The 115,343-nt window shown below is 55.5% G+C and carries 105 protein-coding genes, 3 tRNA genes, 1 rRNA gene and 8 pseudogenes (1 of these 117 running past the window's edge); 39 read left to right on the top strand and 78 right to left on the bottom strand.

Annotated features, from left to right (window positions below; genetic code table 11):
* Together panE and yajL are read left to right on the top strand one after the other, a co-directional pair.
* On the top strand, window positions 1-428 hold the 3' portion of the coding sequence (panE, locus tag NR795_RS00575; protein WP_144814433.1) for a 2-dehydropantoate 2-reductase. The gene continues 484 nt to the left of window position 1, outside the view; 428 of the gene's 912 nt are visible here — the last part of the coding sequence; its start codon lies beyond the left edge, outside the window; its stop codon occupies window positions 426-428.
* Window positions 391-984: a protein deglycase YajL gene (gene yajL, locus NR795_RS00570; RefSeq protein WP_144814437.1), complete on the top strand. Its 594-nt coding sequence runs from the start codon at window positions 391-393 to the stop codon at window positions 982-984. The genes panE and yajL overlap by 38 nt, the downstream gene beginning before the upstream one ends.
* Window positions 985-1,074: 90 nt before the next feature.
* Here the strand turns inward: yajL and thiI are convergent, their stop codons facing one another.
* Window positions 1,075-2,523 carry a tRNA uracil 4-sulfurtransferase ThiI gene (gene thiI / locus NR795_RS00565; protein ID WP_257756726.1) on the bottom strand — a complete coding sequence of 483 codons (1,449 nt, stop codon included), beginning with the start codon at window positions 2,521-2,523 and terminating at the stop codon, window positions 1,075-1,077.
* A gap of 204 nt (window positions 2,524-2,727) precedes the next feature.
* Here thiI and xseB point away from each other — a divergent pair, with 204 nt between their 5' ends.
* The 4 genes from xseB to NR795_RS00545 all read left to right on the top strand — a co-directional run bounded on the left by xseB (window position 2,728) and on the right by NR795_RS00545 (window position 6,802).
* Entirely contained in the window at window positions 2,728-2,970 is a 243-nt protein-coding gene (gene xseB / locus NR795_RS00560; protein WP_042391585.1) for an exodeoxyribonuclease VII small subunit, read from the top strand.
* Between the two features lies 1 nt (window position 2,971).
* The gene (gene ispA / locus NR795_RS00555) at window positions 2,972-3,886 is read left to right on the top strand and encodes a (2E,6E)-farnesyl diphosphate synthase (protein WP_257756724.1); all 915 of its coding nucleotides are present in this window, start codon (window positions 2,972-2,974) and stop codon (window positions 3,884-3,886) included.
* Between the two features lie 17 nt (window positions 3,887-3,903).
* On the top strand, window positions 3,904-5,766 hold the full coding sequence (gene dxs / locus NR795_RS00550) for a 1-deoxy-D-xylulose-5-phosphate synthase (RefSeq protein ID WP_144814450.1): 1,863 nt from the start codon (window positions 3,904-3,906) through the stop codon (window positions 5,764-5,766).
* A 61-nt stretch (window positions 5,767-5,827) separates the two neighbouring features.
* Entirely contained in the window at window positions 5,828-6,802 is a 975-nt protein-coding gene (locus NR795_RS00545; RefSeq protein ID WP_144814453.1) for an aldo/keto reductase, read from the top strand.
* Between the two features lie 40 nt (window positions 6,803-6,842).
* Here NR795_RS00545 and pgpA read toward each other — a convergent pair whose 3' ends face one another.
* The 6 genes from pgpA to nrdR all read right to left on the bottom strand — a co-directional run bounded on the left by pgpA (window position 6,843) and on the right by nrdR (window position 10,969).
* The gene (gene pgpA, locus NR795_RS00540; protein ID WP_144814456.1) at window positions 6,843-7,358 is read right to left on the bottom strand and encodes a phosphatidylglycerophosphatase A; all 516 of its coding nucleotides are present in this window, start codon (window positions 7,356-7,358) and stop codon (window positions 6,843-6,845) included.
* Window positions 7,336-8,313, bottom strand: coding sequence for a thiamine-phosphate kinase (gene thiL / locus NR795_RS00535; protein WP_257756723.1), 978 nt, complete (start codon window positions 8,311-8,313; stop codon window positions 7,336-7,338). Before thiL ends, pgpA begins: the two co-directional genes overlap by 23 nt.
* Before the next feature lie 76 nt (window positions 8,314-8,389).
* Window positions 8,390-8,809 carry a transcription antitermination factor NusB gene (gene nusB / locus NR795_RS00530; protein ID WP_042391578.1) on the bottom strand — a complete coding sequence of 140 codons (420 nt, stop codon included), beginning with the start codon at window positions 8,807-8,809 and terminating at the stop codon, window positions 8,390-8,392.
* 19 nt (window positions 8,810-8,828) lie between these two features.
* A complete protein-coding gene (gene ribE, locus NR795_RS00525; protein ID WP_144814463.1) occupies window positions 8,829-9,299 on the bottom strand; it encodes a 6,7-dimethyl-8-ribityllumazine synthase in 471 nt (156 codons plus the stop codon).
* A gap of 88 nt (window positions 9,300-9,387) precedes the next feature.
* Window positions 9,388-10,515, bottom strand: a complete 1,128-nt coding sequence (ribD, locus tag NR795_RS00520; protein ID WP_257756722.1) for a bifunctional diaminohydroxyphosphoribosylaminopyrimidine deaminase/5-amino-6-(5-phosphoribosylamino)uracil reductase RibD — start codon at window positions 10,513-10,515, stop codon at window positions 9,388-9,390.
* Window positions 10,516-10,519: 4 nt separating this feature from the next.
* The gene (nrdR, locus tag NR795_RS00515; protein WP_103821628.1) at window positions 10,520-10,969 is read right to left on the bottom strand and encodes a transcriptional regulator NrdR; all 450 of its coding nucleotides are present in this window, start codon (window positions 10,967-10,969) and stop codon (window positions 10,520-10,522) included.
* A gap of 144 nt (window positions 10,970-11,113) precedes the next feature.
* Between nrdR and NR795_RS00510 the strand changes: the two genes are divergently transcribed.
* From NR795_RS00510 to NR795_RS00495, 4 genes are all read left to right on the top strand, one after another.
* On the top strand, window positions 11,114-11,431 hold the full coding sequence (locus tag NR795_RS00510) for a contact-dependent growth inhibition system immunity protein (RefSeq protein ID WP_257756720.1): 318 nt from the start codon (window positions 11,114-11,116) through the stop codon (window positions 11,429-11,431).
* Complete coding sequence (locus tag NR795_RS00505) at window positions 11,428-11,892, top strand: lysozyme inhibitor LprI family protein (RefSeq protein ID WP_257756719.1); 465 nt, start codon at window positions 11,428-11,430, stop codon at window positions 11,890-11,892. The genes NR795_RS00510 and NR795_RS00505 overlap by 4 nt, the downstream gene beginning before the upstream one ends.
* A 130-nt stretch (window positions 11,893-12,022) precedes the next feature.
* Window positions 12,023-12,562, top strand: coding sequence for a DUF3251 domain-containing protein (locus tag NR795_RS00500; RefSeq protein WP_144814469.1), 540 nt, complete (start codon window positions 12,023-12,025; stop codon window positions 12,560-12,562).
* Window positions 12,563-12,863: 301 nt separating this feature from the next.
* Window positions 12,864-13,748, top strand: a complete 885-nt coding sequence (locus NR795_RS00495) for a nucleoside-specific channel-forming protein Tsx (RefSeq protein WP_144814472.1) — start codon at window positions 12,864-12,866, stop codon at window positions 13,746-13,748.
* Between the two features lie 87 nt (window positions 13,749-13,835).
* Here the strand turns inward: NR795_RS00495 and NR795_RS00490 are convergent, their stop codons facing one another.
* The 7 genes from NR795_RS00490 to queA all read right to left on the bottom strand — a co-directional run bounded on the left by NR795_RS00490 (window position 13,836) and on the right by queA (window position 20,502).
* Window positions 13,836-14,516 (bottom strand): YafY family protein, encoded by a 681-nt coding sequence (locus NR795_RS00490; protein WP_144814475.1) that lies wholly within the window; start codon window positions 14,514-14,516, stop codon window positions 13,836-13,838.
* A 14-nt stretch (window positions 14,517-14,530) separates the two neighbouring features.
* Window positions 14,531-14,896: a VOC family protein gene (locus tag NR795_RS00485; protein ID WP_144814478.1), complete on the bottom strand. Its 366-nt coding sequence runs from the start codon at window positions 14,894-14,896 to the stop codon at window positions 14,531-14,533.
* Window positions 14,897-15,038: 142 nt separating this feature from the next.
* On the bottom strand, window positions 15,039-16,010 hold the full coding sequence (gene secF, locus NR795_RS00480) for a protein translocase subunit SecF (protein ID WP_144814482.1): 972 nt from the start codon (window positions 16,008-16,010) through the stop codon (window positions 15,039-15,041).
* Window positions 16,011-16,020: 10 nt separating this feature from the next.
* The gene (gene secD / locus NR795_RS00475) at window positions 16,021-17,868 is read right to left on the bottom strand and encodes a protein translocase subunit SecD (RefSeq protein WP_144814485.1); all 1,848 of its coding nucleotides are present in this window, start codon (window positions 17,866-17,868) and stop codon (window positions 16,021-16,023) included.
* A gap of 27 nt (window positions 17,869-17,895) precedes the next feature.
* Window positions 17,896-18,228 (bottom strand): preprotein translocase subunit YajC, encoded by a 333-nt coding sequence (gene yajC, locus NR795_RS00470; protein ID WP_012904809.1) that lies wholly within the window; start codon window positions 18,226-18,228, stop codon window positions 17,896-17,898.
* Window positions 18,229-18,250: 22 nt separating this feature from the next.
* Complete coding sequence (tgt, locus tag NR795_RS00465; RefSeq protein ID WP_144814488.1) at window positions 18,251-19,378, bottom strand: tRNA guanosine(34) transglycosylase Tgt; 1,128 nt, start codon at window positions 19,376-19,378, stop codon at window positions 18,251-18,253.
* A 53-nt stretch (window positions 19,379-19,431) separates the two neighbouring features.
* Window positions 19,432-20,502: a tRNA preQ1(34) S-adenosylmethionine ribosyltransferase-isomerase QueA gene (gene queA / locus NR795_RS00460; protein WP_042391570.1), complete on the bottom strand. Its 1,071-nt coding sequence runs from the start codon at window positions 20,500-20,502 to the stop codon at window positions 19,432-19,434.
* A gap of 93 nt (window positions 20,503-20,595) precedes the next feature.
* Here queA and acpH point away from each other — a divergent pair, with 93 nt between their 5' ends.
* Both acpH and NR795_RS00450 read left to right on the top strand, forming a co-directional pair.
* The gene (gene acpH / locus NR795_RS00455; RefSeq protein ID WP_144814491.1) at window positions 20,596-21,177 is read left to right on the top strand and encodes an ACP phosphodiesterase; all 582 of its coding nucleotides are present in this window, start codon (window positions 20,596-20,598) and stop codon (window positions 21,175-21,177) included.
* Window positions 21,178-21,253: 76 nt separating this feature from the next.
* On the top strand, window positions 21,254-21,856 hold the full coding sequence (locus NR795_RS00450; RefSeq protein ID WP_042391568.1) for a peroxiredoxin C: 603 nt from the start codon (window positions 21,254-21,256) through the stop codon (window positions 21,854-21,856).
* Between the two features lie 90 nt (window positions 21,857-21,946).
* Here the strand turns inward: NR795_RS00450 and NR795_RS00445 are convergent, their stop codons facing one another.
* The 7 genes from NR795_RS00445 to phoB form a co-directional block, all read right to left on the bottom strand.
* Window positions 21,947-23,314, bottom strand: a complete 1,368-nt coding sequence (locus NR795_RS00445; RefSeq protein WP_257756716.1) for a DUF3999 domain-containing protein — start codon at window positions 23,312-23,314, stop codon at window positions 21,947-21,949.
* Window positions 23,314-25,965, bottom strand: coding sequence for a DUF2339 domain-containing protein (locus NR795_RS00440; protein WP_257756715.1), 2,652 nt, complete (start codon window positions 25,963-25,965; stop codon window positions 23,314-23,316). Before NR795_RS00440 ends, NR795_RS00445 begins: the two co-directional genes overlap by 1 nt.
* An 80-nt stretch (window positions 25,966-26,045) precedes the next feature.
* Window positions 26,046-27,863, bottom strand: coding sequence for a maltodextrin glucosidase (gene malZ, locus NR795_RS00435; RefSeq protein WP_257756714.1), 1,818 nt, complete (start codon window positions 27,861-27,863; stop codon window positions 26,046-26,048).
* A gap of 55 nt (window positions 27,864-27,918) precedes the next feature.
* Window positions 27,919-29,277 (bottom strand): proline-specific permease ProY, encoded by a 1,359-nt coding sequence (gene proY, locus NR795_RS00430; RefSeq protein ID WP_257756712.1) that lies wholly within the window; start codon window positions 29,275-29,277, stop codon window positions 27,919-27,921.
* A gap of 72 nt (window positions 29,278-29,349) precedes the next feature.
* Window positions 29,350-30,669, bottom strand: a complete 1,320-nt coding sequence (gene brnQ / locus NR795_RS00425) for a branched-chain amino acid transporter carrier protein BrnQ (protein ID WP_144814505.1) — start codon at window positions 30,667-30,669, stop codon at window positions 29,350-29,352.
* Between the two features lie 407 nt (window positions 30,670-31,076).
* Window positions 31,077-32,372: a phosphate regulon sensor histidine kinase PhoR gene (phoR, locus tag NR795_RS00420; protein WP_257756711.1), complete on the bottom strand. Its 1,296-nt coding sequence runs from the start codon at window positions 32,370-32,372 to the stop codon at window positions 31,077-31,079.
* A 21-nt stretch (window positions 32,373-32,393) separates the two neighbouring features.
* Entirely contained in the window at window positions 32,394-33,083 is a 690-nt protein-coding gene (gene phoB, locus NR795_RS00415; RefSeq protein WP_042391560.1) for a phosphate response regulator transcription factor PhoB, read from the bottom strand.
* A 190-nt stretch (window positions 33,084-33,273) separates the two neighbouring features.
* On the opposite strand from phoB, the gene sbcD reads away from it, so the two are divergent.
* Together sbcD and sbcC are read left to right on the top strand one after the other, a co-directional pair.
* On the top strand, window positions 33,274-34,476 hold the full coding sequence (sbcD, locus tag NR795_RS00410) for an exonuclease subunit SbcD (protein ID WP_222889691.1): 1,203 nt from the start codon (window positions 33,274-33,276) through the stop codon (window positions 34,474-34,476).
* On the top strand, window positions 34,473-37,610 hold the full coding sequence (gene sbcC, locus NR795_RS00405; RefSeq protein ID WP_257756710.1) for an exonuclease subunit SbcC: 3,138 nt from the start codon (window positions 34,473-34,475) through the stop codon (window positions 37,608-37,610). The genes sbcD and sbcC overlap by 4 nt, the downstream gene beginning before the upstream one ends.
* Before the next feature lie 53 nt (window positions 37,611-37,663).
* Here sbcC and NR795_RS00400 read toward each other — a convergent pair whose 3' ends face one another.
* The 15 genes and pseudogenes from NR795_RS00400 to mak form a co-directional block, all read right to left on the bottom strand.
* Window positions 37,664-37,957: a hypothetical protein gene (locus NR795_RS00400; protein ID WP_257756709.1), complete on the bottom strand. Its 294-nt coding sequence runs from the start codon at window positions 37,955-37,957 to the stop codon at window positions 37,664-37,666.
* Window positions 37,958-38,008: 51 nt separating this feature from the next.
* Complete coding sequence (locus NR795_RS00395) at window positions 38,009-38,443, bottom strand: type IV secretion protein Rhs (protein WP_257756707.1); 435 nt, start codon at window positions 38,441-38,443, stop codon at window positions 38,009-38,011.
* Window positions 38,444-38,759: 316 nt separating this feature from the next.
* Window positions 38,760-38,907, bottom strand: a pseudogene (locus NR795_RS20685) (RHS repeat-associated core domain-containing protein); the annotation flags it as partial.
* Window positions 38,908-39,169: 262 nt separating this feature from the next.
* A complete protein-coding gene (locus NR795_RS00385) occupies window positions 39,170-39,541 on the bottom strand; it encodes a hypothetical protein (RefSeq protein WP_257756705.1) in 372 nt (123 codons plus the stop codon).
* Complete coding sequence (locus NR795_RS00380) at window positions 39,538-39,879, bottom strand: TNT domain-containing protein (protein WP_257756704.1); 342 nt, start codon at window positions 39,877-39,879, stop codon at window positions 39,538-39,540. Before NR795_RS00380 ends, NR795_RS00385 begins: the two co-directional genes overlap by 4 nt.
* A 238-nt stretch (window positions 39,880-40,117) precedes the next feature.
* Window positions 40,118-40,381 carry a hypothetical protein gene (locus NR795_RS00375; RefSeq protein ID WP_257756702.1) on the bottom strand — a complete coding sequence of 88 codons (264 nt, stop codon included), beginning with the start codon at window positions 40,379-40,381 and terminating at the stop codon, window positions 40,118-40,120.
* Entirely contained in the window at window positions 40,378-40,809 is a 432-nt protein-coding gene (locus tag NR795_RS00370; protein ID WP_257756700.1) for a hypothetical protein, read from the bottom strand. Before NR795_RS00370 ends, NR795_RS00375 begins: the two co-directional genes overlap by 4 nt.
* A gap of 3 nt (window positions 40,810-40,812) precedes the next feature.
* Window positions 40,813-40,935: pseudogene (locus NR795_RS20680) on the bottom strand (RHS repeat-associated core domain-containing protein); the annotation flags it as partial.
* 301 nt (window positions 40,936-41,236) lie between these two features.
* Window positions 41,237-41,500 carry a hypothetical protein gene (locus NR795_RS00365; protein ID WP_257756698.1) on the bottom strand — a complete coding sequence of 88 codons (264 nt, stop codon included), beginning with the start codon at window positions 41,498-41,500 and terminating at the stop codon, window positions 41,237-41,239.
* Between the two features lie 403 nt (window positions 41,501-41,903).
* Window positions 41,904-41,999 (bottom strand): annotated as a pseudogene (locus tag NR795_RS20675) (RHS repeat-associated core domain-containing protein); the annotation flags it as partial.
* A 193-nt stretch (window positions 42,000-42,192) separates the two neighbouring features.
* Window positions 42,193-42,642, bottom strand: a complete 450-nt coding sequence (locus NR795_RS00360) for a hypothetical protein (RefSeq protein WP_257756696.1) — start codon at window positions 42,640-42,642, stop codon at window positions 42,193-42,195.
* Window positions 42,643-43,003: 361 nt separating this feature from the next.
* Window positions 43,004-43,801: pseudogene (locus NR795_RS00355) on the bottom strand (RHS repeat-associated core domain-containing protein); the annotation flags it as partial.
* A 583-nt stretch (window positions 43,802-44,384) separates the two neighbouring features.
* Window positions 44,385-44,864: a hypothetical protein gene (locus tag NR795_RS00350; protein WP_257756694.1), complete on the bottom strand. Its 480-nt coding sequence runs from the start codon at window positions 44,862-44,864 to the stop codon at window positions 44,385-44,387.
* A gap of 3 nt (window positions 44,865-44,867) precedes the next feature.
* Window positions 44,868-49,274 (bottom strand): RHS repeat-associated core domain-containing protein, encoded by a 4,407-nt coding sequence (locus tag NR795_RS00345; protein ID WP_257756692.1) that lies wholly within the window; start codon window positions 49,272-49,274, stop codon window positions 44,868-44,870.
* Between the two features lie 480 nt (window positions 49,275-49,754).
* Complete coding sequence (gene mak / locus NR795_RS00340) at window positions 49,755-50,666, bottom strand: fructokinase (protein WP_257756690.1); 912 nt, start codon at window positions 50,664-50,666, stop codon at window positions 49,755-49,757.
* 124 nt (window positions 50,667-50,790) lie between these two features.
* On the opposite strand from mak, the gene rdgC reads away from it, so the two are divergent.
* A complete protein-coding gene (rdgC, locus tag NR795_RS00335; RefSeq protein ID WP_144819352.1) occupies window positions 50,791-51,702 on the top strand; it encodes a recombination-associated protein RdgC in 912 nt (303 codons plus the stop codon).
* A gap of 57 nt (window positions 51,703-51,759) precedes the next feature.
* Here the strand turns inward: rdgC and ppnP are convergent, their stop codons facing one another.
* From ppnP to NR795_RS00310, 5 genes are all read right to left on the bottom strand, one after another.
* On the bottom strand, window positions 51,760-52,044 hold the full coding sequence (ppnP, locus tag NR795_RS00330) for a pyrimidine/purine nucleoside phosphorylase (protein ID WP_042391556.1): 285 nt from the start codon (window positions 52,042-52,044) through the stop codon (window positions 51,760-51,762).
* Between the two features lie 87 nt (window positions 52,045-52,131).
* Complete coding sequence (locus NR795_RS00325) at window positions 52,132-52,815, bottom strand: AroM family protein (RefSeq protein ID WP_257756688.1); 684 nt, start codon at window positions 52,813-52,815, stop codon at window positions 52,132-52,134.
* A gap of 138 nt (window positions 52,816-52,953) precedes the next feature.
* Window positions 52,954-53,145, bottom strand: coding sequence for a YaiA family protein (locus NR795_RS00320; RefSeq protein ID WP_144819350.1), 192 nt, complete (start codon window positions 53,143-53,145; stop codon window positions 52,954-52,956).
* Between the two features lie 57 nt (window positions 53,146-53,202).
* On the bottom strand, window positions 53,203-53,727 hold the full coding sequence (gene aroL / locus NR795_RS00315) for a shikimate kinase AroL (RefSeq protein WP_144819349.1): 525 nt from the start codon (window positions 53,725-53,727) through the stop codon (window positions 53,203-53,205).
* 170 nt (window positions 53,728-53,897) lie between these two features.
* A complete protein-coding gene (locus tag NR795_RS00310; RefSeq protein WP_144819347.1) occupies window positions 53,898-54,377 on the bottom strand; it encodes a YaiI/YqxD family protein in 480 nt (159 codons plus the stop codon).
* Window positions 54,378-54,453: 76 nt separating this feature from the next.
* Between NR795_RS00310 and proC the strand changes: the two genes are divergently transcribed.
* Window positions 54,454-55,263, top strand: coding sequence for a pyrroline-5-carboxylate reductase (proC, locus tag NR795_RS00305; protein WP_144819345.1), 810 nt, complete (start codon window positions 54,454-54,456; stop codon window positions 55,261-55,263).
* 142 nt (window positions 55,264-55,405) lie between these two features.
* On the opposite strand, the gene adrA is transcribed toward proC, so the two are convergent.
* From adrA to NR795_RS00285, 4 genes are all read right to left on the bottom strand, one after another.
* Window positions 55,406-56,521 carry a diguanylate cyclase AdrA gene (gene adrA, locus NR795_RS00300; RefSeq protein WP_257758252.1) on the bottom strand — a complete coding sequence of 372 codons (1,116 nt, stop codon included), beginning with the start codon at window positions 56,519-56,521 and terminating at the stop codon, window positions 55,406-55,408.
* Between the two features lie 96 nt (window positions 56,522-56,617).
* Window positions 56,618-56,881, bottom strand: coding sequence for an anti-adapter protein IraP (gene iraP, locus NR795_RS00295; protein WP_257756685.1), 264 nt, complete (start codon window positions 56,879-56,881; stop codon window positions 56,618-56,620).
* Window positions 56,882-56,964: 83 nt separating this feature from the next.
* Window positions 56,965-58,179, bottom strand: a complete 1,215-nt coding sequence (locus NR795_RS00290) for a multidrug efflux MFS transporter (RefSeq protein ID WP_257758251.1) — start codon at window positions 58,177-58,179, stop codon at window positions 56,965-56,967.
* A 73-nt stretch (window positions 58,180-58,252) separates the two neighbouring features.
* The gene (locus NR795_RS00285; RefSeq protein WP_374543453.1) at window positions 58,253-58,936 is read right to left on the bottom strand and encodes an extensin family protein; all 684 of its coding nucleotides are present in this window, start codon (window positions 58,934-58,936) and stop codon (window positions 58,253-58,255) included.
* Window positions 58,937-59,042: 106 nt separating this feature from the next.
* On the opposite strand from NR795_RS00285, the gene ddlA reads away from it, so the two are divergent.
* The gene (gene ddlA, locus NR795_RS00280; RefSeq protein WP_257756682.1) at window positions 59,043-60,140 is read left to right on the top strand and encodes a D-alanine--D-alanine ligase; all 1,098 of its coding nucleotides are present in this window, start codon (window positions 59,043-59,045) and stop codon (window positions 60,138-60,140) included.
* Here ddlA and NR795_RS00275 read toward each other — a convergent pair.
* Entirely contained in the window at window positions 60,137-60,358 is a 222-nt protein-coding gene (locus NR795_RS00275; protein WP_103821603.1) for a DUF2754 domain-containing protein, read from the bottom strand. The two genes, ddlA and NR795_RS00275, sit on opposite strands and share 4 nt — an antisense overlap.
* Window positions 60,359-60,613: 255 nt before the next feature.
* Here NR795_RS00275 and NR795_RS00270 point away from each other — a divergent pair, with 255 nt between their 5' ends.
* Window positions 60,614-60,913, top strand: a complete 300-nt coding sequence (locus NR795_RS00270; RefSeq protein WP_042391545.1) for a DUF2755 family protein — start codon at window positions 60,614-60,616, stop codon at window positions 60,911-60,913.
* An 18-nt stretch (window positions 60,914-60,931) separates the two neighbouring features.
* Here NR795_RS00270 and NR795_RS00265 read toward each other — a convergent pair whose 3' ends face one another.
* Window positions 60,932-62,020 (bottom strand): DUF1615 domain-containing protein, encoded by a 1,089-nt coding sequence (locus NR795_RS00265; protein ID WP_257756679.1) that lies wholly within the window; start codon window positions 62,018-62,020, stop codon window positions 60,932-60,934.
* A gap of 14 nt (window positions 62,021-62,034) precedes the next feature.
* On the bottom strand, window positions 62,035-63,255 hold the full coding sequence (gene sbmA / locus NR795_RS00260; protein WP_144819335.1) for a peptide antibiotic transporter SbmA: 1,221 nt from the start codon (window positions 63,253-63,255) through the stop codon (window positions 62,035-62,037).
* 247 nt (window positions 63,256-63,502) lie between these two features.
* Here sbmA and ampH point away from each other — a divergent pair, with 247 nt between their 5' ends.
* The 6 genes from ampH (at window position 63,503) to eutC (ending at window position 71,238) form a co-directional block, all read left to right on the top strand.
* Complete coding sequence (gene ampH, locus NR795_RS00255; protein WP_257756676.1) at window positions 63,503-64,660, top strand: D-alanyl-D-alanine-carboxypeptidase/endopeptidase AmpH; 1,158 nt, start codon at window positions 63,503-63,505, stop codon at window positions 64,658-64,660.
* Between the two features lie 101 nt (window positions 64,661-64,761).
* Complete coding sequence (gene hemB, locus NR795_RS00250) at window positions 64,762-65,736, top strand: porphobilinogen synthase (RefSeq protein ID WP_144819329.1); 975 nt, start codon at window positions 64,762-64,764, stop codon at window positions 65,734-65,736.
* Window positions 65,737-65,848: 112 nt separating this feature from the next.
* On the top strand, window positions 65,849-67,558 hold the full coding sequence (locus NR795_RS00245) for a lysophospholipid acyltransferase family protein (protein WP_257756673.1): 1,710 nt from the start codon (window positions 65,849-65,851) through the stop codon (window positions 67,556-67,558).
* 129 nt (window positions 67,559-67,687) lie between these two features.
* Window positions 67,688-69,067 carry an ethanolamine permease gene (eat, locus tag NR795_RS00240; RefSeq protein ID WP_257758250.1) on the top strand — a complete coding sequence of 460 codons (1,380 nt, stop codon included), beginning with the start codon at window positions 67,688-67,690 and terminating at the stop codon, window positions 69,065-69,067.
* A gap of 9 nt (window positions 69,068-69,076) precedes the next feature.
* Complete coding sequence (locus tag NR795_RS00235) at window positions 69,077-70,468, top strand: ethanolamine ammonia-lyase subunit EutB (protein WP_257756671.1); 1,392 nt, start codon at window positions 69,077-69,079, stop codon at window positions 70,466-70,468.
* Window positions 70,465-71,238, top strand: coding sequence for an ethanolamine ammonia-lyase subunit EutC (gene eutC / locus NR795_RS00230; protein WP_144819321.1), 774 nt, complete (start codon window positions 70,465-70,467; stop codon window positions 71,236-71,238). The genes NR795_RS00235 and eutC overlap by 4 nt, the downstream gene beginning before the upstream one ends.
* Before the next feature lie 11 nt (window positions 71,239-71,249).
* Here the strand turns inward: eutC and NR795_RS00225 are convergent, their stop codons facing one another.
* Window positions 71,250-72,470 carry a diguanylate phosphodiesterase gene (locus NR795_RS00225; protein ID WP_144819319.1) on the bottom strand — a complete coding sequence of 407 codons (1,221 nt, stop codon included), beginning with the start codon at window positions 72,468-72,470 and terminating at the stop codon, window positions 71,250-71,252.
* Window positions 72,471-72,668: 198 nt separating this feature from the next.
* Here NR795_RS00225 and NR795_RS00220 point away from each other — a divergent pair, with 198 nt between their 5' ends.
* Entirely contained in the window at window positions 72,669-73,214 is a 546-nt protein-coding gene (locus NR795_RS00220) for a 2-oxo-tetronate isomerase (RefSeq protein WP_257756668.1), read from the top strand.
* Between the two features lie 3 nt (window positions 73,215-73,217).
* Here the strand turns inward: NR795_RS00220 and NR795_RS00215 are convergent, their stop codons facing one another.
* Window positions 73,218-74,558, bottom strand: coding sequence for a diguanylate cyclase (locus tag NR795_RS00215; RefSeq protein ID WP_257756666.1), 1,341 nt, complete (start codon window positions 74,556-74,558; stop codon window positions 73,218-73,220).
* A gap of 336 nt (window positions 74,559-74,894) precedes the next feature.
* Window positions 74,895-75,605, bottom strand: coding sequence for a phage antirepressor KilAC domain-containing protein (locus NR795_RS00210; protein WP_144819313.1), 711 nt, complete (start codon window positions 75,603-75,605; stop codon window positions 74,895-74,897).
* Between the two features lie 221 nt (window positions 75,606-75,826).
* Between NR795_RS00210 and NR795_RS00205 the strand changes: the two genes are divergently transcribed.
* The gene (locus NR795_RS00205) at window positions 75,827-77,437 is read left to right on the top strand and encodes an FAD-NAD(P)-binding protein (protein WP_257756664.1); all 1,611 of its coding nucleotides are present in this window, start codon (window positions 75,827-75,829) and stop codon (window positions 77,435-77,437) included.
* A gap of 69 nt (window positions 77,438-77,506) precedes the next feature.
* Here the strand turns inward: NR795_RS00205 and NR795_RS00200 are convergent, their stop codons facing one another.
* From NR795_RS00200 to NR795_RS00190, 3 genes are read right to left on the bottom strand one after another with little or no spacing between them, the layout of a single operon-like run.
* A complete protein-coding gene (locus NR795_RS00200) occupies window positions 77,507-78,883 on the bottom strand; it encodes a PTS ascorbate transporter subunit IIC (protein ID WP_257756662.1) in 1,377 nt (458 codons plus the stop codon).
* A gap of 32 nt (window positions 78,884-78,915) precedes the next feature.
* Window positions 78,916-79,194: a PTS sugar transporter subunit IIB gene (locus NR795_RS00195; RefSeq protein WP_144819307.1), complete on the bottom strand. Its 279-nt coding sequence runs from the start codon at window positions 79,192-79,194 to the stop codon at window positions 78,916-78,918.
* 33 nt (window positions 79,195-79,227) lie between these two features.
* On the bottom strand, window positions 79,228-79,692 hold the full coding sequence (locus NR795_RS00190; protein WP_144819305.1) for a PTS sugar transporter subunit IIA: 465 nt from the start codon (window positions 79,690-79,692) through the stop codon (window positions 79,228-79,230).
* Window positions 79,693-79,972: 280 nt separating this feature from the next.
* Here NR795_RS00190 and NR795_RS00185 point away from each other — a divergent pair, with 280 nt between their 5' ends.
* On the top strand, window positions 79,973-80,707 hold the full coding sequence (locus NR795_RS00185) for a GntR family transcriptional regulator (protein ID WP_257756658.1): 735 nt from the start codon (window positions 79,973-79,975) through the stop codon (window positions 80,705-80,707).
* Between the two features lie 45 nt (window positions 80,708-80,752).
* Here NR795_RS00185 and NR795_RS00180 read toward each other — a convergent pair whose 3' ends face one another.
* The 5 genes and pseudogenes from NR795_RS00180 to NR795_RS00160 form a co-directional block, all read right to left on the bottom strand.
* A complete protein-coding gene (locus tag NR795_RS00180; RefSeq protein WP_257756656.1) occupies window positions 80,753-81,250 on the bottom strand; it encodes a DUF943 family protein in 498 nt (165 codons plus the stop codon).
* A 77-nt stretch (window positions 81,251-81,327) separates the two neighbouring features.
* On the bottom strand, window positions 81,328-81,669 hold the full coding sequence (locus NR795_RS00175; protein ID WP_257756654.1) for a putative T6SS immunity periplasmic lipoprotein: 342 nt from the start codon (window positions 81,667-81,669) through the stop codon (window positions 81,328-81,330).
* On the bottom strand, window positions 81,666-82,226 hold the full coding sequence (locus NR795_RS00170; protein ID WP_257756652.1) for a type IV secretion protein Rhs: 561 nt from the start codon (window positions 82,224-82,226) through the stop codon (window positions 81,666-81,668). Before NR795_RS00170 ends, NR795_RS00175 begins: the two co-directional genes overlap by 4 nt.
* Before the next feature lie 920 nt (window positions 82,227-83,146).
* On the bottom strand, window positions 83,147-83,605 hold the full coding sequence (locus tag NR795_RS00165) for a hypothetical protein (RefSeq protein WP_257756650.1): 459 nt from the start codon (window positions 83,603-83,605) through the stop codon (window positions 83,147-83,149).
* Window positions 83,606-83,769: 164 nt separating this feature from the next.
* Window positions 83,770-84,114 (bottom strand): annotated as a pseudogene (locus NR795_RS00160) (winged helix-turn-helix domain-containing protein); the annotation flags it as partial.
* Between NR795_RS00160 and NR795_RS00155 the strand changes: the two are divergent.
* Both NR795_RS00155 and NR795_RS00150 read left to right on the top strand, forming a co-directional pair.
* A pseudogene (locus NR795_RS00155) lies at window positions 84,058-84,293 on the top strand (hypothetical protein). The pseudogenes NR795_RS00160 and NR795_RS00155 overlap by 57 nt on opposite strands.
* Before the next feature lie 15 nt (window positions 84,294-84,308).
* A pseudogene (locus tag NR795_RS00150) lies at window positions 84,309-84,884 on the top strand (phage polarity suppression protein).
* A 198-nt stretch (window positions 84,885-85,082) separates the two neighbouring features.
* Here the strand turns inward: NR795_RS00150 and NR795_RS00145 are convergent.
* The 4 genes from NR795_RS00145 to NR795_RS00130 all read right to left on the bottom strand — a co-directional run bounded on the left by NR795_RS00145 (window position 85,083) and on the right by NR795_RS00130 (window position 89,803).
* Entirely contained in the window at window positions 85,083-86,693 is a 1,611-nt protein-coding gene (locus tag NR795_RS00145) for a UvrD-helicase domain-containing protein (RefSeq protein ID WP_257756648.1), read from the bottom strand.
* Window positions 86,694-86,701: 8 nt separating this feature from the next.
* Entirely contained in the window at window positions 86,702-88,402 is a 1,701-nt protein-coding gene (locus NR795_RS00140; protein ID WP_257756646.1) for an ATP-dependent endonuclease, read from the bottom strand.
* A gap of 11 nt (window positions 88,403-88,413) precedes the next feature.
* The gene (locus tag NR795_RS00135; RefSeq protein ID WP_257756644.1) at window positions 88,414-89,577 is read right to left on the bottom strand and encodes a tyrosine-type recombinase/integrase; all 1,164 of its coding nucleotides are present in this window, start codon (window positions 89,575-89,577) and stop codon (window positions 88,414-88,416) included.
* Between the two features lie 150 nt (window positions 89,578-89,727).
* Window positions 89,728-89,803, bottom strand: a tRNA-Thr gene (locus NR795_RS00130).
* Window positions 89,804-90,132: 329 nt separating this feature from the next.
* On the opposite strand from NR795_RS00130, the gene NR795_RS00125 reads away from it, so the two are divergent.
* Window positions 90,133-92,766, top strand: coding sequence for an EAL domain-containing protein (locus tag NR795_RS00125; RefSeq protein WP_308219164.1), 2,634 nt, complete (start codon window positions 90,133-90,135; stop codon window positions 92,764-92,766).
* Window positions 92,767-92,824: 58 nt separating this feature from the next.
* On the opposite strand, the gene proA is transcribed toward NR795_RS00125, so the two are convergent.
* Entirely contained in the window at window positions 92,825-94,078 is a 1,254-nt protein-coding gene (gene proA, locus NR795_RS00120; protein ID WP_144819274.1) for a glutamate-5-semialdehyde dehydrogenase, read from the bottom strand.
* A gap of 11 nt (window positions 94,079-94,089) precedes the next feature.
* Window positions 94,090-95,193 carry a glutamate 5-kinase gene (gene proB / locus NR795_RS00115; protein WP_257756642.1) on the bottom strand — a complete coding sequence of 368 codons (1,104 nt, stop codon included), beginning with the start codon at window positions 95,191-95,193 and terminating at the stop codon, window positions 94,090-94,092.
* A gap of 292 nt (window positions 95,194-95,485) precedes the next feature.
* Between proB and phoE the strand changes: the two genes are divergently transcribed.
* Window positions 95,486-96,550 (top strand): phosphoporin PhoE, encoded by a 1,065-nt coding sequence (phoE, locus tag NR795_RS00110; protein WP_257756640.1) that lies wholly within the window; start codon window positions 95,486-95,488, stop codon window positions 96,548-96,550.
* A 65-nt stretch (window positions 96,551-96,615) separates the two neighbouring features.
* Here phoE and crl read toward each other — a convergent pair whose 3' ends face one another.
* From crl to gpt, 3 genes are all read right to left on the bottom strand, one after another.
* Window positions 96,616-97,017 carry a sigma factor-binding protein Crl gene (crl, locus tag NR795_RS00105; RefSeq protein WP_144819270.1) on the bottom strand — a complete coding sequence of 134 codons (402 nt, stop codon included), beginning with the start codon at window positions 97,015-97,017 and terminating at the stop codon, window positions 96,616-96,618.
* A gap of 57 nt (window positions 97,018-97,074) precedes the next feature.
* Window positions 97,075-98,319, bottom strand: a complete 1,245-nt coding sequence (gene frsA, locus NR795_RS00100; protein WP_257756637.1) for an esterase FrsA — start codon at window positions 98,317-98,319, stop codon at window positions 97,075-97,077.
* A gap of 105 nt (window positions 98,320-98,424) precedes the next feature.
* Window positions 98,425-98,883 carry a xanthine phosphoribosyltransferase gene (gene gpt, locus NR795_RS00095; protein WP_042395309.1) on the bottom strand — a complete coding sequence of 153 codons (459 nt, stop codon included), beginning with the start codon at window positions 98,881-98,883 and terminating at the stop codon, window positions 98,425-98,427.
* A 255-nt stretch (window positions 98,884-99,138) separates the two neighbouring features.
* On the opposite strand from gpt, the gene pepD reads away from it, so the two are divergent.
* The gene (pepD, locus tag NR795_RS00090; protein ID WP_144819266.1) at window positions 99,139-100,596 is read left to right on the top strand and encodes a cytosol nonspecific dipeptidase; all 1,458 of its coding nucleotides are present in this window, start codon (window positions 99,139-99,141) and stop codon (window positions 100,594-100,596) included.
* 86 nt (window positions 100,597-100,682) lie between these two features.
* Here pepD and dinB read toward each other — a convergent pair whose 3' ends face one another.
* Window positions 100,683-101,738 carry a DNA polymerase IV gene (dinB, locus tag NR795_RS00085; RefSeq protein WP_257756634.1) on the bottom strand — a complete coding sequence of 352 codons (1,056 nt, stop codon included), beginning with the start codon at window positions 101,736-101,738 and terminating at the stop codon, window positions 100,683-100,685.
* A 275-nt stretch (window positions 101,739-102,013) separates the two neighbouring features.
* Between dinB and dpaA the strand changes: the two genes are divergently transcribed.
* Window positions 102,014-102,757: a peptidoglycan meso-diaminopimelic acid protein amidase gene (gene dpaA, locus NR795_RS00080; RefSeq protein WP_144819262.1), complete on the top strand. Its 744-nt coding sequence runs from the start codon at window positions 102,014-102,016 to the stop codon at window positions 102,755-102,757.
* Here the strand turns inward: dpaA and NR795_RS00075 are convergent.
* Window positions 102,728-103,495 carry a class II glutamine amidotransferase gene (locus tag NR795_RS00075; RefSeq protein ID WP_042396149.1) on the bottom strand — a complete coding sequence of 256 codons (768 nt, stop codon included), beginning with the start codon at window positions 103,493-103,495 and terminating at the stop codon, window positions 102,728-102,730. The genes dpaA and NR795_RS00075 overlap by 30 nt on opposite strands.
* 46 nt (window positions 103,496-103,541) lie before the next feature.
* The gene (lpcA, locus tag NR795_RS00070; protein WP_042396145.1) at window positions 103,542-104,123 is read right to left on the bottom strand and encodes a D-sedoheptulose 7-phosphate isomerase; all 582 of its coding nucleotides are present in this window, start codon (window positions 104,121-104,123) and stop codon (window positions 103,542-103,544) included.
* A 237-nt stretch (window positions 104,124-104,360) separates the two neighbouring features.
* Here lpcA and fadE point away from each other — a divergent pair, with 237 nt between their 5' ends.
* Window positions 104,361-106,820, top strand: a complete 2,460-nt coding sequence (fadE, locus tag NR795_RS00065) for an acyl-CoA dehydrogenase FadE (RefSeq protein WP_144819260.1) — start codon at window positions 104,361-104,363, stop codon at window positions 106,818-106,820.
* Between the two features lie 111 nt (window positions 106,821-106,931).
* Window positions 106,932-107,705, top strand: a complete 774-nt coding sequence (locus NR795_RS00060; RefSeq protein ID WP_144819258.1) for an amidohydrolase — start codon at window positions 106,932-106,934, stop codon at window positions 107,703-107,705.
* 85 nt (window positions 107,706-107,790) lie between these two features.
* Here NR795_RS00060 and NR795_RS00055 read toward each other — a convergent pair.
* Together NR795_RS00055 and dnaQ are read right to left on the bottom strand one after the other, a co-directional pair.
* Window positions 107,791-107,867, bottom strand: a tRNA-Asp gene (locus tag NR795_RS00055).
* A gap of 132 nt (window positions 107,868-107,999) precedes the next feature.
* On the bottom strand, window positions 108,000-108,731 hold the full coding sequence (gene dnaQ, locus NR795_RS00050; RefSeq protein WP_042396156.1) for a DNA polymerase III subunit epsilon: 732 nt from the start codon (window positions 108,729-108,731) through the stop codon (window positions 108,000-108,002).
* On the opposite strand from dnaQ, the pseudogene rnhA reads away from it, so the two are divergent.
* A pseudogene (gene rnhA, locus NR795_RS00045) lies at window positions 108,685-109,262 on the top strand (ribonuclease HI). The gene dnaQ and the pseudogene rnhA overlap by 47 nt on opposite strands.
* Here the strand turns inward: rnhA and NR795_RS00040 are convergent.
* On the bottom strand, window positions 109,263-109,979 hold the full coding sequence (locus tag NR795_RS00040) for a class I SAM-dependent methyltransferase (RefSeq protein ID WP_144819254.1): 717 nt from the start codon (window positions 109,977-109,979) through the stop codon (window positions 109,263-109,265).
* 33 nt (window positions 109,980-110,012) lie between these two features.
* Here NR795_RS00040 and gloB point away from each other — a divergent pair, with 33 nt between their 5' ends.
* On the top strand, window positions 110,013-110,768 hold the full coding sequence (gene gloB / locus NR795_RS00035; protein ID WP_257756633.1) for a hydroxyacylglutathione hydrolase: 756 nt from the start codon (window positions 110,013-110,015) through the stop codon (window positions 110,766-110,768).
* Window positions 110,769-110,841: 73 nt separating this feature from the next.
* A complete protein-coding gene (gene mltD / locus NR795_RS00030; protein ID WP_257756632.1) occupies window positions 110,842-112,209 on the top strand; it encodes a murein transglycosylase D in 1,368 nt (455 codons plus the stop codon).
* A gap of 68 nt (window positions 112,210-112,277) precedes the next feature.
* Here mltD and NR795_RS00025 read toward each other — a convergent pair whose 3' ends face one another.
* Together NR795_RS00025 and NR795_RS00020 are read right to left on the bottom strand one after the other, a co-directional pair.
* The gene (locus tag NR795_RS00025) at window positions 112,278-113,045 is read right to left on the bottom strand and encodes a class I SAM-dependent methyltransferase (protein ID WP_144819248.1); all 768 of its coding nucleotides are present in this window, start codon (window positions 113,043-113,045) and stop codon (window positions 112,278-112,280) included.
* Window positions 113,046-113,124: 79 nt separating this feature from the next.
* Window positions 113,125-113,925: an endonuclease/exonuclease/phosphatase family protein gene (locus tag NR795_RS00020; protein ID WP_144819246.1), complete on the bottom strand. Its 801-nt coding sequence runs from the start codon at window positions 113,923-113,925 to the stop codon at window positions 113,125-113,127.
* Between the two features lie 196 nt (window positions 113,926-114,121).
* Between NR795_RS00020 and yafC the strand changes: the two genes are divergently transcribed.
* Entirely contained in the window at window positions 114,122-115,021 is a 900-nt protein-coding gene (yafC, locus tag NR795_RS00015) for a DNA-binding transcriptional regulator YafC (RefSeq protein WP_257756630.1), read from the top strand.
* 73 nt (window positions 115,022-115,094) lie between these two features.
* Here the strand turns inward: yafC and NR795_RS00010 are convergent.
* Window positions 115,095-115,171: transfer RNA gene (locus tag NR795_RS00010), tRNA-Asp, on the bottom strand.
* A 55-nt stretch (window positions 115,172-115,226) separates the two neighbouring features.
* Window positions 115,227-115,342, bottom strand: a 5S ribosomal RNA gene (gene rrf, locus NR795_RS00005).
* Window position 115,343: the final 1 nt, after the last annotated feature.

Below are 115,343 nucleotides of genomic sequence, written 5' to 3'. Positions count from 1 at the left end.
ACGTGGCCTGGCATAACACTATCCGCCCGCAGCTGTGGCGCAAGCTGGCGGTCAACTGTGTGATCAACCCGCTGACGGCCCTGTGGAACTGTCCAAACGGCGAACTGCTGGCGCACCCGGAGCTGACCGAGGCTATCTGTAATGAGGTGGCGGCAGTAATGGAGCGCGAAGGCCATCATACTTCAGCCGATGATCTGCTGTATTACGTTAATCAGGTCATTGAAAATACGGCGAAAAACATTTCATCGATGCTGCAGGACGTTCGTGCCCAGCGCCGCACCGAAGCGGATTACATCACCGGCTATCTGCTCCGCCGCGCCCGCGCCCACGGCATTGCGGTACCGGAAAATACCCGCCTCTATGAACAGATTAAACGTAAGGAGAGTGAGTATGAGCGCATCAGCACTGATATGCCTCGCCCCTGGTAGCGAAGAGACCGAAGCGGTGACCACCATCGATCTGCTGGTACGCGGTGGGATTAAGGTCACTACCGCCAGCGTGGCCAGCGACGGCAATCTGGCGGTGACCTGCTCCCGAGGTGTCAAGCTGCTCGCCGATGCCCCGCTGGTGGAAGTCGCCGACGGTGACTATGACGTGATTGTTCTGCCCGGCGGCGTTAAGGGCGCGGAGTGCTTTCGTGACAGCCCCCTGCTGGTCGAGACGGTAAAACAGTTTCACCGCTCGGGTCGGATCGTGGCGGCTATCTGCGCGGCGGCAGGCATCGTGCTGGTTCCGCACAATATCTTCCCCATCGGCAATATGACCGGTTTTCCGGCGCTGAAGGATCGCATCCCCGAAGAACAGTGGCAGGATAAGCGCGTAGTGTGGGACCCACGGGTGAACCTGCTCACCAGCCAAGGGCCGGGAACGTCTATCGATTTTGCACTGAAGATTATCGACCTGCTGGTCGGGCGCGAGAAAGCGCATGAAGTAGCGTCACAGCTGGTGATCGCTGCGGGGATCTATAACCATTACGAAGCGTAAGCAATAAAAACGCCGGGTGGCGGCTACGCCTGACCCGGCCTACATTATGCACTTTGTAGGCCCGGCAAGCCTGCGCCGCCGGGCGTTTTCTTATGGGCGGTACACCTTGACGTTGGTGAAGCCCTGCTCGTGCAGATAGAGCGCCTGCAGGCGGCTCATCACCCCACGCTCGCACCACAGCAGCCAGGTTTTGCTCTGATCGAGATCGCCAAATTTGGTACTCAGCTTGTAGAACGGCAGCGTTACCACGTCGACGCCCTCTATCGTCAGCGGCTTGCTCTCCTGATCGTCCGGAGAGCGGATATCCAGCACCACGTCGTTCGGACCAAAACCGGTGACGGTCTCAACTTCAACCACTTCCTGCTCGGCTTGCTGAGCAATCTCGCGGATGTCGACGTTGGTTGCCTCTTCCACTACCCGATCGAGGATCGCAAAATCGAAGTTCTGCTCTTCGGCTTCGATCTTCGATTTCACCGCTTTTACCGTCGGGCTTTTAGAGATCACGCCGCAGTACTCTGGCATGGTACGGGAGAAGTCTTCCGTGCCGATCGCGCGAGCCACGTCGATAATGTGCTCTTTATCATGAGAGATCAGCGGGCGCAGGATCAGCGTATCAGAGACGTTGTCGATCAGACGCAGGTTAGTCAGGGTCTGGCTAGAGACCTGGCCCAGCGCTTCACCGGTGACCAGGGCCTGCACGCCGTAGCGCTCGGCGACCTTAGACGCTGCGCGCACCATCATGCGTTTCAGCACGACGCCCATCTGGCCGTCGTCTACTTTTTCCAGGATCTCACCGACCACCGGCTCAAAGTTGATCGCCACAAAGCGTACGCGGTGCGAGCTGCCGAAGCGGTTCCACAGATAGTGAGCCACCTGACGGACGCCAATCTCATGCGCTGCGCCGCCGAGGTTGAAGAAGCAGTAGTGTACGCGGCAGCCACGGCGCATCAGCATATAGCTGGAGACGCTGGAGTCAAAGCCACCGGAGATCAGCGACAGCACATCTTCCTGGGTACCGATAGGGAAACCACCGATACCTTCGGTACGGTTCGTTATCAGCAGCAGACGATCGTCTTCAATTTCCAGATGGACCGTGTAATCCGGGTGAGTCAATTTTACGCGAGCGCTCTCAATATGCTGATTCAGCCCGCCACCGACGTAGCGTTCTACCTCAATGGAGCTAAACTCATGCTTACCGCGACGTTTCACGCGCACGCAGAAGGTTTTCCCCTCTAGCTGCTCGCGATACTGGGCCAGCGCTTTCTCGAAAATGTCATGCAGGGAGGTATAAGGCACATCTTCTACCTCCAGAATATGGTGGATACCGGGAATACGGGTCAGGGCATCGCGAATGGCAGTACGCAAGGACTCGTCTTTGGTACGCACTTCCACGTGATCCCAGTGACGAACGACTTTAATCTCTTCGTCGTGGTACTTCAGAACGTTACGAATGTTCCCGGTTAAAATTTTAATAAAGCGCAAACGCACGGATTGGCTTTTGATGGTGATTTCCGGGAACAATTTAATGATAAACTTCATGGCGGCAAAGGTTCTTTGGCAAGTCGCATAGTGGACTTGTGGGGGATTAATACAGCAGCCCCTAACCGCGGCTGCTTCCAGGCGCGCAAGTATACCACCATCGGGGTCTACCTTGCACACCGCATGACCATTGCGCGTTATTTAATACGCGGCCCGACTTCGCTACCATAGCGCAGACGAATAAAACGAGAGTCAGACATCCTTATGGCAAAGAAAAACGACGCACCGGCCAGCTTTGAAACGGCGCTTACCGAGCTGGAACAGATAGTGACCCGTCTTGAGAGCGGCGATCTGCCCCTTGAAGAGGCCCTGAGCGAATTTGAACGCGGCGTGCAGCTGGCACGCCAGGGGCAGACCAAGTTACAGCAGGCGGAGCAGCGCGTGCAGATCCTGCTCTCAGAACAGGAAGAGGCCCCGCTCACCCCCTTCACCCCGGACGCCGAGTAATATGGATTTTAAAGCACACGCTTTTACTGAACAATTAGAGACCTGCGTCGATCAGGCCAATAGCGCGCTACGGCGCTTCATCGCCCCTCTGCCTTTTCAGAATACGCCTCTGGTTGAGGCCATGAACTATGGTGCACTATTAGGCGGCAAGCGCCTGCGGCCATTTTTGGTCTATGCCACAGGCAGCATGTTTGGCGTCAGCGTCAACACCCTGGATGCCCCCGCTGCTGCCGTGGAGTGCATTCACGCCTACTCCCTGATCCATGACGATCTGCCGGCCATGGACGATGACGATCTGCGCCGGGGCCAGCCGACCTGCCACATTAAATACGGTGAGGCGAGCGCCATTCTGGCAGGAGATGCCCTGCAAACGCTGGCGTTCTCTATCCTTGCCGATGCGCCAATGCCGGAGGTGAGCGATCGCGATCGGCTGGCAATGGTTGCCGAGCTGGCGCAGGCCAGCGGCGTGGCGGGCATGTGTGGCGGTCAGGCGTTGGATCTGGAAGCCGAAGGCAAACAGGTGCAGCTTGCCGAGCTGGAACGTATCCACCGCCATAAAACCGGGGCGCTGATCCGCGCGGCGGTGCGCATGGGTGCCCTGAGCGCCGGTGAACGGGGTCGTGACGTGCTGCCGATTCTGGATCAATACGCCGAGTGTATCGGTCTGGCCTTCCAGGTACAGGATGACATTCTGGATGTGGTGGGTGATACTGCAACTCTCGGCAAACGTCAGGGGGCCGATCAGCAGCTGGGTAAAAGCACCTATCCTGCCCTGCTGGGCCTTGAGCAAGCCCGGACGAAAGCCCGTGACCTGATTGACGACGCCCGCAGCGCGTTAGCGCAGCTGGCCGCCCACTCTCTGGACACCTCGACCCTTGAAGCGCTGGCCGACTTTATAATTCAGCGTGATAAATAAACAACAATGAGTCTCTGATGAGTTTTGATACTGCCAAATACCCGACCCTGGCGCTGGTGAATGCCACCCAGGATCTGCGCCTGCTGCCAAAAGAGAGCCTGCCGAAGCTGTGCGACGAGCTGCGCCGCTATCTTCTCGACAGCGTGAGCCGCTCCAGCGGTCACTTCGCCTCCGGGCTTGGCACGGTTGAGCTGACCGTGGCACTGCACTATGTCTACAACACGCCGTTCGATCAGCTTATCTGGGACGTCGGCCATCAGGCTTACCCACACAAAATTCTGACCGGTCGCCGGGATCGCATCGATACGATCCGCCAGAAAGGCGGCCTGCACCCCTTCCCGTGGCGCGGCGAGAGCGAGTATGACGTGCTGAGCGTCGGCCACTCCTCTACCTCTATCAGCGCCGGGATTGGCATCGCGGTAGCGGCAGAGAAAGAGGGTAAACAGCGCCGCACCGTCTGCGTAATTGGCGACGGGGCGATCACCGCCGGCATGGCCTTTGAGGCGATGAACCACGCCGGTGATATTCGCCCGGATATGCTGGTGATCCTCAACGACAACGAGATGTCGATCTCCGAGAACGTTGGCGCGCTCAACAACCATCTGGCGCAGCTGCTCTCGGGCAAGCTCTACTCTACCCTGCGCGAAGGTGGAAAGCGGGTCTTCTCCAATGTACCGCCGATCAAAGAGCTGCTGAAACGCACCGAAGAGCATATTAAAGGCATGGTTGTGCCTGGTACCCTGTTTGAAGAGCTGGGCTTTAACTATATCGGGCCGGTCGATGGCCATGACGTGCTGGGTCTGGTCACCACGCTGAAAAACATGCGTGACCTGAAGGGCCCGCAGTTCCTGCACATCATGACCAAAAAAGGACGCGGCTACGAGCCAGCCGAAAAGGATCCGATCACCTTCCATGCCGTACCGAAATTCGATCCAGCCAAGGGAACGCTGCCAAAAAGCAGCGGCGGCATGCCCTCCTACTCGAAAATTTTCGGCGACTGGCTATGCGAGACAGCGGCAAAAGATGACAAGCTGATGGCCGTTACGCCTGCGATGCGCGAAGGCTCCGGCATGGTGGAGTTCTCCCGCACCTATCCGCAGCAGTATTTTGACGTGGCGATTGCCGAGCAGCACGCGGTAACCTTTGCCGCCGGGCTGGCAATCGGCGGCTATAAGCCGGTGGTGGCGATCTACTCTACCTTCCTGCAGCGTGCCTACGATCAGGTGATCCATGACGTGGCGATCCAGAAGCTGCCGGTGCTGTTTGCTATCGACCGGGCGGGGATTGTCGGTGCTGACGGGCAGACGCACCAGGGCGCGTTTGATATCTCTTTCCTGCGCTGCGTGCCGGAAATGGTAATCATGACCCCAAGCGACGAGAACGAGTGTCGTCAGATGCTCTACACCGGCTACCACTACAGCGAAGGGCCGAGCGCCGTACGCTACCCACGCGGCAACGCCGTGGGCGTGACGCTTGAGCCGCTGGCCGCGTTGCCTATCGGTAAAGGGGTAGTGAAACGCCAGGGCGAAGAGATCGCGATCCTTAACTTCGGTACGCTGATGCCGGAAGCGGAAAAGGCCGCCGAGACGCTGAACGCCACGCTGGTGGATATGCGTTTTGTGAAGCCCCTTGACGAGGCGCTGATTCTGGAGCTGGCCGCAACCCACGCGTCGCTGGTCACTCTGGAAGAGAACGCCATCATCGGCGGTGCAGGTAGCGGCGTGAACGAAGTGCTGATGGCTAACCGTAAGCCGGTTCCGGTTCTCAACCTCGGCCTGCCGGACTACTTTATCCCGCAGGGTACCCAGGAAGAGGCGCGCATCGAGCTGGGCCTCGACGCCGCCGGTATCATCGCAAAAATTCAGACCTGGCTGGCCTGAGCCTCCGGTTCCGCTCCTGCTATGCTTAAGGGTACTCGTACCCTTAAGCAGGAGTGGAACCATGCAATACAACACGTTAGGAAAAACAGATCTTAAGGTTTCCCGTCTTTGTCTGGGCTGTATGACCTTTGGCGAACCGGACCGGGGCAATCACGCCTGGACCCTGCCAGAAGAGAGCAGCCGACTCATCATCAAGCACGCCCTTGAGGGCGGCATCAACTTTTTCGATACCGCGAACAGCTACTCTGACGGCAGCAGCGAAGAGATCGTTGGCCGGGCGCTGAAAGATTTCGCCTACCGCGAAGAGGTGGTGGTCGCCACCAAGGTCTACCATCAGGTAGGCGATCTGCCGGAAGGGCTCTCTCGCCCGCAGATCCTGCGCTCGATTGATGACAGCCTGCGCCGACTCGGCATGGAGTATGTTGACCTGCTGCAGATCCACCGCTGGGACTATAACACCCCTATCGAAGAGACGCTGGAAGCACTGAATGACGTGGTAAAGGCCGGTAAGGCCCGCTACATCGGCGCGTCGTCTATGCACGCCTCGCAGTTCGCCGAGGCGCTGAAGCTTCAGGAACAGAATGGCTGGGCGCGCTTTGTCACCATGCAGAATCACTACAATCTTATCTACCGTGAGGAAGAGCGCGAGATGCTGCCGCTCTGCTATCAGGAGGGCGTGGCGGTGATCCCATGGAGCCCGCTGGCGCGCGGTCGTCTGACGCGCCCATGGGGAGAAACCACGGCTCGCTCAGTATCGGATGAGTTCGGTAAAACGCTCTATAACGAGAGCGATGCCGGGGATGCACAGATTGCCGAGCGGCTGGCGGCAATTGCAGAAGATACCGGGGCGACCCGGGCGCAGGTGGCCATTGCCTGGCTGCTGAGCAAGCCCGGCGTGGCCGCCCCGATCATCGGTGCATCCCGGGAAGAGCAGCTTGAGGAGCTGATCCAGGCGGTAGAGTTAACCCTGACGCCAGAGCAGATTGCCGAGCTGGAGACGCCGTATAAGCAGCATCCGGTCGTCGGATTCAAATAAGGGTAAGCATCCGGCCCACTATGGGCCGGATAAAAGCGGATCAAATAATACCAATCGGCCAGTGATGGCCAATCAGGTAGAGGATCCCCGCCGCCACAATCCCGGCGACGATATCATCAACAATAATCCCCATCCCGCCGTGCACGTTGCGGTCGAACCAGCGGATCGGCCAGGGCTTCCACATATCAAAGATACGGAACAGCACAAACCCGGCGGCCACCCACTGCCAGTCGTTAGTGGGTAGCGCCATCAGGGTGATCCACATCCCGATAAACTCATCCCATACGATGCTGCCGTGGTCGTGCACCCCCATATCCTTTGCCGTCTGGTGACACAGGTAGACGCCAATACAGATAGAGAGCATCACCACCATGGAGTAGAGCTGCCACGGCAGGAAGGTCATCAGATACCAGAACGGGATCGCCGCCAGCGAGCCCATCGTGCCTGGCACCACCGGACTCAGGCCGCTGCCAAATCCGGTGGCCAGCAGGTGCCACGGGTTACGCAAGTTCAGGCGGCTTTTAGCGATATCTTTAGTGCGCGGCAAAATGGTCATATCCTTTCCAGTCAAAAGTCACAGCCCTGCCCTCGCGGGTAAAGCTGATGCCGTCGATATCGGCGCTCATCCGCCCGATGCAGGTGTACGGAATGCCAAGCTGACCAATCGCCACCTCCAGCGCGCCGCGATTCAACTCGGGCACGGTGAAGCAGAGTTCGTAATCCTCGCCGCCGCCCAGCGCCCAGCGCAGGGCCTGGTCTGGATCCACATGGCGACGCAGGGCATCCGAATAGGGCAGCATGTCAACGTCGATCATCGCCCCGCACTCGCTGGCCTGCAAAATATGCCCCAGGTCGGAGATCAGCCCGTCGGAGAGATCGATAGCGGAATTCGCCAGATCGCGCAGCGCCTGGCCGTGCAAAATACGCGGCGTTGGGCGCAGATGGCGTTTGACCAGCCAGTCGGCATCGTTGGGATCGTTTACCTGCAAACGATCCTGCAGGATCGCCAGCCCGGCGGCGCTGTCTCCTGGCGTGCCGGTGACGTAGATCCAGTCTCCGGGCTTCGCGCCAGAGCGTTTCAGCGCCCGGCCCGCCGGAACGTAGCCGTGAATACCCAGCGTCATGGAGAGCGGCCCGCGCGTCGTGTCGCCGCCGATCAGCTGCATGTCGTAGTAGCTAAGCTGCTCAAACAGGCTGTCGCTGAACGCTTTCAGCCAGGGCTCGTCGACCTCTGGCAGGGTCAGCGCAAGGGTCAGCCACGCCGGGTCAGCGCCCATCGCCGCCAGATCGCTCAGGTTTACCGCCAGCGCCTTGTAAGCCAGGTCGGCAGGATCGATATCCGGGAGAAAATGAATGCCCGATACCAGCGTATCGGTACTGATTGCCAGGGTCTGTTTTTCCGGCACATTCAGCAGCGCGCAGTCATCGCCAATGCCGGTTTCGACATCCAGGCGCGCGCGTCTGACGCGGTTAAAGTAACGGGCAATAAGGGAGAATTCGCCGCATGCCATACGTTATGCCTCAGCAGAATAAATGAGTAAGGCCGGGGCGAAGCGGCAACTGCGCTCCGCCGTACCGGCCTTGAGGTTACTTTTTGTGGGGGCGGATCGCGGGTGCGGCTTTATCCAGCACGCCATTCACAAACTTGTGGCTGTCTTCTGCACCAAACGTTTTTGCCAGCTCGATAGCTTCGTTGATGGCAACCTTGTAGGGCACGTCATCACGTTTGGAGAGTTCGAACAGCGCGATACGCAGTACCGCTTTCTCAACCTGGCCCAGCTCTTCAAGCAGGCGGGACAGATAGGGCTTCATCAGGCCGTCGAGATATGCGCTGTTAGTCGCCACCCCGGACAGCAGCTCGCGGAAGTAAGCGATGTCAACGTCTTTGACATCCTGTTCCGCCAGGAACTGGTATTCAACATCGGCGATGTCGTTCTGGGACAACTGCCAGGAGTAAAGCGCCTGAACGGCACACTCACGGGCGCGGCGACGAGCAGCAGGTTTCACGGAATTCCCCTTACAAAAATCAGCCTTGAATGGCTTTCAATACATTAATCATTTCAAGCGCGGTCAGTGCTGCTTCAGCACCCTTGTTACCCGCTTTCGTGCCAGCGCGTTCGATGGCTTGTTCAATACTTTCAGTGGTGAGCACACCAAAGGCTACCGGAATGGCGCTCTCCTGAGCCACGTGCGCCAGGCCGTTGCTTGCGCCGCCCGCGACGTATTCGAAGTGTGCCGTACCGCCACGGATCACCGTGCCGAGCGCAATAATCGCATCGTATTTACCGGTTTTTGCCAGCGCACCCGCCGCCAGAGGCAGCTCATAAGCACCTGGAACCCAAACAACGGTGATGTTTTCATCTTTAACCTGGCCGATACGCTTCAGGGCGTCGATAGCACCTTCCAGCAGGCTGTCGTTGATGAAGTTGTTGAAACGCGCAATGGTGATGGCGACGCGAGCGTCCGGGGCAGCAACAGTAGCTTCAATAATGTTCATAAACTTACCTTAGGGTTCTCATATAGCCCCCGCAGGGGGGCGGATTTTATCATACTATTTTACGCACTGCTTCCCTTTTACGAGCGCACTACGCGGGGATCAGATGCAGGCACAGATCCGGGCCTACCTGACGTATTTCAGTGAACTTGAGCTGCGGCGCGGCCGCCAGGCTCTCAAGCCCTGGCAGAACGCAGAGGCCGCGCGCCTCGCTGCCTAATAGCTTCGGTGCCAGATAGACAATCAGCTCGTCCACCAGCCCGGCCTGCAGCAGCGCGCCCGCCATCTGCGCGCCCGCCTCTACCCAGATGCTGTTAATCTGCTGACGTCCCAGCAGCATCATCATTGAGACCAGATCGAGATGGCCGTTATGTTCAGGCACCAGAATGTGGCGCACGCCGTCCGGCCACTGGTGCTCGTCGGCGCGGGTACGGGCAAACCAGGTTTCACCCGGCTGCTGAACAAGACGATGCGCAGGCGTCACACGGTTCTGGCTGTCGACGACGATGCGCACCGGCTGGCGCAGATCCGCCTGGGCATAGCGCGCCTGGGAGTCGGCACCCAGCTCGTCCCAGCGAACGGTCAGAGCCGGATCGTCCGCCAGCACCGTGGCGCTGCTGGTTAATATCGCGTGGCTCTCGGCGCGCAGACGCTGAACGTCCCGGCGCGCCTCGGGCGAAGTGATCCACTGGCTCTCGCCGTTCGCCATCGCCGTGCGCCCGTCCAGCGACGCGCCGAGCTTAAGTTGAATATAGGGGAAGCCGGTACGCATGCGCTTGAGGAAGCCGCGGTTAAGTCGCTCCGCCTCGCTCATCATCAGACCGTGGCTGACCTCGATTCCCTCCTGGGCGAGACGGTACAGCCCTCGCCCCGCCACCTGCGGGTTGGGATCCTGCATCGCTGCGACCACGCGGGCGACGCCAGCGTTAATCAACGCCTCGCAGCACGGTGGTGTCCGGCCATGATGGCTGCATGGCTCCAGCGTCACGTAGGCGGTGGCACCGCGGGCACGCTCCCCCGCCATGCGCAGGGCGTGCACCTCGGCATGCGGCTCGCCGGCACGGAAGTGGAACCCTTCCCCGACGATTTCGCCCTCTTTCACAATGACACAGCCCACGTTTGGATTAGGATGGGTAGTGTAGCGCCCGCGCTGTGCCAGCTTCAGCGCACGGGCCATGTACATTTCGTCCTGCTTGTCGTCCTGCTTATCATCCAGCATTAGCCTAGTCCTGTAAGCGGGCGATCTCTTCGCCGAATTCGCGGATATCTTCAAAGCTGCGGTAGACGGAGGCAAAGCGGATATAGGCTACTTTATCGAGCTTCTTGAGCTGCTCCATCACCAGGTTGCCAATCATCTTGCTGGGGATCTCGCGTTCCCCCGTGGCCCGCAGCTGGGATTTGATATGGTTAAGGGCCATCTCAACGTCGTCAGCGCTGACCGGGCGTTTCTCCAGCGCTTTAAGCATGCCGCTGCGTAATTTGTCTTCGTTAAACGGCTCGCGGACCTCGTTGCTTTTCACCACGCGCGGCATCACCAGCTCTGCCACTTCGAAGGTCGTAAAACGCTCGTTGCACACCAGGCACTGGCGGCGACGACGAACGGAGGAGCCTTCGCCCACCAGGCGAGAGTCAATTACTTTGGTATCCACGGCGAAACAGAATGGGCAATGCATACGGCGTCCTGAAGATAAAATTAACTGAAATCTATTTTAACCTGATATGCCGCGACAACAAAGGCATCAGCACTTTTGGGATAAAGGATCGATGCGAAGCGTGTCACCATAAAACCTTTAACAGTTATGGAGTAAGCCACGATCATGCAAAACGAAGCCCGAGAGCTTGATGACCTTATCTGTAACTATTTTGGTCATGATTATGACTTAATCGATGACAGCGAAGCGCTTTTACCCAAAATTGAGGCGTACAACAGACAATCTGGGAAAGCTATGCAGCTGGCTCTGCTTGAGGACGTCGAGGAATTCCTGTCATTTGGAGAGCAATTAAACAGCATCTTTCATATCAGGTATGACGATTATTTCGATCCTTCACTCTGGGGCACGACTCCTCGTGACTTCTTGCTTCTGGTCAGGGACCAAGTGAAGTACGCTCTTCAAGGATGTGAAAAAAGAAGATGAAAAAGGCCACAGGTCTATTATTTACAGCGTTTATCTCACTGTACTCGATTGATTCAATGGCAAAAACAGCAAAAATAGACGATAGTAAAGACGTTAGTGAATGTATTAAAAAATTCAAAAACGAAAATATAGAGTGCCTGGACGACGTACTACACAACTCTGAGGAGCAGCTTAACAATGCTTACCTCTCTAAACTCACTAAAATTAAAAAAACGTCCCCAGATGAATGGTGGATGGGTGATGAGCAGCAAAAAAAGGAAGTCATCGACTCATTCATTGCAAATCAGAAAAAATGGATTGAATACAGAGATAGCTATTGCGGGGTTGCTTTATGGTCCTATCAAAACTCTGACCATCTCGGTGAGGCACAAACAAGCTGCGAGATAAACATGAATAAAAGACGTTTAGAGGAGATCGACTTAATTCAGATCCCGTCCGAAACGGAAAGTGAAACCCCATAGCCTCCGACGCACCTCAAACCCACCGCGATTTCCTGCCGAACCTCTACTTCCAGACAGGAAATCGGACATTTTGCTCGTTCCAGCCTAAAATCTCCTTACTAGCAATAACTCGTTTAAGGAAACCGTTATCATGACAAGACGTTATCTGAAGCTCGCCCTGCTGGGGAGTCTGTTTACCCTTAGCGCCTGCGCCCAGCAGAGCGAGGTGCGCCAGCTGCATCAGAGCGTGAGCACGCTCAACAAAGAGATGAGCAAGCTTAATCAGGAGACGGTGAAGATCACCCAGCAGAACAGCCTGAACGCCAGGTCTGAGAGCGGCGTCTACCTGCTGCCGGGAGCCAATACCCCGGCGCGCCTGAAGAGCCAGCTCGGTACGCTGCGTATGTCGCTGAAGGATATCGCCCCCAACGCCGGCGGCACGCGCCTGACGCTGCTCATCCAGGGTGAATCGAACACCCCGCTGCCGGCCTTTAGCGGCACGGTTGAGTGGGGACAGATTCAGGGTACCACCGAAAATCCGCAGGAAGTTAATGTTCAGAACCAGCTGATCAGCGCCCCGGCCAGCACCCTCGCGCCGAGCGACGTCAGCGTCCCGCTACAGCTCAACGGCATCACCCCCGAGCAGCTTGGCTTTATCCGCATTCATGATATTCAGCCAGCCAATATGTAGTAGCGTCATACTCCGTTACTTTCTGTAAGGGCGCAGCGTCGCCCTTTTGCCTCGTTCACACCTTTTTACCTCCTCTTACAAACCTCAAATATTGGCAATGCCGCAGATTGCCAGTACAATCGCCCCGTTTTATCTACGCAAACGTGAACGCAATCGATTACGTAGATGATGGATATGTGAAACAACACATATTTTTGTGAGCAAGGAAACTTATAATAGGCCCGCAGAAATACGAAACATTTTGAAAAGCATCAACAGCGTTCTTTCGATCCCGTCAGGGACTTCAATCAGTGGCATACATATGAAAAAAACTTTACTCGTCGCCGGTGCGGCACTTGCGCTCTCCTCCACCTTCGCCGTTAATGCGGCCGAAACCAGCAACAGCGAATTCGTCTCCGACTGGTGGCATCAGAGCGTTAACGTGGTAGGCAGCTACCATACCCGTTTCGGACCCACTATCCGTAACGATACCTACCTGGAGTACGAAGCGTTCGCCAAGAAAGATTGGTTCGACTTCTATGGCTACATGGATGCGCCAGTCTTCTTCGGTGGCAACAGCACCGCGAAGGGTATCTGGAACCACGGCTCCCCGCTGTTTATGGAGATTGAACCGCGCTTCTCTATCGACAAGCTGACCGATACCAGCCTGGCATTTGGTCCGTTCAAAGAGTGGTACTTCGCGAACAACTACATCTACGATATGGGCCGTAACGAAGCGGGTCGTCAGAGCACCTGGTACATGGGTCTGGGTACGGATATCGATACCGGCCTGCCGATGAGCCTCTCCCTGAACGTCTATGCCAAATACCAGTGGCAGAACTACGAAGCGGCGAACGAGAACGAGTGGGATGGCTACCGCTTCAAGGTGAAATACTTTGTGCCAATCACCCAGCTGTGGGGCGGCCAGCTGAGCTATATCGGCTTCACCAACTTTGACTGGGGTTCCGATCTGGGCGACAAAGATTTCCGCGATCTGAACGGTATGCAGGCCCGTACCAACGACTCTATCGCCTCCAGCCATATTCTGGCCCTGAACTACGATCACTGGCACTACTCGGTGGTGGCGCGTTACTGGCACAACGGAGGTCAGTGGAACGACGATGCGAGCCTGAACTTCGGCAGCGGCAACTTCAACGTCCGCTCTACCGGCTGGGGTGGTTACCTGGTAGCAGGTTACAACTTCTAACCTGTACGGATCCGCCCGGTGGCGCTGCGCTTACCGGGCCTGGGCTCCAAATGTAGGCCGGGTAAGGCGAAGCCGCCACCCGGCTTTTTACTGCTTCACTTTTCGCAAAAAATCCGTCAGCGATCTGTCTGCACTTTCGCTGAATCGTCTCTCCATCAGCGCAAGGTTAAGACACCTGTCGAGCCGGAAACAGCGGTAGTCATCGCGCCGTTCGCACCACGCAGCCAGCAGCCAGTGCTCCCCCCAGAAGAACAGACCAAGCGGCTGCACCTCACGGCAGGAGAGCTGCCCTGCCTCATCACGATAATGTAGCCTCAGCACGTGCTGAGTAGAAATAGCCTGATGGATCACGTCAAAGCCACTGCGCGAATGGGGCTGAAGCGCAATATCCGGCGCATAGATACGCGTCTGCTCTGCCTTGCGTCTGCTCTCCTCCGGCAGTATAGCCAGCACCTTCTCCTGAGCCGATTCTAGCTCGCGAGATAACGACTCTCCGCCCCAGGTTTTGAGCAGGCGAATCGCCACCATCAGCGCCTCGGACTCTTTGTTGGTCAGCATCAGCGGTGGCAGGTCAAACCCTGACATCAACCGGTATCCACTTCCCGCCTCGCCCTCTACCGGCACGCCAGAAAGCGACAGGTCGCGGATATCGCGATAAACCGTGCGCTCGGACACGGCCAGCCTGTCCGCCAGATGCGCTGCCGTTGTCAGACGTCTTCCTCGCAGGATTTGCACAATCTGAAACAAACGGTCAGCGCGTCGGGTCATGTTCTTCTCAGCTCTTAAGCGGGTTGATGGAGGCCGACACGATTACCTTCACTGTCGGTAAACAAGGCGATAGTACCAATACCGTTTGGCAGCGCCAGCGGGCCAAATACACACTCACCGCCCGCCGAGGCGACTCTATCGAGCGTGGCCGCCAGACTGTCAGTGTGCAGGTAAATAATAGCGCCCTGCTGCGAGGGTATAATACCGTCAAACTTAGCCAGCGCGCCGCCGGTTGCCGGGTCTTCATGCGGGAAAATGGCCAGCTCTGCGACATCCATTTTCTCGCGTTTGAGCGCAACCTGCATCACTGGCTCATAAAATTTGATGGCGCGCTCCATATCAGCAACCGGGATCTCAAACCAGTTAATTACGCTTTTCATACTTCCTCCTGCCTGTTGTTTGGGTTCGGAAAGAGTCTACGACAGGGCTCCTGACAGCATACTGTCAGGAGTGTTTGTCAGGAGCGGGCAAAAAAAATCCCGGTCAATTGACCGGGACTTCGATAACGCTAAATACGTTGTATTACGGCAGAATTGACGGCTGATCCGCCCCCTCTTTCTCTACCTTCTGCTGCAGCAGATGTTCACGCTTCATCCCAAGCTTCAGCGCCAGTGCCGAAGCCACGTAGATGGACGATGCCGTACCGATGGAAACACCGATCAGCATGGTCAGCGAGAAGCCCTGCAGCATTGCGCCACCGAAGAGGTAGAGCATCAGGATCACCACTAAGGTGGTGCCTGAGGTGATCAAGGTACGGTGCAGCGTCTGGGTGAGCGACACGTTAAAGATCTCGTAAGGCGTCCCGCGACGGATTTTGCGGAAGTTCTCACGAATACGGTCGGAAACCACGATGCTGTCGTTCAGCGAGTAGCCGATAACGGACATCAACGATGCCACGATGGTCAGATCCACTTCGATCTGGAACAGCGACAGCACGCCCATGGTAATGATCACGTCGTGCGCCAGTGCGATAACCACCCCCGCCGCCAGACGCCACTCAAAGCGGAAGCCGACGTAAACCAGGATGGAGATCAGCGCTACCAGCAGCGCCATTGCACCGTTCTGTGCCAGATCGGCACCGACGCTTGGCCCCACGAACTCGATGCGTTTTACCGCCGCGTTCTGGTGGGTGGCCTCGTTAATGACGCTCACCACTTTGCTGCCCAGCGCCTGACCACCGGTTGCCCCTTCGGCAGGCGGCATGCGCACCATCACGTCACGGCTGCTGCCGAAGTTCTGCAACAGCGGATCTTCAAAACCGGCTTTCTGCAGCGCGTCACGCATCATGTCCATATCGGCCGGCTTTTCCAGCGAGATTTCAATGACCGTACCGCCGGTGAAGTCGAGACCCCAGTTAAAGCCGCGCACGCCGATAATGATAATCGACAGGATCAGCAGAAGTCCGGAGATGCCGAAAGCCCAGTAATCCCAGCGCATAAAGTCATAGACTTTACGCCCGTGGTTCAATTGTTCAACAGTATATTCCTGTGCCACAACGCACTCCTCAGATAGACAGCTTGTTGATGCGTTTGCCGCCGTACAACAGGTTTACGATGGCACGTGTACCGACGATGGCGGTAAACATTGACGTCGCCACACCGATACCGGTAGTAATCGCAAAGCCTTTAATTGCCCCGGTGCCTACGGCATACAGGATGATGACCTTGATAAGCGTCGTGACGTTAGCATCAAAGATGGAGCTAAACGCGCCTTTGTACCCTTCGTCGATCGCCTGCTGAACCGAACGGCCGTTGCTCAACTCTTCTTTGATACGTTCGTTGATCAGCACGTTGGCATCCACCGCCACCGCAAGGGTTAAGACGATCCCCGCGATACCCGGCATGGTCAGGGTTGCCCCCGGCAGCAGAGACATCACGCCGACGATCAGCACCAGGTTGGCAATGAGCGCAGAGGTGGCGATCAAACCAAACTTCTTATAGAAGAAGATCATGAAGATGATGGAGGCAGCGAGGCCCGCCAGACACGCTTCCAGACCCTGCTGAATGTTCTGCATCCCCAGGGTTGGGCCAATGGTGCGCTCTTCAACGATCTGGATCGGGGCAATCAGCGCACCTGCACGCAGCAGCAGCGAGAGCTGACGCGCTTCGTTCGGGTTGTTGATGCCGGTGATGCGGAAGCTGTTGCCGAGGCGAGACTGGATGTTGGCGATGTTAATCACCTCTTCCTGCTTCACCAGCACGGCACGACCGTTGGCATCTTTCTTACCGCTGTCCTTGTACTCCACAAACAGGGTCGCCATCGGCTTGCCGATGTTGTCCTTGGTGAAGTTAGACATGATGTTACCACCAGCGCTATCCAGCGAGATGTTAACCTGCGGCTGATTGTACTCATCCTGGCTGGAGGTGGAGTCGGTGATGTGATCCCCGGTCAGAATAACGCGTTTGTACAGCACAACCGGCTGCCCTTCGCGCATCTGCTTCACTTCCGAGTCGCCCGGCACGCGGCCTGATGCAGCTGCGGAGCTGTCCGCGTTGGTATTAACCAGACGGAACTCCAGCGTGGCGGTCGCGCCCAGAATCTCTTTCGCGCGCGCGGTGTCCTGAATACCCGGCAGCTCGACGACGATACGGTCAGCGCCCTGACGCTGCACCAGCGGCTCAGCAACGCCCAGCTGGTTAACACGGTTGCGCAGAATGTTGATGTTCTGCTGCACCGCGTACTCGCGGGCTTCGCTCAGGCGTGCATCGGTCATTACCGCACGCAGCGCGTTGCCGCCCTGGGTGTTGATAACCAGATCGCGGTGGCGCGGAGTCAGATAAGAGATGGCTGCGTCACGTGCCGCGCTGTCGCGGAACACGATGCTCATGCCGTAGTTATCTTCTTTACGCACGTTGGTGTAGGCAATGCCCTTCTCGCGCAGATCGCTGCGCAGGCTGTCCATGTTCTGCTCCTGGAGCTTGCCGAGCGCGGTGTCCATATCCACTTCCATCAGGAAGTGCACGCCACCACGCAGGTCGAGGCCGAGTTTCATCGGCTCCGCTTTCAGCATAGAGAGCCAGCGCGGGGTAGCGGGAGCAAGGTTCAGCGCCACAACGTACTTATCGCCCAATACGCTCATCATCGCCTCACGGGCGCGCAGCTGCGTATCGGTGGAGTCAAAGCGGGCAAGGATCGCACCCTCTTCCAGTGCCACAGACTTAGCGGTGATTTTTTGTTCTTGTAAAGTATTCTGGACCTGGATCAGCGTTTGCTCACTGGCGGCGACGCCGCGCGCGCCAGTGATTTGAACAGCCGGATCCTCACCATACAGGTTGGGAAGTGCGTAAAGCAGGCCGACGACAATGACGACGACCAGCATAATGTACTTCCACAAAGGATAACGGTTTAACACGGCAGTTCCCTTTGGGAAAACAGTAGATTACAGCGCCTTCATGGTGCCTTTCGGCAGAACGGCAGCTACGAAGTCACGTTTGATAACCACTTCAGTGGTGTCGTTCAGCGCGATAGCAATGTAGCCGGTTTCCGCTACTTTGGTTACGCGGCCAACCAGACCACCGTTAGTCAGCACTTCATCACCTTTGGCGATGGAGTCCATCAGCTTTTTGTGCTCTTTGGTGCGTTTCTGCTGCGGGCGCAGGATCATGAAGTAGAAGATCAGACCGAAGACAACCAGCATCAGGATCAGAGACATCGGGCTACCCTGCGCCGGTGCACCTGTTGCCGCTACAGCATCAGAAATAAAAAAGCTCATTTAAATTCCCTCATTATTAAAATTAATCAACGTTCAAAGGTGGAACCGGTCGACCCTGACGTTCATAGAAATCGGTCACGAAGCTCTCTAATTTACCCTCTTCGATAGCCTTACGTAAACCAGCCATTAAGCGCTGATAGTGACGCAGGTTATGAATGGTATTGAGGCGCGCGCCCAATATTTCGTTGCAACGATCAAGATGATGCAAGTAAGCGAGCGAATAATTGCGACACGTATAGCAATCACACTCTTCATCCAGCGGACCCGTATCGCTTTTGTACTTCGCATTACGGATTTTTACGACGCCGTTCGTGACAAACAGGTGACCGTTACGCGCGTTACGCGTTGGCATGACGCAGTCGAACATATCGATGCCGCGACGCACGCCCTCGACCAGATCCTCCGGCTTCCCTACGCCCATCAGGTAACGTGGTTTATCTGCCGGGATCTGCGGGCAGACATGCTCCAGGATGCGGTGCATATCTTCCTTCGGCTCACCCACAGCCAAACCGCCGACAGCGTAGCCATCAAAGCCAATCTCTACCAGACCCTTGACTGAGATATCGCGTAAATCTTCGTAAACGCTGCCCTGGATAATCCCGAACAGCGCGTTTTTGTTGCCCAGCGAGTCGAAGCGATCGCGGCTGCGCTGCGCCCAGCGCAGGGACATCTCCATTGAGCGCTTGGCGTAGTCCCAGTCGGCGGGGTACGGCGTGCACTCGTCGAAGATCATCACGATGTCGGATCCGAGATCGTACTGGATCTCCATCGATTTTTCCGGATCGAGGAAGATCGGATCGCCGTTGATCGGGTTGCGGAAGTGCACGCCCGCTTCGGTGATTTTACGGATATCGCCGAGGCTAAAGACCTGGAAGCCGCCGGAGTCGGTAAGAATCGGCCCTTTCCACTGCATAAAGTCGTGCAGATCGCCGTGCAGCTTCATGATCTCCTGGCCAGGACGCAGCCAGAGGTGGAAGGTGTTACCGAGGAGGATCTGTGCGCCGGTGGCTTCAACCTCTTCCGGGGTCATGCCTTTTACCGTGCCGTAGGTACCCACGGGCATAAAAGCAGGCGTCTCAACAACGCCACGATCGAACACCAGGCGGCCGCGACGCGCGCGACCGTCGGTGGTATCAAGTTCAAATTTCACTTAACTCTCCAGCATCAGAAAAACAGTCTGACGTTTAAACCGGTGTCGCGGACTTATTCCCCGACACGCTCATGAATAGCGGAAGGATTGTACGTGATAAACATCGCGTCGCCGTAGCTAAAAAAGCGATATTTCTCTTCTACGGCAGCGTGATAGGCATTCATCGTATGCTGATACCCCGCAAATGCCGACACCAGCATAATCAGCGTCGACTCCGGCAGGTGGAAGTTGGTCACCAGCGCGTCGATCACCTTGTACTGATAGCCCGGGTAGATAAAGATCTGCGTATCGCCAAAGAAAGGTTCGATAAGATCGCTCTTCGCCGCCTGGGCCGCGCTCTCCAGCGAGCGTACGGAGGTTGTTCCCACGGCGATCACGCGATTGCCGCGCGCTTTGGCGGCCAGCACGGCGTCAACCACCTCCTGCGGCACTTCGGCATACTCCGAGTGCATGATGTGGTCTTCAATGCTGTCGACGCGTACCGGCTGGAAGGTCCCCGCGCCTACGTGCAGGGTGACAAAGGCCTGCTCAATGCCCTTCTCGCGCAGCGCGGCCAGCAGCGGCTCGTCGAAGTGCAGGCCCGCCGTCGGGGCGGCAACCGCACCTGGCTTTTCGCTGTAGACGGTCTGGTACAGCTCCCGGTCGGCGTCTTCATCCGGACGGTCGATATAGGGCGGCAGCGGCATATGGCCGATGGCGTTGAGGATATCCAGCACCGGGCGCGCATCGTTAAACTCCACCTCAAACAGCGCATCGTGACGCGCTACCATGGTGGCCTGGATGCTCTCATCGTCACCCAGCAGCAGCTCTGCCCCCGGCTTCGGCGCTTTAGAGGCGCGAATATGTGCCAGAATACGTTTATCATCGAGCATACGTTCGACCAGCACTTCAATCTTACCGCCGCTGGCTTTACGGCCAAACAGGCGGGCCGGGATGACGCGAGTGTTGTTAAAGACCAGCAGATCGCCCGGGTTGAGCTTATCGAGCAGATCGGTGAAAGTACCATGCGTCAGCGCCCCCGTCGGCCCGTCAAGCGACAGCAAACGACAGCTGCTACGCTCAGGCTGCGGATAGTGGGCAATCAGGGATTCAGGTAGTTCAAAGGAAAAATCGGCAACACGCATGACGCTAACTCAAGACATAATTAAGAGGCGGGTAGTCTAGTGCCGGGGCGTGCTCCCTGCAACCGTTACCCGCCTGTGGATAAAGAATAGACGATGAATTTTCTTGCTCATTTACACCTGGCTTACCTCGCAGAGAGTTCTTTGCCAGGTAATTTGCTCGCCGATTTCGTGCGCGGTAACCCCGACGGCACCTACGCTAACGAGGTGGTAGAGGGCATTCGTATGCACCGCCGCGTGGATGTCCTCACCGACGGGCTGCCGGAGGTCCGCGAGGCCAAGGCATGGTTTCGTGCAGAGACCCGCCGCGTCGCGCCCATTACGCTGGACGTCATGTGGGATCACTTCCTCTCCCGCCACTGGGCGCAGATCTCTCCCGAGCAGCCGCTGCCGGCGTTTGTCCGCTACGCCCGCGCGCAGGTAGCGACCATTCTGCCGGAATCGCCGCCGCAGTTTGTTAACCTCAATAACTACCTGTGGTCGGAAAACTGGCTGGAGCGCTATGGCGAGATGGCGTTTATCCAGCGGGTGCTAAACGGTATGGCAAATCGCCGTCCCCGCCTCGACGCCCTGCGTGACTCCTGGCACGATCTGGATGCCCACTATCCGGCGCTGGAGAAGCTGTTCTGGCAGTTCTATCCGCGCATGATGGATCAGGCGCAAAATAAGCAGCTTTAAGCATTGCGTTCTCTTTACGCCCTTTTATACTGGCCGCGTTGCGCTAAATAACCTGATTATTAAAAGGAGATTTAATATGGTTCTGGTCACGCGTCCGGCCCCGGACTTTACCGCCGCAGCGGTATTAGGCAGCGGTGAAATCGTTGAGAAGTTTAACTTCAAACAGCACACCGCAGGCAAAGCCACCGTTCTCTTCTTCTGGCCGATGGACTTTACCTTCGTCTGCCCGTCTGAGCTGATCGCTTTCGATAAACGCTACGAAGAGTTCCAGCAGCGCGGCGTCGAAGTGGTTGGCGTCTCATTTGACTCTGAATTTGTCCACAACGCCTGGCGTAATACCCCAGTCGAAAAAGGCGGTATCGGCCCGGTGAAGTACGCCATGGTGGCGGATATCAAACGCGAAGTGCAGAAAGCCTACGGCATTGAGCATCCGGATGAGGGCGTCGCCCTGCGTGGATCCTTCCTGATCGATAAAGCGGGCATCGTGCGCCATCAGGTAGTGAACGATCTGCCTTTAGGCCGTAATATCGACGAAATGCTGCGTATGGTTGACGCATTACAGTTCCACGAAGAGCACGGCGAAGTGTGCCCTGCCCAGTGGGAAAAAGGTAAAGAGGGGATGAACGCCTCTCCGGACGGCGTAGCGAAGTTCCTCAGCGAACACCTCACCAGCCTGTAAGCCGTGTTGCCTGGTGGCGCTGCGCTTACCAGGCCTGCTATTGCTTCACAGACTCTCGGCCGGGCAAGGCGTCACTGCCGCCCGGCATTTTTATGCTGACTTCTGCCGCACTTCGCGCCAGATGCCCAGCCCCACCCAGATCAGCACCAGCACGCCCAGCACCAGCGCCGCCCACACCAGCATTCTCTTCCACTGGCTTTGCTGCAACGCCGGATCCACTGCCGTCAACCGTGCATCACCTCCCAGCACAATGCGATCCTCTACCAACGCGTACGGTATATCTGCGTTTGCCTGGCGCAGCGCGGCGGGTACCAGCATATCGACATCCATTGCCTGCGGTTGCGCGGCACCATTACCCCACGCCAGTAAAAACGGCCCTTTGCCCTGGGCGTTGAAGATCAGCGTCTGGCTGGCCCGCTCGCCGGTCACCTGGGCGATGCCATCCTCAAGCTGGCCGTTAACCGCCGTCACGCGGATCGCCTGCACCATCCCGCCGGTGGGCAGCGGCTCAGAGGTGTGACCGTTCAGTTGATAAATTACGCTTTTCGCCAGCGGCTGCCACGCGGCCTTTGCCTCGCTGCGGTACTCGATCGCCAGCGGCAGCACTCGCCCTTGCCGAGCTTCGATCACCACTGACACCAGCGGCTGTGGCTGTTGCCAGGAGAACTCCTGCACCGATGAAGAGACGGTTTTCGCCACCGCGTTTAGAGGGATATTTACCGCCGTATCGCTGTAAATTTGCTCTACTGCCGTCGCGCCGGTCAGCGTTGGCGCATGCGCGGCATCATTGAACACCACCAGAACATAACGCATCTCCGTCGGATAGAGTGAGGCAGTGAAATCCAGGGTATTCAGCAGCAGGCGGTCGCTGCCGGAGGTCAGATCCATCAGCGGCATATCGCGGCCATACAGCGTCCAGTTTTTCAGATCGCTGCTGACGTACACATCTGTCCGTGCCTGCCAGTTAGCAGGTACGGCGTTCCATGTCAGCTTCAGCTGCGACAGCGGAAATTCGTCTTTTTGCGTTTCAGGCAGGGTTAACAGGTAGCTTTTGCTCACCCTCTTTTTGCCTTCGCCATCAAGGCGGATTTCAATTCCGTCCTGCGAACGCAGCCACAGATTTTCTGACGCGGCACTATTATCCGGCACCGGTTCGAGGGCAAACAGGCGCAGCGGCAGCGTGCGCGGCGGCGTCTGTTTCTGCACCGCCGGGATCAGCGTAAAAGGCACCGTATGCCCCTGCTGATTGAAGACCCGCACATCGCGCAGATCGGGCGCAACGCTGTCAGTATAAATACGCTCCGGCAGCCTCACCTGATACAGCGGTGACGCTGCCGACGTCGCCAGCGCCGCGCCCCAGGCATAATCCTGCGGCGTTTCCGGGGTGGCGTCCTGGCTCCAGGCCGGCAGCGCCGCGCCGAGCAACGCACAAAAAAGTATCCGTCTGACGATCGTCATTATCCTTGTTCCTCGTTATGCGTCTGTTGTACCCGAGGCGGCAGCGGTGAGAAATAGCCTACGATCAGCACCAGTACCGCCACGCCGATAAAGGCAACCGCACGGGCCAGTCCGCCGCCGCCAGCGCTGTCTACCAGCATCAGTTTCACAATCACCACGCCAAGTAGCGCTGCGCCGCACAGCCATTCACGCCGCGATACCTGCCTGGCGGCACGCAGCATCACCAGCAGCGCCACCAGCATCCAGAACAGCGCGAAACAGGTCTGTACCAGCCGGGACGACCACAGCGCGCTTATCGACCAGTCGATCCCGCCATACCACGCAAGGCTGCGCAACAGCAGGCCGTTCAGCCACCAGAAGGCAAGCCCTGCCAGCAGCAGCGGCACACGTCTATGGATCTCACGTCCCTGCACGGGGAAATAGCGGGTGCACAACTGCGCCAGCGCGAGCAGCGCCATTAAGGCAAAGGCGGCACCCTCTTCCAGCGGATTAAGCAACGGCCGGTAGCCCTGCCCCATCACCACGCCATCATCGATATTGGTTAGCAGCAGCATCACCAGCAGGAAGAGGCCCATGGGGGCCAGCGCCAGCGTGCCGTACCACTGCGGCCAGACGCGTAGCGGCCACAACGAACGTTTCAGCCCGGCGCGCACCAGCAAGATCGTCGCTGCCGCCGACGTCATCGCCAGCCCCGCCTGCCACGGGAACGTGCCCCACGACAGCGTATCGATATACCACCACAGCTCTGCCGCGAGCGCGGTAACAATCATCCAGAACAGCGACAGATGCACTCCCTGCGAAAGATAAGGCACAGGCGGCGTGCGCTGTTGATGCAGCAGCCAGAACGCAGACGGTAGCGCAACACCCCAGGCGAGATTTTGCCAGCCAGCGCTGAAGATTGCGCCCTGGGCGGCGATCTGCCAGACCAGCGTCGCCAGCATCAAAGGCCACAGCAGCCAGACGCTATAGCTGAACGCGCGCCAGCGCAACCGTTGCGCGGCCCACCGCCAGCCATGGACGCTCAGGGCGGTGAGCGTCAGCAGGCCCGGCAGATCGTTCATCCACTGGCTTAAGGTCAGCGCCGACAGCCCGTGCAGGGCCAGCAGCCAGAAGATAATGCCGCCCGCCAGCAGGCCATAGCTGCCCTGCGTGTTGAGGCCGCGCCACAGCCAGGCGGCGGCGATCCACGTCAGGCTCAGCACCGCAAAAATCATCAGTTGCGACAGCGCTGGCAGCGTATCCTGCACCGCCCACAGCGCGCTGCCCACGGCCAGCAGCAGTAAACCGGTGCCGCTGTAGCTCATCCGCCGTTGCTGTTGCTGAACGCCAAGCCAGAGAATGCCCAGCCCTTCCAGCGCCCAGGCCATCGACGTCCAGCGCGCAGAAAGCGCCAGCGGGATCGCCAGCGTGACAAACGCCCCGCCCAACGCCAGCGCGGCCAGCACCAGCGGCCGCCCGAGTTCGGGTTTACGCCGCAGTACCAGCCACGCCAGCAGCAGATAAAACGCGCCAAACCCGAGCGCGGAAAACGCCGGGCCAAAGGTGAAATCCTGCGTGAGGACGTACTGCATGCCAAAACCGATCAGCGGCGGGGCGAACAGCAGCACACCGTCAATAATGCGTTGGCCGCTGCCCTGCGCGCGCAGCGACAGCGCGACGCTCAGTACGCCAAACAGCACGATATTGGCGATCAGGAACAGCTGGCAGCTGAGGTAAAACGCAGGCTGGTAGCTATAAAGTCCCCATACCCCACCGACGCCAAAGGTAAATAGCAGGCCAAGCAGATTAAGCACGCGCCAGTGCTGCCAGACGCTGATGGCGAGAATGCCGCAGGAGAGCAGCAGATAGAATGAAAACAGCCCGATATGGCTGCCGCCGCCGGTAGAGAGCAGCAGCGGCGCGAGATAACCACCGAGGCTGGCGAGCATGGCGAGACTTAAGGCGCGCTGCAATACCGCCAGCCCGACGCTTACCGCACAGATCAGCAGCAGCAAGGCAAACGCCAGCGTCATCGGCAGCATTTGCCAGAGGCGGAACGCGCCAAATACCGTGAGGTAGAGCACGCCAGTAGCACCGCCCTGCAAAATCAGCGCATACACCGGCTGTTTGTGGCGCAGTCGCCAGCCGAGCGCCAGCAGCACCACCGCCGCCAATGCTGCCACGCAGAGGCGCAGCTCCAGCGGGAACAGATCGCGCTCGACGGAATAGCGAAATAAAAACGCCAGCCCGAAGAACAGCAACAGAATGCCGAGTTTCGCCAGCGGGTTACCACGCATAAACCAGCTGACCAGCGAGGAGATCATGCCGCCGCGCGGTTCATCGGCCAGGGGAGTGCTGGTCGCCACCTCGGTGACGGCGACCGGCTCAGGCAACGCCGTTTGCGCAGCCCAGGGATCGACGATGGGGTGTTCTGCCGCAGGCACAATGACAGGAGCAGGTTCCGGCTCCGCTATCTCCTCAGACAACGGTTGCGGGGAAGGTGCACTCACCTGCCCCGCCAGCTGCTGCTCCAGCGCCGTCAACCGTTCACGCAATATGCCCAGTTCCCGCTGCGTATCGCTGCTTTTTCGCCATGCTCCGATCGCCAGCGCAGGGGCGACGATCAGGGCGAGAAAGAGAACAAGACCGGCAACCAGCAAAAGCTCATCCATGGTTTTACCTTCGGTTCGGTGATCACTCCCGAAAGGATATTACATTTCTTTTCAATACTGGTAAAAATGTTGCAACAGGGTCAGCGATTGCGCCAAAGCGTGGCGGAGACCGCCGGGAGCGACAGCACATTCTCCTCGATGGTGCCGGTGCCCACTTTACACTGCCAGGCAGGGACATCCAGCAGCGGCACATCGCTGAGTACCACCTCGCAGGCCGCGCCGCGGTTGATCGCCACCAGCACGCGTTCATGTTGGTAAACGCGCACAAACACCACCACATCGCCTTCCGCACTCACTACCTGACAGCCGCCGTAACGCAGCGCGCGGCTTTTCTTGCGCAGCGTCGCCATCTGCTGATAAAGCGCAAACAGCGTGGCATCCTGTTTATTCTTGTCCCAGGGGAAGGTCTTACGGCAGAAGGGATCGTTGTTGCCGTCCAGCCCCACCTCATCGCCGTAGTAGATGCAGGGCACGCCCGGCCAGGTAAAGAGCCAGACCACGCCCAGCGGCATCCGCTCCACCTGTTTACCCAGCAGGGAGATAAAGCGGGCGGTGTCGTGGCTGTCGAGCTGGTTAAACATGCGTAGCTGCTGCTGGTGCGACAGGCCAGCGCGGTAGTTGTTCATCCACGCCACGCAGGTTTGTGCATCGATATGCTGCGGATCGTAGGAGATGTCGGTATTGGCCAGAAAGCCCCATACCGGCACGGTAAAGCCCCGGTAGTTCATGGCAGCATCTTCGGCGTCGGCCTGCAGCCACTGGCGGGCGTCGCCAAAGTGCTCTCCGACGATATAGGCGTCTGGGTTAGTCTCTTTTGCCGCCTGGCTGATGCCGGTGACGTGCAGGAGATTGTTGCGCGCCCCGCCCGCCTCGCCCAGCATATGCACCACATCAAGCCGCCAGCCGTCCATGCTCCACGGGGCCTTCAGCCAGTGGCGTACAATGCTCTCCTCGCCCCGGTAGATTTCATCTACCAGAGAGGGATCCTGATAGTCCAGCTTCGGCAGGCTCGGATAGCCCAGCCAGTCCAGCGCCCGTCCGTCAGCGGAGAAGCTGTACCACGACCGCCAGGGGGATGCCGGGTTATGGCAGGCGCCGGTGGTGCCGCGATTGTGCCGATCAAACCAGGCGTGGGAGTCCCCGCTGTGGTTGAATACGCCGTCCAGCAGCAGGCGGACCCCCTCCCGGTGCGTATTCTCGCGCAGGCGCAGCAGCGCCCCATCGCCGCCGAACTGCGGATCGACGTGGCGATAATCTTCGGTATCGTATTTATGCACGCTGGGGGCGGTAAAGACCGGGTTCAGGTAGAGCGCGGTGACGCCCAGCTTTTTCAGATACGGCAGCTTTTCGCTGATGCCGTCGAGATCGCCGCCGTAGAAGGTCGAGCTGCCAGCATGGGCGGTAACCGGATCGTCCCAGTTGCGCAGCTCAATGTTCTGCCCGGCGGCGTGGTGATAATAGAGATTGTCCTGACTGGACTCGCGCGGCAGGCTGCGGGCAAAGCGGTCGATGAAAATCTGGTAGAAGACCTGATCGGCCACCCACTGCGGCCCGCTATCCGGTGCGTCAACCGCGAACTGCTCCAGCCGGGCGGGAGGAAAGCGGCTAAAGCCCTGCGGGGTAAACCAGATCTGGCGGTCGTCCCACAGCAGCTTAAAGCTATAGCGGCGGCGCGGCTGTCCGGTGGTTAAGTCAATCTCTCCCCGCCAGGCCGTAACGCCAGGCTTTGGCGCACTGCGCAGCGGATGCATGCGGATCGAGATCTCTTCGTTATCGTGTTCTGCGCGCAGGGTCACCCGCTGCGGTAGCGCATCTCCGGTCAGCCACAGGACAATCTGTAGTTTATCGTTGCTCTGTTTTACAAACGGCGCGACCGGAAGATGCCAGGCATTCAGCATAACTGCTCTCCTTTAGGTTAACCCTGCCAGAGAACAGTATGCGATGTGCAGGAGTTTACGCCACTGCTTTTCGCCGTTTAAACAGCCAGCCCACCAGCAGCAGGGCAATCCATGCAAAGCCGACGTACAGCGAGATGCGGGTCTCGGGGTGGTAGCCAATCAGGGCAATGATAAAGGCCAGGAACAGCACCCCGACAACCGTCGTAGGCACCCCGCCCGGCACCTTGAACTTCAGCGCCTTGACCTCTTCCGGCGACAGACGACGACGGAAAGCGATCTGCGACAGCAGGATCATAATCCATACCCACACCGTGGCAAAGGTCGCCAGGGAGGCGATCACCAGGAAGATATTCTCCGGCATGATGTAGTTCAGCCAGGCGGCAAACAGCAGCGCCACGGTCATCACCAGCACCGTCACCCACGGGATGCCCCGGCGAGAGGTTTTAGCGAACATCTGCGGGGCGCTGCCCTGCTCCGCCATGCCGTGCAGCATACGCCCGACGCCAAACACGTCGCTGTTAATGGCTGAAAGCGAGGCGGTCAACACCACAAAGTTAAGGATGCTGGCGGCAAAGGTGATCCCGAGATGCTGGAAGGTCAGCACGAACGGGCTGCCCTGGGTCCCCACCTGGTTCCATGGGTAGATCGACATGATGACAAACAGCGTGCCCACATAGAATACCAGGATACGCAGCGGGACAGAGTTGATAGCGCGCGGAATCGACTTCTCCGGCTCCTTGGCTTCACCGGCGGTGATGCCGATGATCTCAATGCCACCGTAGGCAAACATCACCATCTGTAACGCCATCACCGTGCCAAGCCAGCCGTTGCTAAAGAAGCCGCCGTTGCTCCACAGGTTGTGGATGCCGGTGGGCTGCCCGCCATTGCCGATGCCCCAGATGATGATACCGAAACCGGTAGCAATCATGATGATGATGGTGGCAACTTTGAAAAACGAGAACCAGAACTCCAGCTCACCGAAGACCCGGACGCTCATCAGGTTGACGGCGCAGATGATCATCACCACGCTCAGAACCCAGATCCAGTGCGGGACCGTGGGGAACCAGACGCTCATGTAGATACCAAAGGCGGTGACGTCGGCGATGGCAACAATCAGAATTTCAAAGCAGTAGGTCCAGCCGGTGATATAGCCTGCCAACGGCCCGAGGTTCTCCTGGGCGTAGCGCGAAAACGAGCTGGCCGACGGGTTATGCACCGACATCTCGCCGAGGGCGCGCATAATAATGTAGGCCGCCACGCCGCCAATGATATAGGCCAGCAGCACGCTGGGACCGGCCATCTTGATGGCGTCTGCCGAGCCATAAAACAGCCCGGTACCAATCGCCGAGCCGAGCGCCATAAAGCGGATGTGCCGGGTGCTTAATCCCCGCTTTAGTTTGTTCGTACTTTCCATCGTTTCCACTGCCGTTTAAAAATAAAAAAACCACGGGATTGTAAGCCCCGTGGTTAAAGACGCAACCGTAAATTAATGTGCGCTGGAAGTTTCCTGACGTCCCGCCGCGCGATCCCAGCAGATTGCCAGCACCGCCATGACGACGGTCGGCATCAACCATGCCAGACCCTGCTCCGCCAGCGGCAGACGCGCTGTCCAGGCGGGTAAGATGCCACCAAACGCCGACGCTTTAATGCCGTCCATCACACCGAAGACCAGACTAACAAACATGGCTGGCGCAATCACACGGGACGAACTGTGCCACCAGTTGCGGGTAAAGCTTAATACAACCAGGGCGATACAGGGCGGATAGATCGCCGTCAGCACCGGGATAGAGAGCTGGATCAGATGGCTCAGGCCGAGGTTCGAAACCACCATTGAGAAGCCGCCGAGGATAAACACCAGCGTGCGATAAGAGAGCGGCACGTACTGGGCAAAGAACTCGGCGCAGGCGCAGGTCAGGCCTACGGCGGTGACGAGGCACGCCAGGAAGATCAGCACTGCCAGCATCATGCTGCCTGCGCCGCCGAAGGTGTGCTGCACGTAGGCATGCAGGATAGCCGCGCCGTTTGCCGACTGATCGACCAGCGAAGCGCTGTCGGAGCCGAGGCGGAACAGAGCCAGATAGAGCAGCGTCAGGCCTACGCCTGCCATCACGCCAGCCAGCACGGTGTAGCGGGTCAACAGACGCGCATCGCTCACGCCGCGAGAGCGGGCCGCGTTGACGATCACGATACCGAACACCATCGCGCCGAGGGTATCCATGGTCAGGTAGCCGTTAACAAAACCGTTGGAGAACGAGGCGTGCTCGTAGGCGTCCATGGCATGACTAATCGGGCCAGCTGGCCAGACGACGGCAGCCACTGAGAGCACCACCAGCGCGACGATCTTCATCGGCGCAAGGAAGTTACCTACCGTATCCAGCAGCTTGCCCGGATAGAGCGAGACCAGAATGACGATGGCAAAGTAGACCAGGCTGTAGATAAACAGCGGCAGCGCGCCGTCGCCGGTCAGCGGGGCAATCCCCACTTCGAACGAGACGGTAGCGGTACGCGGGGTCGCAAACAGCGGGCCGACGGCCAGGTAGCAGACGGTGGCCAGCAGCACGCCGGCTACTTTGCCAATCGGCGCGCTGAGGCTATCCACACCGCCACCCACTTTCGCCAGGGCGATGACCGTTAGCACCGGCAGACCAACCGCGGTGATCAGGAAACCAAAGGCCGCCGTCCAGACGTGTTCACCCGCCTGCAAACCGACCATTGGCGGAAAAATGATGTTACCCGCGCCGACGAACAACGCGAATGTCATAAAGCCCAGAGCAACGATATCTCGTGGTTTTAAACGATGGGTCATATGTATTAACTGCCTGTGGATGTGGTGTTGAACGTGTTGATTTTTTCGCCAGCCCCTACGGGACAATACAGCGGCAATATCATTAGATTCCAGCGGGATATGCTTCCCACCGGGCGTGGCGAAGAATAGTTTTTCGATTTACCACGCAAATCCAGCCTGTCTGTCATCGACAGGGGCGCAATTTAAACGCTTATAACGTTTAAAGGCAAGATGGGATCGAAAAACCAGATGGTTATCGTAGGCTGACGTGAATAACCAGCATAAAACGCTAATTATAAGAAAAACACATGGCTAAACATGCGAACAAAAAAGCAGCAGCCGCAGAAAAAGAGGTGCGGTGCTGAATGGTGCAAAGCAAACAGGCCGCATTTTGCGGCCTGTGGAAAGTTATACTGACAGGGAGGGCGCTACTCGGTGGTTTTGGCAACGAACCTTTCCGGCAGCGTGAAGCTAAATCGGGTGCCTTTGCCCGGCTCGCTGGTAATTTCCAGACGGCTGTCGTGATGGTTGACGGCGTGCTTAACAATCGCCAGCCCCAGGCCGCTACCGCCGGTCTGGCGGGATCGCGCCTTATCGACGCGGTAGAAGCGCTCGGTCAGGCGTGGAATATGTTCGGCGGCGATGCCCGGTCCGTTATCCTCAACGCTGAATTCCACGCCGTTCGCGACCCGCTGCCAGCTGACGATGATGTGCGTGGCGGGCGGAGTATGGTTTACCGCGTTATAGACCAGGTTAGAGATAGCGCTGCGCATCTGCTCATCGCTGCCCAACACTTTGAGGGAACTATCGACATGAAACTCAAGGGTTTGCCGCTGCTGGCTCAGGGTCTGGGCTTCTCGTTCAACCACCCGCAGCATCATTGGCACATCAATGACTTCATTCAGGGTATGGATTGGAGAGGCCTCAATTTTTGACAGGGTGAGCAGCTGTTTTACCAGGCCTTCCATACGCGAGGTCTGCTCCCGCATGGTATGCAGCGCCTTTTCCCGCGTCGCCCCGGCCAGGGTCTGTTCCTGCATCATCTCCAGGTAGCCCTGCAATACCGTCAGCGGCGTGCGCAGCTCATGACTGACGTTGGCAAAGAAGTTGCGTCGCGCCCCCTCCAGCTGGTGCATCTGGGTCACGTCGCGGGCGACCATCAGCAGCTGCTGCTCGCTGTAGGGCATGACGCGGATCTCCAGATGCCGTCCGTTGTTCAGCACCAGGTTGAGCGGTTTAGTGAAGGTCTGCTGTTTAAGATACTGAGTGAATTCGGGGTAGCGCAGCAGGTTGAGGATATTCTGGCCGTTATCGTCCGGCCAGCGCAGCCCCAGCAACTGCTGGGCAAGGCCGTTACACCAGAAGATCACCCCCTCTTCGGTGGTAAGTACCACCGCATCCGGCAGCGACTCTGCGCCGCTGCGAAAGCGTTTGATCAGGCTGCCCAGCTCACGACGGCGCTTTTTATTGCGCAGCTGCATCTGGTGCAGGCCATAGAGCAGTGGCTCCCAGCTGCCGTGCCCCGGAGGTGGGGTCATGCTGCGGTCCACCCACAGCCACCAGGAGAGCTGGAGCAGATTCCAGAAGTGCCAGATCAGTAATCCAGTGACCGAGGCCAGCAAAAACCACGGCAGATAGCCAAACATCGCTCCAAGCACCAGAGCTGGGATACAGCTTAAAAACAGCTCTAAGACCAGCCTTTTCCATGACAGCCGTTCCAGCACGCGTCACACTCCAGTCAATGATTAGAAACGGGTCGAAAAACGGTAACCCGTGCCGCGAACGGTCTGCACCATACGGTCATGGCCGCTCAGCTCCAGCGCTTTACGCAGGCGGCGAATATGCACGTCCACCGTGCGATCCTCAACGTAGACGTTGGTTCCCCAGACGTGGTTCAGCAGCTGCTCGCGGCTGTAGACGCGCTCCGGGTGAGTCATAAAGAAGTGCAGGAGCTTGAACTCCGTCGGCCCCATGTCGAGCGGGTTTTCGCCGGTCATGACCCGGTGAGAGGTGGGATCGAGGCTCAGCCCCTGCATCTCAATCACCTCTTCCACCGCCATCGGCGAGATACGCCGCATCACGGCTTTGATACGCGCCACCAGCTCCTTCGGCGAGAAGGGTTTGGTGATGTAGTCGTCTGCCCCGGTCTCCAGGCCGCGGACGCGATCTTCCTCTTCGCCGCGCGCGGTGAGCATCATAACAGGAATATCCCGGGTCATGTTTTCACGTTTCAGGTGCTTGATAAACTGAATCCCCGAGCCGCCAGGCAGCATCCAGTCGAGCAGGATAAGATCGGGCCACGGCTCGTTGAGCTGGTTCACCGCACTGTCATAATCTTCCGCTTCAACAGGCTGAAAGCCGTTTTGCTCGAGCACGAAGCAGACCATCTCCCGAATGGGGGCCTCATCCTCTACGACCAGAATACGTCTCGCCATGATTTGCCCTATATAGTTGTAATCAATATGTTGCGTCGCATTATGCGTCAGATTTATGACAGATTTATGAAAAGCGTGAAGGCATTATGAACCTGAAAGCGTGCAGATGACATCTGCAAGACGATCGCCGCTTTTCCGCTGCGCCTAAACGTTTATAATCCGCCTTACGCTTTTTTGCTATGGAACCGATATGCGCATCCTTCACACCTCTGACTGGCATCTCGGCCAAAACTTTTACAGCAAGAGCCGGGCCGCTGAACACGCTGCCTTTCTTGACTGGCTGCTGGAGACGGCAGAGGCCCAGCAGGTCGATGCCATTATCGTTGCTGGCGATATTTTTGATACCGGCGCGCCTCCCAGCTACGCTCGCGAACTCTACTACCGCTTTGTGGTTCAGCTCCAGCAGACCGGCTGTCACCTGGTAGTGCTGGCGGGTAACCACGACTCGGTCGCTACCCTGAATGAGTCCCGGGAGATCCTGGCCTTTCTGCACACCACCGTCGTGGCCGCGGCGGGCTGCGCGCCGTTCATTCTTAAGCATCGCGACGGCACGCCGGGAGCGGTTTTCTGCCCGGTGCCGTTTTTACGCCCGCGCGATATCGTTACCAGCCAGGCGGGCCTCTCCGGCAGCGAGAAGCAGCAGCATCTGCTGGCGGCGATCACCGACTACTACCAGCAGCAGTACCAGCAGGCCTGTGCCCTGCGCGGCGACGCGCCGCTGCCGATTATCGCCAGCGGCCACCTCACCACCGTCGGGGCCAGCAAAAGCGACGCGGTGCGCGACATCTATATTGGTACCCTGGACGCCTTCCCGGCGCAGAATTTTCCCCCGGTGGACTATATCGCCCTCGGGCACATTCATCGTCCGCAGATTATTGGTGGTCAGGATCATATCCGCTACTGCGGCTCACCTATTGCTCTCAGCTTCGACGAAACCGGCAAGGCCAAAAGCGTTAATCTGGTAACCTTTGCCGACGGCAGACTGGCGGACGTCACGCCTCTTACCGTGCCGGTTACCCAGCAGCTGGCAGTGATCAAAGGCGATCTTGCCGCCATTGGCCAGCAGCTTGAGCAGTGGCGCGGGTCCCCCGCTTCGCCGCCGGTATGGCTCGATATCGAAATCACCACCGACGACTGGCTGACGGATATGCAGCGCCGGATCCAGGCCATGACCGAGGATCTGCCGGTCGAAGTGCTGCTGGTACGCCGCAGCCGCGAGCAGCGTCAGCGAATGATGGCGGGCGAGCTGCGGGAAACCCTCAGCGAGCTGCGCGTGGAGGAGGTTTTCGAGCGTCGTCTGGCGCTGGAGGAGCCGGACGAGGCGCAGGGCCAGCGGGTTCGCACCCTCTTTAGCGCCACCGTAGAAGAGCTGACCCAGGAGCAAGACGCATGAAAATCCTTAGCCTGCGCCTGAAGAACATTAACTCCCTGAAGGGGGAGTGGAAGATTGATTTTACCGCTGAGCCCTTTGCCAGCAACGGGCTGTTTGCCATTACCGGCCCCACCGGCGCGGGGAAAACCACCCTGCTGGATGCTATCTGTCTGGCGCTCTATCACGAGACGCCGCGTCTGAGCAACGTATCGCAGTCGCAGAACGACCTGATGACCCGCGACACCGCCGAGTGCCTGGCCGAGGTGGAGTTTGAGGTCAAAGGCATTGCCTATCGCGCCTTCTGGAGCCAAAACCGTGCCCGCAACCAGGCCGGGGGTAATCTCCAGGTGCCCCGCGTTGAGCTGGCGCTCTGCGCCGACGGTAAAATTCTCGCCGATAAGGTGAAAGATAAGCTGGAGCTCACTGCGACTCTGACGGGGCTGGACTACGGCCGCTTTACCCGCTCGATGCTGCTCTCCCAGGGACAGTTTGCCGCCTTCCTCAATGCCAAACCGAAAGAGCGGGCCGAGCTGCTGGAAGAGCTGACCGGCACCGAGATCTACGGCCAGATCTCAGCGATGGTGTTTGAAAAGCACAAAGCGGCGCGCAGCGAGCTGGAGCAGCATCAGGCCCAGGCCGAGGGCATTCAGCTGCTGAGCGCCGAGCAGATCCAGACTCTGAATGAAAGTTTGCAGGTGCTTACTGACCAGGAGCAGACCCTGGTCGCCACCCAACAGCGCGAGCAGACCCTGCTCCACTGGCTGACGCGCGGCGGCGAACTGCATGCCGACGCGGCCCGGGCACAGACGACGCTGAATAGTGCCCGGCAGGCGTTAGAGAGCGCCCGCCCGCAGCTTGCCGCGCTGGAGCAGGCCCGCCCCGCCCAGCAGCTGCGACCGATATGGCAAAGTTTACAGGAGCAGATCCGCACCCACGGCCAGACCCAGCGTCAGGCTGAGGAAGTGAATACTCGCTTACAACAGCAGCTGAGCAAGCGCAGCCGCATTCGCGCCACCGCCAACGCGCAGATGAGCACGCTACAGCAGGAACAGAAAACGCTGGCCGACTGGCTGACCGCGCACGAACGCTGGCAGCGTTGGCAGAGCGAGCTCACCGGCTGGCGGGCCAACTTTACTCAGCAGGCAGAAGAGAAGAAGCACGCCCTGACGCTCAGCGCACGCCGGGAAAAGCTTCAGCAGCAGCTGACGGCGTTGAACGCCCCAGGGCTGGATCTGAGCGCCGAGGCGTTGCAGCAGGCGATAGCCGATCTGGCCCAACAGCGCCCGCTGCGCCAGCGTCTGAACGTGCTGCATGCCAGCTTCGCGCCTCTTCAGCAGCGTATCAAGCAGCTGCAAAAAACGCTGGCCGAGAGCGATGCGGAGCAGGCGACGCTCAACCAGACTCTGACCCAGCGGCGTCAGGCATATAAAGAGAAAAACGCGCTGCTGGCCGAGGTGAAGACAATTTGCGCCCTGGAAGAGCGGATCAAAGGTCTGGAGGCCGAGCGCGAGCGGCTGCGGGCCGGCGAGCCCTGTCCGCTCTGCGGATCGACAGCTCACCCGGCAGTCGCGGAGTACCAGGCGATGACCGTAGATGCCAACCAGGCCCGGCGCGATGCCCTGGAGCGCGAGGTTAAGCAGCTGGCAGAGAGCGGCGCGACACTGCGCGGCCAGCTGGATGCGCTGGTGAAGCAGAGCGAGAGAGATCGCCTTGCCGCCGAGGCGGAAGCGCAAAACGATCTGGCGTTAAGCCAGCAGTGGCGCGAGCTATGTAGCGCGCTAAATATCGCGCTGACGCCCGAGGAGGACGTCAGCGGCTGGTTACAGGCTGAGGAGACCCGCGAGCAGCAGCTCTATCGGTACAGCCAGCGGCTGGCGCTGGAGGAGCAGCTCAACGAGCTCCAGCAGCAGGCGGTACACGCTCAGCAGACCATTGACGCTCGCCGCCAGACGCTGGCAGAGAGCCTGGCCCAGCTCGGACTGACCCTGCCCGCAGAGGGGGAAGAGTCAGCCTGGTTTGCCGCCCGTGAGGAGGAGTCCCGTCAGTGGCAGCAGAACCAGACCCACGTCGCAACGCTCCAGGAGCGCGCGGCCCAACTCCAGCCCCTGCTGGAGACGCTCCCTGCCGACGGCGCAGCGGAGGGAGAACCCGTCAGCCTCGACGGCTGGCAGCAGGTACATCACGACTGCGTCTCTCTCCACGGTCAGGTTCAAACGCTCCAGCAGCAGCTGGCCCTGGAGGCCGGGCGCGTGGCGCAGCAGCAGGCGCAGTTTGACGCCGAGCTGGCGCAGAGCCCCTTCCCCGATCGGCAGGCATTTCTCGCCGCCCTGCTTGAGGATGGCGAACGCCAGCGTCTTGAGCAGCTTCAGCAGTCGCTGGAGAGCCAGTTACAGCAGAGCCAGGTTCTGCTGACCCAGGCCCAGGCAGCGCTGGCGGCGCATCAGGCCCAGCCGCCTGCCGGGCTGAGCGAGGAAACCAGCGTAGAGCAAACGCGCGCCGCGCTGAACGCGCTGGCACAGCAGCTGCGGGAGAACACTACCCGTCAAGGAGAGATCCGCCAGCAACTCCGGCAGGATGCCGAGAGTCGTCAGCGCCAGCAGGCACTGTTGCTGGAGATTGAGGAGGCCACTCGCCTGCTGGCGGACTGGAGCTACCTGAACGGGCTGATTGGCTCTAAAGAGGGGGATAAGTTCCGTAAGTTCGCCCAGGGGCTGACGCTGGATAACCTGGTCTGGCTGGCGAATAACCAGCTCACCCGTCTGCACGGCCGCTACCTGCTGAAGCGAAAAGCCAGCGAGGCACTGGAACTGGAGGTAGTGGATACCTGGCAGGCTGACGCGGTACGCGATACGCGCACGCTTTCCGGCGGAGAGAGCTTCCTCGTTAGCCTGGCACTGGCGCTGGCGCTCTCCGATCTGGTGAGCCATAAAACCCGTATCGACTCGCTGTTCCTTGACGAAGGGTTCGGCACGCTGGACAGCGAAACCCTGGATACCGCCCTCGATGCCCTCGACGCGCTCAACGCCAGCGGCAAGACTATCGGCGTCATCAGCCACGTTGAGGCGATGAAGGAGCGCATTCCGGTACAGATCAAGGTAAGAAAGATTAATGGACTGGGTTACAGCAAGCTTGATGGAAAATATGCCGTGACGTGAAGGATTAAATAATTAATGCCGGACAGATCTGACGGTCTTTTCCGGCTTTTTTATCAGAGCTTATTTATAGCTTGGTTAACTTTCGCCTCTAATGAATCGATATCTTTAGCACTCTCACTATAAACAGGCCTTTCCCAATCAAATTCCCTTATTAAATAAATATAAAATTTGCCGTTTACATCAAAAGAGGGTCTCCACCCAATATCAAGAATGTAACCGCCAGGAAATTCGATCTGAAGCATATCCTCTCTAAGCTCATGCACCTGTTCGCCAAGAGTTATCTCTTTATTCAAGGAGAATGCGTTAAACACAACTACGCCTTTTTTTGCTGAGAAATCAATGTTCATTGTGTTTCTAACCTTCGAAATTGATCTATAAATATTGGATGACCGTGTGAATTATATTGAAAAGCCAAAATCGATATACCCCTCGGAACTTATTACAATACACCATCGTGTTTTTCTATTGAAAAAGTAGTGATGCTGAGGGATATTTTCAATAGCCATCTTTAAAAAAGGGTGAAATTGCTCTGGTTTAATAGAAATCGAGAAATCCAACGATGAATCATTTATATAATAAATTTGATCGCTATGTGATATTTCACTATTAATGTTATTAGCATGAATAAATTTATTTACTTGACCAAGCCCATCAGAATGATTTCCCTTTAAATTTAGACTTTTATGCTTAGTGGTCTTTGACCAGTTAATTTTTGAGCCTATCCATTCAAAAGAGTCTGACAGCTCATCAGCGATAAAATCCCAGTCATCAATGATTAAGAGTGAGTCAGATAGCTGTGATATTTTCTCTTTTATTTCATCATCAAGAGTCATGATATTGGCCTTTAAAGTTTTGATGGAAGATCAGAGGATTTGAGAACATCACGTCATTTTAGTTATTCTATATGAGTATTTCATTCGTTAATCACCAATTTGAGTTAGATTCAGCATCATACGTTCCAGATCTTGTCCGCCTGCTTCCTACATTTTCAACACTATCGGCAGCTTTTCAAACCCCGCCATTATGTTGATCAACATCTGGATTAATATATTTTATTAGGAGCTTTATTATTTACGAAGACAAACTGCCCGTGCGAACGCTCGTTGATTTTTTTATAACCGAGTTCTTTCGCTTTAGCAGCATCCCCACAACGCAGTCCTAAAGGATCGATCCAACTCAGCGCATTCGGCGCATACGGGTAGAGATTTAATCCTCCCGCCAGCCCCACCGGATCCTGCTGCGTGAACCGTCCACAGTCCGGATCATAATACCGGAACAGATTATAGTGAAGTCCGGTTTACTCGCCACTTCCCTGTGGCTGCCCCTTTCGGGGTTGCGCTGCACGCATTCAAATTTGTTCCTGACAAATTTGTCCCGATCCAGGTACTGGCCGCATCCGCAGGTTCTGGGCATGGCCTGCCAGCTATATCCATCTGATGTCTGAGCCTTAAGAATGAGCGAATAATATCAATTTTCTAGAAATATAGGAATTATATTTGTAATTAGGTTTTTTAAAAAAATTAACACACATATAATTATTATATTATGTACTATAGAGCCTAAATATCAACACTATTAAAAACCCCTACTATATACGATTGATAGCGGGCAGGTTGTATCTCTCTATAGGTAAAAACAACTAAAACATCATGAATCCCTTTCAAGCATTTATTTTTTGATAACCTTAACGGACTTTCTTTATATTTATATCTTTGAATTAATCCATCTGATAACTTCACACAGCGAATTTTACTTGCAATTTTTATTTTTGTGTTATCCTCAAGGCCATCAAAATCCTTTGAATTATATAATCCGAAATAAACTTTAGCGCCGCAGAATGGGCATGATATTTCTTTTTCATTTCTTAGGAAGTCATCTTCAAGACCATCATGAATAAGAATCTTTTTCTTTTGCAAATTGATTAAAGTCATCTTTTCCTCAAAATTCCGTTCTCAACTAGTTTTTCAATTGCTTCGGGTGTTTCATATTGTGTTCCGTAACCCGATTGTCCAAACCATGGTATAGCAGGACCACTATCTACTGGCAACGGTTTTAAAACTTCATAAGTTGAATATGGTTTGTTTAAAGTAGATTGCTGAAGAGCTCTACCCTCGAATGATGATCCAGCCGTAGATATAAAAGTACCATTATTGTGGAAACCATCAATGTCTTTCCAACCACCGTAACGGTCAACCTTAGTTCCAAGTTTGAGAGTCGTTTTTGTTACAGTAATAAATCCTCTGTTTGGAGGCCATGTCCTAGGCCCCATAAAAGATTCCAGGCTTTGCCAGTCTTGCTTTTTCCATAATTTATAAGTTTTTGAAGCATCTGTCCGTTTTTGGAAAACACCTGGAGATTTGGATTGGAAACCATTCCATTTCTTTTAGCATCTACTCAACCCCCACGGAACCACCCACCCCAGCGTTCAGTAAATAGTAGGCGTACTGAATGAAAGCGACTAAATAAAAATAAGCCGGAAAAGTTAATTTCTTGCTCGGCTTTTTAATTTATTTTATCAATCTGTATAATTCTTTTCTTAACAAATCAAGTTCATTATTCTCATCTTTAAGAGGCATGCCTGATCGATGCAGAACGAGATCATTAAACGATCCCATCCCGCCATATAACCCTCTTAATTTATACAAGCACTCATCATAGTTATAGTTCAACTCCACAGAATGCTTTTCAAATATATCAGCCCAATATCCCTCGTCATTCTCACGAAGAATTTTTACAATATCAGCAATTAATTTACGAACATCATTTTTCATAGTAACGGCTCTTGTCCTAAAAATTTCACACCGGGGATATCCCAAGGCTCTGGTATTACAATTTGCTGTGTACCACCAAGATAAATATCATTTTGGTATCCAACCTCACCGACATAAGGTTTTGTTCCAACAGGTACTTTAAATTTAAAAACAGTGTCTAAAGGTGAACTTCCTCCACCCGGGCAATTTGGTAGCACTGCCTTATCAATTCGCGTTTGAAGCACACTTTGGGGCTTATCTAAACTAAAAAATCGCCCAAATGGATGCCCTTCAACACCGGCACGATATAATTCAGTATCTTGAGACAAGATAATCCTCCTATATTTCCCTCCGGCAAAAGTACCTGCAAGATCATTACTCAACGGCCCGGGATTTATTGCTGAATATTTCCCATAGATTTTTCCTTTGCATAATCCAAGCGGATCCACCTACCCCACCGGGTTCGGTGCATACTGGTAAAGGTTCAGCCCTCCCGCCAGCCCTATCGGATCCTGCTGCGTGAACCTGCCGCAGTCCGGGTCGTAGTACCGGAACAGATTATAGTGAAGTCCGGTTTACTCGCCACTTCCCTGTGGCTCGCCCCTCCGGGGTTGCGCTACACGCATTCAAATTTAAACGACAACCTCAATACCACCACCTTGGTTGTCACCTACTCCTGGAGCGGGGCGAGTTATAAACTCCCCACCAGATTTCAACTTAGCCTTCATAATAAAATCACTACGGTCACTATTTTCTTGAGGTATTGCATATCTGCCATTTTACTCTAATGAAGGAAAGTGTAATAAATTCCACATTGAACCACAATTGTTTCGCTTAGGATGAAACTCACAAAAAAAATTGAACCTATATCTTTTTTTATTTTACTCTTTTCAACTGATTCTTAAAATTAACAATGAGATTCGTCCATTCTGAATAAGTGATGTTTTTTATATAATAATCCCCAAGCCACTTAGGGTGGCAGCGTAATATTAAATCATCTATTGCCGAAATTCTTACTGGATCATCCTTTTCTAAGGAATTAACCGCAATCATCAAATTTCTAATTTCATTAGCTTCATCATCATAAGCCGATGAATATAGTATATTGCATAATTTTTCACCCACTTCGTTTAAACTCATAGTAGCTCTGTTGCTCCTGAATACTTACCGCCAGCTGTTACAATCTGCCACCCACCACCAACCTTATCTGCCCCCCATTGTAAGTGCGGCGCAACTTTCCCTTCAAGAAGCACTTGTGGTCTTGTCAGGAAAACATTTCCTACGTAAGTAGCTGAATTACTTGGCGGCAACGCTAAATTGGCACGCATTAAAGCAGGAATAGCACCCGCGCTTCCTCTTGTAACATATAATTGTGAGGCACTCTCTGGAGTATGCTCTGTAATGGTGAATACATCTCCAGACTTTCCTCTGGATGCATATATTTGACCATCAAAACTATTAATAATGCCGTACTGTATTTGCTTATTGAGATCACGATTTTTAATAACTTTCTAGCTGAGTTTCGTGTAATCGCTATTTTTTCTACGGAACACTTACTCAACCCCCACGGATCCACCCACCCCAGCGGGTTCGGCGCATACTGATATAAGTTTATCCCGCCTCTTAGCCCTATCGGTTCATCGGAACAATACTATCCTCTGAGCCAATCGTACCGTCAATCCGTACCATAATCTGCTAGAATACCCGCATCATACAGACATGCTGCCGCAACCCCCTTGCCCGCACCGTGCCATTCTAAGGCCAAAGACAGGGTTTCCAAGTACAGCGCTGTTATAAAGGCAGGAATGAATTAATATTCTATCTGGTTAATTTTATTTTAACATTTCAGCATAGAAAAACATTTCCTCATAAGAAAAAATTATGTTTTTTGCATTCGGAACATAAATAACACTCGATTCATCACTAGGATAGAAAAAATCATCCCATGCTTTTATAAACACATCCGAAGAGATGACAATAGCGGCTGCTCTCCGTCCCCAAAAGAATAAAATATCAGAGACCCCTCTTAACTTCTCGCGAAAAAAGATAGCAGACTCTTCTTTCTCATCAAAATCTAATTCCATTTTTTCAATGATACGACATTGCGATGGTTTAATATTCATTAACATATCAAATGGAAAAACCAGATCCCAAAGTTTCTCAGACTCATCCCCATTAAAAAACACAATCTTTCTTTTCTCATCACGAGATAAATGACAATCTTCTGAGTTCAGACGCCAGGCTATAGGGTAGAGAGTTTCATCAAAAATCATATCAGTCATAAAAAATGTGCCCTTTTCCGCTACCAGGAGCCTTCTTACCTGAACCGTAATCCGACCATTTTATATGTGGCAGGTTATTCTCTGGCGCATTCATAGTATGAGACTCACTAGGATGATGTTCAAAACCAGTCTTATCAGGATAATTTTTACTTCCAAAATACTCTGGATACTCTGGGATTTTAGGTTTAGAGTCTTTCAACAGATTTTCCGCAGTACTTTTATCTGCAACCCTAAAATTAGGCTTACTGCTGCCATTATTCCTTATCATATCAACAGCCTGTTTCCACTCTTTAGAACCAGGTTTTGTGACGGGCAGATTCGAAGCATCACCAACCTCATTATCAGTCAGCCCGCACTTTAATAAACCCAGCGGATCGATCCAGCTTAATGGATTCGGCGCATACTGGTAGAGGTTCAGCCCTCCCGCCAGCCCTATGGGATCCTGCTGGGTAAACCTGCCGCAGTCCGGGTCGTAGTACCGGAACAGATTATAGTGAAGTCCCGTCTCACGGTCCAGGTACTGGCCCTGCATCCGCAGGTTCTGGGCATACGGCAGCTGTGCGTCCCGCTCGTGCAGCAGTTTGCCCCATGCACTGTTCTGTGCCTCCTGGCACACCCGGCCTTCCGCATCCGTCAGGCGCTCCGGCGTGCCGTTGGGCTGGTTATGGAACCAGTAGATGTCCGGGGTATTCACGCCGTCAATACGGGCCAGCGGCTCGTGGCTGTGCTGATCGCTGTAAACATAGGTCAGCGGCACCGCATCCCGGATCTCCTGCAGCAGCCGGGCCCCCTCCCAGACAAACCGGGTGGTCACCTCCCTGCCGTGCGGCTGCCCTGCCAGCGTCCGGCGGCAGGTCTTGCTGATACGGCGGCCCAGCGGATCGTAGCGGAAGCTGACCGCCACCTGCGGCCGGGTGCGGTCGCGCGGCCGGCTGGTGACCTCCGCCAGGCGGTGCTCCCCGTCGTAGCGGTAGTGCCAGCGGGTCTGGCCGTCGTCCTTCTCCACGGTGCGGCCATGAACGTCGTAGCGCCACTGAATACCGTTGAGCTGCGTCACACGGTTGTGGGTTATCTTCTCCCCGGATTGCTCTGTCGGATTACCTGCCGCATCCCACCGCCACTGCTCCCGGCCCGGCAGCGTGCCGTCCAGGGTCAGCAGCTAACAGTGAAAAGTCGAGAGCATCATAGTGACCGCTTTCAGATCCTTTTATGACATACTATTTTTAATCACTCTTGCATTATTTGCGACATCATCTAGCAGCACTTCCTCTTCTTGAGATAAAACTGAGCTAGTAAAACTATGGCCCATAAAAACACATTAAAGTATCTAGATCATCGATATCTTTTGTTATTAGTATATTTTTTCCATAGAATCATATTTATACCTTATTTTTTTCATAGGAATGGTATGTTCACTCTCTCTTGCCAAATCCATTAGCTCATTAATGCCTGATTTTTTTTAAAGTTCTCGCTAGTAGTTCAAATAACATTATTTCAGAATCTTTCTTTTCTATAGTGTGTATTTTTTAATCCGGTAATATTTCTATGGAATCAAAACTAATAACCGGTCCATCTGCATGTAATTGCACAGCCCCCCTTTTACATACTTAGGGTATGGTTCAAGTTTAGTAGGATGAGTATTACCATCCCATCTGGGAACAAAAGCCGTAGGTTTACCATTTTTGTACAACTGAAGCGTATCAAACGCTCTACACATGCGAGCATCACTCTTGTTAGAATCATTAGAATTTATTTCTTTTTCTATAGTCTTTCCATTCTGAATCATTTTTAAAGGAGGCTCTATATTTACAAGCTATAACACCTACAGTGTTCCAAGGATCGTAAGCCGCATCGAGATGGCCCCAGTCTCCACCTACAGGCATCTCAGTATTTGTTTTATCAAAAAACCACTTCCTAAGAGCTTTTGTGACTTTCCCTTCAGGTTTGTTTTGCTCTCCATTCATTATATTCTCTGGGGATAAATACCAACTTGAAAGCAAAGAGTCATCATTAACTGGATAAGTAAAACTCACAATCAAAAATATTTTTGACTTTTTTTTCTTATCTACCAATACAATTCTATAGGATATAACTTCATTATCATTTCTTATCCACTCTTCCCATGGGAGATCTTTGCTTATAAGATTCCTCTTGGTTTGCCAAGGTGATAATAAAATGCCATTACATATAGTCAAGCTATTTAGCTGAAATTTTAATTTCATATTTTAAACACCTAATCCAAAAGCATCCCCAATAGGTTCTAAGACGGTTTTATAATTCGATAAAAAGAATTGTGTCCCGCCACCTGATCCAAATCCTCTTAATGGATCTTGTGATAAAGCTATACCTGTACCCACAATGGCTTCCCTTTTAACACGATAAGCTTGTATTTTACCTCTATATCTATATGTAGGGTGTGGTAAAACTTGTAAGCTTTTCCAAAGTTTTTCTCTGCTACCGCCGGCTGCATCAAGAGTTGTCTTGTTAAAATAAAAACCTGACTGCCCGGGAACACCGCCATAAACAATGTCACCTTCTTTAAGCATAACGTTTGACCAAGAGTCACGACCTTCATAAATGCCTCTTCCTTGCCACTGTCTGCCAAATGCAGCCTGGTTATGGTCGTTTGCTTTAGTCGGTGCACATTTGGCTTTTAACCCCCACGGATCCGCCCACCCCAGCGGATTCGGCGCATACTGGTAGAGGTTCAGCCCTCCCGCCAGCCCTATGGGATCCTGCTGGGTAAAGCGTCCGCAGTCCGGGTCGTAGTACCGGAACAGATTATAGTGAAGACCCGTCTCCCGATCCAGATACTGGCCCTGCATCCGCAGGTTCTGGGCATACGGCAGCTGTGTGTCACGCTCGTGCAGCAGTTTGCCCCATGCACTGTTCTGTGCCTCCTGGCACACCCGGCCTTCCGCATCCGTCAGGCGCTCCGGCGTCCCGTTGGGCTGGTTATGGAACCAGTAGATGTCCGGGGTATTCACGCCGTCAATACGGGCCAGCGGCTCGTGGCTGTGCTGATCGCTGTAGACGTAGGTCAGCGGCACCGCATCCCGGATCTCCTGCTGCAGCCGGGCCCCCTCCCAGACAAAGCGGGTGGTCACCTCCCTGCCGTGCGGCTGCCCTGCCAGCGTCCGGCGGCAGGTCTTGCTGATACGGCGGCCCAGCGGATCGTAGCGGAAGCTGACCGCCACCTGCGGCCGGGTGCGGTCGCGCGGCCGGCTGGTGACCTCCGCCAGGCGGTGCTCCCCGTCGTAGCGGTAGTGCCAGCGGGTCTGACCGTCGTCCTTCTCCACGGTGCGGCCATGAACGTCGTAGCGCCACTGAATACCGTTAAGCTGCGTCACGCGGTTGTGGGTTATCTTCTCCCCGGGTTGCTCTGTCGGATTACCTGCCGCATCCCACCGCCACTGCTCCCGGCCCGGCAGCGTGCCGTCCTGTGACAGCAGCCGTCCGGTGCTGTCGTACTGCCAGTGATACCAGCTGAACGGATCGTCGTCGCGCTCCTCGCGCACGGGGTTGTTGCGGTAGTCGTAATCCCACCGGCGGGACCAGCGGCGCGGGGCCGGACGCTGCGCGCTGCCGGTAAAGACGTCCCGGCGGTGCAGGCGGCCCGGGCGGTCATACCCGCTGCGGGTGGTGAGCGGGCCCTGGGTGCGGCTGACCTCCCGGTGCAGTTCGTCGCGGGTGAAGTCCGTCACCGGCAGGCCGTCAAGGGCGATGCCCAGCAGGTGGCCGCTGCCGTAGTAATGCTGCTTCAGCGTGCGCCCGTCCGGCAGCCGGAGTGCTGTGCAGTTGCCGGAGGCGTCGTAGGTCCAGACCAGTTCGCCGTGCTCCCCCTGCTCACGCGTCACGCGGCCGAGGGCATCATACTCCAGGCAGAGCTCCTGCTCCGCCTCTTTACTCCACGCACCGGCTGAAAGCGCAGGGTGCAGGGCGATGCGGCTCAGCAGTCCGCCCCTGGTGTAGTGCCGGCGGGTCTGGCCTTCGGGCGTGGTGTGCGTTAACAGCTGTCCGGCCGGGCTCCAGGCGAAGGTGTGGGTGATGGCGTCCGGATGCCCGGCGGCCTGGGTGCGCGACACGGTGCGCCCGCAGGCATCGTAACCGTAGCGGGTGACAACCCCGTCCGGCCCGGCCTCTTCCAGCAGCAGGGAGTCTGCCCCCGGGCGGAACCGGTACGTCTCCCCGTTCTCATTCTCCAGCGCGGTAAGGCGTCCCCGGCTGTCCCAGGTGCGGCGTACCGTCCCGCCCAGCGGGTCCGTGGTGGAAATAAGCCGCCCGGCCTCATCGTAAGCAAAGGTGCGGCGTTTACCGTCGGCCCCCTCGTGCGCCAGCGGCAGGCCCTGTTTACTCCAGATGAGGCGCGCCTGCCAGCCCTCCGCCCGCGCCAGCAGCACCGGGCGGCCTGCCGGGTCATAACCCCGGCGGGTCTCCTCCCCGTCCGCCGTGATTTCTGCGCTGAGCCAGCCCCGGGGATGCCAGCGGTAGCGGGTCACCCGCCCGGCACAGTCCGTGGCGCGGATGCGCTGCCCGGCGTCGTTATACTCCATGCGGCGGCTGTTCCCGGCGGTATCCACCTCCTCCACCACCCGGCCGTATTCATCGCGATGAAACAGCGTGCTCTGCCCCAGGGCGTCGACGATACGCGCCAGGCCGTGGTGCGCATCGTAGTAAAAGCGCGTGGTTGTCCCGTCCGGCTCCGTGACGGCCACCGGCAGGGCGCGGTGCCCCAGCCACTGCGTGGCCCGCATGTTGCCGTCCGCGTCGGTCTCCTGCACCCGGTTGCCGCTGTCGTCATACACGAACGTGACGGCATGACCCAGGGGGTCGGTGCGGCGCACCAGCTGCTCGTGTTCGTTCCAGTCGTACCGCCAGCTTTCACCCCGCTCATCCACAAAGCGGGTGATGAGCTGCTGTTCGTTCCAGTAGTGACGGCACGTGTGCCCGTCATACCGGGTCACGGTGGTCAGCCCGGCCGCCAGGTCGTAGGTGATGCGGCAGCCGTCGCCGGTGCTGGTCCGGGTCTCCACCACCCGCCAGTGGTCAGCGTGCTGCCAGCGGTACTCGCTCTCCGGCCCGCCCGCCAGGCGGTGCCAGACCATCAGGCCGTGGTCGTTGTAGCGGTACTCCCGCGTGGTCACGCCCGCGGCGTCGGTGGCGGCAGCCAGCTGACCGCGCGCGTCGTAGCGCCAGCGCATCAGCGGCCACGTTTTATCCCCGCCGGAGTGGGTGGCGGCGGTGACCCGCTGCGGGAAGCGCTCATCCTCATAGTGCAGCGTGACGTCGATGGCCCGGGGTTTGTCATGGAGACTGACCAGGCGGCCCTGCGCATCCCACTCCGTTTCCAGGGCGTTGCCGTACTCATCGCTGAGCGAGGCCAGCCGGAGCAGGCCGGGGTCAGTACGCACAGGCTTAAACAGCCGCCAGACGGCCCCGTCCTCATCCGCAATCGCCACGTCGCCGTGCGCATTGCGGCGGACCATCACCCCCTCGCTGATGCTGTACAGCGCCTGGTCGACCGCAGGGAGGGTAAAGCGCAGCTCACGCCCGGTCTCATCCCGCCAGGTCACCTCGTTTCCATGCAGCATGAGACAGCTGTCATAGGCGGTGGCCCAGCCCTGACCAAACAGCCCTTCGCGGGTGTTCAGGCTGTTGTAGCTCCGCTGCCAGCGCAGGGGAAAGCAGCCCGGCAGGGAGAAGTCGAGTTCACTCCCGTCATTCAGCACCTTCACCCCGGTGGCGGCATGCACCGGGTGCGGGGAGGCGAAGAGCGCGTTAACGGCCATATCTGCCAGCATGCCGCCCCCGGCCGCCGCCAGCGCACAGGGCATGTTTTTCAGCATGGTGCCGGGGCGGCCCCGGATGAGCGACAGGGCCACCATCGCCAGGGTCAGCCCCGGCACCTTACCGCTTTTAATATCCCGCACCCGCAGGGTCCCGCCGCCGATAATCACACTGGGCGACGCCCCCGACACGGTGCCGCCGCAGGTGGTGCGGTCCCCGGTGCGCACCGCAGGCTGGCCGTTGATAAACACGCTGTCAGACCCCTCCGCCAGATACTGAGGGCCTGAATGTCTGTCACACAGCACCCGGTCCTCTTCCCGCGGCGTGGTGCCCGGGTCGGCGGAGGCCACGGTGGGCTGCCACATCTCACTGCCCGTCTGCCCGGCGGCAGCGAGCAGCATCCCGCCGTAATCGGCGAAGCTGTCCGGGGACTGTGGCTCCGGGTCCGGCATATCCGCCGGGGTGAGCCAGCCCGCCGCCCGGGCCGCGGGCAGGCCGTTGATAATCACATCCGGCGAGCCGGTGACGATGTTACCCGCCGGCGACGGCGGAAAGAGCATGTCCCCCAGCCCCGCCGCCGCCTGCGTGATGTCGTCCGTGACACCGGCCAGGTTCGCCAGGACGCCGCCGATGATGCCGCTTAACACGCAGCCGGAGCCGATGGCCGCCACCCCTGCGGCCGCCGCGCCGGTACCCAGCAGCGGGGCGGCCACGGTGGCCGCCGCCGCAACGGCCGAGCCGGCGACGGCATACGCCACGCCCTCTGCCATAATGCCGGTGATATCGGCGAAGACGGAGGAGTGAATAATCTCATCGCCCTGCCGGGCCGCGTGGTTGTCGCTCATGATTCAGGCTGTGCTCCTGCGCTGATAATAAAATCCGTCTTGTCTAATGGCGGGCATGTCAGAAAGAGATAATTATTACGCTTACCGCTAATAATAAACGGCCGATGTTTTATTAAATAATTCAGCTTATGAGAGATGCACCTGTACTTTACTCTCTGCGTTTTTCTGCGTTTTGTTTTAAAATGCTATTTGTTTTTATCAACAATTCACCCTGTGAATAATACATATTATTACAGGATGCACTAACGCGATAAACGAGCATTGTGGCCACTTCGTCTATTAAGGTACTTTTTAGATATATTTCACACAGGGAAGATATTTATATTGGGCATATATAAAGCAGGAACCCTTTAATACAGAGAAGAGACTAAAAAACTCAATTTAATTACAGGGATTATTTCTGTTAGCTGCGATTGCTTGCTAAAAAGCCGGGTGGCGCTACGCTTACCCGGCCTACGAAACATGCACTCGTCTGGGAAACTACTTCTCCAGCGGCCAGAGCCAGGCCGCGCCGCGAACGCCGCTGGAGTCGCCGTGCACCGCCTTGCGGATAGGCGTTTCACACTCCCCGCCAAACACCCAGTTTTTGATCAGCTGCGGCACGGTTTTATAGAGCCGGTCGACGTTACTCATGCCGCCCCCCAGCACGATCACATCCGGATCGAGAATATTCACCACGTGCGCCAGCGACTTCGCCAGCCGCAGCTCGTAGCGGCTCAGCGCCAGCTCGGCAACGGCATCCTGCTCGTCCACCAGGCGAATAATCTCGTTGCCCTTCAGCGGCTGACCGCTCAGGCGATGGAAATCCCGGGCGAAACCGGTTCCGGAGATAAAGGTCTCAATGCACCCCTGCTTACCGCAGTAGCAAGGCACCTCTTCCCGATAGCGCAGCTCGTCTTCGTCCATCCACGGCAGCGGATTATGCCCCCACTCCCCGGCCGTGCCGTTGCCACCGGAGTGAGCGTGACCGTTAAAGGCGATCCCCGCCCCGCAGCCAGTGCCGATAATCACCGCGAAAACGGTCTGCGCTCCGGCCGCTGCGCCGTCGATGGCCTCTGAGACCGCCAGGCAGTTGGCGTCGTTAGCCAGACGCACTTCCCGCCCCAGGCGTTTACTGAGGTCTTTATCAAACGGCTGACCGTTCAGCCAGGTGGAGTTGGCGTTCTTCACTACCCCCGTGTAGGGGGAGATGGAGCCAGGGATCCCCATCCCCACCGTACCCCGCTGCCCCGTCTCTTTCTCTGCCATCTCGACCAGGGTGGCGATAGTCTCGATGGTCTGTTGATAGTCGTCGCGCGGGGTGGGCAGACGGTGGCGGAACAGCTGTTCACCGCTGTCGCCGAGCGCAATAACCTCTGTTTTCGTGCCGCCCAAATCAATACCTATACGCACAGCGATCTCCTTATTTTTAGCAATATCAAGAGAGTAGAACCCCACCGGGGGATTAGCAATGCAAGCGGCAAGACAATTCGCTATCATGCCCGCTGCATTTAACGACAAGGCTGTGGAAAATATCATGCTGTGGTTCAAAAATTTAATGGTTTACCGTCTCAGCCGCGATATTGCGCTGCGTGCAGAGGAGATGGAAAAACAGTTATCCGCGCTCTCATTTACCCCTTGCGGTAGCCAGGATATGGCAAAAACCGGCTGGGTTCCGCCGATGGGTTCACACAGTGATGCTTTGACCCACACCAACAACGGCCAAATCATCATTTGCGCCCGTAAAGAAGAGAAGATCCTGCCGTCATCGGTCGTCAAGCAGACGCTGGAAGCCAAAATTGCCAAGCTGGAGGCCGATCAGGGCCGCAAGCTGAAGAAGACCGAAAAAGATTCGCTGAAGGATGAGGTGCTCCACTCCCTGCTGCCCCGCGCTTTTAGTCGCTTCAGCCAGACCATGATGTGGATCGATACCGTCAATGGCCTGATCATGGTCGACTGCGCCAGCGCCAAGAAAGCGGAAGATACGCTGGCCCTGCTGCGTAAAAGCCTCGGTTCGCTGCCGGTAGTGCCGCTGACGCTGGAAAACCCTATCGAACTAACCCTGACCGAATGGGTGCGCAGCGGCAGCGCGGCGCAGGGCTTCCAGCTCCAGGACGAGGCCGAGCTAAAGGCGATCCTTGAAGATGGCGGTGTGATCCGCTGTAAAAAGCAGGATCTGGTGAGCGATGAGATTGCGGTGCACATTGAAGCGGGCAAGCTGGTGACCAAGCTGGCGCTCGACTGGCAGCAGCGTATTCAGTTTGTGATGTGCGACGACGGCTCGATCAAGCGGCTGAAGTTTGCCGACGAGCTGCGCGACCAGAATGATGACATCGACCGGGATGATTTTGCCCAGCGTTTTGACGCAGACTTTATTCTGATGACTGGCGAGCTGGCGGCGCTGGTGCAGAGTCTGGTAGAAGGCCTCGGCGGCGAAGCGCAGCGCTAAGGCAGGACGCACTGTCCCCTCAATGCAGGGGACAGATGCAGGGGACAGGCAGACGCGTTACAGGTAGCGGCAGAGGTAAGCGCTGGCTTCGGCCACCTGCAGATGAAATTCGCTATGGCCCGGCACGTTGAACACCTCGCCAGCAGAATACGTTTTCCACTCGGTATCGCCGGGCAGCAGCACGTTCAGTGCGCCACTCACCACGGTCATCTCTTCCGGCTGAGCCGTCCCAAAGGTGTACTCACCCTCGGCCATCACGCCTACGCTAGCGCGGCCAGTGCTGCTGCTGGTAAAACCAATGGATTTCACTTTACCGGAAAAGTATTCATTACTTTGAAGCATGGGTGGCCCTTATAAATAAGTGTATGGAAAATCACTATAGGGGCCAGCCTTCATCTCTGTCACGCAAAATTTCTGTCACGAAAATGGCTATAGCAGCAGCTCAGAGGCCAGACGGGCCACCAGCACATTAGAGAGCAGCACCGGCACGTCCAGCGCTTTTTGCAGCAGATCACGGTGCTTTTGGTAATAGCCGAGGCAGTCCAATATCAGTACGTCAGCGCCTTTTGCGATCAGCGCTTTTCCGGCGGCGATAAGTTCGTTTTCGTGACCCTGCAGGGGGCTGGCAACGTCATAGTAAGGGGCCTTCTCTAATAGTTGCCACTTCTCCATCTGGCCTTCGACAAGCGTGGCCAAAGGCACAATGACGCCGACCTGATGTCCATCGACAATAGAGGAGACCAGCGGAGGGATGATTCGGTCAGGCTCCAGCAAAATAGCATGACGGACTGACAGGGAAAGCCCGGTAAAACGCTCGGTGCTCATGAGTAAAATGACGTCGTAGTTTTGTTTATCAATGACGCCGATGAGGGCCTGCAAATCGCGCTCTACCTTCTTGCGCGAAACCTGTGCCACTTCACCATTGTTTAGCAGTGCATGAACGGGCCTCTCCCCCGGCTCGATGGCGTAATCCTCATAAACATCCTGAGGATCCATCTTCCCCAGCAAACTAATTTGGGTGATCTGCTGCGCGTCAATGTGCTCGGTCAGGAGCGGCATCACCACATCAACAGGCACCACACCCACGGTGAGGATAGCCAGGGTTGCACTCATCTTTGTTTCCGCCTTTCATAACGTCAGTCTGCTGTTCTTATCATTATGCTACTGACCTATGCTCTCATAACAATTCTGTAACGTTCAACCTCCCGCTTCTTAAAGGCTGTCTGAATTTATGAAGCGGGAGAGTGTGAGTTACGTTTTATCAGGATCCTCATAGCGCCGTTTAGCATCCAGCGCCTCCTGCTCGCTCTCGTGCTCGCTAATCAGCGAGTCGGGTTCCGGATGATCGGCACGAAGTTGATACCAGGTTACCGTCTCCTGCTGGCCTCCTTTCTCAACGGTAACAATGCGGGCTTCACGCGGGTAAGGCGGTCTTGTAGGCATAGCGCTTCCTTTTTTATTGGTAGAGCTATGAGTATAGCTAAAGGCCACGATCTGCAATTAGCTCGCTCGCGCCAGCAGTAGCGCCGCCTGGATATCGGCTACCACCTGCTCCGGCGTCTGGGCAGCATTGACAATATGATGCGCCGCCTCGCGGTAGAGTGCGTCGCGCTGGGCCAGCACCTCGCTGACCTCCTCGCTTATTGGTCTGCCGGTGAGCGTTGGGCGCTGCGCCTCTTCAGGGAAAGCCTCCAGCCGCTCTGCCAGTACCGCTACCGGGGCGCAAAGATAGATGACCACGCCCGTCTCGCGCATAAAGCGGCGGTTAACCTCGCTGAGAATAATTCCGCCGCCGGTAGCAATCACCGTCGCTGGCGCGGAGACGGCCTGCAACGCTGCGGTTTCACGGGCACGGAAACCGGGCCAGCCCTCTTTTTCAACAATCGTCGCGATGGTCATCTGCGCCTGCTCCTGCAGCGCGTGGTCGGTATCTACAAACCGGCAGTCTCGCACCTGAGCCAGCTCAACACCGATGGTGGATTTTCCACAACCGCGAGCGCCAATTAAAAAGATGGGTAACGTCATGACCTGGAGTTCTCCCCTGTTCCACGATCTGCGGAACACAAATAGTTGAAGCGCCATACTATTACACTAGTACGAAAAATACGTAAATAAAACGTTACGAATTTATGATGATACTGCGATGAATGGCGTGCTTCAGAGTGTAAAGATAAAATGGCATCTGTCGCGCCACCTTACTTTAAAGGGCGTCCCGTTGACAAGTCCTGCCGTGCTCGCGCCAGCAACCACTTATCTAACTCGGCGGCAAAATGCTGGCGATCGCGTTGGGAGAGCGTATCCGGCCCGCCGGTCTGTACGCCGCTGGCCCGCAGGGTATCCATAAAATCACGCATCGTCAGCTTCTCGCGGATGGTGGCCTCGCTATAGCGTTCGCCACGCGGGTTAAGCGCCGCCGCACCTTTCGCCAGCACTTCTGCCGCAAGGGGAATATCGGCGGTGATCACCAGATCGCCCGGGCTACACAGACGCACAATTTCGTTATCGGCTACGTCAAAGCCCGCCGGCACCCGCAGGGAGCGGATAAATTTTGAAGGGGGTACGCGCAGAGTCTGATTCGCCACCAGCGTCAGCGGCGTCTGCGTACGTTCGGCTGCACGAAACAGGATCTCTTTAATTACATTTGGACACGCATCCGCATCCACCCAAATTGCCATAGCTGCTCCTGAATAGTTTATGGTCACTATGATAAGCTATAACTCCCCCATTAATCACACATTCAGGGAAAAGGCGATGGAGAAAAAGATCGGATTTATCGGCTGCGGCAATATGGGCAAGGCTATTCTGGGCGGGATGATTGCCAGCGGCCAGGTACAGCCAGAGCAGATTTGGGTCTACACCCCGACACCTGAGAAGGTCGCTGCCCTCAGCAGTCAGTATGGCATCAACCCGGCGCAGAGTGCGCAGGAGGTCGCGCAGATCGCCGATATCGTCTTCGGCGCGGTGAAGCCCAACGTAATGATCAAAACGCTGAGCGAGATCACTTCCAGCCTGAATAAAGAGACGCTGGTGGTATCGATCGCCGCAGGCGTTACCCTTGACCAGCTGGCGCGCGCCCTTGGCCACGATCGCAAAATCGTGCGCACCATGCCTAACACCCCGGCGCTGGTCAATGCCGGCATGACCTCCATCACTGCGAACGCGCTGGTGACCCCGGAAGACGTGGCCGACGTGCTGGCTATTTTCCGCAGCTTTGGTGAGGCGGAAGTGGTAGCCGAGTCGATGATCCACCCGGTGGTAGGCGTCAGCGGCTCTGCGCCTGCTTACGTCTTTATGTTTATCGAGGCGATGGCCGACGCTGCCGTGCTGGGCGGTATGCCGCGCGCGCAGGCCTATAAGTTTGCCGCTCAGGCGGTGATGGGCTCGGCAAAAATGGTGCTGGAGACCGGTAAACACCCCGGCGAGTTGAAGGATATGGTCTGCTCACCGGGCGGCACCACTATTGAAGCTGTGCGGGTGCTGGAGGAGCGTGGATTCCGCGCTGCGGTGATTGAAGCGATGACCAAGTGCATGGAGAAATCCGAGGCGTTAAGCAAACTTTGACAGTTGCGGCTGTAGGCCCGGTAAGCATAGCGCCACCGGGCGTCTCTGTGCCGATGCAGTAATGCCGGGCGGCACTGCGTTTGCCCGGCCTACGTTAGGCACGGTGCGGCTTGCAGGTGATAGCAGTATCTACCAAACAACGTCATGCTGCTACTTCCGTGCGGCCGCGACCGCCTTTTTTGGCTTTGTAGAGCGCCACGTCAGCGGCCTTGAGCCAATCCCGGCAGTGCTCCGTGCCGGGGGTGAGCGGCGCGAGGCCAATGCTAATTTGCAGCGCCAGATGTGGAGCGCAGGGTAGCCGGATCTCCGCCAGCGTATCGTGAACCCGGCTCATCGCCGCAAGCGCGCTGTCAACCGGCGTACCGCTCATGATCACCGCAAACTCATCGCCGCCGAAGCGTCCGATAATGTCGCTTCCGCGCAGGGTCATCTGCAGATGGCGGCTAATGGCGATAATCGCCTCATCCCCTACGTCATGGCCATAGGTGTCGTTGATGGCCTTAAAGTAGTCCACATCGATCAGCAGTAGGGTCGCCATCCGCTGGTTGCGTCGGCAGCTCTCAAACTCATTGCGCAGCAATATTTCCCAGTGCCGCCGGTTATAGAGGCCGGTCATGCCGTCGCGGGTGCTCATAATGCGCAGGCGCTGCTTCTGCCTGGCGAGGCGGGTGAAGGTACGAAAGCTTACCCAGGCAAACAGCGGCGGATAGAGCAGGATAAACGGCAGGCAAAGCCACCACTCCAGCGGCGCGCTGGTGAAGGTTATCGCCGTGCCGGTAAGCTGGAGCATCACCAGGCTCGCGCCCAGCAGCAGGACGATGCCAATACCAAACAGCCGCGGCCCGCCCATGCCCATCAGCATCAGGCTAACCATCATCACCAGCACCGCCGACGGCATGATGTTCATTCCCATCACGCCGATCCAGATCCCTGCCAGGATAGCATCAATCTTGAGGTTATTGATTTCGGCGGCGTGAGGATCGCTTGAGCGGCTCGCCAGCTGCCAGGCAAGATGTGGCCAGATAAAAGACCAGCTTAAGAGAAATAGCCACCAGCCTCCAGCTACGGGCTGGGAGGTCATCGCGCCACCTAAGGGAAAGAAGAGGCATCCAAGGCCAAAAATACGCGGCAGGCGAAGTCGCCGGGCAAAAAGCTGGCCAGACAGGAAGTGCTCGTCCTGGTTAGGGGTCTCGACCCACTCCTTGTTAACAGCAGTTTTAGAATAAAGATTGTTATCATTCATCATTATTGGGAATATTCTGAAACATTTCCCAAAATTATAGAGAGGTGCGGCGGGGAGAAAGTATGATATTTCGGGTGAGAGGAAGATCACACTCACCCAATAGGGTTAAGCTTACCGGGAGCGTGGATGGTGCAAAAGTCTATTAAGGTACTGCTGCAACAGCGCGGTGTCCTGATGCGGTACCTGCGAGTCAGGGCCAGCTACCTCCAGCGCACCTTCAATACTTTGAATTAATGCCTGCTGCTCCGGCTGTGCCATATGACGCAGTAGAGCGGTAACCACAATCTCCAGCGCCTCAACCTGCGCCACCAGCTCTTTAGACTCTTCTTCCTTTTCCGCTAGCTTAACCAGCAGCTCTGCAATCAGGTTTTTCATCGCGTACCATCCTCATACACAACACGTTAAGATTTTCAGCCAACGTTATCATGGCATATTACGTAAAAATAACATTTTTAATACTATTTTTGCGAAGCACCCGCGGCGGTTCGTCGGGTCTGCCTGAGTATGATTGCCAGCTGCCAGATATTGATCAGCACAACCACGGCGGTGGCGATGAACACCCAGCGGAAGCCAGCCATTGCAGAGATACTTGCCCCCATCAATGGCCCGGCAACATTGCCCAGATACATAAACGACTGGTTATAGCCAAAGATGCGGCCGGTCACCTGATCGCTGGAGTATTTCAGTAGCAGCGTCTGCACCGCAGGCAGCATTGCCCCGTCAGCAAACCCCAGCATGAAGCGTAAGATACCCAGCTGAAGCGGCGTGGTCACGAACGACATAGCAAAAAAGAGCGCCACCGCGCAGATTAGCGTCGCCATCAGGATCCGCGACGTGCCGATCCGATCGCCGAGCTTGCCAAGGCGCGGGGCCGACATTAGCGCTGAGACGCCCGGCACCGCGGCAATCATGCCGCTCAGAAAGGCGATATTGCTGCTGTCCGGGGCCAGCGACTGGACAAACAGCGCCAGAATGGGCCCCACCGAGCCGTTACAGAGCTGGATCACCATGGTGGTCACGAACAGGCTTACAATGAGCTTCGGATAGGGCAGGCTGGCAAATACCGCTTTGCCGGTCAGGCGCTGCGCCTTGCTGACGTTGGGCCGTACCCCCTCTTTAATCAGAAACAGGGTCACCAGAAAGCTGACCATCAGCAGCGTGGCGGTGATGAAAAACACCGCTCGCAGGCCAACGTGGTCGGCAAGAAAGCCCCCCAGCAGCGGGCCACCGATAACGCCGCTGATCTGCGCCGTGGAGAGCGTGCTGAGCGCCCAGCCGCTGCGCTCGCGCGGCACCTGGGAGGCCACCAGCGCCATCGCGTTGGGAATATAGCCCGAGGTCAGCCCCATAATGGCGCGCAGAAATAGCAGCTGCCAGACGTTAGTGGCAAACGCCTGCAAAAGGATCGCTATCGCCATGCCCAACGAGGCGCGGAGCAGCATCAGCTTGCGCCCCTTACGGTCGGCAAGGCTTCCCCACATCGGCGAGACGATGGCCGACACCATAAAGGTCACGCTGAAGGTTAGCCCGGACCAGATCGACAGCGCCTCGTGTGAGGTCACGCCCATCTCGGCAATATAGAGCGGCAAGAACGGTAAAATCTGGCTGATCGCAAGGCCGGTAAAGAAGCAGCCAAACCAGACCGAAATAAGATTAACCTTCCAGGATTCCATAAGCATCTGCAATTATTCAGGTTTTAACAGCAGGCTCCAGCATAGCATAACTGTAGATTATGCTTAGCGGCACTTAATGGCATAACCCATAGCCACGCATCCCCAGATGAAAATGGTTGGCATGGGCGGCGTTATAGTCTGGCCCCAGGCCGTTACCATAGTAAGCACAGCTGGCGCTCAGCATCGCCCGCAGCCAGGGCTGGGTTTTATCCTGCTTCCAGCCGCGCAGCACCGTTACCTGCTGCCCGTTAGCGAGACGAAAGCCGCTGATGTCCAGCGCCTCGGCGGTGGCGTGCTCGCTCAGCCGGGCGTTGGCGCGATGGTATATATTGCGGCAGGCGTAGCTGCCAAAATGATCGATGCGCACCAGCTCGCTGGACATATACCGCGCGGTCAACGGCCGGGCCTGCTGCTGTACAAAAAGTGCCGAGCTGAGTGCCAGCGGACAGGAGGCGAGAAAGCTGCTGCTGAGCTTAACCGGGCCAAAATCCCGTACCCGGACGGTGTGGGTCAGCGGGCAGGTGCCGGTGCTGTCGGCGACGGGCTGGGAAGCAATCAGCTTCTTTTGGTTAGCTTCCACCAGCAGGGCATCACACTGCTCGGGCGTCAGCCGCTTGAGCTTAAACTGGGTAATGCGGCCCGGCGGATCGTCGAGGCGCAGCGGCACAAAGGGGTTGTAGTACGAGGGCAGGTGACGATAGCCCACTACCCCTGCACCGACAATAAACAAAAAAACGATGGCTCCTGTGCCTCTCACGCGCTCCCCCTTTAATCACCTAAAAACATTATGGCAGAAGCGCGCGAATCACGCGTTTTGCCGTGGTAAGGTATCTTTTTTCTGGATAAGAAGAGTGGATGTGGTGATGGCAAAAATGCGGGTAGGGATCGTTTTTGGTGGGAAATCAGCAGAGCATGAAGTATCGCTTCAGTCGGCAAAAAATATTGTCGATGCTATTGATAAGAGCCGCTTCGAGGTGGTGCTGCTGGGGATAGATAAACAGGGTCAGTGGCACGTCAACGATGCGGCTAACTATTTGCAGAACGCCAGCGATCCGGCACGTATCGCGCTGAATCCTTCCGCTATCAGCGTGGCGCATATTCCCGGCAGAGAGACGGCGCAGCTTATCAACGCCGAGAGCGGTACGCCCCTGCCGGCGGTAGACGTAATCTTCCCTATCGTTCACGGCACGCTGGGGGAAGATGGCTCCCTGCAGGGGATGCTGCGGATGGCAAACCTGCCGTTCGTGGGTTCCGGCGTGCTCGGATCGGCGGCCTGTATGGATAAAGATGTCACCAAGCGCCTGCTCCGCGATGCCGGACTGAAGATTGCGCCCTTCATTACCCTCACCCGCGCTAACCGTCAGCGATACGCTTTTGCCGAGGTGCAGGCGCAGCTGGGTCTGCCGCTGTTTGTCAAACCGGCTAACCAGGGCTCGTCAGTAGGCGTCAGCAAGGTCACCAGCGAGGCGCAGTACTATGCCGCCGTCGACCTTGCCTTTACGTTCGATCATAAGGTGGTGGTAGAGACCGGCATTAAGGGGCGGGAGATCGAGTGCGCCGTGCTGGGGAACGACAACCCCGAGGCCAGTACCTGCGGTGAGATCGTGCTCAACAGCGAGTTCTACGCCTACGACACCAAATACATCGATGACAACGGTGCGCGGGTGGTGATCCCGGCGGCGATCGATCCGGCAGTGAACGACGCCATTCGCCAGACCGCCGTTGCTGCCTACGAAACGCTGGGGTGCGCCGGTATGGCGCGGGTCGACGTCTTCCTGACCGACGACAACGATATCGTTATCAATGAGATCAACACCCTGCCCGGCTTTACCAATATCAGCATGTATCCCAAGCTGTGGCAGGCCAGCGGCCTCGGCTATACCGATCTGATCAGCCGCCTGATCGATCTGGCGTTAGAGCGCCATCAGGCCGATAGCGCCCTGAAAAGTAGCATGGCTTAATCCTGCGATTCTGCCGCTGTCTCTTCCTCGGGACGGCGGCGAATTATCAATCCCGCCAGCCAGAAACCGATCGCCCAGGTGACCAGGCCGACCGCGTAGCTTTGCCAGCCCTTCGCTTCAAATCCCAGCAGCCCAACCACGCCGTTAAGAATAAAGATCAGCCCGATAGCAAAGGCGTAGTAGTGCCAGTCACGGCGAATTTTGGCAGGCAGTTTCATAGCAGCTCCGGTAGAGAAAAACAGCATCGCTGCATATTACCCACCGCAAGCCCCTGACGCATGCGGAAAATCCGAAATCGTTAATAAAACGCAACAAAAGTCATGAATTTGTGACTGGAGATGTAAAACCTTAAATAGGGCTAATAATAATGCGTAAATTGTCACCAATCTGATATTGACAATCCTCCTGACCTGTCAAAATTAGCCTGAATTACTGGTGTATTACCAGCTCAATAACGCGTATCGGAGGTCACTATGGCAGAATTTATGATGTCGAAGCCCTTTGCCAACGAGAAGAAACGAGACGCCTCCACGCCGGGCAATATCGCTTATGCCGTCTTCGTGCTGCTCTGCTTCTGGGCAGGTGCGCAGCTGCTGAACGCGCTGATACACGCTCCCGGCGTGTTTGAAAATCTGATGCAGATGCAGGAGAGCAACCGGCCACGTATTGATATGGGACTTGGCGTGGGCACGATTTTTGGTCTGGTTCCGTTTCTCATTGGCAGCGCCCTGCTTGGCGTTATCGCCCTGCTGCTGCGCTGGCGTCACTACTAACGTGACGCCGCAATTACATTAATTCCCTTGCATACAGCGCGCCCGACGATCGTCCACGCGCTTCGCAAACCAGGCTGTTGTCAGGTTGCGGGTGATCTTCGGGCTCTCAAGCTGGATCCCCGGCAGCAGCGCTCTCGGTAGCGTCTTCCCACTCTTCTTCTCCGCCAAACGATAGACCCCTTTATAGAGTTCGGTCTCCTCAAACGCCTGACGATCGCCCTGCTCCAGCTGATCGCGGATCTCAGCGTCGCTGAGGCCCAGCTGCGGCCCTAGCTTGCGCACTGCCTGTTCGGTGCTGCCCGCGTCACGGCTACCGTAGAGGATGACGTCCCCGTCCAGCGCCAGCTTCACGCCGCTGGCCTTGCTGACCGCGCTCTGGAACGCGGCATTGCGGCTGGCGTACCAGCCGGCGTTAAAGTCGGCGAAGCGGTAGAGCGGCTCGCTGTAGCTGGCTGGGTAGTTAAGCAGGTGGTAAGTCCCGAACCACAGACCGCCGCGCCGGGAGAAGACCTCCTGGCGTACGGTGCCCTCCATCTTCCACGGATAACCCCGGCTATGCTGCTCGGCAAAGGCGATGCTGACCTGCATCGGCCCACCGGTGTGCACAGGGTTAAGAGAGCCAAACAGCGTCTGCCCCAGCGGAACGATGTTAATCAGGTCGTCGAAAATCGCACTAAGCTGCTTCTCGGTTTTAACCTTATCGAGCCGCTCGGCGTAGCTTTTGCCGTTGGGCGAGGGAACCTTCAGCGCGGTGCGCACCACAAAAGCGGGAATGTGCAGCCGCCCGGCGCGCTTCTCAATCTCCTGCCAGGCGATTTTGTTCAGCCCCGGTACGGCAGGATCGGCCTGATAGTTCGACTCCTGCTGCGCCACCGCCAGCACCGAGCAGACGTTCTCCCGCGTCGGCGCAAGGGACTGGCTCTTGAACGCAGTAGCAAGATCCTCTGCCCAGGCGTCACGATCCTTTACGCTGGCAGGGATCTTCTGCCGCACCAGCTTCGCCACGTCCACCGCCTTCTCGCCCTCTTTGAGCGGCGGCGGTTGCGAGGTGCTACAGCCGACGAGGATCGCGCCCGCCAGCAGGGTTAAACCGCGTGATGCTTGCATAGCCGCTCCGGTCATTAGCTGAGTGAGGTTGTCGCGTGTACGACATCCTCGCCGTCAAGTTCACGCTCAAAGGTACGTAAACGCTTATAGATAGACATCAGTTCCACCAGCGTGGTCCATGAGTTGATCAGGTACTGGAACGAGCTGCGCACCTGGTCGAAAACGTTGGTGATCTGGGTCATCAGGCCGAGCGTAATCGTACCGGCAACCATCGATGGAAACAGCAGGAACAGGCCGAAAACGTTGTCGATTTGCAGATAGAAAATGCGCGCAATGTTGAAATACATGTAGTGGAAGTAGAGGCGGAAATAGTTCCGCCGCACCGCGCCAAACAGCTCGCGCACGGTCGGCGGCGAGGCGCGCTCAGGATCGTCCTCGCCATAGACCAGCTCCTTACGGTAGGCCGCTTCGACACGCTGGTTCTTAAACTCCAGCCCCGGCAGCTTGATACCTACCACTGCCAGCAGGCCGGTACCGACCAACGACCAGACGATAGCAGCGATCACCAGCCCGTAGGGAACGTGGCCAACGATCGGCAGCTCCGGCACGTGTGGCGACAGGGCAACAAGGATCGGCAGAAACGCAATCAGCTTCATGATGGCGTTGAGCAGGCTGACCCCCATATCCTCCAGCGTCGAGGAGAAGCGCATGGTGTCCTCCTGCACACGCTGGGCCGCACCCTCGATATGACGCAGGCGGTGCCAGTTGGCCATGTAGTATTCGTTCATCGCCGTACGCCAGCGGAAAACGTAGTGGCTAACGAAGAAGTTATTCAACACCGCGACGGTAACCGCAATCATCGCGATGCCAAGGAACACCCCTGTTTCATGGTAGAACTGGCCGATGGTTACCTTATGCGGCGCGCTGAGGGCGCGCTGGATCAGATCGTAAAACGGCGCGTACCAGGCGTTAATCGCCACGCTGACCTCGACCATAAACCAGGTGACAAAGATAATCAGCGCGGTGCCGAGAATCGACCAGCGCTGCCAGCGGTGCGGGGCGTAAGTAAACCAGAACAGGGCAAACGCGGCCACGCACAGGGCGTAGTAAGCGTAAAAGATCAGGTAGCTGCCGGACCAGAAGCGCGACGCGCCTATCGGGGTCTCTTTAGACGCCCCTAAAATACGGGTTAACCACTCCCCGCCGCCCGCCTGCCAGAAGATGACGGCGATCAGCGACCACAGGATCGCCGAGAGCAAAAACGGCCCCGGCTTGGGGAAAAAAGATTTAAACATGAAATACTCCTGCGACGGCTCACTCTTATTGTGTCGTTAATTCGCTATGGGTATGAAAATACCGAAGCCAGTGAGATTACCACAAGCGCGCTATGTCAAAAGAAGACATTGTGTTGCAGGAAAAAAGCGTCTGTTTACCCGGCGTTACGCTTGACCGCAAAATAAAGCGCTTTTCCGGGCTTTGCATCGCACCGGTAAGTAGTATAAATACCCTCTATCTCTTTAACTTTTGTGATGGATGCTGTCGTTGAAACGTTGCCTGCTCTTATCCACCCTGTTGTGCGCCCTGACCTTTTCATCAGTCAATGCGGCACAGATCTCCCCCGATCCCGAATTTGCGTCCGATATTGTCGATCGCTATGCCAACCATATCTTCTATGGCAGCGGCGCAACCGGCATGGCGATGGTGGCGATCGACGGCAACCAGCGCGTGTTCCGCAGCTTCGGTGAAACGCGTCCGGGCAACAACGTGCGCCCGCAGCTCGACTCGCTGATCCGCATCGCCTCTATCTCCAAGCTGATGACCAGCGAAATGCTGGTGAAACTGCTCGACCAGGGCGTGGTGAAGCTCAACGATCCGCTCAGCAAGTATGCACCTCCCGGCGCACGGGTGCCGAGCTGGCAGGGAGCGCCGATCACGCTGGTGAACCTGGCGACCCACACCAGCGCCCTGCCCCGCGAGCAGCCCGGCGGCGCGGCGCAACGCTCGGTCTTTACCTGGCCGACGCGCGATCAGCGCTGGAACTGGCTCTCTACCGCCACGCTGAAAACGGCACCCGGCTCGCAGGCGGCCTATTCAAACCTCGCCTTTGACCTGCTGGCCGATGCGCTAGCCAACGCCGCCGGTAAGCCCTACCCGCAGCTATTCGACGAGCAGATCGCCCGCCCGCTGGGGATGAAGGACACCACCTTTACCCCCTCACCGGATCAGTGCCGCCGCCTGATGGTAGCGGAGAAAGGAGCCAGCCCCTGCGACAACACCCTGGCGGCAATCGGCAGCGGTGGGGTCTACTCCACGCCGGGAGATATGATGCGCTGGATGCAGCAGTTCCTCTCCTCGGACTTCTACGCCCGCAGTAACCAGGCCGACCGGATGCAGACCCTGATCTACCAGCGCACCCAGCTCACCCGCGTGATAGGTATGGACGTGCCAGGCAAAGCCGACGCGCTGGGGCTGGGCTGGGTCTACATGTCACCGAAAGATGGCCGACCGGGGATTATTCAAAAAACCGGCGGCGGCGGCGGGTTTATTACCTATATGGCGATGATCCCCAAGAGCAACGTCGGCGTTTTTGTGGTGGTGACCCGCTCTCCCCTGACCCGCTTTAAAAATATGAGCGACGGGGTTAACGATCTGGTCAGCGAGCTGAGCAGCAACCCGCCGCAGATCGTCCCGGCCTCCTGATCCTCTCCCTCCCTCCGGGGTGATTAACGCCTGTTTTGGCGAAACACCCCGGGGTTGATTGGGTTATAATAGCCCCCTGATTCACCAACCTCAGGCATACCATGACCGATTTAATTAACCGCCCGCGCCGCCTGCGCAAGTCTCCCGCGCTGCGTGCCATGTTTGAAGAGACAACGCTGAGCCTCAATGACTTCGTGTTGCCTATCTTTGTTGAAGAAGAGCTGGACGACTATAAAGCCATCGAGGCCATGCCGGGCGTGGTGCGCATTCCGGAGAAGTATCTCGCCCGTGAGATCGAGCGCTTCGCCAACGCGGGCATTCGCTCGGTCATGACGTTTGGTATTTCCCACCACACCGACGCTACCGGCAGCGATGCCTGGAAAGAGGATGGCCTGGTGGCGCGTATGTCGCGGATCTGTAAGGACGCGGTACCGGAGATGGTGGTGATGTCCGACACCTGTTTCTGCGAGTACACCTCTCACGGTCACTGCGGCGTATTGTGCGATCACGGCGTGGATAACGACGCAACCCTGCTCAACCTGGGTAAGCAGGCGGTGGTTGCCGCTGCTGCCGGGGCTGATTTTATTGCGCCATCTGCCGCAATGGACGGCCAGGTGCAGGCGATCCGTCAGGCGCTGGACGCCGCGGGCTTTACCGATACGGCGATCATGTCCTACTCCACCAAGTTCGCCTCCTCCTTCTACGGCCCGTTCCGTGAAGCAGCCGGGACGGCGCTGAAGGGCGATCGTAAAACCTACCAGATGAACCCGATGAACCGCCGGGAAGCGATCCGCGAGTCACTGCTCGACGAAGCGCAGGGCGCAGACTGCCTGATGGTTAAGCCCGCAGGCGCGTACCTCGACATCCTGCGCGATATCCGCGAGCGTACCGAGCTGCCTCTCGGCGCGTATCAGGTCAGCGGTGAGTATGCGATGATCAAGTTTGCTGCCCAGGCCGGGGCTATCGACGAGGATAAAGTGATCCTCGAAAGCCTTGGAGCGATCAAACGCGCCGGTGCGGATCTGATCTTCAGCTACTTCGCGCTGGATCTGGCCGAACGAAAAATCCTGCGTTAAATCGCCGTGCCCGGTGGCGCTCTGCCTGCCGGGCCCCTAAAGTTCACCTCCCTGTCACATAAACGCCATCTCGCCCTTCTACTGTCTGCCTAAGACGGATGAAGGAGCCACCATGTTTAGTCTCGACAGCGTTCTTGATGACCTCTGGCCACAGGCCAGGCCCGCCCCCTGGCAACGCAATCTGCTAAAACGCCTGCTCTATGAAGAGGAATTTCAGCAGTTCGCCGCCCGCCATCGCCACCTGAAGGGGCTGGATATGGTTGAGCAGATCCTTGAGCACCTTCGCATCCGCAGCACCCTCTCCGCCCACGACCTTGAGCAGATCCCCGAGCATGGCCCACTCATCATTGTCGCCAACCATCCTACCGGCACCCTCGATGGCCTCGCCCTGCTTCATGCCGTCTCCCGCGTGCGGCGGGATGTCAAAGTCGTTACCAACCGGATGCTGAGTCATCTTCAGCCGCTCAGCTCGCTGTTTATTCCCGTCGATAACCTGGGCGGACGCACGCGTAAATCCTCGCTGCTGCAGATGGAAACGCAGCTCCAGCAGGGCGGCGTGCTGATCTTCTTTCCAGCGGGCGAAGTGTCGCGCCTGACTCGCCACGGCATTGGCGACAGCGCATGGCACAGCGGCTTCGTGAAGCTGGCGGCAAAGTTTCATACCCCGCTGCTGCCGGTATTTATTCGCGCTCACAACAGCCCACTCTTCTACGCCAGCACGCTAATCTCCTCTACCCTGCCGATGCTGCTGCTGATGCAGCAGATGTTTCGCCGCCAGGGCAGCAGCCTGCCTATCACCCTCGGCCAGCGCATTCCCTGGGAGAGCCTGCATAGCCCGCACGCCAGCGCCCGCGAGACGGCGGAGCGGTGTCGCCAGCACATTATCCGTCTGGGTAAAGGTCTGCCGGGGCTGTTTAAAACCGAGTGCGCCATCGCCCGGCCAGAGCCGCGCCTGACCCTGAAACGCGCCCTGGCGCAGGCAGAGTGCCTGGGCCAGACCGCGGATGGCAAGACCATCTACCTTTGGCAGCGCAACGGCGAAGAGGATGTCCCGGTGCTGCGCGAGCTAGGCCGCCTGCGGGAGATCGCCTTTCGCGCCGTGGGGGAAGGCAGCGGGCAGCGGCGTGATATTGACCGCTATGACGATGACTATTTGCATTTGATCCTATGGGACGAGGCGGATCTGGAGATCGTCGGCGCATACCGCTTTATGCCCACGGCGCAGCAGGTAGCGCAGCAGGGAGTGGGCGGGCTGTACAGCTACAGCCTGTTCCACTACGACGATAAAATGGATGCTATTTTGCAGCATGGCATTGAGCTCGGGCGCAGCTTTATTCAGCCGCGCTACTGGGGCCGTCGCGGGCTGGACTATCTCTGGTCGGGAATTGGTGCATACCTGGCGCGCTACCCGCAGTACCGCTACCTCTTCGGCCCGGTGTCGATCTCTGGCGGGCTGCCTCCGGCGGCGCGGGATCTACTGGTGGCCTTCTACCGCCTCTGGTTCCCGCCGGTGCATCCGCTGGCTGCCTCCCGTCGCCCCTGGCCTGCCTCGCTTCCTGAGGTGCTGGCCCAGTTTACCGGCGACGATTACACCGAGGATCTTACCCGCCTGAAGTCGCTGCTTGGCAACCTGGGCTGCGGCATTCCGCCGCTCTACAAGCAGTATTCAGAGCTGTGTACGCCGGGCGGCGTTCAGTTTATCGATTTCGGTAGCGATCCGGACTTCAACCACTGCGTGGATGGCCTGGTGCTGGTGGATCTCACCCATCTGAAAAGCCAGCGCTATGCGCGCTATATCGGTGCGCATCTGGAGCGTGTTTAACGCCCGGTGGCGCGTGGCGGTGCACGGTTTTAAAGCACTTTGCTCATATCGTTGAAATGGCTGGGGTTAATTTTCTGGCATCGCCTTTGCAGGCTCTCGTCTAACTGTGTAACGGCGAGGCAGCAAATGATGACGATACCCACAACCACACTGAAAAGAACGCTCGGCAGCTTCCGTCTCTGGGGGATTGCCGTTGGGCTGGTGATCTCCGGCGAATACTTTGGCTGGAGCTACGGCTGGTCGCAGGCGGGCACGATGGGTTTTCTCGTCGTTGCGCTGGCCATTGCGGCAATGTACTGCGCCTTTATCTTTAGCTTTACCGAACTGACAACCGCGATTCCCCACGCGGGCGGCCCCTTTGCCTATGCCTACCGTGCCTTTGGGCCGACCGGAGGATTTATTGCCGGGTTCGCCACCCTGATTGAGTTTGTCTTTGCCCCACCGGCGATTGCGATGGCTATCGGGGCCTACCTGAACGTGCAGTTTCCAGCGCTGGATGCCAAATGGATCGCCTGCGCGGCGTACGTCATCTTTATGACCCTGAACATTCTCGGTGTCGGCATTGCGGCGACCTTCGAATTGATCGTGACCCTGCTGGCGATCTTCGAGCTGCTGGTGTTTATGGGAGTTGTCGCGCCGGGCTTCTCGTGGAGCAACTTCACCGCCCACGGCTGGGCGGGCGCAGAGAATTTTAGCGGCCTCGCCCTCTCCGGCATGTTTGCCGCCATTCCCTTCGCTATCTGGTTTTTCCTCGCCATTGAAGGGGCCTCGATGGCGGCAGAGGAGGCGAAGGATCCCCAGCGCACCATTCCGCGTGCGCTCGGCGGCGGCATTGTGACACTTACCGTGCTGGCGATTGGGGTGATGATCTTTGCCGGCGGCGTTGGCGACTGGCGTAACCTCGCCAACATCAACGATCCGCTGCCGCAGGCAATGAAGACCATCGTCGGTAGCAACAGCGGCTGGCTGCATATGCTGGTCTGGCTGGGGCTGTTTGGCCTGGTAGCATCGTTCCACGGCATAATCATGGGCTACTCGCGGCAGATCTACTCTCTGGCACGGGCGGGCTATCTGCCTGCGCGCCTGGCGACGCTGAACCGTAAGACCCGGACGCCGCACCTGGCGATTCTGGCGGGCGGCGTGGTCGGCATTGCGGCTATCTTCTCGGACTCGGTGATCTCTATCAGCGGTATGCCGCTCACCGCCTGTATCGTGACGATGTCGGTGTTCGGCGCTATTGTTATGTATATCACCTCTATGGCCGCGCTGTTCAAGCTGCGCCGCAGCGAGCCGAACCTGATTCGGCCCTTTAAAGCGCCGCTGTTTCCCTATGCACCGGCCTTTGCGCTGGGCATGGCGGTACTCTGCTTGGTGGCCATGGTCTGGTTCAACCCGCTGCTGGCGCTGATCTTCGCAGCCATGATGCTCGGCGGCTACCTGTGGTTTCGCAGTACGGCCACCGCTCGCGAGCGTGCCGGGCTGGATCCGCAGCTGCGCGCCCTCTCCTGAGGAGGCGACATGTATAAAACGACTCTGGCGCACCGCACCTACCGGTTCGCCAGTCTGACAACGCTGCTGGCAAAAGCCTCCCCGGCTCGCTCCGGGGATGTGCTGGCGGGCATCAGCGCCGACTCTGCCGAAGAGCGCATGGCGGCGAAGATGGCGCTGGCCGACGTGCCGCTACGCGATATTCTGGCGAGCCCGCTGATCCCTTACGAAGCGGATGAGGTCACCCGGCTGATTATCGATACCCACGATCGCGACGCCTTCTCCCTCATCAGCCACCTGACGGTGGGCGATTTTCGCGACTGGCTGCTGGATGATGCCACCGATCCCCTTACCCTGAGTCGCGTTGCCCGTGCCATTACGCCCGAGATGGCCGCCGCCGTCAGCAAGCTGATGCGCAACCAGGATCTGATCCTCGCCGCCAGCCGATGCCGGGTGACCACTCGCTTTCGCAACACCATCGGCCTGCCGGGCCATTTGAGCGTACGCCTGCAGCCCAATCATCCCACCGACGACCTGAAAGGCATTGCCGCCAGCATGCTTGACGGACTGCTCTACGGCGCAGGGGACGCGGTAGTGGGCATTAACCCGGCCAGCGACAGCCTGCCGGTGCTGGAGCGGCTCAATTATATGATGGATGACATCATCAGCCGCTTTGCTATTCCTACCCAGTCCTGCGTGCTGACGCACGTCACCAACACCCTGGCGCTGATAGAGCGCGGCGCGCCCGTCGACCTGGTGTTCCAGTCGGTAGCGGGTACCGAGGCGGCAAACAGCGGTTTCGGCATCAATTTGGCTCTGCTGGCAGAGGCCCGGGAGGCCGCATTGAGCCTTGGCCGCGGCACGCTGGGCAATAACGTGATGTACTTTGAGACCGGCCAGGGCAGCTGCCTCTCTGCCAACGCCCATCACGGCGTCGATCAGCAGACCTGCGAGGCGCGGGCCTACGCCGTCGCGCGCCACTTTGATCCGCTGCTGGTCAATACGGTAGTGGGATTTATCGGCCCGGAGTATCTCTATGACGGCAAGCAGATTATCCGCGCCGGGCTGGAGGATCACTTCTGCGGCAAGCTGATGGGCCTGCCGATTGGCTGCGACGTCTGCTACACCAACCATGCGGAAGCGGATCAGGATGATATGGACACGCTGCTGACGCTGCTGTGCAACGCCGGGCTGACCTTTTTGATTGGCGTACCGGGGGCGGACGACATCATGCTCAACTACCAGAGCACCTCGTTCCACGATGCACTCTATGCTCGTCGCCTGCTGGGACTAAAGCATGCCCCAGAGTTTGGCGAGTGGCTGACGAAAATGCAGATTATCGATAGTGCGGGCCAGCTGCGGCTCACCGGGGCTAACCACCCGCTGCTGAGCGTGCTGCCGCCTGAGGGGGTAGACGTATGAACCATCCTGACGCATGGTCTTTACTGCGCGAGTTTACCGACGCCCGGATCGCCCTTGGCCGCAGCGGTGCAAGCCTGCCGACCCGGGAGGTGCTCAGCTTCGGTCTGGCTCATGCCCAGGCTCGCGATGCGGTCCACCAGCCTTTTGACAGCGAGCCGCTGACGCAGCAGCTCTCGGCCCTCGGTCTGCATACCCTGGACGCCCACAGCGCCGCGGCAGACCGCCATATTTATCTCAACCGTCCAGATCTTGGACGTAGGCTGAGCGACGAGAGCCGCGCTGCACTACAGGCCAGCCGGGTGCCTGCCCACGATCTGCTGCTGGTCATTGGCGACGGGCTCTCTTCCCATGCGGTGCATCGTCAGGCGGTGGCGCTGATTACCGCTCTGCTGCCCTATCTGCATACGCTGGGGCTGACCACTGGCCCGGTAGTGCTGGCGCACCAGTCGCGGGTGGCGCTGGGAGATGAGATTGGCGAGACGCTGAAGAGTAAAGCGGTGGCTATGTTGATTGGCGAACGCCCCGGACTATCATCCCCGGACAGCCTCGGCGTCTACCTGACCTGGCAGCCGACACGCACCCGGCTGGACTCGGAGCGCAACTGCATCTCCAACATCCGCCCGGAGGGGCTGCGTCATGAGGCCGCTGCCTTTAAGCTCGCCTGGCTGCTGGAGCAGGCTTTTTTACGCCGCCTGACCGGCGTTAAACTGAAAGATGAGAGCGATAACCCGGCGCTGCATGAACGGGTAAAGCCCAGCCTTGCCGGGTAAATGGCCTTGCGCTATGCCTTCACCTGCTTTACCGGCCAGCAGACCGGTGCGACGCCGTTGAGGGCCGGTTTAGCGAACAGATAACCCTGGAAGTGCTTAATGCCGGCAGCTTCCAGCCAGCACCACTCCTCTACCTTCTCGACGCCTTCCGCCACAACGCTGATCTCCAGCTCGGCGCAGCATTTGACGATGGCATTAACGATCGCCTGTTTAGGGCCGTGCAGATGAATATCGGTCACAATGCTGCGGTCGATCTTTAGCTCCCCCGGCTGGAACTTGGTGAGCAGCGACAGGCCGGCAAAACCTGCGCCAAAGTCATCGATCGCCAGTCCAATGCCCGCCGAGCGGAGCTGCATAATAGCGATGGTAAACTCGTCATAGCCGGAGATCACCTCATCTTCGGTCACCTCGACAATCACCTGCTCGGGAACCAGCCCGTGACGGGTGATCTGCGCCAGCAGAATATCCACCGCGCCGGGAATGTTCACCAGCGACATTGGCAGCAGGTTAATTGAGAGCTTATGGTTGCCAATGCCGATTTTTTTCGCCAGGGCAAACGCCCACTCCTTTGACAGCAGATCGGCCTCGTGAATTTTGTCCGCCGGAATGGAAGCAAAGTAGTCCTGAGGTGAGCCACCGTTTGGGCTGCGGATCAGGGCTTCAAAGGAGCTGATCTGCCCGCGCTGCGGCTCGACGATAGGCTGAATAGCGAACTGGCAAGGCTGATCGGGGAACAGGAACGGCAGGGGTTGCGCCAGGGGGGGATCCACGGGCACAAATGCCCAGCGATCGGGCTCGCTTCGCCCAGGATACTGCTCCCGCCAGCTGCCGCGCAGGAAGGATTTAATAAATTTATACACTCGCCCGTCGCAGGCAAGCTTGAACTGAAGCGCGCCGGCACTAATGACCGAGCGCAGCACCGATCGTGGACTGTCATAACGGAGATCGAACAGCGACATGCCAAGGTTTTCAAAATGCCGCTTTGGGGCATAGTCGCGCATCAGCTCGACGACGCTATCGTGCCGACTGTCGCCATTGATTTTGGCATACAGGCTATTCACGTGCGTCAACGGACCTTCAAGCACCTGAAGAAAATGGGTCCCGTCGAAAAGTAAAATACCGGAAATTTGCAGTTCCGCATTGCGGCTCTGCGCGACGCACACCAGCTCGCCTAACTTTGACGGATCAAAGTCAGGGCTCAGGCGGCTCCGGTAAATCAGGGTAGAAATCATAATGTTCAGATCCTTTACGACAGGTGACGTAATGAGTATACCTTGCGGTGAAGGCTTTACGCCTTTCTCTGTGCCCGCTTACAGCCCTCTTCTCGTCGAAAAATCAGCATTCTTCATGCCAGTCATCCAGCATGACATTTTGCTGCAATACTTAAGAAGATTTGTTCCATTCATGATGCACAGAAGGAATAGCCAACAATGACAACAGAGCAACAATTTTGCCAGCAATTCATGGAAAAACCGTTGGATTTTCTGGCAAATGAACTGGGTGATCTTTTAACGAGCAAAAAATTACGCCTCACCACGGCGGAGTCCTGCACCGGGGGTCTGCTCGGCTCCACACTGTGCGCAGTGAAAGACACTCCTTCTTTTTTCGGCAGCGGATTTATAACCTTTACGGATGAAGCGAAAATGACGCTATTAAATGTGAACCCGGAGACACTTGCCAAACATACTGCGGTCAGTAAAGCCACGGTGGAGGAGATGGCAACGGGCGCAGTCAACGTATCCGGTGAGGATATTGGCATTTCTATTAGCGGCTACGGCGGCCCGGACGGCGGCGAAGACGGCACCCCGGCTGGCTCCGTCTGGTTTGGCTGGGCACTGCCGGGCAATAACGTCTATACGTCGCTGCAGCATTTCGAGGGCGACTGCACCGAGGTGCTGGCGCAGGCGGTAAAATACGCCATCGTGATGCTGCTCTTCAGGCTGGGCTATTCGCGCGATAACCACGCTGAACAGTAAATATCAGCGCGTGCTTTCCCCCCGCTGCATCGCCGCTGCGGCTACGACGCCGTTACGGCCTCGCCGTTTTGCAGCATAGAGCGCGGTATCGGCCTGGTTGATCACGCCGCTGGCGATAATATGCAGCGGTCGCTCTTCACGGACCATGCTGCGCTCGTTAAGCGTTGCTATCCCAATGCTGATAGTCAGGTAGCCGGTTGGGCTGGCGGGAAGCGGGATGCGCAGCGCGTTGATGCTTTGACGCATTCTCTCCGCCATTGCCAGCGCCCCTGCACTATCGGTGCGCGGCAGGATCACGAGAAACTCCTCGCCCCCATAGCGACTGACGTTGTCTTCAGACTGACGGCGGGCTGCCACCAGCGCCTCGGCAACCCTACGCAGACACCGATCGCCAGCCTGGTGACCGTAGGTATCGTTATAGCGCTTGAAATAGTCGATATCGGCCAGGCACACCGAGAGCGGAACCCGCTCCTCCAGCGCGTGAGTAATGGCGTTAGAGAGGCATTCATCCATATAGCGACGGTTAAACAGCCCGGTGAGATGGTCATGCTGGGCATGCTGTTGCAGGATCGTATTGGCGCTGGCGAGCTTCTGCTCGGCACGGCGGCGATCGGTAATATCGACCCAGGTCACCGACAGCCCTACGACGTTACCGGATGCGTCGTGAACCGGTACCGAATGGGTATCGTAGCAGCGCGTGTGCCAGACAATCTCCCGGCTGGGGATCTCTACCCCGGTATCCGCAAGGGCAAAAGCGGCTTCAAACTGTTGCCAGCAGCCGGGCATCAGATCGGCAATACGGCTTTCCGGGGCATCGGGAGGTGTATTGTCCAGGTTCATCAGCTGTGCCATCGCCTTGTTGGACATCACCAAATGTCCCTGCCGGTCAATCATGCAGAGCGCAACGGGGGTCTTGTCGTAGATTGTCTCCAGCTGCATAACGCGCTCGTCCAGGGTCGAGATGTTGCGATCGATGCCCCGGTAGCCACGCAGTTCGCCCTGCTCATCGAACAGCGGAACGCCGCTGGTTTCGAGCACCACAATACGCCCGTCAGCGCGGCGGTTACGGTTAACTAATCCAGAGAACGGAATACGTTTAGCCGCGATTTCAGAAAACGCGCGGCCAACGCGCTCGGCTTCGCCGGGCGGCATAAAGTCAAAGGGGGTGCAACCGATCACCTCCTCCGGTGAAACACCCAGCAGGCTGGTGACAACTTTAGAGGACCAGGTATAGCGTCCCTGGGCATCCACTTCCCACACCCAGTCAGAATTATTATCAAGGAGATCAATCAGATGCTGTGTATCAACACTGTTGGCATCAGATGGTTTTTTATCATCATTCATGATTAATACTAACGTTGCCCCCGCTAAAAGGGATTAGGTTACTTAACATTGGGCCTGCCTTTAGCCGAGGACGATCAATTTCTGCAATGACAATAATGCTAATGGATGAAATACACAATTTCTGCGCGTTATTATAAGCCACGTGCCATCACATATTCACGTGACAAATACATTGCGACGAACGAAGCGCTGCCGGATGTGACCTGAGCCAGCCAGCGAGAGGGAGACTGAAGGGGAAAAAAGCGAGCGGGCAGAAACAACATCGCCAGCATTACGCTGGCGACTTATTTGCTGAATGTATCGTGATGGATCGTTTTACTAACCGGGCTGGCTGCATTACGCCGCTGCCGCACCCTTTGGCTGCGTGGCGATATGTCCGGCCCAGAGGCCCGCCACCCACTTAACCCCTTTGGCGGTAAAGCGCGCCTGGGAGAAGGTGTGCTGGTTTTCACCGACGCCAGAGCGCAGCGTGAAATAACCCGCCTGCTGGTGATGCAGCTGTGGCGTCAGCGTGCCGTTAACGCGGTACATGATGTTGCGCTCCAGCAGGAACTGACGGAACTCCGGCTCTTTCACCTTCAGCATCTTGCAGAGCTGGCGAAAACCCAGCGAGTCCTGCACCTCAACGAAGCGGTCAAAAAACTCCGCCTTTGGGACGGACTGGGCCAGCTGCTGCTCGGCCCTCTGGCGCTGCTCGTACTGTTCAGCCCACGCGCGGGCCGCCGCTGCCGGGTTGGTAAAATCAGGCAGCGCTGTTTTGTTTTCGCGCTCCTGCCAGCGATCGAGTACGGCAGCGGTAAAGCCAGGTGACAGACGCGCTACGGCCAACAGAGAGTCACGCTTGTTCAGCAAAAACTCCTGATAGCTTTCGCCATCTCGTTCAAACATGGCCACCCGTACCGGCTCAGATAAACGCTGCGCCGTTTCGAGGCTTTTCACAATACGTTTTACTTCACCGTGGGTTATGCCTGTCAACGCAGCGATTTCACGGCTACTCATCGTTGCCGATTGATCCAGAGAATTAAGGCTTTCAAATGGAATCATCATAGGCTTCACCACTCACTTACTGTAGCACCCGACTGGGTTGTGTGATTATTATACTAATCCCTGTTCAAATATCCAGTAGTTTTTTTGAGCGATTTTAGTTAAGTGTCGGCTACGGCTTCGCTTACCTGGCCTCACGTTTATAACCCGTGGTCTACACTCATTTTATGCAGCCCGATCGGCATACGGACTGGCGGTATAAAAATAATAACGGGTGAACAAAAATGAAAAAGATCGCGATTATTGGTGCAGGACCGACGGGTATCTATACCCTCTTTTCCCTGCTGAAAAACAGCACACCGCTCTCCATTTCTATCTATGAGCAGTCCAGCGAAGCGGGCGTTGGCATGCCCTACAGCAGCGAAGAGAATTCGAAAATGATGCTGGCCAATATCGCCAGCATTGAGATCCCACCCATTTTTTCTACCTATATCGACTGGCTGCGCAGTCTGAGTGAAGAGCATCTGGCTCGCTACGGCGTGCAGGCGTCGTCCCTGCATGTCCGCCAGTTTCTGCCGCGTATTCTGCTTGGCGAGTATTTCCGCGACCAGTTTTTAGCGCTGGTCGTGCAGGCAAAACAGCTGGGCTTTGAGATAGACGTGCATGAGTCCTGTCAGGTAACCGACCTTGAGGCCACGCCAGAGGGCGTTCGACTGTGGTGTAAGGATACCCTGGCTGCGGAGCAGTTTGATCTTGCCGTCGTTGCCACCGGCCACGTCTGGCCGGAAGAGAGTAGCGCGACCCGCAACTACTTCCCCAGTCCCTGGTCCGGGCTGATGGAGGCCAGCATCCCGGCCTGTAACATCGGCATCATGGGAACCTCTCTGAGCGGCATCGACGCCGCGATGGCCGTAGCGATCCAGCACGGCACCTTCTATGAGACCGAAGATAAACGCCTGCACTTCGACCTTGATGCGGATAGCAAGACATTGCAGATGGTGCTCATGTCCCGCTCGGGCATCCTTCCGGAAGCGGACTTCTACTGCCCTATCCCCTACGAACCGCTATCTGTGGTGACAGAGAGCGCAATTGAAAAAGAGATTGCCGCCGGGTCGGAAGGGCTGCTCGATCGCGTCTTTGCGCTGATGGTCAACGAGCTGACGCTGGCGGATCCGCTCTGGAGCAAGCAGATCGCCCTCAGCACGCTGAATGCCGACAGCTTTTTCGCAGCCTGGTTTGCCGATCGTAAAGAGCAGGATCCCTTCCGTTGGGCAGAAGCCAATTTGAATGAGGTGGAGCGCAACAAACGCGACAGACGGACGGTGCCGTGGCGCTACACCATTCTGCGTCTGCATGAGGCTATTCAACCTATCGTTCCCTGGCTTGATGAGCAGGACAGCGCGCGCTTCGAGGCTGGGCTTGCCCGCATCTTTATTGATAACTATGCCGCCGTGCCATCCCAGTCGATTCGCCGACTGCTGGCCCTGCGCGAGGCTGGGATCCTCAACGTGCGTGCGCTTGGCTCAAACTATGAGATGGAGATTGGCGAGCAGCAAACGACGATCTTCGCTGAGGGCGAGCGGTATCAATACGATGTGTTTATCGATGCACGCGGACAAAGGCCGTTGAAGACGGACGATCTGCCTTTCCCGACGCTGCGCAAGCAGCTTGCCGCCACCGGAGAGGAGATACCCACAGTCGGGGATGATTACACGCTCCAGGAGCCCGCCAGCGTTCGCGGACGCATTGCTTTTGGCGCAATTCCCTACCTGATGCACGACCAGCCTTTCGTCCAGGGCATCACTGCCTGCGCGGAGATCGGTGCGGCGATTGCAAGGGCGGTAGCACAGCCAGCGACGCGGACGCGAGGCTGGCTGCAGATGCTGGAGTTGTAGGGATTGCTGTATATCGGATACATATAAAAGAGCAGAGGGAATCATCCCTCTGCTCCTCTTGGCCCTGTTTTACTGTCCCATACCCTCTTCCACCGGCACTTTTTTCTTAGCCGTAAAGTTATAGATAACCAGCAGCGCAAAGATGCCGGTGATGGTCAGGGTAATCATCCCCTTATCCATAAATTGAGCCATATTGCCGAGAACGATCCCCACCACGCCGAAATCGGTATCGGAGAAGGTGGTGTTGGTGAGTCCAATCGCCCCCAGAACCGGCAGCAGCGCAACAGGCAGGAAGGTAATTAAGATCCCGTGAGCAAATGCCCCGCAGATGGCACCCCGTTTACCGCCGGTAGCATTACCGAAAACGCCCGCGGTAGCGCCACAGAAGAAGTGCGGCACCACGCCTGGCAGGATTAAGACCCAGTGAAGCTGACCAAGGATAAACAGCCCTACCAGGCCGCCTACGAAGCTGGAGATAAACCCGACCAGCACCGCGTTTGGCGCGTAAGGGAACACAATCGGGCAGTCGAGCGCAGGAACGGCGTTGGGCACCAGCTTCTCAGAGAAGCCGGTGAAGGCCGGAACAATCTCCGCCAGGATCAAGCGCACGCCCTGCAGAATGATAAACACGCCCGCCGCAAAGGTAATCGCCTGGATAAAGGAGTAGACCAGATAGTTTTGCCCACCGCTGAAGTTAGCCTCAACGTACTCTTTCCCCGCCGATACCGACAGGATGAGATAGATAACCATCATGGTTAGCGAGATAGAGATGGTGCTGTCACGCAGAAAACTGAGGTTTTTCGGCATGTTCATCTCTTCGGTGGATTTCGATCCTTTACCGACCAGCGTCCCAATCCAGCCTGAGAGAACATAGCCGATAGTGCCGGTATGCGCTAAAGCCACCTGGTCACCGCCAACGATCTTACGCATATAGGGCTGAGCCAGCGCCGGGAACGCCGCCATCAAAATACCCAACGCTAACGATCCGGTATAGATAAGCTGAACACCTTCAAAACCGGCTACCGAGAGAATAATCGCCACCATGCAGGCCATGTAGAACGTCACGTGCCCTGACAGATAGATATATTTCAGGCGGGTAAACCTGGCGACGACAATATTTGCCACCATGCCGAAGGCCATAATCAGCGTGGTCGGTGCACCGTATTTAGCGAGAGCGATTGAGACCATCGCTTCGTTGTTAGGGATGATCCCCTGAACATCGAATGCCTCTTTAAAAATATCGCCCAGCGGTGTGAGGGAGCTGACCAGAACAGAGGCCCCGCCAGCCAGAACTAAAAAGCCAAGAATGGTTTTTACGGTCCCCTTAATCACATCCGGGAACGGCTTTCTTTGCGCCATAAGCCCGAAGAGTGCCACCAGACCCACAAGGATGGAGGGCACCTTCAGCACGTCGACGACAAACTGCAACAGGTTCTGAATAAACATATTAACCTCTACGGGAAGATGTTCATTTCGCTTTATGCGTTATTTTTCTCAAAATACTCACGTATTTTTTGCTCGATCTCTTTCAGGTCGATGATGTTGTTAATGATGATAATCTTGTCCTCAGGCAGGTTAGCGCTATAGGCGATGTCTTTCGCCATCACAAACACATCAGCCACGTCGGGCGTAACAGAACCCAAATCGGAGTGTTCGACATCGGCCTCAATATTGAGATTTTTCAGCACTTTTTTGATGTTCATTTCCATCATGAAACTGCTGCCCAGACCTGAACCACACACCGCCATCATTTTCATAACTCACCTCATTAATCGTTGATTACTGTTCGTCTACTGAGCGATACCGCTATCGGTCAGTAAAATTGCATTCAGTTCTTCCTGGCTACGCACGTTGAAGACTTTTTGCATTTCGTCTTCATCGGAGAGCAGTTCAGCCAGCTGTGAGATCATCTCTATGTGGCTGTTACTGTCCGGTGCGGAAAACATGAAAAGGGTATCTACCGGATCGTTCTCATCTGCATTAAAAACCACCGGTTCAGCCAGTTTTACCACCGATAAGCCCAGCGCCTGAGCGCCCTCTTCCGGGCGGGCATGCGGCATGGCAATTCGCGGAGCGATAACGAAGTAAGGCCCAATCTCCTCTTTCTGCCGGATGATGGCCTCGATATAGCGTTGTGATATCGCCCCCTCATTGAGCAGAGGAAGCCCGGCAATCTGAATGGCTTCTTTCCAGTCCGCGACTTTCTCAACGTACTGAACTTTTTCGCTATTTAACCACTTTGCCAGATGCGACATGTTTTTCCCCCGGATCTAAAAAACGTGTTTCTCTATTTCAGACTACTGTCTACGTATAGACATCTTTAAGATGTATAGTCATCTAGATAGTGGACCGGGATCTGAGCAGATACAATATGCGACGGTCACATTGCGCTGAACGCGCTGATTTTGGATGCAAATTCGTTAAGCCGATCACATCTTCATATCACTCAAGTAGTGATCAGAGAAGAATATCAGGCATACATGTATAGACAGGCTTAGGGGAATTGCCCTTTTACTCTTATCAGGAAGAGAATTGATGGTCGATGGCATTACAGAGAAGCAGAGAGAGGTCGTTGATTACATCCTGAGAAAAATTAAGGATGACGGCCTGCTGCCCGGCGACAAGCTGGACACTGAAATTGCTATTGCCAAAAATATTGGTATTACCCGCGCCACCGTTCGCGAGGCCACGCGCATTTTAATAGAGCAACAGAGAATTTACCGGGTTAAAGGCTCGGGCCTGTACGTAGGCTCTATTGGCGTAAGCAACCACGCGGGCAGGTTCCATGCGCTCTCTCCTTTTGACTATCAGGCCCAGAAGCATGGCTATAAGGGCGTACGAAAGGTTATCTCCGCCAGCATTATCCGCGTTCCTTCGCATGATATGGCGCAGGCGTTACGCATCAAGAACAGCGACAAGGTGTATAAAATCTTACGCCTGATGTGCTTCGATGATATTCCCGTTGCGCTGGAGCATAGCCACCTACCGGTGAGCATGTTCAGCAGCATGGAGTTCAGTAAGCTGGAGATCTCGAAGTTCTCCTATATCGAACAGATCACCGGTAAAAAGATCCAGCGCAGGGATCAGAACCTGGCGGCGATAAATTTGACCGATGCGGATATACTGACGTTGTTACAACTAAAGGAAAATGATGCGGTTATCGAGCTTACGGAGACGGTGTTTCTTGATGATGGAACACCCTGCGAGGTGAATATCGCGATGATAAATACAAGGATTTTCCCGCTGCGGCAGGATTCACGGCGGCCTTGATTGTCATGAAGGGTGAGTTACAGGCCTTTAGGTAACTAATGGTCGTTAGTGGTATTCAGTCTTTATCATTTCACCTTTATCATTTATACGATATTCGCCATCATTAACGCCAAATGATATAACGTTAGACTGACTATTCCATACGGTAAACGCTTTGTCTTTATCAATGCAGTTGGCTTTAGCTTTCATATCCTCAAAGCATCGTCTATCATACTTTCCCTCTTCTTTATACCCATCACCAAAATACCAAAAGACAACGGTGAAAGAACCATCAGCATCAGGTACAGGTATATTGTATTTACTCTTAAGCATCTCCTTATTTTTCAGCCACCAGTTTATTTTTCCTTTATCCCTCAGTGGAAAGCTTTTGACTAAAACTGAACTGTGGCTACCCTCTCGATGAACGGCGACAATCTCTACTTGGCGCAAAGACAGCCAAAGCCAGTAACTGAGTAGCACAATGCTGACTAAGAGAATTAGACTAATTACTTTTTTATTGTAACTATCAGATTTGCGCTGCGAAATCACCCAAAGCATTTTCATGTAACAAAAGATACGAGAGTTTGCATCCCGCCTTCACCATATACAAAAAAATAAGCTGGCAATAACATTCCGCTCCCTTACTTGGTCAAGTTGCCATTGCTATCAATAAAAAACTCGTGCACATATCTTTTACCATTCAACCCATAATTAACCACATAGGTGTGGTTGCTCTTCCATTTAACATTTATACAATTGTCAGGGTAAGAGGAATGCAACTTAGTATAACCAGAACTAACCACTGTTTGTATTTTATCATTCTCACTTTCATCCACAGTGTAATAATTTAGTAGATCTTTATTATCCACACTGAAACAAAGATGATCGCCATTGATAAATGTAGCGCGTGGATGCGGCGCTGGATTCCCACCAGGGCAACCGGAAAGAAGGAAAATGACAGGTAGTATTACTAATTTCTTCATGCTGGAAATCCCTTCATCACGTTTCTATATTCTTGCAGTAATAAATAATCAGACTTTTTAGGATCATAATCTCTTAGTGCAGGAAGATACATATAATTTATAAAGCCATAAGCTTGCAATAACCAATAATCGCTAACTAAAGAGGCTTGTTGTTCTAAACTGTAATGGCGAATATCATCTTTATCTAGACTGTAGCTGTAATCAGCGAAGCGGGAGAATAGGCCTCTTGTTCTTACACACATGCCGTGTTGTGCTTGCCAAACGTGCATCATTTCGTGCATGAATCTATGTTTCTTCTGTACATCTGCTTCCATTGAAAAATCGTGAGAATAGGTGTCTTCCCTAAACCACATTTCACCGTTTGGACTCATAGCCACATCTATAGGTTGTAGGTTAAACGGTAAGTAGCTTTCCCGATGCACCCAAATTTTATTATATCTGAGGCCACAGCCATAAAGCGAGCTTGCTAACCCTATCTCCCCCATCGTGATAAGCCTCACGCCGCCAGGGGCAATACGTGTTCCCGATGTCGCTCTAATCCTTTCATTTACAGGCATTAAAAATCCCTCTAATCTGTAATGAAATTAATGACTAATCATACACAACCGCGATCGGACAGAGCAAAGAATTTTTCCGGGGATGGTCTGGTTTTATGTAACAGAATGAATACGATAAGCTAGAGCAGAACATCACATTGGCGGCTCAGGCTAGCTTACTCCCTGCCCCTTCCGCTTTCTTCCGCTCTGACCTTGCCTTGCCCTCAAGATTCGCCAGAAATTTACGGACATTGATTTAGTGGCGGTTGCGCTTTGCCGTGGCGCTTTAGGTCGCTTCTGTCCTATAGGTATAGGCAGCTTCGCACACCTGCCTATGCGATAAATACTGATAACCACTCCTACATTATTTAGGCGCTTGCATGTGTTACGACAGGACCAAAATTGACGAAGGAAATTACTAAAGTATTGGATTTTGTTGTGTGATGCAATAACAGGCGTCAACAAATAACAATATCATAATGATTTTAAAAGAAAATTCAATATCAAATAATAAAACTATACACACCACTATGCACATTGCCGATGCCATTTATTTTTTATACTGAAACACCATAAGTAAAAATCTTTTTTGCATTTAACTGCTCACACTATTCACTTTGTTATTTTTACTTAAAAATAAAATAGTTATTAGGTGATTAGTAGGTGAAGAGTGAATATTCCATTGCTCATCCAGCAGGATAATCAGGTATAAAAAAACCGGCGATTGCCGGTCGGGAGATGCTTAGTCAGAAATATTTCCGGTGTTAGTATTAAAGCGATTTTTGTTATATAGTTGACTAAATGCCAGTAAGAATATTTACTCTATAAAATATATGCAGATGCTACTACTTAAACTTACCCAATGTCTTTTCGATTTTGGATAAACTTTCAGCTATTTTACGAGAGTTACTATTATCAGAAGCGTCTACATAAGCCATTGATTATATTTCAATATAACACTCATTAGAAATTTCCCTTGAGAATGGGTTTCTACTATTTGCTTTACGGAAAGTAGTTGTGACCTTTATTTTCCCATCACCAATAAAATTGTTAATTCCAGCATAATCACCAAACATGAATACTCGACTGGTTCCTGGTGCGAAAAATGGTATTCCCTTAATAAGCGCACTATCGTTCATATCACTGGATACATCATCTTCAAATGCCCGATGTGGTAACGCCCTGTCAAAACTGAACTTTACATCCGCAGCAGCGCTCTTTCCAATATTCTTTATGACAATGTTTAAAATGCTTTTTGAGTTCTCGTTTTGTTCGAGATATACAATTACATCCGGCGAAGTACTATCTTTATACACAAGGTAGCTGATTGCGGAAGAGCCGATAGCTACTAACATGGTAAGCGCATTTACTACAAATCCACTAGTTTGCAGAATATCCATTATTTAACCCTATTAGCTTGAAAACATCATAAACTATTAGTAGCAATAATGTGCCTTTCCGGCAATTTAGTAAAGCATCTCTGAGCTTAGTTACGAGTCAAGACCGGCGGATGCCAGTCTTGGATAGGCTAAGTCGCTGTGGACTCATCACATTTCGTCAGCCATTAGTCGTTGCTGTCCTCCCTAAGTGTCAGGTTGGTCTGCGTCTCCTGTTTGGTGTGCCGCTTCTCGTAATTTATCCCGTACTCTTTCAGAATCATCGGCAGTCCCAATCCGAACATTTTCAGGCTCAGCACGTGCTTGTAAACGTTGGCCCCCATATATACCAGATAGGCGTGATAGAGATAGTTATGTGGCTGTGGCGGGGTAATATTGACATTCCCCATAAACATTTCGTTCGTCTGCGGCAGCGCTTCCAGATAGCCGCAAAAATCAAATGTCGGGTCGCTGAACTGCTGCATAAGCTGGCGTACGATCACGGCCAGCTCGCGAGCGATTTTGTTCTTAATGTGAAGCAGAGCTATCTGCAATGCGTCAATGTGTTCTGCTCGGCCAAATTACGTACCACGGAATCGATTGATTAGGTGATAAGACCACCGGCGGAAACACGGTGCCCACACCGGCACCTGCCGCCACGCCTGCCCCGCGTAAGGTGCATGGCTGCTACAGCTCGCCGTTCAGTCACTGACAGGAGAAAACCGGTATGACCACCATCACCACAGAGCAGGCTTTCACCGCCTGCGAGGCAAACAAAACCGCCTGGCTGAAGCGTAAAACTGAACTGGCCCAGGCGGAGCAGGAGCTGCGCAGTCAGATACTGAACCCGGATGAACAAATCCCGGCCCGCATGAAGTGGCTGCGTGAAGTTATTGAGGTAACGAAATGGGAAATTAATTAGGCCGCCGGGCGGTATATCCGTTCGCATGAGGAGGTGCAGCGCCTCAGCATTCAGCACCGGCTGTATGACTTCATGCAGGCGCATGGTGCGGAGCTGGCCGCCGCCCTTGCACCGGAGCTGATGAGCCTGAACAGCCAGGCTGCGCTGATAAAAAACCGCGCCCTTGACCGTTCCACAGCGTATCTGCGCGATGCGCTGGCCGCCTGGCTGGAAGAAGGCGCAGAAATTAATTATGCCGCGCAGGATAATGACATTTTAACTGCCATCGGATTCAGGGCTGACGCGGCCTCGCGGGTTGATTACCAGGAAAAATATACCCCCGCACAGAACCTGATTTATGCGCGTCGTAAGACCGGACTGGCAGCGCGCGAGCCAGTGTGAAAAAACGCTGAATTCCCGCCATTTATACAGAAAAAGGCCATGCATGCATTAGCTGCATGGCTTTGCATGCAATTTCCCCCCCTCCTGCCCCTCCCGCCCCAGTACTGGCGTGCCCTGACGCCATCCATGCACCTGCATTCAAACCCATCCATAAAGCGGGCAGGCGTGGCGGGGAGAGCATTGCGCGCCTAATAATATTTAAATTATTTTTTTATAAAGGCCATCTAACCCAGGTTTCAAAAGAAATTGAGATGGAGCCCCATTCTTAAGGTCACCTGAACCATTATACCGTTTCGTAGAATGTATTAGCGCAATACCCTTTCTTGCTCGTGTAATCCCTACATAATGAAGATTTATGCATTGCTGTTCATTTTCGAATACAACATCATAACTTCCATCTATGAAAGCTCTTTTAGGCAAAATCCAATCATAGAGATCCAAATGAAAAACAAAGTCAAATTCAAGACCTTTAGACTTATGTAATGTCATTATTTGAACCTCATCGCTTCTAACATCCAAATAATTATTTTGCATCCTCGGGGTAACTAATATTTCAGAAAGGGCAGCCTTATGATGCTGCTCGATTTCAGCCCCTAAAAGGGTTACTACAATTTTATTTATCACGTCAATAAGTAAGGTATCTGTAGCACTTCTAACCTGCTTAATAGCCTTACGGATACGAGTAGCCTCGCTCCTCTTGACACATCGTCCTAAAACCCCCTCTACAATAGACTGGGCAGTTTTATTTAAGTTATACTTGTAACATAATAAATCATTGATAAGACCCGAAACTTTACCACCAGCCTTTGTTAAATCATTATCCAAACAAGCTCTATTAGAAACAACTAAATTATCAGAAACTAGCTCCGCACAAGCATTGCTTCTTACCAAGATGGCAATTTCCTTATTATCAGATATAGAGAATTTATTTTTTACATTATCAAGAATATTACCAATCCATTTAGCTATATCAATTTGACTCCCATCAACACATTTTCTATAAACAAAAACCTCATCACATGGAACTAATTGACATTCAAAATCTTTAATTCTATTAGCGTAATTCACTATAGATGGGTGACATCTGTGATTTACAGTAATTTCCTTATGACAGAAACCACTATCACTCATGAAATACTTTAACGAATCCGAACCACGATGGGAATATAAATAAATTGATTGATCCAAATCACCAACGATTATCAGAGGCATTCCTAACGTTGGTATGAACTTAAAAACCTGATGAGTAAAAAAACCTGTATCTTGATATTCATCGACAAAGAAGCCAATATACCTTGCCATTAAATACCGCTGACAAGAATATGACACCCTAACTATATAAAAAGCCAAGTGAGGAAGAAAGTCTAAAATTAAAAAACCCTTTAAATAAAAATCCCTCAGAGAATCTATGCCCTCAAATGAGGTATTAGAATAAAAATCGCCCCGTTCAAAGTACTTATTTGTCTTATCTTTTAATTCTTGAGGAAGATCTATATACCTCACTATTTCAAGAGCACTTTCGCTACCTCCCCATACCTGTTTTACAAAAGGTAAAATTATTTCGTTAATGAAAAACTTATCAATAGTACCAAAGAAGCTAGAATTTAACTCAGCTCCCAACTTTCTACATCGGGCTTTTAGCTCCTCGCTAGATTTATTCGTATATGACAAAGCAACAACTCCCTGATGATCCTTGGAATGGGATAAACAGGTGGCAATCTTATGGGCGAGTATTGTTGTTTTACCACTTCCTGGGCATGCAGTTATGACCAGATTGCCGTCATAATCAATGGCATCTAACTGCTCCATAGTTAACTTCATAATTCACCTCTAGCAATTTTCAATGCATGTATTAGAGGTCTAGCTATATCTTTATTCCTCAACTCAGTTAAAAAATTTTTTTTCTCTTTAATTAATTCACGCATACGTATAGCTTTCTTCCCTCTTAAATAATCAGCTGCATCATCTAGATTGTCCATACTTGCATAATCAAGAACATGCTTCGAGAAGTCATTAGCAAGATCTCCTTCAAGGTCAAAAAAAGATATATAAACGCCGTTAGGATTTATTATTGGTGAAATTATTCCCCATTTAGTATGCAAAGCTTTACTATCTATAGGAATACTTGCGTTTGGTTCTTTACTGCCTCCACACAGTGCTAACGCTCTATTTACACCAGCATATTGCCATTCATTCTTATGAGGTACTTTTGAAGCATCATTGTCTGTTCTAACGATCCAACTAATATTTAGAGCTGTTAATATTTTTCTATAAACTTCGAATTGGATTCCATCAACAGAAAGAATGCTGATATTATAATAATCAAGATCGATATTTAATGCTTTTGCTAATTCAGTGTAAAAAATTACTTCAGATGGTCCCTCAACCAAAAAAACCACGTTAGCAAAAAATGCTTCTGCCGGAATAATACTCATCCGATAGCCCATTCCATCCCATGCAGAACTAATACAGTCAGAACATCCATTACTTGCGGCTAGAGTTTCTCCATCATCATAGTATAGTTTTATGATTGAATCAGGTTTAAAATTCACTGCAATTTGAGGTGAGTGGCTTGTAACAATTGCTTGGCCTGGAAGTTTATCGATTAAATAGGCTGCCAATTTTCTTTGCTGGTGAGGAAATAGATGTGCTTCCGGTTCTTCAATACAGTAGATCACTACTTCACTATCAACATCATGCTCGCGAACACTTTTTGCTTTCCATAACGCAAGAAGGATTTGGTTATTAAATCCATCGCCGCCAAGCATTAGTTTCTTCCCATTTGTATTGGCGCTTAATTCTAGTTTTTCTATAAACTGGTCAACCCCTATTGCACCAGTATCAAGTTGAACAGTTAATCTATCATGAGTATAGGATAATTTCCTAAGCTCATCGTTAAGCTCTTCTGTTGCTGATGCAACATAACTTATCCCTTTAACTTTTTCATTCACTTCAGTAAGAAGTTTATTTAATTCAGTAAAAACCGCCCCATCATTTTCAGTATCCATTTCACTACGAACTTCTTGCGCCAATCTTAAAAGATGTTTCTTTTCAATTCTAATATATTTTTCAAGATCCCTTTGCGAATTTATATATTTTAAACTCAAACACTTTAAGTAAAATCTGTTAGGAGATTCATCAAAATTTTTATATTCATGACTAAGTAAAATCTTATAATCCATAGTTAATGATGAAGCAAGGTACTTAATGTATGTCTCCCCTTTATCGCTAACATATCCCCCTAACTTAGATATTACCGCATCTTCACTGACATCTGTAAACTTAATAGTGATTTCTATATTTTCAACCTGCTCACCTGTCGAACTTACATGAAAGTCATTGTTTTTTGGTTCAAGATCTAATTCAGATAAACTTTTATCAAGTAATAATCGAATGGCATATAATAGATTGGTCTTTCCAACATCATTTGCACCTATAATCAAATTAGTTTCATTAAAATTAATAACTGCATCACAGTAATTCCTGAAACCCTTGATATAAACAGTTTCAATTCTCATTTACATTTCCCTCAAAATAATCTTGAAGAGAAAAAGCTCAACATTTGCCTTCTTTCTTCTATGAATGTTGCATGATTATAAGTACCGCGAATTCTATTACTATCAACATGAGCGAGCTGTAATTCAATATGTTGAGAATTAAAGCCAGCATCATGTAAAATTGTTGACATCATATGCCTAAACCCATGACCGGTAAGCCTGCCACCGTACCCAAGTCGCTTTATAAGCTGATTAATAGCAGCCTCACTCATTGGCTTATTCGGATCGTTCCGCCCCGGAAAAACATAGCAATAGTTCCCAGTCATGATCTTAAGTTCATTGAGCAAATCTAACGCCTGAGTAAACAATGGCACAAGATGTGGCCTGCGCATTTTCATCCTTTCAGCAGGAATTTCCCAAATAGCGTTATCCAGATCAAATTCTGACCATAATGCAGCTCGTAATTCGATGGTTCTCACGCCCGTAATCATCAGTAATTTCGTGGCTATCTGGACAAACTTACTCCCGGTATAACCCTCTAAGGCGCGCAGAAATTCGGGTATCTCATCAGCTTTTAGGAACGGGAAATGATTTGATTGGTGTACTTCGAGGGCGCTGGAGAGATCCGCCGCAGGATTGTACTCCGCCTTACCAGTTGCAATTGCGTAGCGAAACACTTCGGAGCAACGCTGCCGCACTTTACGCATTTTCTCCAACGCACCACGTTTCTCAATTTTACGCAGAACGTTAAGCAGCTCTAGCGGTTTAATCTCTCCCACTGGCCTTGTTCTAACATAAGGAAAACTGTCGTTCTCAAACGCTTCCATGATGTCTGACGCATAACCTGCCGACCATCTGGTAGATTTCATCTGGTACCATTCTGTAGCTATCTTTTCGAACGCTCTATTAGATCCCGTTTGCAAAGCATTGTTCTGCTCTTTACGAACCTCACTCGGGTTCTTTTCTTTCGCGACCAGTTTTCGAGCATCGTCACGGCGAGAACAGACATCTGCAAGTGTGATCGTCGGATACACACCCAGCGAGATCATTTTTGATTTACTAGCAAAACGATAACGGAACCGCCAGCTCTTGCTTCCATTAGGTTCTATAACCAATGGCAGCCCTTGCCCATATCCAAGTGTATAGGCTTTTGCTTCATGCTTAGCGCGGCGAATCTGCATATCGTTTAAAGGCATGTGTACAGGAATCCATGACCGAACAGGAACATATACCCATTCTGTATAAGATTCTACTGGATAGTTAAGGACAACTATGGAATAAAAATCAATAAAATCGTTATAAATTAGCGTATTTACGGGTGAATAAGTACGTTGGGAGAAGTTGAGTGGTGCCGATAATAGGAGTCGAACCTACGACCTTCGCATTACGAATGCGCTGCTCTACCAACTGAGCTATATCGGCTTATCCGGGCGCGTCACGAGCGTGACTACGGTATGCAAGGTTAAGAAAAAGCGCCCGCCTCGTCAACTCCCTTCCCGTTTAGTTGTTGTTTTTTACAGCACAACCTCGCTAATTCAGCACGAAAAGCATGGTCATCAACTCATCTTTTCTTCTGGTTGTGTCTGCCATCACACCAAGCAACATTTTTTTAACATTGGCCCATCGTATCTTCTTTTCCTTTCAAATTCAGCTATCTTGATTGTTAACCGTCCGCGATTAAGCCCCCGCCAGAACAGGCCGATAATAAGACAGACCAGATACCCGATGTGCTGGATAGAGTGGATAAACTAATGCAAAAATTCGCAGTCACCGATGACCTGTCCAGCCCTGACCTGGAGCATAAAAGCACCGCAACCTTTATCAAACGCGCTCTGCTGCTGATGGTCTCGCTCCTGACAGCGCTGTTTGTTATCGCCATTGTCGCGTTGCTTATCATCGTGCGGAATATTAATCAGGATGCCGACAGGCAGAGCGCAATGCTGCTGGAGAAGGCGATCCATAACCGGGTTGATACGCTTACCACGCATATCAAAGACTACGCCTGGTGGGGTGAGGCCTACAGCCATCTGCACCCCAACGTAGACACCGACTGGGCCTATACCCGCCAGAATATGGGCGCGACGCTCTGGCGTGATTTTACCTACGAAGGGGTGTTTGTGCTGGATGGCAGTAGCCAGACCCGGTACAGCGTCATCAATGGTCAACTGGTTACCCGACCGCTCACTGAATGGTTAGGAGAGAACCCGATCCCCAAACTGCTTCAGGCGATCAATAAACCGGACGCAATGCCGGTAGCCAATACGGTAGTCATGCGAGACGGGCATCCGGCGCTGGTGGCGGCCGCACGCATCACCACCGGCGACGACTCACGGATCGCCCCCCTTCCCGGCCCGGCCTCTACCCTGGTGTTTGTCGACGTGCTGGATGACAAAAAGCTGGTCGCGCTGGGGGAAGAGTACGGCATTGCGCAGGCTCGCGTGCAGCGTAAAGATGCCCCTAAGCTGGCAGGACGGCGCGGGGTAGCGACGCTGCCCATTGATGGTCATCAGATAACCTTCGAGTGGAAAAGCGAAGATCCGGGGCGGGAGCTAATGCACTACATTCTGCCGCTGCTGATCCTGCTGGCGCTCTCTACCGGCGCTATCAGCGTGGTTCTGAGTCGCAACGTGCTCAAAAAAGCACGTATGTATGATGAAAATACCTTCCTGCTGGCCCAGAGTCGCCATGCCCTTACCGCCAGCGAGCGCCGCTTTCGCGACGTGGCGGAAGCCACCACGGACTGGATCTGGGAGACGGATACCGACCTGCATTTTACCTGGCTCTCCGATCGTTTTCCGGGCATTACCGGGCACAGTATCTCGGCCTGGCTGGGACGTCCGGTGACGGCATTTATGGAGGCAGATAACCAGCCGCTGGCGGAGTGGATCAAGCTGCCCGGCCAGACAGGCCATCGTCGGCTGCTGCACTGCCGCTACCTGTCGGCGATGGGCCACCAGCGCTACTGCCATATCGCCATTAAACCCGTCGTTACGCCGGAAGGGATCGTCGGCTACCGGGGCACCGCGACGGATGTCACTCTCGAGGTAGAGGCGCAGGCGCGGGTAGAGTATCTCTCCCGGCACGATGAGCTGACCGGGCTACCAAACCGGGTGCGGATGCGCGAGTTCCTTGAGGGCAAGCTGCGGGCGCTGCCTACGCCGGAGCATCCGCTGGCGATGATGAGCCTCGATCTGGATAAGTTTAAGCCGGTTAACGACCTGTTTGGCCACGGCGCGGGCGATGCCGTGCTGCACGAGGTGTCAACCCGACTGCGGAGCTGCGTTCGTGACTACGATCTGGTGGCGCGCCAGGGTGGGGATGAATTTATCCTGATCATCTCTGATATCCAGGACCGCAGCGATATCGAACTTCTCTGCGATCGGATCATCGGCGAGCTGGCACGTCCCTTTGTGATCGGCAGCAATGAGATATTTATCGGGGCCAGCATCGGTATCGCGATGGCTCCGCAGGACGCGGTTGATGCAGGAGAGCTGCTGCGCTTCTCAGATATCGCGCTCTATAAGGCCAAGAACGCCGGGCGCAACCGATGGATGTTTTACACCCCCGAGATGGCCGAGCAGATGGTTCAGCGGCGCGAAATGGAAAACAGCCTGCGCGACGCCCTGAAAAAGCAGCAGTTCCGCCTGGTTTATCAGCCGCGCTACGGCCATAACTCCTCACGTATTATCGCCGTAGAGGCGCTGATCCGCTGGGATCACCCGGAACTTGGCCTGCTGATGCCGGATCAGTTTATCTCCCTGGCCGAGGAGACCGGACTGATTATCCCCCTCAGCGACTGGGTGCTGAAAACTGCCTGTCACGACGCGCAGCAATCCCTGCACGGCCTCTCCGTCTCGGTGAATATCTCTGCCGTGGAGTTCCAGTCGTGGGGTCTGATCGATCGCGTCCGGGATGCGCTCCAGGTATCGCAGCTCGACCCGGCCAGGCTGGAGATCGAAATTACCGAAAACGCCACGCTGTGGAACCCTGAAAGCAGCCTTGAGCTGATGCTGGCGTTGAAAAAGCTGGGGGTGAAGCTGCTGATGGACGACTTTGGTACGGGCTACTCGTCCTTAAGCTATCTGCGCAACTTCCCCTTTGATGGTATTAAGCTCGATAAATCCTTTATCTCCGATATGCCAGAGAGCGACAGTGCCAATACCATCGTTAAAAATATTATCGGCCTGGGTAAAGCCTTCTCGCTAAGCATCACGGCAGAGGGGGTTGAAACCGAGGGGCAGCTGCAGAAGCTGATGATGATGGAGTGTGATGAAACCCAGGGCTACCTGATCGGCAAGCCGCTCAGCCTGACGGCGCTCCAGGAGCAGATGGCCGCGCTGGACTCGGCTGCGCAGGAGCGCACAGGCCAGCAGAGCCAGGGATAGCGCGGGCGACGGCATGCGTCGCCCGCAGACAATCAGGCATGACCATCAGGCACGACAATCAGGCACGAATAGTATCGTCGCCAAAGCCAACCCACTTGTAGGTGGTCAGCGCCTCAAGGCCCATCGGGCCGCGAGCGTGCAGCTTCTGCGTGCTCACCGCCACCTCTGCGCCCAGTCCAAACTGTCCGCCGTCGGTGAAGCGCGTGGAGGCATTGACGTACACCGCAGATGAATCCACCTCGTTCACAAAGCGGTTGGCGTTGCTCAGGGTGCGGGTGAGAATCGCATCCGAGTGCTGGGTGCCGTGCTCACGAATGTGCTCAATCGCCTCATCAAGCGAGGCCACCAGCTTAACGTTGAGATCGAGGGATAAAAACTCATCGTCATACTGCTCCGGCTTCACCGCTTCGACATGCGCCGGACCGCCCTGTAGCGTTTTTAGCGCAGCCGCGTCAGCGTGCAGCGTCACACCGCTTTGCGCCATCTGGGTGCTCAGCGCAGGCAGGAAACGCTCGGCAATCTGCTGGTTCACCAGCAGCGTCTCTACGGTGTTGCAGGTGCTTGGCCGCTGGGTCTTGGCGTTGACAATAATCTTCAGCGCGGGTTCGATCTCAGCGGTGTCATCCACGTAGATATGGCACACGCCGATACCGCCGGTGATCACCGGAATAGTCGACTGCTCGCGGCACAGCTTGTGCAGCCCTGCCCCGCCGCGCGGGATCAGCATGTCGATGTACTTATCCATGCGCAGCATCTCGTTTACCAGCGTCCGGTCCGGGCTCTCAATCGCCTGGATAGCACCGGCGGGCAGGCCGCACTCCTCCAGCGCCTGCTGGATCACCTTCACGGTGGCAGCGTTGGTGCGCCAGGTCTCTTTCCCGCCGCGCAGGATCGCCGCGTTGCCGGTCTTCAGGCAGAGGGAGGCCACGTCAACGGTGACGTTAGGCCGCGCTTCGTAGATCACGCCGATCACACCGAGGGGAACCCGGCGGCGCTCAATGCGCAGGCCGCTGTCGAGCAGCCCGCCGTCGATAATCTGGCCGACCGGATCCGCCAGCTTGCAGACCTGACGTACGTCGTCGGCGATGCTCTTCAGGCGTTGCGGGTTGAGCGCCAGGCGGTCAAGCATCGCTTCGCTCAGGCCGTTACGCCGGGCTTCGAGCACATCCTGATCGTTAGCCTGGATAATGTCGTGCGCCTGGGCCTCCAGGTAGTCGGCGATCTTCTCCAGCACGCGGTTTTTTTCTCGGCTGGAGAGCTGCGCCAGCTGATACGAGGCTGCTTTCGCAGCGATGCCCATCTGTTCAAGCATACGTCTGCTCCTTAACGGGTGATCATGTCGTCGCGATGGACGGCAACCGGGCCATACTCGTAGCCGAGAATGGCGTCGATCTGTTGTGAGTGCTGGCCAGCGATGCGCCGCAGCGCGTCGCTGTTGTAGCGGGAGACGCCGTGGGCAATGTCCCGCCCTTCCAGATTACGGATACGGATCACTTCACCACGGGAGAAGTTGCCTGTCACGCTTTTGATCCCTTTTGGCAGCAGTGAACTGCCTTTTTCAAGGATCGCCATCGTTGCCCCTTCGTCTACGGTGAGTTCGCCCGCTGGCGGTGCGCCAAAGATCCAGCGCTTGCGGCTCTCCAGCGGCGAGGTCTGGGCGTGAAAGCGTGTTCCTACCGGCACGCCATTGAGGGCGTCGCCGATAACCCCCGGCCGGCTACCGGCGGCGATAATGGTCTCGATGCCCGCCCGGCAGGCGACGTCGGCAGCCTGTAATTTGGTGCCCATGCCGCCGGTGCCGAGGCCGGAGACGCTGTCCCCGGCGATAGCACGCAGCGCATCGTCAATGCCGTGGACGTCGGCGATCAGCTTGGCATCCGGATTGTTGCGCGGATCGGCGGTGTAGAGGCCCTGCTGATCGGTGAGCAGCAGCAGCTTATCCGCCCCGCCCAAAATGGCGGCCAGCGCAGAGAGGTTGTCGTTATCGCCGACTTTGATCTCAGCGGTAGCCACGGCATCGTTCTCGTTGATCACCGGCACAATGCTGTTATCCAGCAGCGCACGCAGGGTATCGCGGGCGTTGAGGAAGCGCTCGCGGTCCTCCATATCGGCACGCGTCAGCAGCATCTGGCCCACGTGGATCCCGTAGATGGAGAAGAGCTGCTCCCAGAGCTGGATCAGGCGGCTCTGCCCGACCGCAGCCAGCAGCTGCTTGGAAGCGATGGTAGCGGGCAGCTCCGGATAACCCAGGTGCTCGCGTCCGGCGGCGATCGCCCCGGAGGTGACGATAACAATACGATGCCCTGCGGCATGCAGCTGCGCGCACTGGCGTACCAGCTCTACAATATGGGCGCGGTTCAGGCGGCGCGATCCGCCCGTTAACACGCTGGTGCCGAGTTTTACCACCAGCGTCTGGGTGTCACTCATGATTCTCTGCCGTTTTACGAATAAGGAAATGTGATGTCAGTCTGACGTTGTAACAGGAGTGAGGCCGCTTGCCAATAACCTCGGTCAAAAGGGGGAGCGATTGCTGCGTGGATCGGCAAGCCTAACGGCAGATCCTTACACTTTTATTGCAGAAATAAATAAACATCAATTTTTAAAATTATTCCTGGATTGTCATAAATCTTTCATTTCCAAACGTTAAAACCCTCTCTGTTTTCAGCAGGTATAAGCCTGACGAATATTAGAGCGTCTTTTGTTTAAATCGGGAATCAAAATGAAAAAGAGTACTCTGGCATTAGTGGTAATGGGTCTGGCTGCTTCCGCATCTGTACAGTCCGCAGAAGTTTTTAATAAAAATGGCAACAAGCTGGACGTTTACGGCAAAGTAAAAGCCATGCACTACTTCAGCGATGACAACAGCAACGACGGCGATAAAACATACGTTCGTTTCGGCTTTAAAGGCGAAACACAAATTAACGATCAGATTACGGGCTTCGGTCGCTGGGAAGCGGAGTTTGCCGGTAACAACGACGAAAGCACCTCCGGACAGAAAACCCGTCTGGCCTTTGCCGGTGTGAAAGTTAAAGATTTTGGTTCCCTGGACTATGGCCGTAACCTGGGCGTGCTGTACGACGTGGCGGCCTATACCGATATGTTCCCTGAGTTCGGCGGTGACGGCCTGGCCCGTACCGACAACTTTATGACCAAACGCACCAGCGGCGTGGCAACCTACCGTAATACCGACTTCTTCGGCGTGGTAGACGGTCTGGACCTGACTCTGCAGTACCAGGGCAAAAACGAAAACGGCCGCAGCAGCGTGGTGAAGCAGAACGGTGACGGCTTCGGTACCTCTCTGGCCTATGATTTCGGCGGCAGCGACTTCTCTGTCGTGGGTGCCTACGCTAACTCTGACCGCACCAACGCACAGAACCAGATGCGTCTTGGTCGTGGCGCGAATGCGGAAGCCTGGGCAGCTGGCGCGAAGTATGACGCCAACAACGTCTACGCTGCTGCCTTCTACGGTATCTCTTACAACATGACCCCGATCTCCTCCTCTGCTGGCTTTGCCAACAAGGCGGATAACTTCGAAGCCGTGCTTCAGTACCAGTTCGACTTCGGTCTGCGTCCATCCGTGGGCTACGTCCTGACCAAAGGCAAAGATATTGAAGGCTTTGGTGACGAAGATCTGGTCAACTATATCGATGTAGGCGCAACCTACTATTTCAACAAAAACATGTCCGCTTTTGTTGATTATAAAATCAACCAGATTGACGACGATAACCGCCTGGTTACCACCAATGACGACGTCGTTGCGCTGGGCGTAACCTATCAGTTCTAATTCTGAATAACAAAAAGGCCCTTCATGTCGGTGAAGGGCCTTTTTTATTTATGGCGTCAGATTAATCAGGCGCTGCGTTTGACCGCATCGTTTTTAAAGTCGTCGGCAGGCTCCAGCTTTAATTCCAACGTTGCCAGCAGCTCGCGGGCGCGCTCGTGGAAAGTCTGCAGCGTCAGCTCAAGACGATCGGTCACTTCCGCATCTTTAATATCAACCGGCTCCCAGTGGCCCTCTTTATTAAAGAGGCCAAACTGGTAGGTATAGGTGAAGCGTTTTTCCTGGGCTTCCATTATCATCCACCAGCCCCAAAACTCACGCTTTTCAGGGGCTGGTTTCACGTTGACGCATACGGCAAGGCAGTCAAAAAAGAAACGGTTCCCTTCGCACTGCTCCTCGCGGATGTAAGGGCCAAGCGCCATAAACTTCTTGATCAGTCTGCTTTTCGGGTGTCCACTCGGTAACGTCATTGCGATCTCCTTTTGTGATGCAACTGTTTTACCAAATCAATGGAATTAAGTAACGCATTAACGCAATCTATGCTTCATCCAGGCAGTAATTTCCTGCAGTGACTTATCAAAATTGCGATAAACCGGCTTAAACGGGATCTCCAATAGCTTACCGTCGGCAGAGGAGGAGGCAATAAGCCGGGACTCCTCTTCCGGACTGAAGGGATCGTTTTTCCAGAAGCCGGAGAGCATTGGCGTCGGACAGCGGCGTCCCAGCAGGCCCTGCGTTTTTAACGAGTAGCGGTTCAGCTCTACGCGCAGCGCCTCATCTGAGGCATCATGCATCCCGAGACAGCTGGCCAGCACGTCGAGGTACATCTCCGGCACCCCGCTGAGACGCTGAGAGTCGGTGAGCAGCGAGTGCACCACCGGCCCGAGGCAGGCTACCGCTTTCAGGCGCGGTGACTCAAGGTAGGCCAGCCGGACGGCAACGTTAGCCCCGAAGCGGAAGCCAAACGCGGCTACGCGGGTGTGATCGATCCACGGAATGTCCGGCAGCGCTTTCAACACGTGCTGATGCAGCATGCTGGAGTCCTGGGTCAGCTTCCACTTTGAGGAGAAACCGATCGACGGCATATCGAGCGTCAGCATCGCGATGCCGTTCGGCGCGAAGTAACGCTCAAACAGGGTGTAGTAGTCGCTCTGGAGGCTATCAAGGCCGCCGCACACCAGCACCGTCGGGAACGGGCCGTCGCCTTTTGGCATATGTAAAAACCCCACCAGCGGCGAGCCGCCGGGAATAGCGAACTCCAGCTCGCGCAGCGTGCCCGGCAGACGGCGAGCGGCCTCTTCATAGGCGCGGTTGGCCAGGGCCTGCGCCTGCTCGGCCAGATCGTCGCCTTTCAGATGCGGGTAAGCCGCAATGCTGTAGAGATTAGAGGCGTGAAGCCATTGGCGACCGCTAAGGGCATCGTCCTGGGTCTGGCTGGCCTTCTGCTGCCACTGCATCGCCTGGGTCGCCCACTCGTAGATCCAGTTGCCGCCGCGATAGCCCACCACGGTGTCATAGAGATCGCTGTCGGTACGCTCGGCCTGGCTCATGACGATCCGCGCCTGCACGTCGAGGATTTCACGCGGATCGACCCCGCGCCAAACCCACAGCAGGCGGTTGATCATCCGATACCAGTGCGGAACGTTGGCCCCGTCCAGCGCGGAGTCCATAGCAGGAGGGTTTCCCCGCTGAAAACGGCGCACCAGCGTCGAGGTTTCGGGATGTTTGAAACGGGGTTTGAACAGGGTTTCGCTGAGGTTAGCCTGGGACATTGCGCGCAGCCTCCATGATTACGTCACTTCACCTATTGTAACCTGCCGGGCGCTAAATAACAGAACGCCCGGCATAACCGGGCGTAAAGTTAAGAAAAAAGCAGCTTAGCGGCCAGAAATAGGCGGTACGAAGACCACGCCCATGTCCCACGGCTGCTCAATCCAGGTATCCTGCGGGATATCGATCACATAATCATTCACCAGCGGGCGACCGGCCGGCTTGGCGAAAATAGTGACGAAGTGGGCTTTCGGGTACATCTCACGGATAGCCACGGCGGTACCACCGGTATCCACCAGATCGTCAATTACGATAAAGCCTTCACCGTCGCCTTCAGCACGTTTCAGCACTTTCAGCTCGCGCTGGTTGTCGTGGTCGTAGCTGGAGATGCAAACGGTATCAACATGGCGAATACCCAACTCACGGGCCAGCAGGGCAGCCGGTACTAAACCACCACGGCTGACGGCAATGATGCCTTTCCACTGTTCTGACGGCATCAGGCGCGCGGCCAGCTTGCGGGCGTGAATTTGCAACATGTCCCAGGTGACGACGTATTTTTCGCTCATGTGAAGTGTCCCAGCCTATTGTAAAACGGCTTAAATGTGTTCAGGGGAAAATGGGTTGCGCGAGATTATAGAGATCTGACGCACTAAAAACCAGTATTACGCGGCCCGCCCTGTGCTTTTTACACGTGTCACACTCAGACAGGCAATAAAGTGGTATTCTGAATTTCTCTCACCCGCATAGCGCGTGATGCTCTGTTATCGCTAATCCTGTGCCCTGCCCCCTTGTTCTGCAGGCCATTGACATGGAGAATCATTATGTCTGAACTGTCTCAACTATCCCCCCAGCCGCTGTGGGATATTTTTGCCAAGATCTGCTCTATTCCGCACCCCTCTTATCATGAAGAACAGCTTGCTGAACACGTTATGGGCTGGGCGAAAGAGAAAGGCTTTCACGCCGAGCGCGACCAGGTCGGCAACATCCTGATCCGCAAACCTGCCACCGCTGGCATGGAAAACCGCAAGCCGGTGGTGTTACAGGCGCACCTGGATATGGTGCCGCAGAAAAACCATGACACCGTGCACGACTTTACCGTCGACCCGATTCAACCCTACGTTGACGGCGAGTGGGTAAAAGCCCGCGGCACGACCCTGGGCGCGGATAACGGTATCGGCATGGCCTCGGCGCTGGCGGTGCTGGCTGACGACGCTGTGGCTCACGGCCCGCTGGAAGTGCTGCTGACCATGACTGAAGAAGCCGGTATGGACGGCGCATTTGGTCTGCAGGCTGGCTGGTTACAGGCTGATATCCTGATCAACACCGACTCTGAAGAAGAGGGTGAGATCTACATGGGCTGTGCTGGCGGCATCGACTTTATCTCCACGCTGGCTCTCTCCCGCGAAGCGGTTCCCGCTGGCTTTGAGACCTTCCGCCTGACGCTGAAGGGCCTGAAAGGCGGCCACTCCGGCGGCGATATCCACCTCGGTCTTGGCAACGCTAACAAGCTGCTGGCCCGCTTCCTCGCTGGCCACGCTGCCGAGCTGGATCTGCGTCTGCTGGACTTCAACGGCGGTACGCTGCGTAACGCGATTCCACGCGAAGCTTTCGCCACCGTTGCCGTTGCCGCAGATAAAGCTGAACAGCTGAAGACGCTGGCGGAGGCGTACCAGGCTATCCTGACCAACGAACTGGCGATCAAAGAGAAGAACCTGACCGTGCAGCTGGAGAGCGTTGCCTCTGATAAAGCCGCGCTGACGACCGCTTCCCGCGACGCGTTTGTTCAGCTGCTGAACGCCACGCCGAACGGCGTGATCCGCAACTCTGACGTCGCGAAAGGCGTGGTGGAAACCTCCCTGAACGTGGGCGTGGTGACCATGCAGGACGAGAGCGCAGAGATCATCTGCCTGATCCGCTCCCTGATCGACAGCGGTAAAGAGTACGTGGTCAGCATGCTGGAGTCGTTAGGCACGCTGGCAGGCGCGCAGACCTCGGCGAAAGGCAGCTATCCAGGCTGGCAGCCGGATGCAAAATCTCCGGTCATGCAGCTGGTGCGTGAAACCTATCAGCGTCTGTTCGACAAAACGCCGAACATCCAGGTGATCCACGCCGGCCTTGAGTGCGGCCTGTTCAAAAAGCCGTACCCGGATATGGACATGGTCTCTATTGGGCCAACCATCACCGGTCCGCACTCCCCGGATGAGCAGGTACACATCGAAAGCGTGGGTCAGTACTGGACCCTGCTGACCGAACTGCTGAAGTCCATTCCAGCGAAATAGACAGTAACGCCCGGTGGCGGCTTCGCCTTACCGGGCCTACAGAGATCGAGCTACAGGCCCGGCAGGCATTACGCTGCCGGGCTTTTTTACAGCCCCAGCACTAGCTGCCTTTCAAGCTGCGGATCGAGCAGCGTTACATGCAGCCCCACCAGCCGCACGCCTCGCCCTCCCCGTCGCTCATCCCACGCTTTATGGGCGGTGGCAATCAGATCCTCTTTATTCAGCCGGGGCCAGACGTGCTCCTGTGTAGTCTGCTGAAAATCGTTAAACTTGAGCTTTACTCCCTGACGCGCGATCAGCAGATCCGGCTTAACGGCGGCCAGCCGCCGCTCCAGCTCCGGGTAGAGGCGCTCGATAATCGCCACACACTCCTCCCATTCGTGGATATCTTCCGCCAGGGTTCGTTCCACGCCCACCGACTTGCGCAGCCGCTCACCGGTGATCTCTCGCTCGTCAATGCCCTGGCTACGCTCCCAGAGCACGCGGCCAAACTTTCCGAAGCGTTTGAGGAGCATGGCGAGATCGCTCTTCTGCACGTCTTCGCAGGTGCGCAGGCCGAGCGTCTCCAGCTTTGCGGCCGAGACTTTGCCAACCCCCGGGATCTTCGCCAGCGGCAGCGTCTTCAGAAAGGCGGGCACCTCGTCCGGGGTAATAACGTACTGGCCGTTGGGCTTGTTGAGGTCGGAGGCGATCTTAGCCAGAAACTTAACCGGCGCAACGCCCGCCGAGGCGGTGAGCTGCAGCTCGTTAAAGATGCTCTGGCGGATCTCCTGGGCCATCAGGGTGGCCGAGCCGTGGCAGTGCACGCTGTCGGTCACGTCGAGAAAGGCTTCATCCAGCGAGAGAGGTTCAATGCGTGAGGTATAGCGGGAGAAGATCGCCTGAATATGCCGCGAGGCTTCTTTATAGGCATCGAAGCGCCCCGGCAACAGGGTGAGATGCGGGCAGAGTTTGAGCGCCATTCCGGTAGGCATCGCGCTGCGGACGCCAAACTTGCGCGCCGGGTAGTTCGCGGTGCTAATGACGCCCCGCCGCTCACGGCTTCCGCCGATGGCGATAGGGATATCTCGCAGAGCGGGATTGTCACGCATCTCAACCGCTGCGAAAAAGCAGTCCATATCAACATGTATTATTTTTCGCATCTGCTTAGTTTGCCTGGGAAGTCTCTGCCCTCACTGGATAAGTATACAGCCTTTGCGGATAAAATGAGAAGCACCGCTTATGCACAAGCTTAGCCAAGGGTCTTGAATAGCGGTATGATGGGGCCTGAGCAAAACAATTTGTAAACTCCGCCTGGCGGGCTTGCGAAAAAATATGGGGGTGATAATGTGAGCGCTCCTAATACAGATTAGTCTTATTTCGGATCGCTTTTGCCGTCCTGGCAATATGGTAACCGCTTTATCAAGGAACAAGTAGTATGCGCATAATCGCATTATTCATTGCGATGCTTACAATACCGTGCGTCTCGTTTGCCGGCCTGCTCAGCAGCAACAGCTCAACAACGCCCGTTAGTAAAGAATACAAGCAGCAGTTAATGGGTTCCCCGGTCTATATCCAGATCTTTAAGGAAGAGCGCACGCTTGAGCTGTACGTCAAGATGGGCGAGCAGTACCAGCTGATGGATAGCTACAAGATCTGTAACTACTCCGGCGGTCTCGGTCCGAAACAGCGTCAGGGCGATTTCAAAAGTCCGGAAGGGTTCTATACCGTTCAGCGCAGCCAGCTTAAGCCGGATAGCCGCTTCTATAAGGCGATCAACATCGGCTTCCCTAATGCCTACGATCGCTCGCACGGCTATGAAGGAAAATACCTGATGATCCACGGGGCATGTGTTTCGGTAGGCTGCTACGCCATGACCGATTCCGGCATCGATGAGATCTTCCAGTTCGTCACCGGCGCACTGGTGTTTGGCCAGCAGGGCGTGCAGGTAAGCATCTATCCGTTCCGCATGACCGACGCTAATATGGCGCGCCATAAGAACTCATACTATGCGGACTTCTGGAAGCAGCTGAAGCCTGGCTATGACTACTTCAATACCCTCCACCAGCCGCCGGTCGTCTCGGTGGTGGATGGCCGTTATGTGGTGAGCAAGCCGCTTAACAACAGCGGCGCGATCCAGCCTCAGCTGGCATCAAACTACACGCTCCCCGAGACAAAATAGCACCCACTCCCCTGGCATGATCTTGTGCCAGGTTTCATTGCCGGTAAGCGGCTGGGTAGCAATCACAGAGACCACGTCATTGGGCGTGGTCTCTTTTTGAAAGTCGATCTCAACATCCTGATCCAGCAGCTTGGCTACGCCAAATGGCGCTCTACGGGTGATCCAGAACAGATTCGTTGAGCAGAACGCCATCACGTAGCGTCCGTCCGACAGCAGCATATTGAACACGCCCTTCTCACGCAGCTCCCCCGCCAACGAGGCAATGTACTTAAACACCGCCGCCATATTGCCTGGCGTGCGCGGATAGCGGGCGGTGAGCTTATGCAGCAGCCAGCAAAACGCCTTCTCGCTGTCGGTCTCGCCAACCGGACGGAAGTTGCCGGTCTCCAGCGTTTTATACCCCGTTAGCTGCCCGTTGTGGGCGTAGGTCCAGTTGCGTCCCCACAGCTCGCGGGTAAAGGGATGGGTATTCTCCAGCGACACCTCTCCCCGATTGGCCTGACGAATATGGGCCACCACTGAACAAGACTTAATCGGGTAATCCTGAACCAGTTTCGCTATCGGAGAGTTGTAGCTGGGCTGCGGATCTTTGAACGTGCGACAGCCCTTGCCTTCGTAAAAGGTGATGCCCCAGCCGTCTTTGTGCGGCCCGGTTCCCCCACCCCGCTGAACCAGCCCGGTAAAACTAAAGCAAATATCGGTAGGCACATTGGCGCTCATCCCGAGCAGTTCGCACATACAACACCTCCACAGCTTATCGGGGGCCTAGCCCCCGTACGACGTCTTAAGCCTTCACCATCTCTTTTTCGATCAGCTGAATCAAGATGTGGATCACTTTGATATGAATTTCCTGAATGCGGTCGGCGTAGCCAAAGTGCGGAACGCGGATCTCAATGTCGGCGCTACCGGCCATTTTGCCGCCGTCTTTGCCAGTCAGGGTAATTACCTTCATCCCTTTTGCGCGCGCAGCGTCGATGGCTTTGATGACGTTGCCGGAGTTGCCGGAGGTGGAGATACCCAGCAGCACGTCGCCCTCGCGGCCTACCGCTTCTACATAGCGGGAGAAGATGTAGTCGTAGCCAAAGTCGTTACCGACGCAGGAGATGTGGCTGACGTCAGAGATAGCGATAGCCGGGTAGCCCGGACGGTTCTCGCGGTAGCGACCGGTCAGCTCTTCGGCAAAATGCATCGCATCACAGTGGGAACCGCCGTTGCCGCAGGAGAGCACTTTGCCACCGGCTTTGAAGCTGTCGGCCAGCAGTACCGCGGCGCGCTGGATGGCGTGAATATTGGCGTCATCCTGCAGAAAGTTAGCCAGCGTCTCTGCTGCTTCATTCAGTTCGTTACGAATCAGATCCTGGTACATAAGATGTCCTTCAGAATAGATAAATTTTACGTGCGCAGTTTACCGGATAGCACCACACGCGAGAAGCTAAAGCCACACTTATCACCGGGCGTTTTAGGTATACGTGCTCTCATCATCATCAACAATGTGAACCAGGTTGTAATTACTTTGTAAATACATTGCTAAATATAGTCGCATCCACTACAACAATAACATCCTAAGTGGTCAGACCTCCTACAAGCCAGGGAGCAATTGTTTATGATGATTTTGAGTCTTATCGCAACCGTCGTACTGATTGGCGCGCTGTTTTACCATCGCGTCAGCCTGTTTTTAAGTAGCCTGATCCTGCTGGCCTGGACCGCCGCGCTCGGCGTTTCCGGCCTGTGGTCTATCTGGGTGCTGGTACCGCTCGCCATTATCCTGGTGCCATTCAATCTGCCCGCGATGCGTAAATCGATGATCTCCGCCCCGGCATTTCGTGGTTTCCGCAAGGTAATGCCGCCGATGTCGCGCACCGAGAAAGAGGCCATTGACGCCGGGACCACATGGTGGGAAGGCGATCTGTTCCGTGGTAATCCGGACTGGAAAAAGCTGCATAGCTATCCGCAGCCGCGCCTGACAGCCGAAGAGCAGGCGTTTATTGACGGGCCGGTGGAAGAAGCCTGCCGCATGGCGAATGATTTTCAGATCACCCATGAGATGGCCGACCTGCCTCCCGAACTGTGGGCGTATCTGAAAGAGCACCGCTTCTTTGCGATGATCATCAAAAAAGAGTACGGCGGCCTTGAGTTCTCGGCCTATGCCCAGTCTCGCGTGCTGCAGAAGCTCTCTGGCGTCTCTGGTATTCTGGCCATCACCGTCGGCGTGCCTAACTCCTTAGGCCCAGGCGAATTGCTGCAACACTACGGTACCGAAGAGCAAAAAAACCATTACCTGCCGCGTCTGGCCCGTGGGGATGAGATCCCCTGCTTTGCGCTGACCAGCCCGGAAGCGGGTTCCGATGCCGGTGCTATCCCGGATACCGGTGTCGTCTGCATGGGCGAGTGGCAGGGCGAGCAGGTGCTCGGCATGCGCCTGACCTGGAACAAACGCTATATCACGCTGGCCCCCATCGCGACCGTGCTGGGCCTGGCGTTTAAACTCTCCGACCCGGAAAAACTGCTGGGCGGCGACGAAGAGCTGGGCATTACCTGTGCGCTGATCCCTACCAACACGCCCGGCGTGGAGATTGGCCGTCGCCACTTCCCGCTTAACGTTCCATTCCAGAACGGTCCGACCCGCGGACAGGATATCTTTGTACCCATTGACTACATCATTGGCGGGCCAAAAATGGCCGGTCAGGGCTGGCGGATGCTGGTGGAGTGCCTGTCGGTAGGCCGTGGCATTACCTTGCCGTCCAACTCTACGGGGGGTCTGAAGTCGGCTGCGATGGGTATCGGCGCTTACGCTCACATTCGTCGCCAGTTCCGTATCGCCATTGGCAAGATGGAAGGCATTGAAGAGCCGCTGGCACGCATTGCCGGTAACGCCTACGTGATGGATGCCGCCGCGTCGCTGATCACCTACGCCATCGTACTTGGTGAAAAACCCGCGGTGCTCTCTGCTATCGTCAAATATCACTGTACCCACCGTGGTCAGCAGTCGATTATTGATGCCATGGATATCGCTGGCGGCAAAGGGATTATGCTCGGTGAGGGCAACTTCCTTGCCCGCAACTACCAGGGCGCACCGATCGCTATTACCGTGGAAGGGGCTAACATCCTTACCCGCAGCATGATGATCTTCGGCCAGGGGGCGATCCGCTGCCACCCTTATGTACTGGATGAGATGGCCGCTGCTCAGAGCAACGATCTTAACGCTTTCGATAAGCTGCTGTTCAAACACATCGGCCACGTGGGCAGCAACACGGTGCGCAGCTTCTGGCTTGGCCTGACTCGCGGCCTGACCAGCAGCACGCCAACCGGGGATGCGACCCGCCGCTACTATCAGCACCTTAATCGCATGAGCGCCAACCTGGCGATGCTGTCGGATGTCTCGATGGCGGTGTTGGGCGGTAGCCTGAAACGTCGGGAACGCATCTCGGCACGTCTGGGGGATATTCTGAGCCAGATCTTCCTCGCCAGCGCGACGCTGAAACGCTACGACGATGAAGGCCGTCACGAAGCCGATCTGCCGCTGGTCCACTGGGGCGTGCAGGATGCGCTCTACAAGGCTGAGCAAGCGATGGACGACCTGCTGGCAAACTTCCCGAACCGTGGCGTTGCCGCCCTGCTCCGCGCCACCATCTTCCCTACCGGGCGTCACTACCTTGCCCCGTCGGACAGGCTGGACCATGCGGTGGCGAAGATCCTGCAAACACCGTGTGCCACCCGCTCCCGCATTGGCCGCGGTCAGTACCTGACGGCCAGCGAGCATAACCCTGTCGGCCTGCTGGAAGACGCCCTGCTGGACGTGATGGCTGCGGATCCGATCCACCAGCGCATCTGTAAAGAGTTCGGTAAAAACCTGCCGTTTACCCGTCTGGATACGCTGGCTAAAGAGGCGCTGGATAAAGGGATCATCAGTGCTGACGAAGCGCGGATCCTGACCAAAGCCGAAGAGAGCCGCCTGCGCAGTATCAACGTGGATGATTTTGAGGCAGACGCGCTGGCTACCCAGCCGGTCAAGCCCCTGCTCCCTATGCTGCCGGAAAAAGTGCGTAAAATCGAAGCCGCGTAACGTTATCTGTGCTGCAACCGACCCTGCCTCCGGGCAGGGTTTTTTATTGCCACACATTCACGTTTTGCCGTGGTAGAGTGTTCGGACGCTACAAAAATGGGGAGACTCATCGTGCCTGGTTTTAAAATTACGCTGTTGCAACAGCCGCTGGTCTGGATGGATGGCCCGGCTAATCTGCGGCACTTCGATCGCCAACTGGAAACGATTATCGGGCGCGACGTTATCGTTCTGCCGGAGATGTTCACGACGGGTTTTGCTATGCAGGCCGCGCAGCAGTCGCTGCCGCAGAGTGAAGTGATTGCATGGATGCAGGCCAAAGCCCAGCAGACCAATGCCCTGGTTGCCGGTAGCGCAGCGCTGCAGAGCGAGCGCGGGCCGGTAAACCGCTTCCTGCTGGTTGAGCCGGAGGGCAAGGTGCATAGCTATGATAAGCGTCATCTGTTTCGCATGGCCGATGAGCATCACCACTACGAAGCCGGTACCGAGCGCGTGGTGTTTGAGTGGCGTGGCTGGCGCATTCTGCCTCTGGTCTGCTACGACCTGCGCTTCCCGGTCTGGTCACGCAACCGCAACGACTATGACCTCGCCCTGTACGTAGCTAACTGGCCTGCGCCGCGTTCGCTGCACTGGCAGGCGCTGCTGGTGGCACGGGCCATTGAGAACCAGGCCTATGTTGCGGGCTGTAACCGCGTCGGCACCGACGGCAACGGGCATCACTATCGCGGCGACAGCCGAATTGTCAGCCCACAGGGTGAGATCCTCGCTACCGCCGAGCCACATCAGGCGACACGTATCGATGCCGAGCTGTCGCTGGCCGCACTGAAAGATTATCGCGAAAAGTTCCCGGCCTGGCAGGATGCCGATCCCTTTACGCTGGAGAAGTGATGTCACTAACGGGTACGCCGCTGCCCGTTTGGAGAACAAAAACGACGAAGGCCTGAATCATTGCTGACTCAGGCCTTCTGAATAGTGGCGGAACGGACGGGACTCGAACCCGCGACCCCCTGCGTGACAGGCAGGTATTCTAACCGACTGAACTACCGCTCCGCGTTGTGTTCCCTTGGGAACGAGGCGAATAGTACGTATTGCCTCGCACGCCGTCAACGCTTTTTCACGGCTTTTGCATCGTTTGCTGCAAAAATCGCCCGGGCGCTGTTTTTATCCACAAAACAAGAGGTTTCAGGCTCGCCACAGGCAGGAACCGCCCTTCTTTTGCACCAGATCGAGACGCGACTCATGCGCCATCACCTCTTCATCGCTGGCTAACACCACGCGAAGCGAATTGGCCCGACGCACAACGCGCTGAATAGTGGCCTCGCCCTGCGCCTGCTGATTCTCCCCTTCTACGGAGAACGCCATAGCGGTCTGCCCGCCCGTCATCATTAAGAAGACATCGGCAAGGATCTGGGCATCGAGCAGCGCCCCGTGCAGCGTTCGCTTGCTGTTATCTATCTCATAGCGTGAGCAGAGGGCATCCAGGCTGTTGCGCTTGCCGGGGAACATCTTCCTTGCCATCGCCAGGCTATCGGTCACCTTACAGAAGGTGTCCGTTTTAGGAATGCCCCGGTTCAGCTTGCTGAACTCATAGTCCATAAAGCCAATATCAAACGATGCGTTGTGGATCACCAGCTCAGCGCCGCGAATGTAGTCGATAAACTCATCGGCGACGTCGCTAAACAGCGGCTTATCCAGCAAAAACTCATCTGCAATCCCGTGCACGCCAAAGGCTTCCGGATCCACCAGCCGATCCGGCTTAAGGTAGACGTGGAAGTTATTGCCGGTCAGGCGGCGGTTGATCACCTCTACCGCGCCGATTTCAATAATCTTATGTCCTTCATAGTGGGCACCGATCTGGTTCATACCGGTGGTTTCCGTATCAAGGACGATCTGTCGTGTAATTGCAGTGCTCATAGCGGTCATTTATGTCAGACTTGTCGTTTTACGTCGATTTCAACTACAGGAAGTCTACCAGAGATGCTCAAACAGGTAGAAATTTTCACCGATGGATCTTGCTTAGGGAACCCAGGGCCAGGCGGCTACGGTGCTATTTTACGCTATCAACAGCATGAAAGAACCTTCAGCGAAGGATATCGTCTTACGACCAACAACCGGATGGAGCTGATGGCGGCCATCGTCTCTCTTGAAGCGCTGAAAGAGCACTGCGAAGTGGTGCTGAGTACCGATAGCCAGTACGTCCGCCAGGGGATCACCCAGTGGATCCACAACTGGAAAAAGCGCGGCTGGAAAACGGCCGATAAGAAACCGGTGAAGAATGTCGATCTCTGGAAGCGGCTGGATGCGGCACTCAGCCAGCATCAGATCCGCTGGGAGTGGGTTAAAGGCCACGCGGGCCATCCGGAAAACGAACGCTGCGACGAGCTGGCCCGTAGCGCCGCTATGAATCCAACTCAAGAAGACGTGGGCTATCAGCCCGAGAGCTAATCAGGGTTTGCGGTACTGACGGGTTGCACCAACCGCCTGAGGCACCCGTGCTTTCGCTTTACTCTGCTTCATCGGGTTGAGCGTTAGCGGGATAGTCCGCTTGCGGGCAACGATAAGCTGCATACAGCCCAGCGCCGGCAGATGGGTAGTCAGTACTTTTCCCCCCTGCCGGGTCCAGGGCAGCACCTGAAAACCGCTATGATGCACAACTTCGAAGTTGAGCAGCGATAGCCAGTCGAGCTGGCGCATCATGGTAAACATCCGGCTGCGGTAGACCGCTGACCGACGCTTGATGGGCAATGCCTTGCGCAATCCAAGCAGGCTGACGGGGTTAAACCCGCTCAGTATCAGCCAGCCATCGTCAATCAACACGCGATCGGCCTCATTTAACAGGCGATGGGGATCCTGGCACCAGCTTAAGGTATGGGCCAGCAGGCAGGCGTCCACGGATTTATTCTCAAAGGGAAGATGCAGCGGATCGGCTCTGACCTGCGCAGGCTCGCCCTGCAGTGAGACATTAACCTGATGCGAGATAGCGCAGCTTTCGGCATTGATTTCCGCGCTGAGATTGCCAATCTTAAGCAGGTGAAATCCGTAGATTTTTGCGAACCAGGGCTTAAGCTGCTGTTCCAGCGCCTCGCGGTAGTATTCGCCACGGGAAAACTCAGCCCAGTGGGCGGGTGCTGACAACGTTCGAGGTATCCTTGCCGGTTTCATCACAACCTTCCGCTACGCTTTGAGAGGTATTATATGAATCTTAACAGTATTCCCGCATTTCAGGATAACTACATCTGGGTGTTAAGCAATGACGAGGGTCACTGTGTGATTGTCGATCCGGGCGAAGCGGCTCCGGTGCTTAAGGCAATTCAAGAAAACCAGTGGCAGCCCAAAGCGATTCTGCTCACCCACCACCATCACGATCACGTTGGCGGCGTGAAAGAACTCTGCCAGCAGTTCCCGGACGCAGTGGTATATGGGCCGGAAGAGACACGAAATAAAGGAGCAACGAAATGCATAGTCGAGGGGGATAAGCTCACTCTTTTGGGCTACGAATTTTCTGTTTTTGCAACGCCGGGCCATACGCTAGGCCACCTCTCTTACTACACAATTCCTTACCTTTTTTGCGGCGACACGCTGTTTTCAGGCGGCTGTGGCAGACTTTTCGAAGGTACTGCAGATCAGATGTATCAATCTTTTCAAAAAATTAACGCACTTCCCGGTGAAACGGTTATATGTTGCGCGCATGAATATACATTAACGAATATGAAGTTTGCCCAGCATATTCTGCCCAATGACGCGGCTATTGAGGATTATCTTAATAAAGTGAAGCAGTTACGGGCAAAAAACCACCCAACGCTGCCCGTTACGCTGGAAAATGAGCGCCGGATTAATGTTTTTCTACGCACTGAAGATCCTGATTTAATTACTGTTATTGCCAAAGAAACAACTTTGCAACAGCCTAATACACGTTTTGCATGGTTGAGGTCAAAGAAAGACGCTTTCTGAAATTTCATACTTGTCATCTGGATCCTTCGCCGTTATGATTGCTCGTCTTTTAAGCAACTATTGACTCACACACATGAAGGCACAAGCGATATTACTCGCCTCTGTCCTGCTCGTGGGTTGTCAGGCGTCTAATCACGACGGCAACGTACAACAGCACGCACAGAGCCTTTCTGCAGCTAGTCAAGGGGAAGCAGGTCAGTTTACAAGTCAGGCGCGGTGGATGGACGATGGAACATCCCTCGCGCAGGATCAGGACTTATGGGCTGCCATTGGCGACGAGCTAAAGATGGGAATTCCGGAAAATGACCGGATTCGCGAACAGAAACAGAAGTATTTAAGCAACAAGAGCTATCTCCACGATGTAACTTTACGGGCAGAGCCGTATATGTACTGGATAGCAGGGCAAGTTAAGAAACGTAACATGCCTATGGAACTGGTACTACTACCCATAGTGGAGAGCGCTTTTAACCCGCACGCGACGTCTGGCGCCAATGCCGCAGGCATTTGGCAGATCATTCCGAGCACGGGGCGCAACTACGGTTTGAAACAGACTCGCACTTACGATGCGCGTCGTGACGTTGTGGCATCAACTACGGCCGCACTCGACATGATGCAGCGTCTTAACCGCATGTTTGACGGCGACTGGTTGTTAACGGTGGCTGCCTATAACAGCGGCGAAGGGCGTGTCATGAAGGCAATGAAAGCGAATAAATCGCGGGGTAAACCCACCGATTTCTGGTCGCTCTCCTTGCCTCAGGAAACGAAAATTTACGTGCCAAAAATGCTGGCCTTGAGTGATATCCTCAAGAACAGCAAGCGCTACGGTGTTCGTCTGCCTACGCCTGACGACAGCCGCGCGCTGGCCCGCGTTCGGCTGAACAGTCCGGTTGGCATGAGCCAGCTGGCGGATATGGCCGGCATGCCGGTAAGCAAGCTGAAAACCTTTAACGCTGGCGTTAAGGGCTCGACGCTGGGCTCCGGTGGACCGCAGTATGTAATGGTGCCGCAGAAGCATGCTGAGCAGCTGCGTGAATCGCTGGCCTCGGGTGAAATCGCTGCCGTACAGCCGACGCTGATGGCGAATAACACCCCGCTGACCAGCCGCAGCTATAAGGTACGTTCTGGCGATACGCTTTCCGGCATTGCTTCACGCCTGGGTGTGACTGCTAAGGATCTCCAGCAATGGAATAGCCTACGCGGTTCAACCCTGAAGGTTGGGCAGAGCCTGACCGTTGGTGCAGGCAGCAGCGCACAGCGTCTTGCCAGCAACAGCGATAGCGTTAAGTATCGCGTGCGTAAAGGCGATTCGCTCTCCAGCATTGCGAAAGATTACGGCGTAAATATCAAGGATGTGATGCGCTGGAATGACGGTACGGATAACTTGCAGCCTGGGGATCAGCTCACGCTGTTTGTGAAAGATAGCGCCACGCCAGACTCCTGATCAGCAAACCGTTTCAGATAAAAAGCACCGTTTCCCCCGGTGCTTTTTTTTATTGCTGTTTGCGTAAATTAGCGTTTTTTCGCCTCAATAAACACGATATCGCTGGTAAAAGAACCACTGTCTTGCAGCTCAAAATAGGCTTTTACCGCCTGCGAGGCACTGTTTTGATAGAGCCGAATCGCCTTGCTCAGCGCATCCGGCGTCCGCATACGGGCGATCCAGGAGGAGAACTCCAGCACCAGTCGATCGGTAACTAAATCACAGGTAGTGAGCCCCACCTCGTTAATCTGCGCCAGCCACTGGCCGCTAGAGTAGTTGCGCACGTGAGAGGTATCGCGCAACGCTTCAACCGTTTGCAACCATATATCACGTACTGGCTCGCCAGGCGACATCACATCCATCAGGAATACCGTTCCACCCGGTTTCAGGACGCGCTTAATCTCACGCAGGGCCTGGCCAAGATCCTGCCAGTGGTGCGCTGAATAGCGGCTAATGACTACATCAAAGGTCTCATCGGCAAAAGGTAAATGCTCCGCATAGCCTTGCTGGGTGCTGATATTACCCAGGCCTTTCTCTTTTGCCGCAGCGGCTACCACGCCCAGCATATCGCTGGAAAGATCGTACGCCGTTACCTGCCCTACTACAGCCGCGGCGGTAAAGCTGGCATGTCCTCCGCCACAGCCGACGTCTAACAGGTGGGCTTGAGGGAAGCGCTGGAGACGCTCGCGCAGCCGCTCTAAATCACGGCCTACGGCATGCACGGCGCTGGTTAAGTAGGCGTTCGCCTGGGAGCCAAACTGCTCTTCAACGTTATCATGGTGGGATTTTTCTGCCATTGTGCTGTCCTTTTAAGTTAAGTAAAAAAGAGGGCAGCACCCGCGTTTAGGCCTGCCCTACGGCAGACCTGACGCACCACTATTTATCAGGCTTGCCGGGACTGAATTCAACGAGTAGCGGGTTATGATCGGAGGCGCGGGTGATCAGCACTGAGGCTTCATTCACGTTCAGGCCACGATAGAAGATAAAATCGAGCGGGCGACCAAACGCCCGACGGCGGTTGTCATCCGTAAAGCGTACCTGACGCAGCGACATCTCCCGAGAGAAGCGATAGAGCGCATTCATACGCTGGCGGCTCCAGGCATTGAAATCGCCAGCCATGATCACCGGGCCATTATGTTGGGCGATCTGATCCCCTATAGGCAGCAGCTGCTTGCTATAGACATCAACCCCCAGGCTGAAGTTGACCGCATGGACGTTGACGACCATCAGCAGGCGTCCGTCAGGCAGAGGATAGACCGTCACGAGGGCCGATTTTGCCAGCCGCAGGATCGGCTCACGTTCGCGCAGCGGGCAGCAGTAAACCGGATGCGCCGAGGCCAGCGTCATGACCCCAGAGGGATGCTGAGGCAGCACAAAGGCCGGGACCTGATCTGCCGCCAGATAGTTGGTAGTGGCAAAACGGATAAGCTCAGGCGTGGTTTGTGCCTCCTGCAGCAGCACGAGGTGGGCATCTTTACCAAAATTCTGCAGTACCGACTGCCACTCTGCGCGTTGCTGCTTAAAGATGTTCCACACCAGAACGCGGATATTCTCTTCCTGGCTCAGCGGCGCGCCTGGAGGCGATGCCTGGCCAATGGTCGCGAATGACCCGGGCGGCAGGATCCGCTCGGCGGGTTGTCCCGCGATATAGCGCATGGCATGGGTATGTTTTCGCACTTTGGGCTTCTTACCTCTGTAACCTGTTTACCCTGGATACCAGGGCCACTCTCTCTGTTATAGGGATTTTAGCGCACACTTTCAACGCTGCATGTAAAAACAGATGTTTTGCTAACTGAGTGACACCCAATACAGGCGCATGGTTAAATAACAAAAATCGATAAAATGCAGATAAAGTTTTGCTACAGGTGCAAAAATGAAGGCAACATCAGAAGAGCTGGCTATATTTGTCGCCGTAGTGGAGAGCGGAAGCTTTAGCCGTGCCGCTGAGCAGCTAGGCCAAGCCAATTCGGCCGTTAGCCGGGCGGTAAAGAAGCTGGAGACCAAGCTGGGCGTGAGCTTGCTTAACCGCACGACGCGTCAACTGAGCCTGACCGAGGAGGGTGAGCGCTATTTCCGCCGCGTGCAGCTCATTCTTCAGGAGATGGCGGCGGCAGAAAACGAGGTAATGGAGCATCAGCAGATCCCGCGCGGGCTGCTGCGTATCGACGCCGCGACGCCCGTTGTGTTGCATTTTCTCATGCCGATGATTAAGCCATTCCGTGAGCGTTATCCGGACGTGACGCTCTCGCTGGTCTCTTCAGAGACCTTTATTAACCTGATCGAGCGTAAAGTTGACGTTGCTATTCGTGTTGGCACGCTAACTGACTCCAGCCTGCGGGCCCGACCCTTGTTTAAAAGCTCTCGCAGGATGATCGCCTCCCCGGCCTATCTGGCTAAATACGGTACGCCTCAGAGCGTGGATGACCTTAAGCATCATATCTGCATGGGCTTTACCGAGCCTGTTTCGCTTAATACCTGGCCGATTGCCTGTGAAGATGGGCAGCTATATGAAATCAACAGTGGGATCACCTCTAACAGCGGCGAAACGCTGAAATATCTCTGTCTTTCCGGGAACGGTATTGCCTGTCTGTCTGACTATATGACAGATAAGGAGATTGCCAGCGGTGAGCTGGTTGAGGTGCTGGCGGATAAGCGTCTGCCGGTAGAGATGCCGTTCAGCGCAGTTTACTACAGCGACAGAGCCGTCAGCACGCGCATCCGTGCCTTCGTCGACTTTCTCAGTGAGTATGTGAAACAGCGTCAGCAGCCGTGAAGCTGGCGTTTGCGCTGTAAATAGCAGGCAAAAAAAAACCGTATCTCGTGAGAGATACGGCTTCTTAAATAAGTGGCGGAACGGACGGGACTCGAACCCGCGACCCCCTGCGTGACAGGCAGGTATTCTAACCGACTGAACTACCGCTCCACCGAATTTCTTTGTCACTAACCGGGTATTGTGTCCCGGTTTACTTCAATTTGATGCCTGGCAGTTCCCTACTCTCGCATGGGGAGACCCCACACTACCATCGGCGCTACGGCGTTTCACTTCTGAGTTCGGCATGGGGTCAGGTGGGACCACCGCGCTAGTGCCGCCAGGC

Origin of the sequence: Pseudescherichia sp. L3 (assembly GCF_024656065.1) — a bacterium.
In the GTDB taxonomy this organism is placed as follows: Bacteria; Pseudomonadota; Gammaproteobacteria; order Enterobacterales; family Enterobacteriaceae; genus Pseudescherichia.
This window is presented reverse-complemented; position numbering and strand designations above follow the sequence as displayed.

Coding starts and splice junctions, on each gene's coding strand:
- NR795_RS00200 (WP_257756662.1), bottom strand. CDS start 78,883: ATGTTTATTCAGAACCTGTTGCAGTTTGTCGTCGACGTGCTGAAGGTG.
- queA (WP_042391570.1), bottom strand. CDS start 20,502: ATGCGTGTTGCCGATTTTTCCTTTGAACTACCTGAATCCCTGATTGCC.
- NR795_RS00140 (WP_257756646.1), bottom strand. CDS start 88,402: ATGAGAATTGAAACTGTTTATATCAAGGGTTTCAGGAATTACTGTGAT.
- NR795_RS00445 (WP_257756716.1), bottom strand. CDS start 23,314: ATGACGATCGTCAGACGGATACTTTTTTGTGCGTTGCTCGGCGCGGCG.
- NR795_RS00495 (WP_144814472.1), top strand. CDS start 12,864: ATGAAAAAAACTTTACTCGTCGCCGGTGCGGCACTTGCGCTCTCCTCC.
- NR795_RS00145 (WP_257756648.1), bottom strand. CDS start 86,693: ATGGAGCAGTTAGATGCCATTGATTATGACGGCAATCTGGTCATAACT.
- proB (WP_257756642.1), bottom strand. CDS start 95,193: ATGAGTGACACCCAGACGCTGGTGGTAAAACTCGGCACCAGCGTGTTA.
- phoE (WP_257756640.1), top strand. CDS start 95,486: ATGAAAAAGAGTACTCTGGCATTAGTGGTAATGGGTCTGGCTGCTTCC.
- NR795_RS00440 (WP_257756715.1), bottom strand. CDS start 25,965: ATGGATGAGCTTTTGCTGGTTGCCGGTCTTGTTCTCTTTCTCGCCCTG.
- NR795_RS00375 (WP_257756702.1), bottom strand. CDS start 40,381: ATGAAAAATGATGTTCGTAAATTAATTGCTGATATTGTAAAAATTCTT.
- NR795_RS00195 (WP_144819307.1), bottom strand. CDS start 79,194: ATGAAAATGATGGCGGTGTGTGGTTCAGGTCTGGGCAGCAGTTTCATG.
- NR795_RS00450 (WP_042391568.1), top strand. CDS start 21,254: ATGGTTCTGGTCACGCGTCCGGCCCCGGACTTTACCGCCGCAGCGGTA.
- brnQ (WP_144814505.1), bottom strand. CDS start 30,669: ATGACCCATCGTTTAAAACCACGAGATATCGTTGCTCTGGGCTTTATG.
- frsA (WP_257756637.1), bottom strand. CDS start 98,319: ATGTCCCAGGCTAACCTCAGCGAAACCCTGTTCAAACCCCGTTTCAAA.
- gpt (WP_042395309.1), bottom strand. CDS start 98,883: ATGAGCGAAAAATACGTCGTCACCTGGGACATGTTGCAAATTCACGCC.
- thiL (WP_257756723.1), bottom strand. CDS start 8,313: ATGGCATGCGGCGAATTCTCCCTTATTGCCCGTTACTTTAACCGCGTC.
- NR795_RS00395 (WP_257756707.1), bottom strand. CDS start 38,443: ATGACTCTTGATGATGAAATAAAAGAGAAAATATCACAGCTATCTGAC.
- sbcC (WP_257756710.1), top strand. CDS start 34,473: ATGAAAATCCTTAGCCTGCGCCTGAAGAACATTAACTCCCTGAAGGGG.
- NR795_RS00190 (WP_144819305.1), bottom strand. CDS start 79,692: ATGTCGCATCTGGCAAAGTGGTTAAATAGCGAAAAAGTTCAGTACGTT.
- dpaA (WP_144819262.1), top strand. CDS start 102,014: ATGCGCATAATCGCATTATTCATTGCGATGCTTACAATACCGTGCGTC.
- NR795_RS00400 (WP_257756709.1), bottom strand. CDS start 37,957: ATGAACATTGATTTCTCAGCAAAAAAAGGCGTAGTTGTGTTTAACGCA.
- proY (WP_257756712.1), bottom strand. CDS start 29,277: ATGGAAAGTACGAACAAACTAAAGCGGGGATTAAGCACCCGGCACATC.
- pepD (WP_144819266.1), top strand. CDS start 99,139: ATGTCTGAACTGTCTCAACTATCCCCCCAGCCGCTGTGGGATATTTTT.
- NR795_RS00270 (WP_042391545.1), top strand. CDS start 60,614: ATGGCAGAATTTATGATGTCGAAGCCCTTTGCCAACGAGAAGAAACGA.
- NR795_RS00290 (WP_257758251.1), bottom strand. CDS start 58,179: ATGGAATCCTGGAAGGTTAATCTTATTTCGGTCTGGTTTGGCTGCTTC.
- malZ (WP_257756714.1), bottom strand. CDS start 27,863: ATGCTGAATGCCTGGCATCTTCCGGTCGCGCCGTTTGTAAAACAGAGC.
- NR795_RS00040 (WP_144819254.1), bottom strand. CDS start 109,979: ATGAAACCGGCAAGGATACCTCGAACGTTGTCAGCACCCGCCCACTGG.
- ppnP (WP_042391556.1), bottom strand. CDS start 52,044: ATGCTTCAAAGTAATGAATACTTTTCCGGTAAAGTGAAATCCATTGGT.
- ribD (WP_257756722.1), bottom strand. CDS start 10,515: ATGCTGGATGATAAGCAGGACGACAAGCAGGACGAAATGTACATGGCC.
- NR795_RS00360 (WP_257756696.1), bottom strand. CDS start 42,642: ATGACTGATATGATTTTTGATGAAACTCTCTACCCTATAGCCTGGCGT.
- NR795_RS00245 (WP_257756673.1), top strand. CDS start 65,849: ATGTTTAGTCTCGACAGCGTTCTTGATGACCTCTGGCCACAGGCCAGG.
- NR795_RS00235 (WP_257756671.1), top strand. CDS start 69,077: ATGTATAAAACGACTCTGGCGCACCGCACCTACCGGTTCGCCAGTCTG.
- NR795_RS00320 (WP_144819350.1), bottom strand. CDS start 53,145: ATGCCTACAAGACCGCCTTACCCGCGTGAAGCCCGCATTGTTACCGTT.
- sbmA (WP_144819335.1), bottom strand. CDS start 63,255: ATGTTTAAATCTTTTTTCCCCAAGCCGGGGCCGTTTTTGCTCTCGGCG.
- aroL (WP_144819349.1), bottom strand. CDS start 53,727: ATGACGTTACCCATCTTTTTAATTGGCGCTCGCGGTTGTGGAAAATCC.
- NR795_RS00170 (WP_257756652.1), bottom strand. CDS start 82,226: ATGCCTGTAAATGAAAGGATTAGAGCGACATCGGGAACACGTATTGCC.
- pgpA (WP_144814456.1), bottom strand. CDS start 7,358: ATGACCATTTTGCCGCGCACTAAAGATATCGCTAAAAGCCGCCTGAAC.
- ribE (WP_144814463.1), bottom strand. CDS start 9,299: ATGAACATTATTGAAGCTACTGTTGCTGCCCCGGACGCTCGCGTCGCC.
- thiI (WP_257756726.1), bottom strand. CDS start 2,523: ATGAAGTTTATCATTAAATTGTTCCCGGAAATCACCATCAAAAGCCAA.
- crl (WP_144819270.1), bottom strand. CDS start 97,017: ATGACGTTACCGAGTGGACACCCGAAAAGCAGACTGATCAAGAAGTTT.
- NR795_RS00350 (WP_257756694.1), bottom strand. CDS start 44,864: ATGAAATTAAAATTTCAGCTAAATAGCTTGACTATATGTAATGGCATT.
- NR795_RS00500 (WP_144814469.1), top strand. CDS start 12,023: ATGACAAGACGTTATCTGAAGCTCGCCCTGCTGGGGAGTCTGTTTACC.
- NR795_RS00025 (WP_144819248.1), bottom strand. CDS start 113,045: ATGGCAGAAAAATCCCACCATGATAACGTTGAAGAGCAGTTTGGCTCC.
- eutC (WP_144819321.1), top strand. CDS start 70,465: ATGAACCATCCTGACGCATGGTCTTTACTGCGCGAGTTTACCGACGCC.
- NR795_RS00505 (WP_257756719.1), top strand. CDS start 11,428: ATGAAAAAGGCCACAGGTCTATTATTTACAGCGTTTATCTCACTGTAC.
- NR795_RS00185 (WP_257756658.1), top strand. CDS start 79,973: ATGGTCGATGGCATTACAGAGAAGCAGAGAGAGGTCGTTGATTACATC.
- ispA (WP_257756724.1), top strand. CDS start 2,972: ATGGATTTTAAAGCACACGCTTTTACTGAACAATTAGAGACCTGCGTC.
- hemB (WP_144819329.1), top strand. CDS start 64,762: ATGACCGATTTAATTAACCGCCCGCGCCGCCTGCGCAAGTCTCCCGCG.
- NR795_RS00210 (WP_144819313.1), bottom strand. CDS start 75,605: ATGATGATTCCATTTGAAAGCCTTAATTCTCTGGATCAATCGGCAACG.
- mltD (WP_257756632.1), top strand. CDS start 110,842: ATGAAGGCACAAGCGATATTACTCGCCTCTGTCCTGCTCGTGGGTTGT.
- NR795_RS00510 (WP_257756720.1), top strand. CDS start 11,114: ATGCAAAACGAAGCCCGAGAGCTTGATGACCTTATCTGTAACTATTTT.
- phoB (WP_042391560.1), bottom strand. CDS start 33,083: ATGGCGAGACGTATTCTGGTCGTAGAGGATGAGGCCCCCATTCGGGAG.
- fadE (WP_144819260.1), top strand. CDS start 104,361: ATGATGATTTTGAGTCTTATCGCAACCGTCGTACTGATTGGCGCGCTG.
- ddlA (WP_257756682.1), top strand. CDS start 59,043: ATGGCAAAAATGCGGGTAGGGATCGTTTTTGGTGGGAAATCAGCAGAG.
- iraP (WP_257756685.1), bottom strand. CDS start 56,881: ATGAAAAACCTGATTGCAGAGCTGCTGGTTAAGCTAGCGGAAAAGGAA.
- eat (WP_257758250.1), top strand. CDS start 67,688: ATGACGATACCCACAACCACACTGAAAAGAACGCTCGGCAGCTTCCGT.
- NR795_RS00325 (WP_257756688.1), bottom strand. CDS start 52,815: ATGAGTGCAACCCTGGCTATCCTCACCGTGGGTGTGGTGCCTGTTGAT.
- dxs (WP_144814450.1), top strand. CDS start 3,904: ATGAGTTTTGATACTGCCAAATACCCGACCCTGGCGCTGGTGAATGCC.
- NR795_RS00275 (WP_103821603.1), bottom strand. CDS start 60,358: ATGAAACTGCCTGCCAAAATTCGCCGTGACTGGCACTACTACGCCTTT.
- NR795_RS00205 (WP_257756664.1), top strand. CDS start 75,827: ATGAAAAAGATCGCGATTATTGGTGCAGGACCGACGGGTATCTATACC.
- sbcD (WP_222889691.1), top strand. CDS start 33,274: ATGCGCATCCTTCACACCTCTGACTGGCATCTCGGCCAAAACTTTTAC.
- acpH (WP_144814491.1), top strand. CDS start 20,596: ATGAATTTTCTTGCTCATTTACACCTGGCTTACCTCGCAGAGAGTTCT.
- NR795_RS00165 (WP_257756650.1), bottom strand. CDS start 83,605: ATGGATATTCTGCAAACTAGTGGATTTGTAGTAAATGCGCTTACCATG.
- NR795_RS00365 (WP_257756698.1), bottom strand. CDS start 41,500: ATGAGTTTAAACGAAGTGGGTGAAAAATTATGCAATATACTATATTCA.
- proC (WP_144819345.1), top strand. CDS start 54,454: ATGGAGAAAAAGATCGGATTTATCGGCTGCGGCAATATGGGCAAGGCT.
- NR795_RS00490 (WP_144814475.1), bottom strand. CDS start 14,516: ATGACCCGACGCGCTGACCGTTTGTTTCAGATTGTGCAAATCCTGCGA.
- lpcA (WP_042396145.1), bottom strand. CDS start 104,123: ATGTACCAGGATCTGATTCGTAACGAACTGAATGAAGCAGCAGAGACG.
- proA (WP_144819274.1), bottom strand. CDS start 94,078: ATGCTTGAACAGATGGGCATCGCTGCGAAAGCAGCCTCGTATCAGCTG.
- NR795_RS00220 (WP_257756668.1), top strand. CDS start 72,669: ATGACAACAGAGCAACAATTTTGCCAGCAATTCATGGAAAAACCGTTG.
- nrdR (WP_103821628.1), bottom strand. CDS start 10,969: ATGCATTGCCCATTCTGTTTCGCCGTGGATACCAAAGTAATTGACTCT.
- dinB (WP_257756634.1), bottom strand. CDS start 101,738: ATGCGAAAAATAATACATGTTGATATGGACTGCTTTTTCGCAGCGGTT.
- NR795_RS00345 (WP_257756692.1), bottom strand. CDS start 49,274: ATGAGCGACAACCACGCGGCCCGGCAGGGCGATGAGATTATTCACTCC.
- gloB (WP_257756633.1), top strand. CDS start 110,013: ATGAATCTTAACAGTATTCCCGCATTTCAGGATAACTACATCTGGGTG.
- NR795_RS00380 (WP_257756704.1), bottom strand. CDS start 39,879: ATGGGGCCTAGGACATGGCCTCCAAACAGAGGATTTATTACTGTAACA.
- NR795_RS00225 (WP_144819319.1), bottom strand. CDS start 72,470: ATGATTTCTACCCTGATTTACCGGAGCCGCCTGAGCCCTGACTTTGAT.
- yajC (WP_012904809.1), bottom strand. CDS start 18,228: ATGAGCTTTTTTATTTCTGATGCTGTAGCGGCAACAGGTGCACCGGCG.
- NR795_RS00215 (WP_257756666.1), bottom strand. CDS start 74,558: ATGAATGATGATAAAAAACCATCTGATGCCAACAGTGTTGATACACAG.
- xseB (WP_042391585.1), top strand. CDS start 2,728: ATGGCAAAGAAAAACGACGCACCGGCCAGCTTTGAAACGGCGCTTACC.
- rdgC (WP_144819352.1), top strand. CDS start 50,791: ATGCTGTGGTTCAAAAATTTAATGGTTTACCGTCTCAGCCGCGATATT.
- NR795_RS00385 (WP_257756705.1), bottom strand. CDS start 39,541: ATGACTTTAATCAATTTGCAAAAGAAAAAGATTCTTATTCATGATGGT.
- NR795_RS00265 (WP_257756679.1), bottom strand. CDS start 62,020: ATGCAAGCATCACGCGGTTTAACCCTGCTGGCGGGCGCGATCCTCGTC.
- NR795_RS00310 (WP_144819347.1), bottom strand. CDS start 54,377: ATGGCAATTTGGGTGGATGCGGATGCGTGTCCAAATGTAATTAAAGAG.
- yafC (WP_257756630.1), top strand. CDS start 114,122: ATGAAGGCAACATCAGAAGAGCTGGCTATATTTGTCGCCGTAGTGGAG.
- yajL (WP_144814437.1), top strand. CDS start 391: ATGAGCGCATCAGCACTGATATGCCTCGCCCCTGGTAGCGAAGAGACC.
- NR795_RS00135 (WP_257756644.1), bottom strand. CDS start 89,577: ATGCCTTTAAACGATATGCAGATTCGCCGCGCTAAGCATGAAGCAAAA.
- dnaQ (WP_042396156.1), bottom strand. CDS start 108,731: ATGAGCACTGCAATTACACGACAGATCGTCCTTGATACGGAAACCACC.
- NR795_RS00075 (WP_042396149.1), bottom strand. CDS start 103,495: ATGTGCGAACTGCTCGGGATGAGCGCCAATGTGCCTACCGATATTTGC.
- NR795_RS00545 (WP_144814453.1), top strand. CDS start 5,828: ATGCAATACAACACGTTAGGAAAAACAGATCTTAAGGTTTCCCGTCTT.
- NR795_RS00175 (WP_257756654.1), bottom strand. CDS start 81,669: ATGAAGAAATTAGTAATACTACCTGTCATTTTCCTTCTTTCCGGTTGC.
- NR795_RS00125 (WP_308219164.1), top strand. CDS start 90,133: ATGCAAAAATTCGCAGTCACCGATGACCTGTCCAGCCCTGACCTGGAG.
- NR795_RS00180 (WP_257756656.1), bottom strand. CDS start 81,250: ATGAAAATGCTTTGGGTGATTTCGCAGCGCAAATCTGATAGTTACAAT.
- NR795_RS00485 (WP_144814478.1), bottom strand. CDS start 14,896: ATGAAAAGCGTAATTAACTGGTTTGAGATCCCGGTTGCTGATATGGAG.